We start from the raw sequence: 115,343 nt of genomic DNA on the forward strand, positions 1-115,343 counted from the left end.
ATGCAAGACTTCTGGCAGGCGGCAGCCGCGCAGCTCGAGCGCGAACTGACGCCGCAACAGTTCAAAACCTGGATCAAGCCGTTGGCGCCCGTCGGTTTCGACGAAGAAGCGCTCACGCTGCGCATTGCTGCGCCGAACCGGTTCAAGCTGGATTGGGTCAAGAGCCAGTTTTCGGGGCGTATTACTGCCCTTGCCTGCGAATATTGGGAAGCGCAGGTCAGTGTTCACTTTGTCCTGGATCCTGCTGCGTCGGGCCGTGCGGCCGCTTACGCGCAACCACCGGCCGGCGGCATGGGCGGTCAGCCGGGCATGATGCCGGGCGGCGGTGCCGACGGTCACGCAGCACCGGGTACGGGTATGCAAGGCTATCCCGGCGGTCAGCCGATGGGGCAACCCATGGGCCAGCAGTTCGCCCAACCTGGCATGCAGCCCGGCTATGGCGAGTACCAGTCCGCCCACGGCCAGGCCGGCTATCCGCCGGCGCAGGCGCCCTACCCTGGCCGTCCGCTGCAAGGCGGCATGCGCCAGCAGCCGGCGCCGGGTGCGCAGCATGGCGTTGACATGGGCGAGATCGACGTGGTCCAGATGGATCCGTCCGAAGTGGCTGCCCGCTCCTACCGCATGCAACCGCAGCAACCTCCCATGCAGTCGGGTCCAATGGTGCAGCACCCCGGCCCCGGCGGGCCCGGTGCGCAGCCCGGCCAGCCGAGCCAGGCCAGCGACACCGTGCACGAGCGTTCGCGCCTGAACCCGATCCTGACGTTCGACAACTTCGTCACCGGTAAGGCCAACCAGTTGGCGCGTGCTGCCGCCATCCAGGTCGCCAACAACCCGGGCAAGTCCTACAACCCGCTATATCTCTATGGCGGCGTGGGCCTCGGCAAGACTCACTTGATCCACGCCATCGGCAATTTCATGCTGATGGAGAACCCGCGCGCGCGCATCCGCTACATCCACGCCGAACAGTATGTGTCTGACGTGGTGAAGGCCTACCAGCGCAAGGCGTTCGACGAGTTCAAGCGCTATTACCACTCGCTCGACCTGCTGCTGATCGACGATATTCAATTCTTCTCCGGCAAGAACCGCACGCAGGAAGAATTCTTCTATGCGTTCGAAGCACTGATCGCCAACCGGGCGCAGGTGATCATCACCAGCGATACGTACCCGAAGGAGATCACCGGCATCGACGATCGCCTGATCTCGCGGTTCGACTCCGGCCTGACCGTGGCCATCGAGCCGCCCGAGCTGGAAATGCGCGTGGCGATTCTGATGAAGAAGGCCGCCGCCGAGAACGTGAGCGTGCCCGAGGAAGTCGCGTTCTTCGTCGCCAAGCACCTGCGTTCGAACGTGCGCGAGCTCGAAGGCGCGCTGCGCAAGATCCTGGCGTTCAGCAACTTCCACGGCCGCGACATCACGATCGAAGTCACGCGTGAAGCGCTGAAGGACCTGCTGACGGTACAGAACCGCCAGATCTCGGTCGAGAACATCCAGAAGACCTGCGCGGATTTCTACAACATCAAGGTCGCTGACATGTACTCGAAAAAGCGGCCTGCGAACATTGCAAGGCCGCGCCAGATCGCGATGTACCTGGCGAAGGAACTCACGCAGAAGAGCCTGCCGGAGATCGGCGAACTCTTCGGCGGGCGCGATCACACCACCGTGCTGCACGCGGTGCGCAAGATCGCCGATGAGCGGAGCAAGGACGCGCAGCTCAACCACGAACTGCACGTGCTGGAACAGACGCTCAAGGGTTGATCGGGGCAGCATCCCGACCCGGGAAACCGGGGCGGGCGAGTTTTGGAAGGCCGGCCCCGGGAGGGCTGGCATACTGTAGGTTCGGCGTCACTGGAGGAGTCTCCGGGGCGCCTGTTAAACAACATCGGCCCAGCCGCAGCCGTGTGCAGTGTTAGCCATAGATAAGGCTTTGCGGTGAGTCGGGATGAAATGCGGAAAGTACTTGGCGGGCGCCGTGGCTTTTTGTGCACAGCCCCCACTTCCGGCGGTTTCGCCCCGCTTCACCGCAGCGGCTTATCCTTGGTACAATGGCACATTAACTCCTTGATTTCTAAGTGAATTGGAGTTGCCTGGAGTTTGCGGTCGCCGACGACAAACGACGAAGGATAAATTCAATGCAATTGGTCAAAACCTCGCGAGACAATCTGCTGCGTCCGCTGCAAATCGTGAGCGGCATCGTGGAGCGCCGCCACACCCTCCCGATCCTGGCCAACCTGCTGATTCGCAAGTCCGGCTCGAACGTATCCTTCCTCTCGACCGACATCGAGATCCAGATCACCACGCACGCCGAATGCGGCGTGGGCAATGACAGCGTGGCCACCACCGTGGCCGCACGCAAGCTGCTCGACATCCTGCGCGCCATGCCCGACGGCGACGTCGCCCTGTCGCTCAACGACAAGCGCATGACCGTGCAGTCCGGCAAGAGCCGCTTCGCGCTGCAAACGCTGGCCGCCGAAGAGTTCCCGACCGTAGCCGAAGCGAGCGAATTCAACGCGAGCGTTTCGCTGCCGCAGAAGACCTTCAAGCACCTGCTGGCGATGGTCCACTTCGCCATGGCGCAGCAAGACATCCGTTACTACCTGAACGGCATGCTGCTCGTCGTCGACGGCAAGAAGGTCATGGCAGTCGCCACCGACGGCCACCGCCTGGCCTACTGCGGCGTGGAACTGGAAAACGAAGCCACCGGTGTGGGCTCGCGCCAGGAAGTCATCATCCCGCGCAAGACCATCCTGGAACTGCAACGCCTGCTCGAAGACAACGACGATCCCGTGCAGGTGCAGCTCGCCGCCAACCAGGTCAAGTTCAGCTTCGCCAATATCGAGCTGATCTCCAAGCTGGTGGAAGGCAAGTTCCCCGACTTCCAGCGCGTCATTCCCAAGGGCTACAAGAACGCCTTTGCGATTGACCGCGTGCGCCTGCAGCAAGCGCTGCAACGTACCGCCATCCTGACGACCGACAAGTTCAAGGGCGTGCGCTGCATCCTGGATACCCACATGCTGAAGATCAGCTCCACCAACGCCGATCAGGAAGAGGCGCAGGAAGAGCTGGAACTCGATTACTCGGGCGACGCGCTCGACATCGGCTTCAACGTGACCTACCTGCTCGACGTCCTCGCCAACCTGAAGAGCGAGCAAGTGCAGGTCAGCCTCGGCGACTCGAATTCGAGCGCGCTGATCACCGTGCCGGAAGACGACAACTTCAAGTACGTCGTCATGCCGATGCGCATCTGATGATCCGGTAACAGGACGACAGATACAGAGATACCGGAGCAGCAAACGGCACGCTACGACACCCGCACTATCACGGGACGTCTCTTTGCAGCAGGGGCAGGATCGAAATCGATCCGCCCCTTTTGCCGTTTTTAGTAACCCGCCATGCGGAACGCCAAACGCCCTGCCAAAGTGCCGGCGCGGCCAGGTTTTCGCATCAGCCGTTGAGTAGAAAGACATGACCGAACAGCAGAACCCGCAACAGGAAAATACCTACGGAGCCTCTTCGATCCAGATCCTGGAAGGCCTGGAGGCGGTACGCAAGCGTCCGGGCATGTACATCGGCGACACCTCCGACGGCACCGGCCTGCACCACCTCGTCTTCGAGGTGCTGGACAACTCCATCGACGAAGCGCTGGCCGGCTACTGCACCGAGATCACGGTTACCATCCACAGCGACAACTCGATCTCCATCGTCGACAACGGCCGCGGCATCCCGCCCCTGGTCAAGTTCGACGACAAGCACGAACCCAAGCGCAGCGCGGCGGAAATCGCCATGACCGAGCTGCACGCCGGCGGCAAGTTCAACCAGAACAGCTACAAGGTGTCCGGCGGCCTGCACGGCGTGGGCGTGTCGTGCGTGAACGCGCTGTCCAAGTGGCTGCGCCTGACCGTGCGCCGTGACGGCAAGGTCCACCTGATCGAATTCGCCAAGGGCGACGTGCAGAACCGCATCATCGAGACCGTCAACGGCCCGGACGGCCAGCCGGTCGAAGTGTCCCCGATGAAGATCATCGGCGACACCGACAAGCGTGGCACCGAGGTGCACTTCCTGGCCGACGAGGAAATCTTCACCAACGTCGAGTTCCACTACGAAATCCTCTCCAAGCGGATTCGTGAACTCTCGTTCCTGAACAACGGCGTCCACATCAAGCTGGTCGACCAGCGCACCGGCAAGGAAGAAGACTTCGCCTTCTCCGGCGGCGTGAAGGGTTTTGTCGAGTACATCAACCGCGCCAAGACCGTGTTGCACCCGAACATCTTCTACGCGAACGCCGAGAAAGACGGCATTGCGGTGGAAGTGTCGATGCAGTGGAACGACGGCTACAACGAGCAGGTGCTCTGCTTCACCAATAACATCCCGCAGCGGGATGGCGGCACCCACCTGACCGGCCTGCGCGCCGCGATGACCCGCGTCATCAACAAGTACATCGAAGAAAACGAGATCGCCAAGAAGGCCAAGGTGGAAACCAGCGGCGACGACATGCGCGAAGGCCTGGCCTGCGTGCTGTCCGTCAAGGTGCCCGAGCCCAAGTTCAGCTCGCAGACCAAGGACAAGCTGGTCTCGTCCGAAGTGCGCCTGCCCGTGGAAGAACTCGTCAGCAAGGCGCTGAACGACTTCCTGCTCGAAACGCCCAACGACGCCAAGACCATCTGCAGCAAGATCGTCGACGCCGCCCGCGCGCGCGAAGCCGCCCGCAAGGCCCGCGAAATGACCCGCCGCAAGGGCGTCATGGATGGCATGGGCCTGCCCGGCAAGCTCGCCGACTGCCAGGAAAAAGACCCGGCCCAGTCCGAACTCTTCCTGGTGGAGGGTGACTCCGCAGGCGGCTCCGCCAAGCAGGGCCGTGACCGTAAGTTCCAGGCCATCCTGCCGCTCAAGGGCAAGATCCTGAACGTCGAGCGCGCGCGCTTCGACAAGATGCTCTCCAGCCAGGAAGTGCTCACGCTCATCACCGCGCTGGGCACCGGCATCGGCAAGGACGACTACAACCTCGACAAGCTGCGCTACCACCGCATCATCATCATGACCGACGCGGACGTGGACGGCTCGCACATCCGCACGCTGCTGCTGACGTTCTTCTACCGCCAGATGCCCGACATCATCGAGCGCGGCTACGTGTACATCGCCCAGCCGCCGCTCTACAAGATCAAGCACGGCAAGGAAGAGCGCTACATCAAGGACGACGTCGAACTCAACGCCTACCTGCTCAAGCTGGCCATGGAAAAGGCAGTGCTCGTGCGCCCGGATGGCACGGAGATCAATGGCGATGCGCTGACCGAGCTGGCACGCCAGTACCAGCTCACGGAAGGCGTGATCGGCCGCCTGTCACGCATCGTGGATACGGATGCGCTGCGCGCGATTGCCGATGGCGTAACGCTGGACCTGGACAGCGCGCCGGCGGCCGAGGCATCAGCCGTGGCGCTGAAGACCAAGCTGGCGGAGATGCATGCCAAGACGCTGCTCGGCGCTGCCGTCAACGACGATGGCACGGCGGATGTGTATGCCCAGTTCGACGAAAAGACCGACAAGCATCGCCTGATGATTGCGCGTCGTCACCATGGCAACGTGCGGCTGTCGCACATGGATGCGGACTTTGTCCACGGGGCGGATTACGCAGCGCTGTCCAATGCGGCCAAGACGTTCCAGGGGCTGACGCCTGAGGGGACCAAGGTGCAGCGCGGGGAAGGGGACAAGATGAGGGATCAGACTGTCAATGACTTCCATGGGGCGATGCAGTGGTTGTTGTCTGAAGCCGAACGTGGTGTGTCGCGTCAGCGCTATAAGGGTCTTGGTGAGATGAATCCTGAGCAGCTGTTTGAGACGACGCTCGACGTTACGCAGCGTCGTCTGCTGAAGGTGCAGATTGAGGATGCTATTGCGGCGGATCAGATCTTTACGACGCTGATGGGGGATGAGGTGGAGCCGAGGCGGAACTTCATTGAGTCCAACGCCCTTGTTGCGCGGAATATTGATGTTTGAGCTTTTTTATCATAGGGCGCCAGAGTCGTTGCGATTGGCCATGCAGCTTTGCTACGGTGAACGGTAGTTGGTCCGTCTGGCCTAGACAATCATGCCTTGACGCCAGGAGCAATAGATCGTGCAGGGCCCGACCATTGGCGCGGCGATGATGCGGTGATGTTTCACTTCTCGAAATGTCCTGATTCGCCGTGCTGGGAATATTTTTGACAACAGTGGCGTTCCCTGAAGGCTTCGAAACTCTGAGCCCTATGCTCCGGTTATCGGCGCATGGTCGCGGGTGGTTGGCGGCTACTCGCTGGCGTGGCGATCCTAGGCATCTCTCAAAAAATACCTAGCTCGAGTCCAGCCGTCGCCACTGCTTCCATTTCTTCAGGCATGCCTCCTCGGCCGGGATCCCGACTCAACGCGCCGAGAGTCATGTAATGAGCCGAGCTGTTCGACTTGCTGTTGTACAAGATAGTTGAACGGTGTGGCTTATTGCATGAACCGCTGTTAGGCGCGCCATCTTGCACAGTAACTCGCCTCTCTTCAGTCCAGTCCCTTTCGTACATTTTTCGGCAGTCGGCGGCGGCAGAAATCGCATGCCGCGCGCTGGCCAATTCTCCTAGAGCTCACTGCGGCGCGACGGACATTCAGTGTACCTGTTCCCTTACGAGTACTGTATATTTATACAGTATTCTGCGAGACCTAAAATCGCCTCAGCCCGGCTGTCCGTCCCGGCAAGCTCGCCACCTTGACGTTTGGCAGTGGGGCTAGATCCTGGGCTGAATTGGGGGCATAATGTCCGCTAAAATTCCCATTCCGGCCGCGGCAGAAGATGGGTAAATTGGGAGCAAGACATGGGCGATCCTATAGAGATCGAGGCGATCCTCTCAGAGGCGCGGAAAAACTGGACGCAGAAGGAACTCGCCGACTTACTTGGCGTGGATGCGAAAACTATTTCGCGTTGGGAAACGGGCAAAATTTTGGCTCCCCGGATGGTCGGTTTGGCTATTCGTGAGCTGATGCGCAAGGATATCGACGTTCCGAAGAGCCCTATTCGCCCCTCCGTCGGCGGCGGGGACTTTACCTTTATCGATCTGTTCGCTGGGATTGGTGGCATTCGTCTCGGCTTTCAGCGGCAAGGCGGCAAATGCGTGTTCACGAGCGAATGGAACACCTTTTCGCAGAAAACGTATGTTGCGAATTTCGGTGATGATCATGAGGTCAATGGCGACATTACTAAAATCGAAGCCTCAGAGATTCCTGATCATGACGTGCTGCTCGCTGGCTTTCCTTGTCAGCCTTTCAGTATCGCCGGGGTCTCGAAGAAAAACTCCTTAGGTCGAGCCCACGGGTTCGCATGCGATACGCAAGGGACGCTGTTCTTTGACGTTGCGCGCATTCTAGAAGAAAAACGGCCGAAGGCTTTCTTGCTCGAAAACGTCAAGAACCTGGTCTCACACGACAAAGGTCGGACGTTCAGTGTCATCATGCGCACTCTTCGAGAAGAGCTTGGCTATCACGTCGAGGCGCGCGTCATCGACGCCAAGAGATTCGTTCCTCAGCATCGGGAACGAATCGTTATTGTCGGTTTTAGAGAAGATGTAGGGTTCAGCTTCGACGATCTAGACCTTCCCAATGAAGGTCCGCGGCTCGCCTCAATCCTGCATCCCGAGGATGGGAGCGAGTCGGCGGAGGCACCGTTCACAGCGGGCACCAAGGCTAAGGTCTCTGATAAATATGTTCTGTCGGACAAGCTGTGGGCCTACCTGAAGGCTTACGCTGACAAGCACAAAGCCGCTGGAAATGGTTTTGGCTTCGGCCTTGTTACCTCTGACATGGTCGCGAGGACACTTTCGGCCCGCTACCACAAAGATGGGTCAGAAATCCTTGTGTCGCGTGGAAAAAAGAACCCACGTCGACTTACGCCGCGTGAGTGTGCCCGGCTAATGGGCTTCCCTGACGACTGGAAAATTCCGGTTTCGGATACTCAGGCCTATCGTCAGTTCGGCAATGCCGTTGCCGTACCCGTGTTCGAGGCTGTCGCCGCGCTGATGAAGCCGCGCGTCATGGCCTTGGCTGAGAAAGAGGCGGGCAGGCCTCGCCTGTTCGCAGCCTGACGTGGTAGACGTCGTCCCGCCGGAGATCCGCAGCCGCATGATGTCCGGCATCCGCGGGAAAGACACAAAGCCCGAACTAGCACTGCGCAAAGGACTACACCGCCTCGGGCTTCGTTACTCGCTTCGCCGCGACACATTGCCTGGTAAGCCCGATATTGTCCTTAGGGGGCGACGGACGGTGGTTTTTTTTCACGGTTGTTTCTGGCATGGGCACGTGGACTGTCCGCTTTTCAAAATTCCAAGCACCAGGCCGGAGTTCTGGACAGCCAAGATCGAAGGCAACCGCGCAAGGGACGACCGCGTCGTCTCCGATCTTCTTGCTGCAGGTTGGCGTGTTGCAATCGTCCGCGAATGCGCGATTAGGGGGGGAGGAAAAAGACCCGTCGAAGCCGTCTGCGAAGAGTTGGCTAAATGGATAAGGTCTGGGGATGGGAACTGGGTCGAAATCGGCGCTATGGATCATTTTTCGGTTGGCGCGTAGCATGTCCTCTACACAACGAATAACAAATCAGGACAAATGCCGGAAAAATTGGACATCTTTTCGGAAAAGGAGCCGAGCCTTCCGGTCTCGACTTTTCTCGACAGCTCGGAAGCGATTTTTGTCAAAAAGCTTTCTCTAAATGATCGCGATTGGGCGCGGCTACCTAACAAGCACCAAGCTGGCGTATATGTTCCCCCGGCCGAGCGCGACAACGGCTTCTTTCCGCCACTAGTAGCAAAGCAGCGCGAGAAAGTGGATGCTAACGAGATACGTGAAGCATTCTTCGAGATCGAGTGGGTCGGTATCAGTGGTAAGAAGAAGGCTAGACTCGCTCACTACACAAGCAAGAGAGCTGAGACACATCTGACGGGATTGCCAAAGCCGGCGTTCTCCGATTTGGCTCCTGCATCTTTCTTGGTCATCGGAAGGCGGGGCGACAAATACAGGGCTGTCACCATCGACTCCGAGAGCGAAGATTGCGATTTGCTCGGCGACCTCCTCTCGCTGCCCCCAGACTTTCGTTCAGGCGTTTTCGCACTGGAAGCCTTGCGCTGTAAGCGCGAAGAGAAAGAGATCACGTTCCTCGAGGAGGTAGTAAAGGCGTTCTTCGACGGAACCATCATCGCGCTCGCCGCCAAGTATGCATCCATGCCGACGACCGCCGCACTAGCGGCTACTGCGAGGGCTCGCTTCTTGGCCGACAATGGCCTTGAAAATCTTGACCCCTACGCAATGGCCAAGCCTGGCGACGCACTCCGTACAATAAGTCGGGGGATCGAATATGAGATCTTCAAAGACTTTCAAATGAGAGCACGGGCGATCGAACTGGTGCGCTTGCTTCTAGGTGATGACCCTTCTGCGGTTTCGCCGGAAAAGGCCTTACGCGCGATCGTACTCGAGTACCCGAAAATCGACGCAATTATGCTTTCTGCCGCCCAACAGCGAAAGTCGAGGGCAGGTTACTCGTTTGAGCATCACATCGAGGCAATGCTGAGCGAGGGCAAGATCCCATTTCAGAAGCAAGTCGTAATCGAAGCCAAGAAGCGCCCTGATTTTATCCTGCCCTCACTTGCCCTTTATGACAATAAGATAAGAACTGACAGAGAGGCTCTAGTCCTTAGCGCAAAGACAACGCTACGTGAGCGATGGAAGCAAGTCCATGCAGAGATAAAAAACTGCGATCTTTATATTGCGACTGTGGATGAAAATATCGCTGAGAACGCGATCATAGACATGGCTTCGCAGGGCATCTGCCTTGTTGTACCGGAAAGCCTCAAAAACTCGGACACAACGGAATACAAGCGGCATGCAAGCGTTATTTCGTTCGAGAAATTTTTCTCCACGGAAATAAAGGGGGTGCGCTGGCCCCTGTGGGAAGCCAGAGGCTTGATTAATTGCGGCTGATTTTTAGTTCAAGGTATCGTAGATTCTCGGGCCCGCACTATGCCGCCATCCCGATCGGCTATCGAATGGAATGGCCGCACCGAGGAGCAGTGGGATTCCGGTTGGCTGATTGCTTCAGTCATGTGGGCTGTTAGCCGACCTGCTTTCGATTTGATCTGCAGAAAACGAAAAAAAACCGGACTGCGTAGTGTGCATACCTAACGGACTCGCACCTCCTTCTCGTCCGTCCAAGAAGTCATTATTCGCATTATCAAGCAACGCTACATACCGAAAATAATCCGACCTCGACTGTTGGGGTAGTGCGTCTGCCAGACTTTGAAGTATCTCGGGCACCAGCCATTCATTGCCGGGCTCGACGCGGCCGCACGCGGGAAGCTTGTCGAGATGCATGTCTTCAATGACTAATCCCAAATCTTCTTCCAGCAACCTAGTCAGGCAAGGCAAGACCGCATCGGCATCTTCGTTGAAATCTGCTGTACATGCAGCCTCGATTTCTTCAGGATGAATTCTTCCGGACGACAACCCCTCCAGAATTAGCCTGGACACCATCGGTGCGCTTATGCTGCGCAGAGGTTCCTCCGGCGGTAACTCGAAAGCAATATCGGACCAGTCCCGATCATTGTCTTTCGGCATTTGCGCGCCAATTTGCCGCTGTAATTCCTCCGAACTCAGTCGACAAAGGAAATCATCTTCCGGCGGGAATTCCTCATCGTTCGGTTCCCAACAAGGAGCCTCGTCTACGACGGATGTTGGCGGCTCTAACGAGGCTTGCTGCCCGGCATCGTCCGGAACGCCTGCCGGCATCTCAAGCGGCATCGCATGACCGTGCTCGCGGGCTATTTCGGAGGCGGTGGAGCCAGACGCATCCCGCAATGCCGGATCTGCGCCAGCGAAAAGCAGCAGCCGGCAGATTTCGACGTGCCCGAATTCCGCCGCGATCATCAATGCCGTCCTCCCCATTGAATCTCTGGCGTCCACGTGGGCCAATCTTCGGAGCTCCCGGGTAACAACCTCCCCCAGGCCTGCACGTAATGCAAGTGCCAGTAATGGATCGAGCCTGTCACGACTATCGAGCAGCATGGCAAATTCCGTCCGTGATCCCGTGATCATAATAAGGGGCACCGCGAAGACTTTCCGTGCCATTCCCCACAGATTCGCCCCCACGCTGCCACCTTAGTGCGTTGCGGAAAGGCTGACGCTGAAGTCCGAGTCCGTCACGGACTCCCAGCATTCCCGCCGCTTTGCCCACTCGGAGATCATTTTTCCACCTGCCGTCCGCTGCAGACGATCATTTACCTCGGATGCTAGCACCAGAATCTCCCTCGACAGGTCGGCGGAAATTCCCTGTTTCTGCCAGATCAGGGTTAAATCAATACTATCTTCCCGGAGCTTCGAAAGAACCGCTACGGTATAAGCCGTTACATTGGCCTGGAACGCCGGGAACCTGCCACTGCCGCGGATCACTTTCTCCGCTGTCTTGAACAGAATTACGGAAGCGATCATTCTTTTGTACTCGGCCGCATCCGGAGCCGCTTGCCCGGCTTCCACTTGGGCTTCTATCATTCGCATGAATGCCGCGAAGTTCTTTTGCCCTCCCAGACTGACGAAATCTGGCTTCTGCCGCCACGCGCACAAATACTTTGCCAGATCCGTTTTGGTGATCCTTCGCGCGGGCGGCATTGATTCCTGAAGACGTTTGATACCAGCAGGCGTCTTGCCCTCCCGCTCGAGCATGACTTTGTAGCTGCCGGCCGCACGCTCATAGAACCAGCGGCCGTAACCGTCGGGACAGAACGTCATCATGGCCAGCTTCTCAATTGCCACATGGAATGGCTTGTTTGCGGAGAGGTCGGAGGCGTTTACCTTGTTCTGGGAGTTAGCATACTTCGAGATATCGGCTATTAGCTCTTCCTCTAGTGCTTGATCCAGATCCCGCAGCACGATGACCTTTGCCGGGACACGCACCGGCCCGAGATCGGTCGACGGAAACTTCTTCTTAGTGAAGAACATCGACGCGGTGGTCTGGCCGCCATTGACGATCTGCATGCCTTTCAGCCAGGCGATGCCCGGCCCACCGTTCACTTGGCCCAGCCGCGCTTCATCCGCCACGATGACGATGCCATTATTGAATGCCATGAACCGTGCCGGCGCCTCGCGCAATGTATTGCTGATTCCTTTGTTGACCTCCTTGCTCGTGGTGAGAAACGAGCGCACGTTTGCTTCCAGAATCCGGGTGCCGAATTTTTCATAGAGAAAGCGCAACGCCTCGCCCGGAACAACGGTCATGGCATAGTCATATTCCCCTGCTTCGCCAGGCACCCAGACGCATGGCAACGGCCGCCCGCACACCTCCTCGAAATTGACGACAAGTTCGTCCCGAGGCTTGCCTTCCTGCCAATGGTTGTACAGACGAACGATATCCATCACTTCAAGCTTGACGGTCTTTCCGCCGATTTCCCTGGACTTGAACATCCTGGTTTTCACTTGAGCGTCGGTGAGCACATAGATGCGAATCTGGTCCAGCTCGCGATAAACCTGCTCGACGGTCAGTACCATTGCATACGCGTCACTGGATTCGTCCATCTTCGACGACAGCCTGCCTTCTACACATGCTGTGAGAAAGCGGGCGCAGTGCTCCGCGGCTTTTGTGACTTCTGTGTCGCTGATGGAAGTCAGGTCATGCGTCCCTTGGTACAGGCTGACAAACAAATCAAGCTGATCGCCATCATCCGACAGAGCGAAGCCACTCAGTCGGACATTGGCATTCACGACCTTTGCCGAGTAGTGGCACGCCCGAGGCTCGCCGCAAGTCATACCCACGTCAGCCATGTGCGTGGCGACCACTTCTGTGAAAACCAGCTCTTCAAACGGGATTTCCATCCCCGGCGCGGTTCGGGCAGAAATTTCATCCCGAATCTGCTGCTGCGTCTGATGCAGAAACTCCAGCAGTTCCATCTCATTCCCCCATTAGCGTCGAGAGCACATCGGCCATCGCCGTCCTGCTCCCCTGAATCTGATCAAGATCAATTTCGTAACGTGCGCCCCGCACGCCGGGGGGCACCATACCCGGCGTCAGGCGCGGGAATACATCGTCCACCAGCAGGAACTGGCAATCCACTTCGACGAACCTGCGGTGATAGCGGTCTGCATGCGAATCCAGATAGCGCGCATGAAGCAGCGCCAAATTAAAGTCGCGAGCCGCCGCCCCGCCCCGCTCCAACGTTTCCCTCAATCGTTCAACCCGCTCCGCAAGCGTAAGGCCGTCATCTCCCAGCCGAAATCGGCAGCCGCATACATAGAGCGGCCGTCGCACAGAATCATCGAGTTGATCCAGCGACTGGATCTTCGCCGGAAAGCCGGCAACGGCGAGGGTGCTCTTGACCTCGATCGCCCCGCCGCCCAGTTCGAAGTCCTGCAGGCCGTCGTCGGGCCCCACCCATGCATCCAGCGCGACTTGGGCCGGCAGCCCATTGGCGAGCAACTGCTCCAAGCAGTTCAGTTCCCCTACCAAGCCAAGTTCAGCTTCCGGTCCCAGCGCTTCGTCCCCATTCTTCATGAACGACTGCCACGCCCTGATTCGCCCTAGGAAGAGCTGGAACAGGCTCGCTTCTTCTACCGTGCGGCTCGCGGCGAGCACCGCAGAAATATCCTCGACCATCAGCGTGAACAGCTCCAACGAAGCGGAAGGCTGGCGTACCAGGGCCAACCAGTGTTTCCCGTCTACCCCGACTTCGGCACGCTCGACACGGAATCCATTGCCTTGAGGAAAGGCCGTCGCATGAGTCGCGTAATGTCCTGCAAAGCCGACCAGCAGCGCTTCGGTATTGCCGGGAAAACTGCGCCCCGCCTGCAGGCTCACAGAACCAAACGTCGAGACGGGAATGCAACGCCACCCGAGTTCCCCGCCGACACCCGCCAGAGCCCGCCAGGCGACCGCGATTTCCGCATTATTCTGCGGCGCCATACTCCAGCTCCCAGAGAACGTTATTGACCTTGTATTCCACTTTGGTACCAGCGCTACTGCCTGGAAAGCTAATTCCAAACGCGACAACCGGCTCGGTGCCTTCCAGCGTCGTGACTTCCGACCTCTTGGGATCCAGCAGATAGATCAACAGCAACCCCTTCTCCGGGCAAGCCGCCACACCCTCCGCGCCAAAGCCACGTACGCGCCGCATTGCCGTGCCGCTTGGCACGTCGGGCTCCGCGGTACTCTTCATCCGGCCGGGATCCGCATGCCAGGCGCGTCGCGTTTCGGCCAGCGCGGCGAACCAAGCGACCTCGTTGAGATCCAGCCCCTCGTCGCGGGGCGACAGGAGCCGGCCTATCGCGTAGCGGTCAGCGTGCTGAGGCTTGGCCTTTCGGACCATTCGCGGCACGGAAATGCCGTTCACGTTCTCAAGCATCTCGGACTCCTCCACGCCACCGCCCACAACAGCCACCGTCCAGGCCGTCAGCTCTCCCTCCCTGGCCATCGCCGCAATGAACTCGGAAAGCAGCCTCGAATTTACCTTTAATGCTTCAGGATGAGTTGCGTAATCGTCGAGGAATGCCGTGACGGAATCCCACGGTACACCATGCCACGCCGCGCCCGTCCAGCGCTCATTCGATGTACCGCGCCTTTGCTCCGGGATTGCCGACGCCGGGCCCTGCGATTCCACGAATCGCCGAAAGGCCTTGAAGTTCTTCAAGTTCCGGGCACGATCGCTGAACAACGACACAGTCTCCACGACGCTACCGCTGAATGACAGGTACAGCGAGCGCGCGGCCCGCATCTTCAGCCTCGATGTGACCATCAGCACAGGATGTGACTTGACCTTGAGGCCGAAGTCTCGCGGCGTACCGCCGCTGTTCACCATCTCGTCGAATTCCTCGCGCAACTCTTCGGCCGCGTCGGTGATGTGCTCGAACCACTCTACCAGTTCCGCAGTGGTATAGAGTCGGCAAACGTCCAGGTAGTTCGGGCGATAGCCGAACCAGCGTCCCATCTGCATCAGAGTGTCATACATGCGCGATGCGCGAAGGAAGTAGCTGGTGCACAAGCCCTCCAGTGTCAACCCCCGGGCAAGTTTGTCGCCGCCGATGGCGATGACTTTCAGCCCGGTCGCGCTGTCGGCATAGTCGAGCGCATCCTTTGCAGTCCCGTTGATCATGCGGACACTGACGACGTCGAGCACGCCGGGCAAGGCTTTGGCAATGTCTTCCCAGCTTTCTTGCCCGGCCTGGCCCACGCCCGAATCGGTGGCAACCTCCGCCGTCGACGGCGCAAAATCGTCGCGCCACAGCTCTTGCAATCTGGACAGGAACCTCTCGTGCCCGATCTGCCGCGCCACACGCTGCCGCAATTGCCGCACGTACTCCTCGACACGCTCGTGCACGATTTTCTGAACAGCGTTGAAGCGTGTGACATGCACAAGCATCGAACTATGCTCGTCGCCCTGCCCGCGCACTTCACGGATCGCGCAAGCCAGCAAAAAGGCGTCAATGGCTTCCGTCAGTGATTCGGGGAGATGCGATTCGGTAGCCGGTACATCCGGATGGTGGCCGCTCCTGTGCGACACGGGCATCCAGCCTGACTTCCCGTCTTCGGAACAGTGGTCGCCAACGATCCGGACCAGCGGCAATCCGCCTTCTCGCCCGGCAGGCCCCGCTACGCCGAACACCTTAGCCGGCCCGACATAGTTGGACGGCGCGCCCAGGTTGATGATGAAGCTAGACGGGAAGAGATCCGGTCCCTCGTCCTGCGTCGCGCCGCGTTCGTGAATGAATATGTTGGCGAATGGTGTCGCGGTATATCCGACGTACGCCTTCCGCGTGAACGCGTGAAGGATCTTTCGGATCAGACTGTTGATTGCCGTGGGCTGATGCTCGGGATCCGGCGCGCCATCCTCGCCGAATAGCTGCTCGCCGGTATCGACCGAGGCGTGGTCCGCTTCGTCGTCAATCACGAGAAGCGGAAGATTGGTTACGATGCGCCGGCCGGTCTCCGTATCAGACGCATTGGCCACATGATTCGTGATCCAGTGTAGCAGCCGCTGCAGCACCGACTTGTTCTTCTTGATGACGAAAAGCCAGGGCCGTTGCTCGGGTGTGATGCCGAGGTTCTTTGCGACCTTCGCGCTGAAATCGCCGTTCTCCGAGCGATTGGTCGCATAATTCGGACGGATCGACGGATCGCCGTCGATCTTCCCCACGCCGATGATATTGAGACTGCCTTCCTGAAAGGCACTCGTCGCATAGCCGAGGAAACCTTCATCGAGACGCATCTGCGTCTGGGAGCGAAGATTGTTGTGCATGCCGGCTAGGACCACGATGATCTTGTATCCGGCGTCCGCCGCCTTGCAGATCAACCCAGTATAGTTGCCGGTCTTCCCCGACTGCACGTGGCCAACCACCAGTCCCCGGCGGTCCCAGCTCCCCACTCTGGCAGGATCCTCCAGTAGACCTAGGACGTCGTCGGTCGAGGCATCCAAGCCGTCGATGGCGGACCATGGCAGCTTCGGCTCCTGCCACTCACGGTAGCGTTGCCAGTAGCGCCAGTTCCGTTTGCGGTCGGGGCCAAGCCAAGGTTGATGGCCATCGTTGTCGACCAGCGTCGCGTCTTTCCCGAGCCAGACGCTAAACCGCCGGATCAACTCCTCGATCACCCAGTCGCGGTCAAGGTCGGTTTCCCACCCGCGATTGAGTTGCAGCGCAAGGGAGATCTTCTCCTCGATCAACGCCGGCGTGATGGAAGATTTGTCCTGTTCCCCCTGCAACAACATCTGAACAACTTTCAGTACGTTGAGATTGTTCGATTCATTCACCATTGCTTGCCCTTTGGACTTCCGGAACTATGCCAAGCCCGCAATCAGTTGCGGGTAATTGCAGAACGGCTCGGTATGCAGCAATCGCTCGCGCGCCAATTCCTCCGACATCCCCTTGTGCTCAACCATGGTTCGATACAGCACGCGCAGGACGTCGGCCACTTCTTCCTGAGATGCCCCGTCGAAACCGGTTCTCGGAATTTCCCTGCTTTCCGCTGTATCGAGCCAGATGCGCTGCACCGGGATCGTTTCCTCGAGCACACGAAGCATTGCCTTGATCTGCGGAAGCAACGTGCCGGCATCATCCAGGATACACCGTATGGCGGGATGATCGAGGTCGACCCGGTATCGCATGCCGCCCGCGAAGTGCTCCGAACGCCAAGCCTGTCCCACCGGCTTGTTGTCGAGCGTCCGCGGATTGCGGCCCCTGTGGGCGAACGCCCTACGCGCGCGGCTGCGTGTAGCGTCCGCAAGCTGGATCAGCCATGGGCGAAGGGCGACAGGCGGGCGAGCGGTTGACTTGCGAATGTCAATCTTCCAGTCCGCGTCCGCCGAATTCGGAATGTCAAGCCGGATACGCGCAAGCCGGTGCGCCTCGTCCTTCGTCCACGAGCGCCCTTGGCCGAGTCCGAGCCAGCTTCCTGCAACCAAAAGGCGGCGGTTTCGGTAGACATAAAAGCCCTGCTGCGCCGTCCAGCCATCGGGTCCCTGCGCCGATTCATACTCCTTGGCCGTCAGCCGATCCCTGTGCGGGAGCACATGACACTCGGCCTCGACACCGGAGGCGCGTGGGGGGTACGACGTTGGCGAATGCCAAGGCTTCGCAGGATGCCCCACGAGGAACGGGTCCCAAGGCTGCAGGCGTTTCCCATTGATGGTGAGCCGCAGTACAGGACGCGTGCCTTCGAGGTAGCGATGAAAGACCATCGACAGGTGACTTTCAACTCGATCGATCAGATCGAGAAAATCCTGCTCGGCAAAATCTGCCGTCACAATTCTGTCCAGTTCTTCCCACAGCACCAGCGTCCCGAGTCTGGAGACCCTCGCCGATTCCAGAAAGGCTTCGGAACCCGGGGCTGGGCCTTCCAACAGGTACCAGCCATCTCCTTCTGATGTGGCCAGCACGTCAAGATCCCAACGCAGACAGTGGAATCCGTCCTCACCGGTCGACGCCACAGTGAGGCGCCGACACTGAGAGAATGACGCGGTCTTCAGGCCAAGGCCAAACCTGCCGAGATCGCCTGCTGCCCTTTCCTCCAGGGGATTCCGGTCTCCCAGGCGCATTGCCTTGTCGATAATGGCCGCATTCATCCCGCAGCCGTCATCCTGTACCGACACCCTGCTTTTGCTGCCGTCCCATAGAAACTGAATGGCCACGTTGCTCGCATTGGCGGCGATGCTGTTGTCAACAATATCCGCCAAGGCGGTTGCCGTGCTGTAGCCCAATCCTCGAAGAGCTTCGATCATGGCCGCCGCCTTTGGCGGGGCATGTCGGCTCGAAGGTGGCATATTGGCTTCCAATTTTGTCTCCGCAGCTGGTCAGATGTCTTTATCTTGCTCTGTCGTAGCCAAGCTTCCTTCTAGGAAACTCTTCAGCTTGTCAGAGCGGCTCGGGTGGCGCAGCTTTCTCAGTGCCTTGGCCTCTATCTGGCGGATCCGTTCACGCGTGACGTCGAACTGCTTGCCGACCTCTTCCAGCGTGTGATCGTTACTCACTTGGATCCCGAAGCGCAAGCGTAGTACCTTCGCCTCACGCGGCGTCAGCGAGTCGAGCATGTCCCTGACCACGTCGCGCATCGAGTTGTGCAACATGGCCTCGGCCGGAGCCAGCGTGTTGGTGTCCTCGATGAAGTCGCCCAGATGGGAGTCGTCGTCGTCACCGATCGGCGTTTCCATGGAGATCGGTTCCTTCGCGATCTTCATGATCTTGCGGATCTTGTCTTCTGGCATCTCCATCTTCTCGGCCAACGTTGCCGGATCCGGCTCATTGCCGGTTTCCTGCAGGATCTGGCGCGAGATGCGGTTCATCTTGTTGATCGTCTCGATCATGTGCACCGGGATACGGATGGTGCGCGCCTGGTCGGCGATCGAGCGCGTGATGGCCTGGCGGATCCACCACGTTGCATAGGTCGAGAACTTGTAGCCGCGGCGGTATTCGAACTTGTCCACGGCCTTCATCAGGCCGATGTTGCCTTCCTGGATCAGGTCGAGGAACTGCAGGCCGCGGTTCGTGTATTTCTTGGCGATCGAGATCACGAGGCGCAGGTTGGCTTCGGTCATCTCGCGCTTGGCTTCGCGGGCGCGCTTTTCGCCTTCGGCCATCTTGCGGTTGACGCCCTTGAGCTCCTTGAGCGGCAGCACCACGCGTGCCTGCAGGTCGATCAGCTTCTGCTGCAGTTCACGCACGGCCGGCACGTTGCGCTCGACTATGGAGCTGTACGACTTGCCGTCGGCGATGACCGTGTGGATCCACTCAAGGTTGGTTTCGTTGCCCGGGAAGCGGGCGACGAAATCCGCCCGCGGCATGCCGCACGTGTCCACCAAGTTGTGCAGGATGGCGCGTTCCAGCTTGCGCACTTCGTCCACTTGGCCGCGCAGCGTATCGCACAGGCGCTCGACACTGCGCGTGGTGAAGCGGATGCCCATCAGCTCGGCCTGGATCGCCTCCTGCGCCTTCACGTAAGGCTTGGAGTTGTAGCCTTCCTTCTCGAAGGCGCGGCGCATCTTGTCGAACTGCTCGGCGATGACGCGGAATTTCTCGAGCGCCGCCTGCCTGAGTTCTTCCATTTGGCGAGCAGACATACCGTCGCCAGGCGCGTCGTCATCCTCGATCTCGTCGTCGCAATCCTCGTCACCGAACTGCAGATCAGTTTCCTCGGTCGCGAATATTCCGCCGACGCCCGGATCGGCCAAGCCGTCGACAAATTCGTCGATCCGGATCTCGCCTTTGGCTACGCGTTGGGCGCTGGTAAGGATTTCCGAGATCGTAACCGGGCAGGCCGAGATGGCCATGACCATGTCTTTCAGACCCGCCTCGATGCGCTTCGCGATCTCCACTTCGCGCTCTCGCGTCAGGAGTTCGACCGAGCCCATTTCGCGAAGATATATCGCTGTGGAGCGATCTCCTCCGTATTTCAACTGTCTGTCCAACCGTAGCAGAACTTCCGCGACGAGCGTGGCGTCGACATCGGCATCGGCGGGTTCCACACGTCCGTTCCCCGTCAGCGCATCCGCTGCGTCCACGACAATCGGCAGATCCCGAAGAATCGTTGCGAGCACGGGGACAATTTGGTCGCTGGCATCCCCGAATTGCATTTCACATGCCGCGGCGATTTCGCTGATGGAAAGCCTGCCCACTGCGAGCCCTTCTCTGATGAGATTTGCAATGGCAGCCGTTTCCCCAACTTGCAGGAGAACCGGGTCGAACCGATCGGGAAGATAAAACTCTACCTTACCCCAGTCCGCGTCGTGATCCTCGGGCGTGAACTCGCTGATCGCCGCTTGCTCTTCTTCGGCATTCTCGCGGCAGGTACGATCATCATCAGGAATCGCCGGCTCTTCCTCGGGCGCCCAGCCGCAAAGATCTTCCTCCGGCTCGGCAACTGGCAGCGCGTCCGCCCACGGATCAACACGCTCGTCCTCTCGGAATTCGCGCAGCTTGGTCGAACTCGTTCCGCCACCCCGAACCTCGTCAGCTTCCGGCAGCAAGGCGACAACGCCTTCTTCCGCTCTAGCCACGACAGTCGACGGCACGGCCGCATCCAACCGCTCGAACTGGGCAAGAAATTCGACCACCCGCATGTGCTCGCCAACCAGTGCCTTCGAGAATGCAGTCACCCCGTCGAGATCCTTGAAAGCCGGGTCGGCCCCACTGTCAATAAGAAGCCTGCACACATCCAGATGGCCGTGCATCGCCGCGATCATGAGGGGTGTGTTCCCTTGCGCATCTCGGGCGTTGACCCAATTGGACTTGCGAAGTAGCGTCCGCACTGCGACCGTCACGCCGGACTTTAGTGCAAGTCTCAGCACAGGATCCAGCTTCGTCGGTGATCCGGTGTTCATTGTTACTATCTGTTCCGCAATTTCTGGAGCGTGCGCAAATCCGACGTGCCGCCATCGGGAGCACGTCAAATTTCTCGCAACATTTGTCGAGCTCGTCGGCAAACGAACCAGTGATACCTATCTCAGCAAGGGAATTTCTCGGGTTTGGTGTTTGATTTCTTCCCGTGCGGCGCGGCATTTTCCGGCTCCGGGCCTATTCCGTACCGCTCACAATACTCAGAAAGAGCCGTTTCAAGCATATTGGTCAGGCTGCGCCGCTCGCGCATAGCGGCGGCTTCCAATAGAGTTCTGAACTCCGGGGTCACCCGAAAACTGAGGCCGACAGACTTTCCTGTTTTCATAAATGTGATCTGTATTGCGCCATGCAATACAGATTGCATCACAGGTTACGAATAGTTACAACTGCGTTTCCGCGGTTACACTCTTTCAGCTGATGCAATGATGCGGTGTCCCTGCCGCGGCGTGACCGCCATCCAAACATGACGCCGCGGTCCGGCCGGTAGAGGACTTAGCAAGAGTGCGATTGAGATGAGCCTCATGGTCAAATGCTCGTCAAATTGGGGGCGAGCCCTCGCGACTGAAACTTGAGACTTTGCGCATTGTCAGCGACCCGATGCCCTTGGAGACTAGCGACGTCGCCAAAACAATGGTCGACCAGGTTTGACAGCCTGCCCAATGCGCATCGGACGAGCAGCGAAACGGTATCCTCTCGTCTTCGCCTATGCACGCCTCTACGGGCGAGCCGTGGCGGGGGAGCTTTCGGGCTCGCCGGTTTGTGCATTGCCGGTCTGTCAACCCTGCCACGTGCTCGCCCACCCGGTTGACAGCGGACGGCGAGCCTCCATCACTTGTGAACGGAGGTTTCAATGCCCACCACCCCAACTCCCCAAGACCCCACCCTCGCCCAAAAACAAGCCCAACTAGCCCAAAACCTAGCCAAAGCTGACCGCGCCCTGGCCCGCCGCCTCGCCAGAACCACCCTGCCCCCACCCAGCACCCCCGTCACCCTCGAAGATCACATCCTCGAAACCAGCGATGACCTCCTGCGCGTCAGCGCCGGCCTCCGTTCCGTCCTGACCCTGCTGGACCTGCAGAGCGACGACATCCCCGATTGCACGGGCCTCCACGCCCTGCTCTTGCCGCTCAAGCAGCAGATCGACCAGAACGCCGACCGCCTGCAGGCGCTTGTCTGACGAGGGACAGGCCCGCTCACAGCGGGCCTGAAAGCAAAACGGCGCGAGCCAACTGGTCTCGCGCCGTGCAAGTGTGGCGATGTGAAAAAGCCGCGAGCTAAAGGCTCAAAATTACTACCGCCACCGATCTACTAGTCACTGAAGAATACTCCATAACCACGTGTTAGACCGCAGTAAAGCGGAATGGGCCCCCAAGTCCCCTGCTCGATGCCGCGTCTTGCTGCAACCCCTCGCCCTATTAAGAATTTCAGCCGCCCGCCGATATAGCGATGTCTATAGTATGACGTCCTTTTATATGTTCATAAATTCATACAACCGGTTCGATAAGCGGCAACGCGTTGGACTGCTTATGGTGTGTGTTGGTGCTATCGGGGCACTATATTGCCTTTTCAAGGGGCCGGGTGACCTCAATTTGGTTGGCGATGCGACAAAATGGATATTTGGAACCACGTTATTCGCGGTGCTACTGTTTGCTGGGGGAATGGGCGTTATCCATTATAGGTTGGATGGCTATCATCTGAAGATATTGGATCTGATATGGATCTCGGCATCCACTGTTGCCGTTGTGCTTGCTGCCGTGCAGGCGACGCAATTATCGGCGGGACCATTCCGTGCAGTCATCAAACGTAATATTGAGGTAAGTAAATCCGTTGCGATATTTCGCACCGCAATTGCATATCAAAAGGGGTGTGTTCAAGCTCCTGAACTCACGCGTCAGCAATGTGAAAGTTTGCGGAGGCTAAATATTGCGCTTTCAGTAGGCGGCTATCTATCACCTCAGATAGTCGAGACAATTTGTCCTAAACCAATCAATCTGGATGCACCACCTTCCCACTTTAGTTCAGACTTGATCGAAGGGTGTATTAATGCTGGATATGTCGCCGCAGCCCCCAATGATCCAGTTATGATCGATGAGGCGAATGTAACGACATGGCGGAGCTATGCGTCAATGTGGTCCTATTTCTTGGCTGTGCTGATTGCCCTGAGAGTGGCAAAGAGCATCGGAGAAGTTTGCTGGCGCATAAAGTAGGGAGCATCGCAGCCTCTTCATGTGGTATCCAGCGAGGGTAGACGCACCGCTTAGAGATCGATTTCCTAAGGCAATAGACTCGAGAGGAACATGGTTAAAGCCGATGTCCTGGAAGCCATTCCGTTCCGCGAGCACTATGTTGTGCTGGGGACAGCTCCATGCGTGCTGTGACGACTTGAGGCAGCAGATCGACCACAATCGACCGCCTGCAGTCGCCTGTATGAAGAGGGACAGACTCGCGTAATACGAGCCTGAAAGCAAAACGGCGCGAGCCAACTGGTCTCGCGCCGTTCTGGTTGTTGCACCGGTGTCGTGCTGCAAGCTGAAGCCTCAGTATTCTCTCAAGACCCAGCCGCTGATCGCTGCGACGGACTCACGCAACCGCATGCCCGCGCGTTGTGCCTCCAATCGCATCCAGCTCCGCAAGCACAGCATCCGTCAAGACAATCTCTCCCGCCCTCAAGTTCTCCCTCAAATGCCCCACCGACGAAGTCCCCGGAATCAACAACACATTCGGCGCCCGATGCAGCAACCAGGCCAGCGCCACCTGCATCGCCGTCGCCCCGATCCCTTCCGCCACCTTTGACAACCCCGCCGACTGAATCGGCGTGAACCCGCCAAGCGGAAAGAACGGCACGTACGCAATCCCCTTCTCCGCCAGTTCATCCACCAGCGCATCATCGCCACGCTGCACCAGGTTGTACTGGTTCTGCACACAGACAACCGGCGCAATCTTCCGCGCCTGCGCCACCTGCGCCGACGTCACGTTGCTCAGCCCGATGTGGCGAACCAGCCCTGCCTTTGCAGCTCGGCCAGCGCAGTGACCTCCCTTTCGATCGAGCCTTCCGTCGGCGCATGGATGTCCCCCCTGAGCCGCAGGTTGACGACATCCAGCACCTCCACACCCAGATTGCGCAGGTTGTCATGGACCGCTTGCCGGATGGCCTCCGGCTCAAGCGCCGGCAGCCACGAGGCGTCTTCGCCGCGGCGGGCGCCTACCTTGGTGACGATCACCAGGTCATCCAGTCCAGGATGGAGGGCTTCGCGGATGAGCTGGTTGGTGATGTGCGGGCCGTAGAAATCACTCTGTAGTTGACGCCGGACGCGACGGCTTCGCGCAGCTCGGCGATTGTGGCGTCGCGATCCTGTGGTGGCCCGAACACGTCAGGCCCGGCGAGTTGCATGGTGCCTTGGCTGATGCGGTTCACAGGGGCGCCCGCAAGTTTGTAGGCAGTGGCGGGGCGGCGAACTTAGGACGTGGAGGACATGGCGTCCTCCTTGATTCCGTCTGGCTGAACAGCTTGGCGTGCTCGCGCGAGCGTCAGCGAACGAGGCAGCTCCTGTCGAAGGTCCCATTCTTTCGGAAGCCAAGGCAGTCGAACTCCGACGGAAGGCGCTCACGCTGGTCTCGCCAATTAGGAAATTTCGAGACAGTTTTTCGAATTCGCCCCATATCCGCCGCTAGTCACACTTGCAATCATCTTTGCGCCGGGCGCACAGCGCCCAAACCAGCACGACTCCCTCGGGATCCACCATGGCGCAAGCAATCGATGGCAGCACGAACGCGGTGACAGGACGGCAGGCGTATTTCCTTGAAGTGCCGAGCGCGCGCAGCGCCGCCGGGCTCTCTGTGGTGTCCTTCACGGCGGTGGAGAAGTTGGGCGAGCCCTACTGCGTCAAGGTGGCATTGACGCATCCCACGGAGCTGGCGCGCGCGGACTACCTGCGCAAGGACGCCACGTTCGTCATCGACCCGGGTGAGGCTTCGGAGCGCCGGACGTTCGGCGGCTGCATCATGCGGTTCTCCAAGACCCGGACCACCCGGGACTTCTGCGCCTACGAGATGGAGCTGCGGCCGAAGGTGGCCCTGCTGACGCTGGCAAAGGCCAGCCGCGTCTATCAGCACATGACCGCGCCGCAGATCATCGAAGCCATCCTGCGGCGGCACGGCCTGGAAGGCCATCAGTTCGCATTCAGGATCCGACGGCAGTATCCCCAGCACAAGTTCCGGCTCCAGTACCAGATGTCGGATTGGGACTATATCCGCCTGCTGATGGAACAGGAGGGGCTGTACAGCTACTTCGTGCCCGGCAAGTTCGGGACGCAGTTTGGCGATCTGTTCACGGTGGGCGATGACATCGATCACTACATCTACCAGCCCGAGTTGCGCGTGCCCTATCGGGAGACGGCAGGTCTGGAATCGGGGCTAGAAACTGTGTTCGACCTCCAGACACACGTGGAGACCGTACCGGCCTCGTTCGTCACGGCAGACTACAACCCGGACCAGTCGTACGAGCGCTTCAGGGCCGAGGCCAACATCGCGCGCCAGGACAAGACCACGCACGGACAGGCCTATGTCTACGGCACACACCATCTCGACATGGCAGGTGCCAAATGGGAAGCGCAACTGCGGCACGAGGCCGCGCTGGCCGGGCAAGTCATCTATGAAGGCCAGAGCAATATCCTGGATCTGCGTCCTGCGCGAATTCTACGGATGGATGTGGATCTGCCCGATGCGCCGAACGGGCAGGTCATTACCGAAGTTATCCACAGCGGTGGGCGTGACAAGGCCTACCGCAATACCTACAAGGCCATTCCGTCTGACCGTCGCTATCGGCTGCCGATTGACGAGAACAAATGGCCGCGTATCGCCGGCACGCTGAGCGGGCGGGTCACCTCGCCACAGAACTACAAGTACGCCTACCTGACGCAGCAGGGTCACTACGTGGTTCGCCTGGACCTCGATTTCGACGAGTGGCCGAAGGGCGCCGAGAGTGTCCCGCTGCGGCTGGCTAAGCCTTTCGCAGGGGCGCGACAGACTGGGTTCCACTTTCCGCTGATTGACGGTACTGAAGTGGCCGTCGCGTTTCGGGATGGCGATCCGAACAAGCCCTATATCGCTCACGCGCTGCATCACAGTCAGCATGAAGACCTGATAACGACCAATGATCGCTGGCTGTCGCGCAACGTCATCCGGACGCAGAGCAACAACAAGTTGCGGATGGAGGATTGGGAGGGGCAGGAGAGCATCAAGCTGTCTACGGAGTATGGGGGGAAGACGCAGCTGAACCTGGGCTATCTGGTTGATCGACAGCGCCAGAAGCGGGGGGCTGGTTTTGAGTTGAGGACGTCCGGGTATGGGGCGTTGCGTGGGGGCAAGGGGCTGTTTATCACCGCATACGACCAACGACTTGCATCCGGGCAGCAACTCGATATGCAGGAAACGATCGCAGAACTCGAGCGCGCGTTGAACCTTGCCAGGTCACTTGCCGCCTCGACCCGCCAGACCAGAGCCGAGCCGGCTGATATCGATGCGCAGCAGCAGGCGATTCGTGAGCTGAACAAGCTAGGTGCAGCGGGCTCGTTGATCAGTGCTCCGGCGTCGATTGCCCTTGCATCCGAGCGCAACATTCAACTAGCTGCTGGGAGGAACGTCTCGACCGTGGCTGGCGAGAGCGCTGACATCAGCGCGCTTAAGCGCATCACCATGGCGGCAGGCGATTTGATTTCGCTGTGTGCTCACAGGCTCGGCATCAAGCTCTTCGCGGCCAAGGGCATGGTCGAAATCCAGGCCCAAAACGACGGGCTGAACCTGTATGCAGACAAGCAACTGCATATTGCAAGTGCCAATGCGGATGTGCTGGTCAACGCCAAGCTGAAGGCCGTGCTGGCTGCTGCGGGAGGCAGCGTGACGATGGAGAAAGGCGGAGTGGTGATCAAGTGTCCAGGCGACTTCAGGATCGAGGCGGCGTCCTTCACGTTCGTTGGTCCGGGTGGTCAGACGCTACCCCTGCCTGCGCTTCCAAAAAGCGACCTGAAGATTGACGGCCGGTACCCTTCCTCGCACTGAGGCAGTCAAAAGCATGCAAATGTTGGGGAGATTCTTCCTCTGCTTTGTTACCGCATTGAAATGTCAGTATTCATCGGCTCATGAGAAAAGAGAGTTTAATCCGATCCCCATGGCTAGTGCGATGGTAATGACTAATAACCAGATGCTGGAATTCAAGACTGCCAGCTTTGGGAAGACCAATCATCACGTCGTTCCCCTTGAAATAATAACGAATACATCGACGCACATTAAAGTTGGCGACTATAACTTTGATGGTGCTCTTGACTTTTGCATATCGTATGTCGATGAGGGCAAGAGAACTTACACAATCAATAGAATCTTCATTTTCTCAAAGAGCACTATGACGTTCGAGGAAATCTTTCCGAATTGTGGTGATGAATTCATCAATCTTAAGGTTGACGTGGCACGGCGGCGTTTGATTAGCACCTATTTTTTGGGGAATGTCGCGATGCGATGCTCCACAAAGCCTCGCGTGAAATCCTGACTTTAGGCGGCAATAGCGCGTAATCAAGGACCTCGGTTACAAAAACCCTTTCACTGAACCATGATAATTAGCCCTCCGTTTTTGCCCCAGAGTGGCCTGACATCAGACCGTCCAGACAGGGCCGATCCGATGATGGATGCCGTCGATGAGTTCGAACTGGCCCACCATGGCGTATATCCGATCGCTTTTGATCGCCGCTGGCATTGCGGTATGCACCTCGCACCAAGCGAGCAGACGGAGCCCGTGCGAGCCATTGCTGACGGTGACGTGGTTGCCTACCGCGTGAGCCAAAAAGCCATCTCGGACGGTCAACTCGATCGCAACGGCAATCCTGCACTGAATTCGAATAACGGATTCGTGCTCCTCAAGCATAAAACCGACACCGGTGAGGGAAGGACGATTACGTTCTACTCGTTGTACATGCATCTGCTGGATATTAATGCTCAGCAGATCATTGCTCCGCAGCCCACTACTCCGCCAGTGACCGGCTCGGCGAGTGCCTTGCCTGCGTGGCTGCTGCAACCGACCGATGGCGTAAGAGTGGGTGGCAACAAGAAGGTCTATCGCAAGGACATCCTAGGGTACTGGGGGCAATGCCATGGTCAGCCGCACCTGCACTTTGAAATCTTCATGACCGAAGCGGATTTTAGTGACTACTTCGGGCATACCCAGCTTGGTAACACAACCCCAACGACTCCGCGGAGTACGGATTTCTGGGGGCACAGTTACTTTGTCATCCCTGCGGGCCACGCCTTTGTTAGCGTCCCGCCCGGCCAGACTGGCTCGCCTTACTTTCCGGCGTTGAAAGACGGCACGCTGGATGTCCACAGCAAACTGTACGTGGAGGCCTACTTCCATAAAGGGAAGCGCTACACGAACTCTTGGGTCGAGCAGGCCGGAACCCCCACGCTGCTGACAGCTGAACCAATTCCGGAACCAGAATACGAGTACACACTGTACCAGCGGGCCACGGCACTGTATCCGCAATGCCCTAGCGATGGCTACGACCTTATCCGCTTTGGTCGAATCCTGAGCACTCAACAACCAACTTTGCCAGTTGCGGCGCGAAAAAATTGGTTGGCAGTTACGTATGATGCCAGCGGTGCGCGCGGCTATATCAATGTATCAGAGGACTCGATTCAAAAGCTCTCCGACTCAGATTTCCCATTCTTCATGGGCTGGCGAAGAATCGACGAAGCGAATACACCGTTCAGCCAGGACGGTCTGTGCGACTATGACGAGCTACGCGACATAGTCGAAGGGGTTGAGGCTGCAGAGACCGTCGAGCAGAGAAAAGAGCCGGCGTATAAACAAGAGGATCGGCTAACCGCGTACGTACAAGGCGATGAGAGGGTTCGAAACAGGCTCAAGCGGTTCGTTTGTCACGCCCCCAGCGAATGGGATAAAAACGGGAATGACGCTCGCTACACAAGACTGAACGATCCTGATGGCTTCTTTGGCAAGCGAAAAGACTTCGACCCGCGCGGGTATGAGGAGTTTATCGATTTCCTCGGGAAGTTCCAGTTTTTGGAGCAGACGCCGCTCGGAGGTGGGAGGAAATACTGGTTCTTCCACCCCCTAGCATTTGTTCGTCATTTCAGGAAATGTGGATGGCTAAGCGCGCGTGAACTTGCGCAGTGCATTCCAAGGCGGATTCTCGATCAGACAAGAAGTCAGGCGCAACAAACGGTATATCCCACAGGAAGCGTTGCATGGAACTCTGCACTCAATAGAGCGCAACGCTTGCTCATTCCGCTCAATCAGGCGTTCAGGAAATATCGGATATCAGCCGACGGTATAAGGCTTTCCTATTTTCTTGGCAATGCTATTCAAGAGACCACGTATCTAACGAAGACGGCAGAAACGGGCGGGCCAACTTTACCTTACGCGCCCTGGTACGGCCGCGGCATCATTCAACTCACCCACGAGGAAAACTATAAACGATATGGCGATTATCGTGGCTGGTTTGGAACTACTCCTGCTTCTTACAGAGACTCACTGGAAACTGACCCGGCTCGAGCAGCAGATTCCGCTGGGTTCTATTGGGTATGTTGCGCAAAGCCGAAAGGTAGAGAGCACAATATTCACGTGGAGGCCGATGACCATCCGATAATTACGCAAACGACGGTATCCAATGTTTGTTCGGACTACGATTACCGCACTCGAGTGTGCAAAGTATCCACGACAACGATGGGTTTTCGAGCGTGCCAACAATTCGAGCGGGCAGCGCGTGCGGTGAATACAGGGTCGCCAAATGGGTCCGGAGTTATGTATGGGCTTGTTCCTCGAACAAACGTATTTTTGTCGTCAATGGCAAAGCTCTCCGACGTACTTATAGACTTTGAGGATGCGTATGCTCAAAAGGAAAGCTAACCGATCTAACTTTGCTATTTGGAATACGTCCTTGCTTGGCAGAAGAAAAATCGTGGATGTTATCGCTTTTGCAATGGTCTTGGTCGCTCAGGCAGCTTTTATCCCGAATTACGCATGGTCACGATCCGTACAACCTCAAATCTCTGTAATCGGAGACCAGGTGAAGATCGTAACTCCGAGTGGAGTAAATCAAACAATTACCGTCGATCACGTTGTTCAGCCGACTGATATTAGAATCGAGGATTTGACGTTCGATGGTCAAATGGATCTGAAGATACTGGATACGCGTGGTGCGTCGCAAATATTTTACAAGGTCTATCTCTATTCTAATAGAGACAAAGCCTACATCTACAGTAAGGAATTGAGCGAAATCCCGTGCTTGAAAGTCGATGCGAAGAAGAAGCAACTGGTAGGTACTTGCTTCCACGTGAGTGCTTGCGAGAATTGGGTGGAGCGCTATTCCATAAGCCCCGATGGGAAGCTGTCTTTGCTAGAGCGGACGGGCACATACTGTGAGCCGAATGGCGAGACTTATCAATACTCCGACCATTTTAAAGATGGACGGCGTATCTCCTCCAAAGTAAAGAAAATCGCTCGCTGATTTGAAGGGCCTGCGATGGGGCTTTCAAAAAAATGGGCAAATCATTCCGGTACCATCGGCGGCGAGGTTCCACGTGCACCGTATAGGCCGGAACACTTAGTGAAAATGTGATGCGCCGAATTGACTTCATTGCGTTTCTTCTTCTTTCTCCACCATTGGCAATTGGCCAACCCAGCTCGGAGATCTACTGTTTCAGATCCTTGTCTACGAGCGGTAAATCGGTCAACTGCGAGTTGCACACCTATTATGATCAATTTTCAAAATGGTCGGGTGGATTCGTTAAGTACGAAAAATCAGGGAAGCCGATAACCTTGGCTTTGCGAGATCAGCTTTTCGAGGAGCTAAGTGAGAATGCTCCGCAGCAGATAACCACAACATGGCTTGAGATTCACGAAAATAAGATTAACGGTGAGTACGAAATGATGTCTCAAGGGGCGATGATATATGCGATGACATATACGAATTATCGTAGTCGCAAGAAATCAGCATTTCTATTTGATCCGCATGTTAGTGCAACAAATGAATCGGGCTGCAAGTGGTAGCACCTCGACATAGACTGGAAAAAAAGCAATGCGCTCTCCTGTTCGCATCGGTGACGTCCTAGAGAACGGTGGTGAGGTAACCGGGGGCTCCCCGACTATGGCCTTTATGGGCCGGCCGCTTGCCCGCCTGAGCGATCCCACCATATGTGCCAAACATGGCCCAACCAAGATAGCCGAGGGAGAGAAATGCTATCTGGACCAAGACGGCAAACCTGTCGCGATGCATCTTCATCGCTGCGAATGCGGCTGCCGCCTGATCTCGTCGTTGCACAACGTCCATTTTGAATAGGCATGCCGATCGATCTAACCCCAGCGGGTAGAGCGAGTGCCTATCCAGCGCACGGTCCGCGCGTCTTGCCATGGCTTGGCATCTGGGTAGTTTGCTGCGCCGTCGGCGGAGCCATAGCACTGGTTGCGTGGCCGAAGGGCGCTTCCGAGAGTGGGCCGTGGTTCTGGTTCTGCATTCTCGGCATCCCGAATCTCCTCTTTGCAGTGCTGCTGGGAACCGCTCGAGCGAGTTACGAGGCCATATGGATGCACGCCTGCTACCGCAATTCCGCCCGGCACAAGTGGCTTGTCAGGAAAGTTCGTCAAGCGCAACGCCCACTGCAGGTGCTTGGCGTTGGCTACTGTCTACCTCTTGGTGTGAAGAGCCTCGCCAGTGTGATGATCGATGCCAAGCCGCTCACAAAGGCGCAACCGCCTCGCTGTGGCTCCGGCCTGCCTGTACATAACCGATTTGACGACGAATCCTTCACCCCGCTGCTGGCGGATGGCGAGGATGCCCTTGCATCGGGTAGCGAGACAAAGCCGGCGGACAGGGTTGCCACGATTGTCCTTAAGCTGGAAGAAGCGCTGGCTACACTCGCGGCGAGCCTACATGCCTTGTCGCAGTACGGGCCTGTCTATACTCCTACTGTACGAGTCGTGGCTCGCCCTGAGCACGCCACCCTACGGGCCCAACAGGTCCGTGAGGCATTGAGACGCACTGGCTTGCCGCCGCTCGAATGCTTGGCGACGCCAGTCGAGGACGGCCTGATGGTGGCCGATGCGTGGCTCGATGCCAAAGACCGGCGAGCGGTGCTGGTCGTGGCGGCCGAATGGCACGACAGCAGTCCTCCCGTCGGGAGCACTGAAGGCTGTGTCGCGGTACTGCTCAACCCCGGCTTTTATCAATTGCCCGAGTCGGTTCGGGTGCTCGGCAAGCTGCATCGGCCCGTGACCGGTGAAGCTAATGCGTTGGGCGACCTGCTTCAACTGGCGTTGATCTGGGGCAGCGCGGAATCGTCTTCCGTCCCCTACGCGTGGATAACTGGCCTGGATAGCCGGCAAGACAGCGCGTTGCTCGCCGCTTGGAAGGCTACTTCGCAGGAACAACTCAGCAAGGCAGACGCGGTGCGCCGCCCGGACCACGTCGTCGGCGATGCCGCCCCCCTGAATCCCTGGCTGTCTGTAGTCGCTGCCATCACTGGGGGCATGGAAGGGCCACAACTCATCATGGACCGCACCCAGGCAGCGGTGCTCTACGTCACACCCTCATCGCATGACGAATCCGACCAGTAATCTGAAGGTCATTGCCGCAGAAGGCGCGGAGCATCCTGATTCCAGCACTGCCACTGCATGGGGCGTTCCGATTTTCGCCATTAGTATTGCGGCGCTGGCAGCTGGCGTGGCGTGGTTCAGCGGCGACATGCTCGGCTTGCACGCACAGAGCGCCAAGATATCGGCGCTCGTGTGGATCGCAATAATACTGGCGATCGTGTTGGTCACGCATTTCGCAGCACTCCTATTCGGTGCTTACCCGGTCATCGCAAGGCTGTTCGAGCGTGACGCCGGCGAAAAACCGGAAATAGTGCTGAAGCGCGATGCTCGATTGCAAGGCTTGTGCGACGAGCTGCGCGTCCTGCTGGGATGGCGCTGGCGCTATCGTGTGCCTTGGCTGTTGGTGTGCGGCGATGATGCCCAAGTCGACGCCGTAGCGCCTGGCCTGAAGCAGGTCGGTGTGCTGCACATCGCAGACGCGGTTCTGGTGCATCCGTCGCCGGATGGCATCGAAGCGACAGTGTGGCGCAAGCAACTGCGCCAATTGCGCCGTCGCCGCCCGGTCGATGCCGTAGTGCAACTCGTCGCCGATGACCACAGCGCGACAGGAGCCACTGAGCACTTGCGTGTGCTTTCCAGAATTGAGGCTGACTTAGGCTGGGCCGCCCCGTTGACGTTTTTGCATGTGGTGGAAGTCATGGGAAAGCGCCCCGAGAAATTTGAAGCTGTCGGGGCATTTGCGCCGGTGTCGCGCGGTCGGGTACCTCTGTCGACACCGGACGCCTTTGCTTGCGCCCTGGAAGCGTTGGAGCGGCGCGTGGCCATTGCAGGCATGCAACAGTGCCTGGAGCCCTTTCACATAGCCTACCTTGCTGGGGTCTCGTCCTATGTCAGCGCACAGCGCGAGCGTGTCATGGACTGCTGGGCCGCTGTACATGAGTCGAAGTGGCGGCGCGCAACGCTAGCTGGCGTCATGTTTGCGCCACTTTACTCGTGCCTTGCCACGCCTGTACCGGTGCCGCTTCCCGCAGATGAGCTGGCCGACGCAGATTCATTTGGCGAGCGAGTCGAACCTGTGCATATCGAGGACCTCCCAACCGCGCCACAGGAGCAACCCGCCACACTGGCGCCCGCGTGGCAAGCCATTGGTACCCATACGGCCGAGTACCGAGGGCGCCGGGTCGGGATCCATGCCGGCGCCTTTACCACGGTACTGGTGAGCGCCTCCATCGGTCTTTGTATCGCCGGCATGCTGCTCTCCGGCCTACAGAACAAGCACGACATCCAGGCGGCAAATCAGACTGTGCGTGACATTCAATCGGCCCCCAATGCCATCGCGCGCCTGAAGGCACTCGATACCCTGCAACAGCAAATCCAACGCTACGAATACCGCATCCACCACCACGCGCCCCTTTCAACCCGCTTCGGCCTGAACCGAGACGACGAGGTGCTGGCGGCCCTGTGGAAGCCTTACGCCAAGTCCAGCCGAGACCTCCTCATTGCGCCGGTCACGCAGGATCTCGAAGCTTCATTGACAGACCTTTCACAACTACAGACGACCGGCCTCAATGCCGAAGGCAGCAAGTGGGCACTTGCAGGCCGCGACACGCTCAAGACCTATCTCATGCTCGCCCAGCCAGAGCGCGCGGATGCGGCATTCCTTTCGCAGCAACTGGCACAGCACTGGACCACAGATGCGCGAATCACGCCCGGACAAAAACAGGACCTGGCCGAGCGATTTGCCCGGTTCTACGCCGAACACCTGAAGTCCAAGCCCGAGTGGCGCATCACGCCCCGTGCAGAATTGGTAGCCGGCACGCGGCAGACACTGCTGGCCGTCATCGGTGAGCGCAATGCGCAGGACACCATCTACCAAGGCATCCTCGACGGGGTCGGCCACAAATATCCAGACCTGACATTGGCAAGTCTCACCGCCGGCACGGATGCACGTGGGCTGCTGCGCACAACGGCGGTTGTGCCCGGCGCTTTCACGAGACAGGCCTACGAAGAGCATGTCGCTCCGGCCATTGAGCAAGCCGCCAAGCGCCGTGATGTGGTTAACGATTGGGTGCTCACCGACGGCAGACCATCGGCCAGGTCTGACACCGACAACAGTTCGGGCTTGGACCTTCAAACGGCACTCACCGACCAGTACTTCGCCGACTACGCCGAACACTGGCAACAGTTCATGAACACCCTGCAATGCGAACCCGCGCCAACACTGCCCGGCGTGATCGATCAGCTCAAACTAATGGCCGATGCGCGGCTGTCGCCGGTCATCGCGCTGATGAGGTCGCTCGAATACCAAGGCAGCGCCGGCATCCGCAAGGAGTCGCTGCCAGATGCGCTGGTGAACAAGGCCAAGGACCTGCTGGGCAAGAAGCGCGAAGGCGCCGAGGCAAGCCCCGCTGAGCCTGCAGGGCCACTGACCGCAGGCTTTGGTCCGGTGCTGCGTCTCATCGGCCAATCCGGCCAGGGCAACGCGGGAGAACTGAGTCTGCAACGCTTCCTGGACCGCGCAACGGCACTTCGGCTGCGCTTGCAGCAAGTGTCGAACAGCCCCGATGCTGACGCTCAGGCACGCCAGCTTGCGATGGCGCTGTTCCAGGGCAAGGGCTCGGAGCTGGCCGATACCCAGGCTTACGCCCAGCTCATCGCCGCGAGCCTTGGCAGCCAGTGGGCCGGTATGGGAGACGCCCTGTTCGTGCGGCCAATTGCCCAGGCTACCCAAACCGTCCTGCAGCCTGCGCAGGCAAGCCTGAATGATGACTGGCGGCAGAGCATCGCGTTGCCATGGATGACGGCATTTGCAGGACGCTATCCGTTCACCAACTCGGCGAATGACGCGTCGTTCGCCGAGCTGGGGCGCTACCTGCGTCCGCAAAGCGGGTTGATCCACACCTTCCTCGTCGCGCAACTTGGCGGCGTACTCGAACAGCACGGCGACCAGTGGCTGCCTGCCGCCAACGCCCAAGGGCTGGCATTCGACCCCGCGTTTCTCAAGACCATCGCCACCCTGCAACGGATCGGCGCTCACATGCTGACACAGGGCGATGCGCGATACCGCTTCGAACTCAAGCCGATCCCGACACCCGGCCTGACGGATACGCTGCTCATCATCGACAACCAGAAGCTGCACTACTTCAATCAGCGCGAGACCTGGCAGACCATGACGTGGCCTGTGGACAATCTGCAGACGCCCCGCACCATCCTGCAATGGCAAACGGAAACCGCAGGCACGAGCGCGAACTACGAGTTCGCTGGCCGTTGGGGACTTGTCCGCATGCTCGAACGGGCCCGCATTGTGCCGCTGGACAGCGCTACCTTCCAGCTCACCTGGCAAGCCGTTCCCGATGCCAATGCTGCGCGAGCGGGATGGAACGATAGCGAGCCAGAAGCCAGGGAGCCATTACGCCCCGACAACGCGGCGAGCCTCACGCCTCGCGATGCCAAAGTGCCGGCGCCATCAGGCATGGTCTATCCGATCCGCTATCAGATGCGCGCCGATGTCGGTACGGGCCCGCTGGAGATGCTGGAGCTACGGGACTTGCAGATGCCGGAGCGAATCTTCATGGTTGGCAAGCAAGGAGGCGCCGTCACGAGCCAGACGCGATGAGCTGCCAGCATTGCGCGGTTCAGCAGACAGGAGGGATGATCGTAGTGGCGGGCGGCCAAGGCATCAACGAACCTCTCCCGCCCCAATCCCCACCCGCCGGAACTGCTCAGCCGGCACCGGCCGCGCCAGGAAAAACCCCTGCCCCCGATCACACCCGATCTCACGCAGGAACTGCACTTGCTCCGCCTGTTCCACGCCCTCAGCCACCACCGTCAGCCCAAGCGAATGCGCCATCGCCACCATTGCGCGCAGGATCGTTCCATCCCGGCGGCGTCCATCGATCGCGGCGAGAAACGACCGATCCACCTTCAACATATCCACAGGCAATGTCTGCAGATAAATGAACGAGGAATAGCCCGTACCGAAATCATCGATGGCCAGGCTCACGCCACGCTGCGCCAGTTCGTCCAGCAGCGATTCAGTCACGCCATTGCCGGTCATGGCCATGCTTTCGACCAGTTCGAGCTGCAGCCGCGTCGGCGGCACGCCGGCATCGCTGAGGATGGTGGTCAGGTCGTGCAGGAACTGCGCGTGACGGCATTGCCGGGCGGAGAGGTTGACGGCGATCCGGCCGAATTCGAAGCCCTCATCCATCCAGATGCGCGCCTGCCTGCAGGCTTCGCGCAGGACCCACGCGCCGATCGGCACGATCAGTGCGGATTCCTCGGCCGTGGTGATGAACGCGCCCGGCGCCAGCAGCCCGCGTGTCGGATGCTGCCAGCGCAGCAGCGCTTCCACGCTGACGATGTCCCCGCTGCGCAAATCGAAGACCGGCTGGTAGTGCAGGCGAAATTCCCCTGCAGCCAACGCGTTGCGCAGCTCGCTTTCCAACGTGATCCGCTCCATCGACGACGATGTCATCTGCGTGGCGAAGAAGCGGAAGTTGTTCTTGCCTTCTTCCTTGGCCTCGTACATGGCGCGGTCGGCCTGCATCAGCAGCTGCTTGCGATCGATGCCGTCGTCGGGGTAGATGCTGATGCCGATGCTCGGCGTTACGAATACGGTGCGGCCGTGCGCATCGATCGGTTGACCGACCACGTTCAGCAATGCCTGCGCAATCTGCGCGACGTGCCGGATGTCTTCGACATCTTCGATAATCACCGTGAATTCGTCGCCGCCCAGGCGCGCCACGGTATCGCTTTCGCGAATAGCTTCTTTGAGCCGCCGGGCAATGACTTTGAGCGCCTCGTCGCCGACGCCGTGTCCCATGGTGTCGTTGATCAGCTTGAAGCGGTCCAGGTCGATGAACATCACCGCTACGCGTCGTGCGGCACGCTTGGCGCGGGCGATGGCTTGCTTCAGGCGCTCGCTGAACAGGGTTCGGTTTGGCAGCGACGTCAGGGCGTCGTGCATGGCCAGATGGTTCAAGCGCTCTTCGTCCATCCGGCGCTGCGTGATGTCCGAAAAAATCGCGGCGTAGTGCGTGCAGCGCCCATGCTGGCCGTAGATGCCGGAGATCGACAGGTATTCCAGATAGAGTTCGCCGTTCTTGCGGCGGTTCCAGATTTCGCCCTTCCAGCCGCCGTTTTCGCGCAGCTGTCGCCAGAGCGACTGGTAGAACGCGGCGCTTTGCTTGCCCGAGCTCAGCATCTTCGGCGTGCGGCCGATGGCTTCGGCCTGCGTATAGCCGGTCAGTTGCGTGAAGGCCGGATTTACGCGTTCGATCACCCCATTCAGATCCGTCACCATGACGCCGTCGAGCGTGGCCTGGAACACTCGGTCGGCCAGCTTCAGGTGATAGGCGGATTCGAGCAGTGCCTCATCGCGCTCGCGCAGCGCGATCTGGAGTTCGTGCACGTACTCGTATTCGATATTGCTGAGAATGTCGGCCAGGCTCAGCAGTCCGACCAACTCGCCCCCATCGTCGAGCACGCCGACATGGCGGATGCGGTTTTCAACCAGCACCTGCCGGGCGGCGTAGAGACTTTGGGATCGGGTCAGCGAACGCAGCGGACGTGTCGCATGGGATGCAACGGTGTCGCCTAGCGCATTGGCGGCGGCCAGCCGGACGATATCGCGTTCGGTCAGGATGCCGTACTCATCGCCGACGTAGCGAATGACGATGGCGCTCAGGCTGCCGGCACGCATGGTTTGCATGGCGTCGAATAGCCTGGTCGTCGGCGCGATCATGACGGGCTGAGACAACTTGACCGAGTCGATCGCCTTGGTGCGCAAGAAGAACTCCGCGCCGTGGCTCATGACGAGATCGGTCTGCGTCAGCATGCCGAGCGGGCGCTCAGCGTCGTCGACGACGAGACAATGGCGGATGCCCTGGTTCTTGAAGTGCACGACCGCATCGCCGAGGCGCGTGGACCCGGGCAGCGACAATACGGGGTGGCTCATCAGCGCGCTGATGGGCCTGGTCAGTGCATCGGAAGCTTCGCCGAGCGCCAACGCGTCGCGTTCGGTCCAAATGCCGACCGCCCGCCCTTGGTCCATCACTACGATCGAGCTGCAGCGGCGCTCCGCCATCCGGGCAACGACCTCGCCGACTGGCGTCAGCGGCGCGCACTCCAGCGTCGATGTCGATACCAGACGTTCGATCTCGATATCCAAGGTGTGATGCGGCATGTCGCTCCCTAACCCGTGTGTCCTTGTTGTTGTTCACCTTGCCCGACAGCGCTCGCCAGAATAGTGGCGCCGTCCGTCGCCACTGTTGACGCAGATCAAGGTGCAAATATTGGGGCGTCGGAGGAAGCGGTGGGTGTGGGGCGGATAAAACAGTGCCCGCTGTACCTGTTGTCTCCGGATTGCGGAGCGGTACAGCGGGCGCGCCTGAAAGTGCCGGCATTCTGCCGGCATGGTGCCAGTGGTGGCGAGCGATTATCGGCGTGCGCCGTGGCGCGTGAAGCCAACCTGACCGGGCTTGCGGTTTGCAGCGAATCCGTTCTCGGCCAGCGTCTCATCCGCGCTGTCATAGAACGTGCCGATCTTGTAGATCTCGCGCGCTTCCTTGCCGTTGGCGATGTCGCGGCCAAACTCGCGTGACATGCGCACGAGCTGCTCGATCTGCTCGACGGTGCCCATCTTCCGGTCGCGGCGCTGAGTCCAGATGTTGTCCTCGATGCCGCAGCGCACATGCAGGCCCAGGGAGATCGCCATCATGTTCAGCGGCAGCACGTTGAGCATGGAGGTTTCCAGCGTCAGCACCGAGCCGTTCGGACAGGCACGCACGAAGTTCGCCAGGTTGTAGAGGTTTGGCGCTTCAAAGCCGCCGCCGATGGCCACCCACGTCAGGATCAGCGGCACATTGCAGGTGCCTCTTCGCATCATGCGCTCCACCGTTTCGAGCTGCGCGATGGTGGCGAGCTGGAAGTGCGTCTGAATGCCATTGCTGCTCAGGCGGCGGATGTGTTCCTCCACCCACTCCGGCCCGGCGGGAATGGTCATCTCGCGATACGCGCGATAATTCGCCGGCTCGGCCAGCGAGGTGCCGGCAACGTCCGCCGGGCACATCTGCTCGACCACGTTCATCTGGTTGGTGTTGATGGCAATCGTCACCTGGTCCGGCGTTGGCTTCAGCTCGGCGAGCATGTGGCGTGTATCGTCCGACAGCCACTTGGCAACGTCGCCTTCGCTCTCGGGCGCAAACGAGATCGAGCCGCCAACCTGCAGGATCATGTCGGGCACGCGGGCACGGATGCCGGCCAGCAGTTCATTGAACTTGGACAAGCGCTTGGAGCCCTTGCCGTCCGCTTCACGCACATGCACGTGCAGCACGGTGGCGCCGGCGTTGTAGCAATCCACCGCCTTCTGGATCTGTGCCTCCATCGATACCGGGATATCTTCCGGAAAATCGGCGGGCATCCATTCCGGGCCGTAAGGCGCGGCGGTAATAACTAGCTTCTGCTGGTTCTCGGGGAACAGCGAGCCGTCGATGAAATCCATGTCTGTCTCCTGGGCTAAATGGTTCAGGCCAATGCGGTTTCGGGTGTGCGGGCCTTGATGTCGCGCTCGCCAATGCCAAAGGGCTTGTCGCCGATGATGGCGGCGCGCTCCATCTTGCGATGGCATGGCGCGTAGTCCATCACCGCGTAGTGCTGCGTGCTGCGGTTGTCCCAGATCGCCATGCTGTTGGGCTTCCAGCGCCAGCGGACCTGATATTCGGGGATGAACGCCTGCGATACGAGGTAACGCAGCAAGTCAGCGCCGCCGGGGTTGTAGTCCTGGCCATAACGCACGTGTGCCGCGGTGTGGAAGTTGGTGAAGTGCGTTGTGAAGGCGTTGACGAAGAGGACCTTCTCACCGGTCTCGGGATGGATGCGCACCACCGGATGTTCCGGGTCCGGATACTGCTCCTTCAACGCGAGGCGCTTTTCAATCGGCATGGCGGCGCCGAAGCTTGCCTCGATGCTGTGGCGGGCACGCAGGCCGGCAATCTCCGTCTTCACATGCGCGGGCAAGTTCTCGTAGGCGAGCACCATGTTCGCCCACATGGTGTCGGCGCCGACCGCGGGGCCTTCCACGCAGCGCAGCACGCAACCCATGGGCGGTGCTTCGCGCCAGGTCGCGTCGGTGTGCCACGCGTTCTCGTAGCGGTCCATCGGCTGGTCGGGCTGTTTGTAGATCTGCACCAGGCCCGGATATTGCGGATGGCTGCCCGCGACCGGGTGGTCCTCTAGCTGGCCGAACCGTTCGGCAAACGCGACATGCTCGGCGCGGGAGATGTCCTGGTCGCGCAGAAACAGTACCTTGTGCTGCAGCAGCGCGGCGCGGATCTCGGCGAACAGGTCGTCGTCATGGATGGCATCGGCCAGGTTCAGGCCAACGAGTTCGGCGCCAATGCTGGCGGTCAGTGGCTCTACGCGCATCTCAGGCCTCCGGTCCGTTCATGAGGAAAGCCGGGCTTGCCGGAGCTGCCGAACCCGACGACTGCGGGAAGCGGCGCCTTGCAAGGCGATGGGAAATGCTGGTTTTGTTCACGCTTTGTCTCCTGCCGTGTGGATTGGGATCAATCAACGCATGGGCGTCGGAACAAAATTACTGTTCGCGACAGGGCAGGACTTGTCTTTGCATGCCAAACGCCTCGCGTTTGATGCCAGCGTTGGAGGCAGGACTAGGGGGGGTTGATCGCCGTCAAACTCTGGGGCTGACGGCGAGGCGCGCGGGCGCGCGGTGAGGGCTCTATCTTGGTGGAGCAGGAGGCCGAAGACGGCTCTCCTGTCGCCAAGCCTTAATACTCTCGCAAGATCCAGCTGCTGATGGAGGCAAAGTATTCGCGCAGCCACGCATTGAAGCGCAGGTACAAAGGCGTCGCGGCGCCTACGCCGAAGATCTGGCTGAAACCGGCCTTGCGTGCGATGCCTACGGCGCGCCGCACGTGGAAATCGCTGGTGACCACGACGATCGGTCCGTCGGCATCGACGTTCTGCGCCTCCAGCAGCTGTCGGCTGAAGACAAGGTTCTCCTCGGTGCTGGTGCTGCGGCCCTCCCGAATCAGCCGGTCAGCCGCCACGCCACGCGCGACGAGGTAGTCAGCCATGATGTCCGCCTCGGTGCAGTGCCGGCCGAAGTCCGGTCCGCCGCTGACTACGACTTTCGCCGCCGGCAATCGCCGGGCCTGTATCAGGCCTTGCTCCAGTCGTGCAGTCAACGCCGGCGACGCGTGGCAATCAGGCGTACCGGACCCAAGAACGATGATGGCCTGGATCGGCACGCCTGTCGGCACGGACACGCTCAGGCCGCTGCGAATGCCGTGGAAGAAGACACCTACCGTCACGAGCCACACGGCGAACGCTGTCCAGAGCGCACGCCATAGCAACTGTCTGCGTGGATTGGCCAAACGCCAGCATGCGACGCGATGCCAACACAACGCGAGCAGCAGGAATGCAAGGCCGATGCTGCCCGGTAGCACGATGCCGAAGTTGAACAATCCGATGCTCATCAACCCGACGGCGTCTCCAAGAAGTATGGAGCCGGTCAAGGCGAGGACTGCACGCTTCCAAACGACCAGTCTGCCGCGCGGTGAAGTGGGTCTGTTTGCTTCTTGCATGGTGAATGACATCGGAGTTTTCTGGCGTGGTCGTGCCGGTGCATCGAGCCGGGGAGCACCCGGGCCTGTCTCTCGCGGACAGCGGCAAATGCGTGCGGAGGGTGAGCATAGCAAACGATCCGGGCGCAACCCGCGTAGCGGCAGGTTCGTTCCAACCCCACTGAAGCATGGCCTTCGGAGGGTTGGCATGTGCATGATCGGCCACTACCATCGACGCGCGGGTCGCTGCCTTGACCACGTTCCCTGATCGCGCACCGCCTCGATGGCAGACGGAGCCGCGTGATCAAGTTTTCACGATGGATGCCGATACTGACGTGGCGCAACGTTGCGCCCGTGGCGGGAGGTGGCAAGGCGTTTCAGAAAACAAAGGTCGATGCATAACGAAAACAAGACAACGGTGAGCGGCTCAAGCCGCTCGACACGAACGACAGCAAGGGCGAACACACGCACCACCTGGCGATGGACAAGCCTGGCGGTTGCCTGCTCGATGGTGACCGGATGCGCAACCGCACCGGGCGGCTACCTGAAGGAAACCTTCGCCAGCGACGACCCTTGCTCTAACAACGCCCGCAATATCGGGATCACCGCAGGCGCTATCGCGGGCGCTGTGCTGGGCAACGTGGTGTCGAGCAACAAGAAGGTTGGAACGCTGCTTGGAGCCGGTGTGGGTGCCGCGCTTGGCGGACTGATCGGTGCGGATATGGATCGCCGCCGTTGCGAGCTGTCGCGCATTGCGAAGAAGCACGGGCTGGATGTCACGATGGTGGACATTGCGGCGGACGGCAGTGCGATGGAGCCTGCCAATCGCGCAAGCGAGCAAGGCGGCATCGGCCTGTCCGTTTCGGTACGGGATTCCGGTGCCGGCGCCAATGGCCAGTTTGCGTCCGGGTCCAGCGTATTGACGCCGGAGGCCCGGGTTGCATTCACCGAGATTGCCCAGCAATACGCCTATCCGGTCCAGTCCAGGCAACTCGGTCCGCAGTCCACTGCGCAAGACCGGCAGGCCGTTGAGGGGTTGAAGTCGCGACGTATTCTGCTGATCGGTCATACCGACGACACCGGCAGTTCTCGGCTCAACGCTGACCTGTCCGAGCAGCGTGCGCGTGCCGTTGCGGCATTGTTCCGCGATGCGGGCGTCGCCGAGTCGCAGTTGTACTACCAGGGTGCGGGGGAAACCATGCCGCTGGCAGACAATCGTGACGAGGCAGGGCGTGCGAAGAATCGCCGCGTCGAGATCGTCGACGTCACCGACGAGGCTGCGTTTGCCAAATATCTCGCGGCGCGCAGGCCCAATGTGGCGTTCTACCGCGAATCGGCAAGCGATCCGTCGCAGTCCGGCAGAGACAATATCGCGGTGAGCGCTCCGCGTGCGAAGTCGGCATCAAGTGCTCGCGCCAGCGGGCAGGCAAAGGCGCAATCTCCTGTGCGTACCGCTTCCGCCAATTCGCGCCAGAACGAGTCAGGCGGCGATGTGGCAAAGGCTCCGGCTGGCGAAAGGCCAGTTGCCACCGCTTCCCCGGCGCCGGCGACAACGTCGAAGCCAAATGTCGAGACGTCGACGCGGACCGTGCGCGCACCGTCGATCGATTTCGGCGGTACGCCCTCCGGTCGCAGTGCAATGATGCCGGACCTCGGCAAGCTGGATCGCTCTGGTGGCCTTTCATTGATTTCATCGGCCGTCGCGGATACCCCGCTGGCCCGTTGCGACCAGGACCGGCCGCGCGAATCACGAGCCGTGAAGGCACTGAGCGATGACAAGGCCTATCGCACTGCTGACTACATGCCCGGCCTGTACAACACGATCTGGACCGATACCGTCAATGGCCATCTGGTCGCACTCAAGGGTGTGGCGGTATTGCGTGACGGCGGTGCGCCGGCGCGCCGCCCGGAAGTGCTCGTCTATCGCGACTACCACGATTCAAAGCAGATCGCCGACTTGCGCACCGAAGCCCAGGTGAATACCTACCGTGGCGACAAGGGCCTGCTCTATCGCGTCTTCGTCAACAAGGCGCCGCTGCAATGCCTGGACATCGTGATTCCCCACGCGTCGCCTGACCACGCGCAGGGCTCGTGGCTGCGCTACGACAAGGACGGCAACGGCTACTCCGCCGCATTCAACCCGCGCATGGCCGGCGGCGGCAAGACCTGATCAACAACAACCAAGAAAAAAGACGATGAGTCACTGGATCAACGATAACCTTGCGGCGCTGAACTCGGCGCTCGCACTTGCTGTGTTGCTGATTGTGTATCTCGGCAACAAGTTTCGGATCGACTTCGCATGGATGAACCTGTGGTACGGCTTGCCGCTGATCGGCAAGATCGCGCGGCTCTCGCGCGATACCACGCGCTATGCCAAGGACAAGTCCTGGACGTTGTCGGAACGTACGCTGTGCGACGACTACAAGCAGTTCATTCACTTCACCACCGAGGACGAGTTCAACAAGCGCCTGAACTATCTCTCCAAGGCACACGATCTGGGTCGTTCCCCGACGCCGGGCTGGATGATGGGGCTGCTGTGCGTGCTGGTGCTGGCGGAAGGCCTTGGCTTCTCGTACATGCTCGGCACATGGATGGCGGGAGAAGGCGGCAGCGAGAACGCACGACAGTTGCTGATGTGGGCCATCGTATTCGTGCTATGCGTCATCTTCGTGTTCGTGATGCATAGCGCTGGCCATCAGCTCTATCGTAGCAACCTGATCGCCAAGGCGGACTCGGAGTGGCGTGGAGAAGGCCAGCCCGGAAAATTTGCCAGCCACAACGTCAAGCTGAACGACCCGCAGAACAAGGATGACGCCGAGCCGGAGTACAAGCAATGCGTGAACCGCGTCGGCACCAGCCGCAGCTACTTCATGGTTGGTGTGGCGGTGGTGATTATCGTGTTTGTATCGGTCCTCTCAACTGTGATGCGCGTCAAGCATCTGGAGGCCGAGCGTACGGAGCAGACCGCGCTGGTTGCGGAAGGGCCGAGCGCTGGCAATCCGTTCGACAAGCTTGGGCAGGCATTGCCTGCGGAGCTGATGCAGGAGCAGCAGAAGGCTGATGACAAGGCCAAGTCCGACGGTCGCTCTGCTTATACCGACGAAGGTCTTGCCGCGTTCCTGATGCTCGCGTTCATCTTTGCGATTACGCAGCTGGTCGGCATTGCCGGCGGATACAAATGGGGATTTGCAGGAAAGGAAAGCAAGGCCGCCTATCGCGGTACGCGCGGCTTCTCCACCTATGACGACTACCTGGCGTTCTTTACGCCGCTGATGCAGGTGGCGCAATCGAAGCTGCAGACGCTGCAGCAGAAGATGAGCGAGCGTCGCGCCAACGACGGGCTCCGGCTGGAACACACGTTTGACGACTACCTGATGGAATCGCGGGAGTCGCGCACGCGCGTGGCGGCAGCCCGCAACGCGCCGCAGGCGGACATCGCCCCTGCTGCGCAGAGCCAGCCCGCGATGAACGCGGCCAGCGTGCTTGCGCGTATCGACGCCATGACAGCCGAAGGCCGCAAGGCGGATGCCGTGGCGCTGCTGCAGGCCTTGCCGGACAGTGTCCGCAATGAAGTCACTGTACGTCTTGCCGAGCGCAAGGCAGCGCAGGAGCAGGCCCGCAAGGACGAAGAAGAACGCAACAAGGAGGCCGAACGTGCACGCCTTGAAGCCCTGCTCTGATATGGCTGACTCACGTGCCACCGGCCTCGGCAGGCGGTGCGTCGCGTGGCTGGCGGTTGCGGCCGCCATGCTTTGCGGGTCCGCATTCGCCGCACAAGACATGCCGAGTTGCTACGCCGCCAACCAACTCGCCAGGCCGGGAGCCGTGGAGCGCACGGTGTTCGTGATGATCGACCAGACCACGGTGCTGGACGACAAGCTGGTTGCAGAACTGGGCAGGCATCTCCAGAGCCTGCTGCGTCCTGGCACGACGTTCCGCCTCTACAGCTTCTCGGCGTATGCGCAAGGGCGCTATCTGCAGCAGTTGGCGGCCGGGATGCTGGAGATGCCGTTGACGGACCAGTCCATCCGCGACGCCACCGCGGTCAAAACGCTGAAGAGTCTTGACGCATGCCTGAAGTCGCAATACGCATACGGTACGAAACTGGTGGCTGAGTCAGTGCGGGAAGCGCTGCAAGGTACCAGTGAAGCGTTGGCGCGATCCGATGTCCTGGCAAGCGTTGCCGCGGTATCGCAGGTAGTGCGGGACGTGGCGGCGCAGCAGAAGACGGTGCTGATCGTCTCGGACATGCTGGAAAACTCGTCGATCTCCAGCTTCTATAGCCAGGAACGCATGCGGCAGATCGATCCCACGCAAGAACTGCGCAAGGTCGAGAAAGCAAATCTCCGGGCGGATTTTGGTGGCGCGTCCATCTATGTGATGGGCGCGGGCATCGTTCCGGAACCGAAGAGCGCGCGGAACGCGGCGGCCTCATATCGTTCGCCGCAGAGCGTTGAGGCGCTTCGGACATTCTGGGATGGGTTCTTTGATCGAAGCAATGCCAGGTTGGCGGGCTTTGGGGCACCCGCATTGCTGACGCCAATTCGCTAGCCTGCAACGAGCGTCGCAAACGCCGCCTGCGGGCGGCGTTGTTCTTTGATTTTGCAGGTGTCATGCACCATGCTTACTCATACCGCCCACGCTCTCAGGAGACCCGCCATGAAAGTCCTGATCGTCCTCACCTCACACGACCAACTCGGCAACACCGGCGAGAAAACCGGCTTCTGGCTCGAAGAACTCGCCGCGCCGTACTATGTGCTGAAAGATGCCGGCGTCAACGTCACGCTGGCATCCGTGAAAGGCGGCCAACCGCCACTCGATCCGAAGAGCAACGACCCCTCGTTCCAGACACCCGCGACGCGGCGCTTCGAAGATGATGCCGACGCGAAAGCCGCCTTGTCATCGACGCAGAAACTCTCCGATGTATCGGCCGGCGACTACGACGCGGTGTTCTATCCCGGCGGCCACGGTCCGATGTGGGATCTGGCCGAGGATGCGGACTCCAAAGCGCTGATCGAAGCGACGTTTGCCAGTGGCAAGCCGGTTGCATTGGTATGCCATGCGCCGGGCGTACTGCGCCACGTGAAAGCGCAGGACGGCAGCCCACTGGTCAAGGGCAAGAACGTTACGGGATTCACGAACAGCGAGGAGGAGGCCGTCGGCCTGACTGAAGTGGTTCCGTTCCTCGTCGAAGACATGCTGAAGGCGAACGGCGCGAATTACTCCAAGGCCGGCGACTGGCAGCCGTATGTGGTGACGGATGGATTGCTGATCACCGGTCAGAATCCGGCGTCGTCGGATGCCGCTGCCAATGCGCTGCTGACGATGCTGAAGCATCGCGGGGGCGGGAAAGGCTGATCGGCACCGGACGATGGTGGCGCATTGCGAGTCGTCTATCGATCAGGCGACCGCTGCGACAGTAGCCACAGCATCGTGCTGACTGCCTCGGTCTTGGAACGCGTGCCGGTCTTGTCGTAGATGGCGCGAAGCTGTGTGCGAACGGTGTTGACCGAGACGCCTGCCGTAGCTGCGTATTCGTCAGGCGCCTTGCCGGCGATCAGCGCTTCGGCAACGGCGGCCTCCGCTGTCGACAAGCCGAAGGCCTGCTGCAGTTGTCTGGCGGTCACCAGTGGCTCCGATCCGCGCTGCCTGGCGGTGACGAGAATCGTTGCATCGCCAAATACCGCACGCGCTTCCTGGCCTGGGAAGAAAGTGACGTTGAGGAACGTGTCTGGGGGCGCGCCCGTTGCGGGTCGCAGCGCCAGGCTGACACCCTGGCGTGTCTTTGCGACGTGCCCGATCGTCTTCTGCAGCGTGGCATCCTGATCGGCGTGCACAGCGGCCAGGCGGCCGTGCCGCAGTCTCACGCAGAGGGTCTGGCGCAGCATGCGCTCCGCTGCCACATTGGTAAAGACAACGCGCGAATGCCGGTCCAGCGCGAAAACCGCAAGGCCGAGCTGTTCCATCAGTTCGGTGCCGAGCGCGGCGTCGCGATGCAGGATGCGCGTGTCCTGCCATAGATTGATCGAGCGCTGCATGTGGCCGACCATACTGTTTGCAGCAGCACGCTCTTCGGCGGTATAGGGCGGCCGGTCCGGTGCACGGAGCATGCCCAGCAGAATATCGTTGCTGTCTGGGCGGGCCAGGCGCGCACCCATCAGGTAGCGCACGCCGGAGGGAATCTGATAATCCTGAAAGAACTCGCTGCGCGCGATGTCCCGTTCCGTCAGGTGCTCATCGCAAAAGACGAGCTGGCCAACGTTTGCCTGTTCGACAAACCGGCGTCGCGGATCCAAGGCCCCGTAATACTGGTCGTAGCGCTCGATCACCTCGTCCCATCTGACATCGGGCGTATAGATGGAGAGTTGCGGTGCATTACGCACGGAATCCCAGCTGAACATATGGAAGACATTGGCTCCCAACGCTTCGGCGACAGTTTGAAATACCTCGAGAAAACCGTCGCGCTGAGCCGCGGACTCGTAAAGGTCCCCGATAAGATGATCGACTCGCAAGATGCCCTCGTCCCCCGAGCGTGGCATTCCGTTGGATGCCCGCCTCTTATTCCGATTTTTTGAGCGCTTGGTTTTTTGCGCAGGCTATCACAGGCCTCTGGCAGCGTTGTCGAGACCCCTGCTTAAGTTGGGTGTTGATAGGCCGCAAACGAAAATAGGACATGACCGACGTATTACGATGTGCTGCAATGGAGTGCATAGTCTGGGCCCGGAATCAAAACACCCCGGGCAGCATTTTCCACGTCTTCGCACGATACGCTTCATATTCGGCGCCGAACTGCGAACGCAGTAACGCTTCCTCTGCGTGGATGCGTGCCACGAGCGGCGGGATCATCAGCATCGTCAGAACGATGCCCACGCCAGAACGGAATCCGAGTACCCATCCCAGCGAGCTGACTACAAGGCCGAGATAACTGGGATGGCGGATCACGCCATAGAGACCGGTTGTCACCAGCGTGTGTCCTGGCTGGATCGCCACCAGCCCGCTGAAACGCCTGCCCAGGATGAAAACGGGCACCAGCCGCAGCACGCCGCCGGCCGCATACACGAACACGCCGAACCAGCGCATGGCATCGCCGTCGAGGGTCCAGAAGTCGATACGGTCATTCCAGGCTGGTACAAAGCCGGAGAGCAGGCCGAGCACGCCGAATGCGGCCAGGACCCAGCGGTTGCTACGGTCTTCGCGTTCCCCGCTGCTGATATTGCCGCCCGAGAAGATGGCGGCGACGGCCAGCGCCATCGTCACTACGGCCAGCGCCGTGCGCGCCGGATGCGCGAAGAAGGGGCCGATGCCGCCCCAGCCGAGAATCGGCAACGCCAGGTAGGCAAGGGTGCCCGCGAGCGTGAAAAAAGCCATGCCGGGTGTGACGCGCATGGAAGCCTCCGCCTGCAGCCTGGTTCACATTCGATAGCCTAACGCTTTGCGGCGGCGGACGTGCGAGGGGCAGGGCGCGCGGGCGTGGTTCAATACATCCTTTGCGCGCATCCTCTGCGCATTTCCCAGCTTGTCAGCCATGCCTCTCATCGATCTCAAAGACCTCCAGCAAGCCGCCATCGATTTCGGCGAGGCGCGCGGCTGGGGCAAATATCACAGCCCCAAGAATCTGGCCATGGCGCTCAGCGTGGAAGTGGCCGAACTTGTGGAAATCTTCCAATGGCAGACCGAGGAGCAGTCGCGCGGCATCATGGCGACCGATGAGCGCGAGCATGTGGAGCAGGAGCTTGCGGATATCACCATCTACCTGACACAGCTCGTGACGGCGCTGGGTGTGGACCTCGATGCGGCGGTGCGAGCGAAGATGGAGATGAATGCGAAGAAGTATCCGGTGAAGAAGGCGGAGTCCTGATCCTGCTGCCGGACGCGGTATAGGGGCTGACTTATCGATGGGATAAATATAGTTTTGCGTATCCCGCGCAGCGAAAATAGATCAACGATATAGTTTTGCGGAGAATCGGCGGGCCGTCGCCCGCCGCCTCCACCGCAGAGGCTACTTCCCGGCCTGAATCTCCCGCCCATTCACAGCCTGCACCGGCCGCGCATTCATGCTGTACAGCTTCCTGAACGCCGCAAGCTGCTTCTGCGAGATCGACACGGGCGTCTTCATCACGACCCATCGGACATCTTCGCTGCAAGGCGGCGTGGTCAGGGAGCCGATGAACGTGTAGTTGTCGCGGTTGGCGGGCAGCAGCGCGCCGACGTCGATCGTGCCATCGACCGCATGCTTGGCACCTGCCTTGCCCGGCAGCGCCGCGAACACCGGTTGCAAGGCGGCATTGGTCTTGCCCGTGCGGAACAGCACGGCGATCACCGCAAGCTTGCCGTCGGCGCTCTTGTGCACGAGGTGCGCTACCAACGGATAGGACTTGCCGTCGATTCTCTCTTCGCTCGGCGTGTGGAAGTGGAACTGCGCGAGCTTGTACTCGACGCCATCGATGGTGAGCGCGCCGCCGTTGGCCGGCTCCACCTGGATGGTGTGGCCGTTGTTGATCACTTCGGCGCTGGCCGGCGCATAGGCCAGGCTAACCGGTTGCGCCGTGGTGCCGGTCACCTTGCGCGTTTCGATGTTGATCGGCGACTGGCGTTGTCCGGTGCCGCAAACGGCGTAGTCGGATTCAAGGCCGGCCCAGTGGCTTGCGCCGGTCTTGCCCTGGTAGGTCCAGTGCGGAGCTTCTGCGGCGCTGGCAAGTGTCGTGCAGAACAGTGTGCCCAATGCTGCAAACGCAATGCGTGTCTTCATCTTGATTGTCACCGTTGTGGTTATGCGGGATAGGCGAAGGCCGCGCGATTGGCGGGCCGTTCCCATGGCTCCGAAACGCTGCCGGAAGACTGCAGTTGACCGGCAGACTGCATCAAACCGTCTCATTGGACTGCGCAAGTGTAGCGGGCGATATGGGCGTGCCTTGCAGTGACCATGACGCTGATATGAATGAGGTGCCACAAACAAAAACGGGCGGCCTCGCTGGGCCGCCCGGGCGCACGATGCGCACCCAAGTACCACGAAAGAATCAGCTGCCGCGATACGTGCCGAAGCTCCACGGCGAGCACAGCAGCGGCACATGGTAGTGCTGTGCCGCATCGGCGATGGTGAAGCGCACGGGCACGATGTCCGCGAACACATCGGGTGTTTTGAAGTAGTCCGCGACCCAGAAGCGCAGTTCGAAGTCGCCGGTGCGCGCCTGCGTGGCGGGCAACATCGGCGTATCGGTGCGTCCGTCGCTGTTGGTGCGCGCGCGGGCGATGAGCTTCGGGGGTTGCGTGCCCATGTCGAACAGTTCGATCTGCATGCCCGAAACGGGCTTGCCGAGCGATACGTCGAGTACGTGGGTGCTGATGCCTGCCATGATCGGTCTCCTTGTCAGCAAGCCGGCGGCATCAGCTGCCGCGGTAGTAGTTGTAGCTCCACGGCCCGAACAGCACGGGCAGGTGGATGCGCTGGCTGGCGTCGGTCACGCGGAACCGCAGCGGGATCTTCGACAGGAACAGCGGCTGCGGCAGATTGGCCTTGCGCGCGGCGAAGTACTCATCGACGTGCAGCAGCAATTCGTAGGTGCCGGTGCGATAGGCGTCGCCAATCAGCAGCGGCGGTTCGCTGCGGCCATTGGCAGCGAGCGTGACGGTCTGCATGTGGCGTGGCTGGCCGTTCTCGATGCGATGCATATCCACCCGCATGCCGGCGGCAGGGGTGCCGTGCCAGGTGTCGAGCGCATGCATGGTCAGGCGCGGGCTCAGGCCGCCTTGCTGCACAGGGCCTGTGGTCTGGTTGGGCGCGGTCTCTGCCAGCGCGCTGCCGGCGAGCAGGGCGCCACCACCCAGCGTGAGCGATTGCAATGCGAAGCGGCGGCGGCTGGCGTCGAAATCCGGATCTTGGTCGTTGCGCATATCAGGCCTCGCGCTTGTTGCGGAGTTGGCGGATGCCGACCACGACCAGCACCGCAGCCAGGATTTCGATGACGGCCACCAGGTACAGGCCGGTGTTGACCTTGCCGGTCGATGTCTTGATCAGCCCCATCACGTACGGCGCACCGAAGCCGGCGAGGTTGGAGACCGAGTTGATGAGCGCCACGCCTACCGCCGCGGCGCTGCCCGCCAGGTACCGGTTGGGCAACTGCCAGAACACGGGGATCGCGCTCATGGTGCCGACCAGTGCAGCGGTCATGGCGAGCAGGGCGATCACGGGCGACAGCGCATTCATGCCAAGCAGCACGGCAAGCAAGGCCATCGTTACGCCGCCGGTCAGCGCCGCGCCGCTGAAATGCCAGCGCACTTCATTGCGGCGGTCCGAGTGCGCACCGTTGGCGATCATGCCGATAGCGCCGCACAGGTAGGCCACTGCTGCGATCCAGCCAACGGCCATCGGCGTGGTGAAGCCGACGTCCTTGATGATGGTCGGGATCCAGAACGTCAGCGTGGAATTCGCGCACAGCAGGCAGAAGTAGATCGCGATCAGCAGCCACACCTTGGGGTTGGTGAAGACGCTGCGCCAGTCGTGGCCGCGCTCGCCCATGGCGGCGTTGTCGCGCTTGAGCGCGTCGTGCACCACGCGCTTCTCGCCGTCGGTCAGCCATTGCGCTTGCTCCGGCTTGTCGGTCATGTAGAACCATGCGAACACGCCGGCCAGCACGGACGGCACGCCTTCGATGACGAACAGCCACTGCCAGCCGTGCATGCCATGCACGCCGCTCATCGACGTCATGATCCAGCCGGCCAGCGGGCCGCCGAGCACGCCGGCGATGGCGGACGCCGACATGAACGTGCCGAACGCCCGGGCGCGCCGCTCTGACGGGTACCAGTACGTCAGGTACAGGATCACGCCCGGATAAAAGCCCGCTTCGAACGCGCCGAGCAGGAAGCGCAGGATGTAGAACTGCGTGGGGGTGGTGACGAAGGTCTGCAGCATGCAGATCACGCCCCAGCAGATGGTGATGCGCATGATGGTCTTCTTCGCGCCGATCTTCTGCAGCAGCACGTTCGACGGCACTTCGAACAGGAAGTAGCCGATGAAGAAGATGCCGGCGCCGAGCCCGTACACCGCCTCGCTGAACTGCAGCGCATCGAGCATCTGCAGCTTGGCAAAGCCAATGTTCACGCGGTCCAGCCAGGCCAGCACCCACAGCACGCCCAGGAAGGGCAGCAGGCGCCAGGACACCTTGCGGTAGACGCTCGCTTCCGCGTCGTCCGCCGCGCCGGCGAAGATCGGCACGCCTTGTTTCGTGATAGACATGGTGTCTCCTGTCTTGTCGGTTTGCATCGTGCGGCCGGGGCCCCGAAGGTGGTCCGGCGGCCGCCGTCCGTTTGGTTGGAAGCAAGTATAGGAACGGCCAGACAAGGCGGAACGGGAGTGCTGGTATAGGCTCTATAGCAGCCTCGATATGGGGCGGAAAGCCTTATGGGACGCGGGTTTGCGGGCGTTCGAGAAGCCCGGTTTCAGACCTATGGATTACCCTAGCCCGCCGGTTTCTGAACTGTTAAGCGGACAGCGAATTCACTGGCCCGCCACGGTATGCGGGTTCGACCGCGTTGCCCTGCGGTGCGCGACACGCTACAAAGTCGGCATTGGCGAACACCGTGGCGCGGCAATTGCGTCGCCCGCTGCGCCCGGCCGCCATCCTCGCTCAGGACTTCACCATGATCCGCGCCGACGACCCCTTCGACACCTACCTGCTGCGCGTGTTGTGCATCCTGATTGCCGAACAGAGCGTGTCGCGCACGGCCATCCGTCTGAACCAGTCGCAGCCGGCGATCAGCTCGGCGCTCAAGCGGCTGCGCGCCATCTTCAACGACCCGCTGCTCACGCGCGAGAAGAATGTGATGGTGCCGACCGAGCGCGCATTGCAGCTCGCGCGCAACGCACAGGCTGCACTTAGCGCGCTCGACAACCTGCTGGTGTCGGACGACCGCTTCGATCCCGCCACGACCGAACAGAGTTTTACCGTGGCGATGCCGGACTACCTGGCGCCGCCGTTCTTCGCGCACGTGGTGCGCGAGTTCCGCCGCGCGGCGCCGCATGCACGGTTGTCGGCCGTACCCTTGAGCGCAACGTTCGACTATGAACAGGCCTTGTCGGAAGGCGCCGCGGATATCGTCATCGGCAACTGGCCCAACCCGCCGGAACACCTGCACCTGTCGGTATTGCTCGAGGACGAAGTGGTCTGCGTGGTCGCGCCGGACAGCGTGCACAACCAGCCCGGCAAGTTCACGCCGCAGGCTTATCTCGGCGCAGCGCATATCGTGCCCACGCCCTATTCACGCGACCAGCGCGGGCTCGTCGATTCGGGACTCAGCACGATGCGCGTGCATCGGGACAACCGCGTGAGTTGCCCGTACTTCAACCTCGCGCCGAGCCTGATCCCCGGCACCGACCTGATCCTGACTACGGGCCGCCACTTTGCCAACTATCACGCACAACACGTGCCGCTGGCGGTGCTGAGGCCGCCGATCGAATTCCCCTTCATGCGCTTCTATCAGCTCTGGCATCCGTCGCGCCACCGCTCGGCTGCGCATATGTGGCTGCGGGGCATGCTGACGGCAGCCTCGCAGGAATTGCGGGATCTGCGCGACATGCAGCGAACGTAGCGCGTGCGGCAATATCGGATTCTGTTATGCGACCTATAGGGCAGCGGGCCTCGCCGCTGCCGTGGGTGCTTCCTATACTCGGCCCGTATTCGACGTTCACAACGTCCACAACGTCCACGCCTTGCCAACGCGGCGGGCCTTACGGGAGAGCAGTCCATGTCACAGTCAATCGATCTCGCGCCGGTCAACGCGCTGGACCAGGCGGGCTTTGCGCGCGTGTTCGGCAGCGTGTTCGAACACTTTCCGCAGGCCGCGGCAGGGGCCTGGTCGCAGCGCCCGTTTGCATCGGTGGCGGCGCTGCATGAGGCGATGATGGACGTGGTACGCAATCTCGACGACAAGGGCCAGCGCGATTTCCTGAACCTGCACCCGTTGCTGTCCGGCGCCAACATCCGCGCAGGCACGATGACGGCGGATTCGAACGCGGAGCAGAAGAGCGCTGGATTGGACGCGATGACGACGCAGCAGGAAGACACGCTCGATCGCATGAACACCGCGTACCTCGCGCGCCATGGTTTCCCATTCATCATCTGCGTGCGGCATTACACGCGTGAAGGGATTTTTGCGCAGCTGGAGCGCCGCGTCGATCGCAGCACACCGGTGGAGCTTGAAGAGGCGCTGGCGCAGATCGCGGCGATTACGCGCGGGCGCCTCAACGCCCGGCTCAATACACTGGCGTCATGATTCCTGGCAGCGTGCCGGCGCAATATTGCGCGGCACGCTGCCAGAGCTCGGGAACTCAACCGAGCCTGAACTGCCCCACCGCCCCCGCCAGGCTTGCCGCCTGCGTTTGCAATGCTGCGGCGGCCGCCGTGGATTGCTCCACCAGCGCCGCGTTCTGCTGCACCATCTCGTCGAGCTGCGTCACTGCCTTGTTCACTTCGTGAATGCCGCGCGTCTGCTCGATGGCGGCCTGCGTGATTTCGGCGATGATGCTCGTCACCTTCGACACGTTGCTGACGATCTCGTGCATGGTTGCGCCGGCACGCTGCACCTGGCTCGAGCCTGTGGTCACGCTACCCACGGTCGTTTCAATCAACGTCTTGATTTCCTTGGCGGCCTGCGCGCTGCGTTGCGCCAGCGCGCGCACCTCGCCCGCCACCACCGCGAAGCCGCGGCCCTGGTCGCCGGCGCGAGCAGCTTCGACTGCGGCATTGAGCGCGAGGATGTTGGTCTGGAACGCGATGCCTTCGATCACGTTGATGATGTCCGACACGCGCACCGATGCGCTTTCGATCTCGCCCATGGTGCTGATGACTTCGCCGATCACCACGCCGCCGCTCTCGGCCACGCGTGACGCCGCGCCAACCGATGCATTGGCCTGCTGGGCAGAGTTGGCGGACTGCGATACGGTGGCGGTGATTTCTTCCATCGACGCGGCAGTTTGCTCGAGGCTGGCCGCGGCGCTTTCGGTGCGGCGCGACAGGTCGATATTGCCGGCTGCGATTTCCTCGGACGCGGCGCGCACCGATTCGCTGGTGTCGCGGATGTCGCGCATGACGGTGCACAGCTTGTCGGCGAACGTGTTGAACGCCACGGCAATCTGGGCGACTTCATCGCGGCCGTTGGCCGGCAAGCGCTGCGTGAGGTCGCCGTCGCCGGAGCCGATCGCGCGCATCGCGTCGCGGATCTGCGACAGGCGGCGGAACGACACGGCCGTCACGGCGCCGGTGACGGCTGCGGCCACGCACGCAATCACGAGCAGCGCGACGATCGAGGCGATCAGCGTCGAACGCATGCCGGCGGTGGCTTCCGACTTGTCGAGGGCGACGATCACCATCCAGTCCGAGTTCGGGACATCGCGTGCGCGCAGCAGCTTGGCGGTCCCGGCCACTTCCACCTCGAGCGGCTCCGCCGCGCCGGGCAGCGATGCGAGCTTGTCCGCGCCGAGCGCGGGCACGAGTTCCGACACCGGCTTGAGCGTGAGCTTGTCGTCGGGGTGCGCGACGATCAGTCCGTTCTTCGACACCAGCATGCCGAAGCTGGCCGGCGTCGGGTGGATGGCCTTGACGTTGGCGATCACGGTGTCCATGGCCACGTCGCCTGAGACAACGCCTTTCACGCCACCATCACGCACGATGGGCGCTGCGAAGGCGACCACCAGCTTGCCGCTGCCGGCATCGACATAGGGCGGCGTCACCACCGGCTTGCCTGCGCCCACGGCCTGCTTGTACCAGGGGCGGCCGGTCGGGTCATAGCCGGGCGGGATGCCAGTCGGGTTAGAGAACTTGGCGGTCTTGTCCGCGTAGCCGACGTAGACGTTGGTAAAGCCGCCGGCATCGGCAATCTGCTTGAGCGCAGCGTCGGGTTCGGGCTGCAGCACGGCGTCCTGCAGCGAGTTGATCATCTGGCTGTGCGATGCGACCCAGTCGTTGATGGCAGCGGCATGGCCGTTCTGCACGGCGGTCAGGCTGCTGTCGATGGCTTCCTGGTTGTAGCGGCGTGTGACCAGGTGGCTGAGCGCCGCGTTGAGAGCCAGGGCGACGACGACAATGGCCACGCAAAGGGCCATGATCCGGGCGCGGATGGTTGAGAACATCGGGCAGTTTCCTTCGTAGGGAATTTTTGGGGCGTCATGTGTGGGATCTCCACTGGGCAGGTAAACGGAGGCCTTCGCGACGACTTGAGCCGACCAATGCCAGTCGTCGCAAAAAAGGCGCGTGACCTCGTTAGCCGGCCATGACAGGAGCCTCCCTGTTGCTGCGACTGTCCTGAATGTTTCCGTTTGCGAATCGGCACGTTCGGTGCAGCCTCGGCGCCGAGCAACGCCATGCACGATGACGCGCTGCCGTCTGGCCGTCGTTGCTCTGCGGCGCGATGGCGACTGGAATCGATGCCGAGACAGGGATTGCATCGCCATTGCAAAGCAGCAAATCGTGCGCTGCGCCGCCACGCGCAACGCGCTTTTGCGGGGACTGGCTGGATGACGGCTCATGCAAACATGGCCGTGGCGTCGCTGCGGCGAATTACAAACGCTTACAGTCGATACGCCATGCGTCACATATTCTGCGGTCATTAACAGCAACAAGCGGAGTGATACCGTGTCGGCTTCTTCTTATTCTTTTTCTTCCAGGGCAGTTCGCATCGTGGCGGTGGCCGGGGCATTCGGGCTGGCAGCATGCGGCGGCGGTGGCGATGATTCGGGCAGCGGTAGCAGCGGACAGGGAACGCTCAAGGTCTCGATGACCGATGCGCCGGCCTGCGGTTTCGACCATGTCTTTGTGACCGTCAACAAGGTGCGCGTGCATACCAGCGCCAACGCCGATCCCGGAGCTAGCGGCTGGGTCGACATCAATGTGTCGCCCGCCCGCAAGATCGACCTGTTGTCGCTGACCAACGGCGCGCTCTCCGAACTGGGGCAAACTCCGCTGCCCGCGGGCAATTACCAGCAGGTGCGGCTGGTACTCGATGCCAACACCGGCGGCGGCTCAGGGGCATTGGCCAATTCCGTGGTGCCGACCGGCGGAAGCGAGAAATCGCTGGATACACCCAGTGCGGTGCAGTCTGGCATCAAGATCAACCGTTCCTTCACCGTCGCCCCCGGCACGCTGACCGACCTCGTGCTCGATTTTGACGCCTGCAAGTCTGTCGTGACGCGCGGCAATGGCAGCTATGGCCTGAAGCCGGTGGTGACAGCCATTCCGACCGTGGTCAGCGGCGCCGTGACCGGCGTGGTGGGTTCGTCGCCGGGCGCGCGCGTGTACGCCGAGCGCAACGGCGTTGTGGTGAAGGCCACGGTGGCGGATGCCAATGGGAACTTCACGCTGTCGCCGATCGAGCAGAGCAGCACTGCCGGCGCGGTGGACGTTGTCGTCGTGCCGGGCGCGGCCAACGGCCGTGCGACAGGTATCGTGCGTAGCGTGCCAGTGGTGGCGGGCGCTAGCACCGCGATTTCGACGTCCGGCACACCGCTGTCGTTGCCGACTTCGTCGTACCGGCGCGTTTCGGGTACCGTGACGCCGGCATCGGCCGAAGCGACGCTGCGCGCGCTGCAACTGGTCAGCGGCGGTACCTTCGAGATCGCCGCCACCGCTGCCGCGAGCGATACCGGCGCCTACAGCTTCTATGCAGCCGCGCCGGCGTTGCCGGTAGCCGCGCCGGTGATCGGCACCTACCAGGCGGCCTTGCCGATCCCGCTGCAGCCTGACAACGCGGCGGGCGGCAAGTACAGCGTGCAGGCCACCAGTTCCGCCGGTGTGGTGCAGACGCAGCCGGTGGATGTGAACAGTGCCGACGTGACCCAGAACTTCGGGTTCTGACCCAGGCAGCGCCGGGCCCGATAAGCCGGAAGCAGGTGTAAGCCTGCTTCCGGCATTTTTTTTCGGCCGGGTGCGCACGCCCTGCTTGTCATTCGCCCTGGCCGCGGTTTCCCGCTAGACTTTGAATCTCGCGTCCCGGGAGATCGCGCCATGTCAGCACATACCGCGGTGAAGTCCACTGCCGCGCCAGCTTCGCAGCGCAAGACCGGTTCGCCGGGAACAGCCGGACCGCTGATACGCGTCGGCATCGGCGGATGGACCTACACGCCGTGGCGCGACAATTTCTATCCGGCCGGGCTCGCGCAGACGCGCGAACTCGAATATGCGAGCCGCCACCTGACGGCCATCGAGATCAACAGCACCTATCACGGCACGCAGAAGCGCACGTCGTTCGCCAAGTGGCGAGACGAGACGCCCAATGACTTCGTGTTCTCGGTGAAGGCCTCGCGCTTTGCCACCAACCGCCGTGTGCTGGCGGAATCGGGCGAGTCGATTTCGCGCTTTATCGACAGTGGCATTGCGGAACTGGGCCCGAAGCTCGGGCCGCTGGTCTGGCAGTTCGCACCGACCAAGCAGTTCGATGCCGAAGACTTCGAAGCCTTCCTGCAGTTGCTGCCCGATTCGGTGGAGGGCGTGACACTGCGTCACGCGCTGGAGGTCCGGCATGACAGTTTCCTGTCGCCGGACTACCTGAAGCTGGCGCGCAAGTACAAGGCCGCGACGGTCTACACCGACTCGCCCAAGTTTCCATCGATGGCTGACCTGAGCAGCGACTTTGTCTACGCGCGCCTGATGGACAGCAGCGAAAAGCTGACGACCGGCTACGGGCCAAAGGCGCTGGACACGTGGGCCGAGCATGCGCGCACGTGGGCCGCGGGCAAGGCGCCGGCAAATCTGGAGCAGTTGGAGGACAAGCAGCCGGCTGCGAAGCGGCGCGAAGTCTTTATCTTCTTCATCAACGGCGCCAAGGAGCGCGCCCCGGCGGCCGCGCAGGCATTGCTGTCGCGCCTTGGCTGGGAACCCCAGGAACAGGTACCGGCGAAGGTGTCGGCGAAGGTTCCGGCAAAGAAGCGTGCCTGATATTCCGGCCGGCCCATTGACCCCTCGTTGCTACAATCCGGCATGAACACAAGCTCCCTGCCCCCGCAAGCCGGCGCTGCCGCGCCCGCCGCCGATTTCTCCACCCTGCCCCTGGCGCCGGCCACGCTCGCCACGCTGGCCCAGCTCGGCTATGACGAAATGACGCCGATCCAGGCCGCGAGCCTGCCGCTGACGCTCGCCGGCCACGACCTGATCGCGCAGGCCAAGACCGGCAGCGGCAAGACCGCTGCCTTCGCGCTGGCGCTGCTGCACAGGCTCGATGCGCGCCGCTTCGACGTCCAGGCGATGGTGCTGTGCCCAACGCGCGAGCTGGCCGACCAGGTCACGCAGGAAATCCGCCGCCTCGCACGGGCCGAAGAGAACGTGAAGGTGCTGACGCTGTGCGGCGGCTCGCCGATGCGCCCGCAGGTGGACAGCCTGGTCCACGGCGCGCACGTCGTGGTGGGCACGCCGGGCCGCATCCTCGACCATATCGACCGGGGCAGCCTCGAACTGTCCGCGATCAACACACTGGTGCTCGACGAAGCGGACCGCATGCTCGACATGGGCTTTTTCGACGACATCTCGTATGTGGCCAGCCGCTGCCCGCGCGAACGCCAGACGATGCTGTTTTCGGCCACGTATCCGGCGGGCATCGACAAGCTCAGCCAGAAGTTCCTGCGCAAACCGCAGGAGGTGAAGCTGGCCGAGAAGCACGACAGCTCGAGCATCCGCCAGTATTTCTATGAAGTCGATGAGAGCGAGCGTCTCAGCGCCGTGGGCCGCCTGCTCGACCATTTCCGCCCGGCCAGCACGCTGGCCTTCTGCAATACCAAGGCGCGCTGCCGCGATCTGGTCGACCTGCTGCGCGGACAGGGCTTTCAGGCGCTGGCCTTGCACGGCGACCTGGAGCAGCGCGACCGCGATCAGGTGCTCGTGCAGTTCGCCAACGGCAGCTGCTCGGTGCTGGTAGCGACGGACGTGGCCGCGCGCGGGCTGGATATCGCCCAGCTCGAAGCCGTGATCAACGTGGAAATCACGCCCGACCCCGAAGTGCATATCCACCGCATCGGCCGCACTGGCCGCGCCGGCGAGGAAGGCCACGCGTTCAGCCTGGTCAGCATGGACGAGATGGGGCGCGTAGGCAACCTGGAGCAGCACCACGGCGGCGAATTCGAATGGCACCCGCTGGCCGAACTGCGCGCCGCGAGCACCGAGCGCCTGCTGCCGCCGATGGTCACGCTGCAGATGCTGGGCGGCCGCAAGGAAAAGATCCGGCCCGGCGATATCCTCGGTGCGCTGACCGGCGAGGCCGGCTTCACCAAGGAACAGATCGGCAAGATCAATGTGATGGAGATGTCGACCTACATCGCGGTGGATCGCGCCATCGGGCGAGAAGCGGTGCGCCGGTTGAACGCGGGGAAGGTGAAGGGCAAGAAGGTGAAGGTGAGGATGCTGACCGAGTGAGCCGCGTTCGCGTCTGGGCCACCGCATAGTTTCTCGCAGATCTGACTTCACGAAGATTCGTGTAAGTCACCCTGTAAGGCCGCCCGATCCTTTGCTAATCTGGATGGACATGGCATCTCTGCCGTACCGCATGATCGACAGAAGAGGGAGTGGGTGATGAAAACCGCACGCCAGGTCGTAGAGTCCAAGCCGACGCAAGCCATCTTCAGCATTCCGCCCACGGCGACGGTGTATGCCGCACTGCAGCTGATGGCGGAAAAAGGCATCGGCGCCGTGCTGGTGATGGAGCACGGCAAGATTGTTGGCATCCTGAGCGAGCGTGACTATGCGCGCAAGGTGATCCTGATGCAGCGCTCGTCGCGCGATACGCTGGTGCGCGACATCATGACGTCGTCTGTTATTTACGTCAGCGGTGACCAGAGCACCGACGAGTGCATGGCCCTGATGACCAAGCACCGCATGCGTCACCTGCCGGTGATGAATGGCGAGGACCTGATCGGCATGCTGTCGATCGGCGACCTGGTGAAGGACATCATCTCCGAGCAGCAATTCATCATTGAGCAGCTCGAGCATTACATTCACGGCGGCAGTCGGTAACGCCGCACCTCTGCATGCGGGTCGCTGCCGGTTGCTACGGCGGCGCCTGCGCGCAGCCGAGTGTTGCAGCGCCACCGCACGCGATAGACGATAACCGCATATAATTATGCGGTTACTGAATTAGCGTTTCCGGCTTCTTCCGCCACGGCCTTGCGCCGTCACTGCGCGGATCCATACCTGGCCGGTCAATTCCCCAGTTTCGCGTTAGCAGCCACATGGCTGCCGCTTGTCGTTGTCTGCCCATGTCCTCGCTTAACCCGGCCAGCCAGGCCAACGCTTCCATTCCTCTTTCCCCCGCCCACGACCACCAGGCGATCATGCGCGTGATCGGCGGCATCGTGTTGTGCATCCTGCTCGCAGCGCTCGACCAGACCGTGGTGATCCCGGCCGTGCCGGCCATTGCCAATGACCTGAACGGCTTCGGGCATCTGTCGTGGATCGTGACCTCCTATCTGATCACCTCGACCGTCGCCACGCCGCTGTACGGCAAGCTGTCCGACAGCTTCGGCCGGCGCCGGCTGCTGATGGTGGCGATCACGCTGTTTATCCTGGCCTCGGTGGCATGCGCGATGGCGCAGTCGCTCGGTCAGCTGATCCTGTTCCGCGCGCTGCAAGGCATCGGCGGTGGCGGTTTGATGTCGCTCGCACAGGCGGCGATTGCCGACGTGGTGGCGCCGCGCCAGCGCGGCCGTTATCAGGGCTACCTGGCCACGGTGTGGGCGGTGGCGTCGATTGCCGGTCCGCTCGTCGGTGGTTGGGTGTCGGACAACCTGTCGTGGCGCTGGCTGTTCTGGATCAACCTGCCGCTGGGCGGCCTGGCGATGCTGCTGTGCTACCGCGGCCTGGCCATGCTGCCCGTGCGCGGCGGCCGTGCGCGCGTGGACTGGGTGGGCGCCCTGCTGCTGGCTGCGGCCATCGTCGCATTCCTGCTCGCGATGAGCTGGGGCGGCGATGTGTTCAACTGGATCTCGCCGCAACTGGGCCTGCTGGCGCTGGTGACGGTGGCCGCCGTGGCCGCGCTGGCGTGGCAGGAACGCCGCGCCGCCGACCCGATGCTGCCGCCGCGGCTCTTTGCCAACCGCGCCTATGTGATGGGCGTGGCCGCTTCGGCGCTGGCCGCGCTGAACATCTTCCTGTGCATCTTCGCCCTGCCACTGCATTTCCAGCTCGTGCGCGGCGCCGATGCGTCGATGTCGGGGCTGCTGGTGATGCCGTTCCTGCTGGCCACGGTGGCGGGCAATTTCATCGTGGCCTGGGTGGCGCCGCGCGTAGGACGCATGCGCGGCATCCTGACGGCCGGCTTCATCGCCGGCGCGATCGGGCTGGCCGTGCTGGCACTCGCTACGCCTGCCGTGCCGCTTGCCGTGGTGCTGCTGGCGATGAGCATCGGCGGTACAGGCCTCGGCATGGTCATGGTTGGCACGCTCATGAGCGTGCAGAACGTGCTGGAGCGCCGCGACACTGGCGCCGGCACCGGCGCGCTGCTGGTGCTGCGCTCGCTCGGCAGCGCTTTGGGCGGCGCGCTCGCCGGTACGCTGCTCACGCTTGAGTTCCGCCACGCCACGGCCGCTGCCGGTGTCTCGCAGGCGCTCGACCTCGGCGCGCTGCGGCATGGCAGCGAAGCGTTCGCGCAGCTTTCCCCGGCGGTGCGGCAGATCCTTTCGAACGGTGTCGAATCGGGCTTCCAGCTGATCTTTGCAGTAGGGGCCGTCGCCGCGCTGCTGGCGCTTGGCATCGTGCGTTGCATGCCGGACATCGAGCTGCGCGGCAGCGTCGCGGAACACGCCGCCAGTCTGGCCATGGACTGAGCTGCCTGCCGGCGCCGAGGCCGGCATCGGCGTAGACTATCGCGTACCCGATACAGCGAGCCGCCCCTTATGGAGACAGGAGACATCGCATGAACCGCCGTCAGACCGCCCTCGCCGCTTCCGTGCGCCGTGCCATGTTTGCCACCGCGCTTGCACTCGCCGCCGCCAGTGCTGCACTGTTGCCGCATCCGGCGCGCGCCGCCGACAAGCCTGCCGCCATGCCGGCCGCAGCGCCGGCCGGCAACTGCCCGGCTTCGCTCAACTTCCAGTTCCCGCGCCTGCAGGACGAGGCCCCGCAGAACCTGTGCCAGTACGCGGGCAAGGTCGTGCTGGTGGTCAACACCGCGAGCTATTGCGGTTTCACGCCGCAATATGAAGGGCTGGAAGCGCTGTACAGCAAGTACCGCGACCGCGGGCTGGTGGTGCTGGGCTTCCCGTCCAACGACTTCTCGCAGGAGCCGGGCTCGTCCAAGGAGATCGCAGACTTCTGCTACAACACCTACGGCGTCAAGTTCCCAATGCTGGGCAAGTCCCACGTGCGTGGCGGTGATGTCAATCCGATGTACGCGCTGCTGGCAAAGGAAACCGGCACCGCGCCGAAGTGGAACTTCTACAAGTACCTGATCGACCGCAGCGGCAACGTGGTGGGCAGCTACAACAGCATGACGAAGCCCGACGACAAGCAGTTCGTGGCGAAGATCGAGCAGTTGCTGTCCAGCCCGCGCTGAGCGGCCCGCATCCTGTCTTTCGCTTGCGACAGCCCGGCTTTGGCCGGGCTGTTTTGCTTGTGGAGCTTGATTTGCATCAAGCACACATTGCCGCGCGCTGATTAACGTCGCCGCTTTGAGACGGCGGAGCGGCACGATGGGCATCACCTTGTACAACACGGACGGGCATACCTGCCTGATGTTTGCCGACCTGGTCGAGGAAGCGCATGGAGAAGTGGTGCAGACCAACCAGTTCCTGGTCGTCGACCACGGCCACGGCGCGCTGATCGATCCCGGCGGACACATGACCTACAGCGAGCTGTACCTGGCCATCAGCCGCTATTTCCCGCCCAAGCAACTCGACTACGTGCTCGCTTCGCACGCCGATCCCGATATCGTCGCCTCGGTCGGGCGCTGGCTGACGGGCTCGGATTGCCAGGTTCTCATCTCGAAAGTGTGGGCGCGCTTTCTGCCGCATTTCTGTCAGGCGGGGAAGACGAACGGGCGTATCGTCACCATTCCCGACGCGGGCACGCATATCCCGCTGGGCCGTGGTTCGCTGGTCGCCGTGCCCGCGCATTTCCTGCATTCCGAGGGCAACTTCCAGTTCTACGACCCCATCAGCAAGATCCTGTTCTCGGGCGATCTCGGCGCAGCCATGACGAGCGCCGCTGAGGCCGGCGCCACGGTTACGGATTTCGATGCGCACGTAGCGCGCATGCTGCCGTTCCACCAGCGCTATATGAGCGGCAATCGCGCCTGCCGGCTGTGGGCGGCGATGGCGCGCACGCTCGACATCGAATGGATCGTGCCGCAGCACGGGCCGTCGTTTCGCGGTGCGGCCATGGTCGCGCGCTTTATCGACTGGGTCGATGGCCTGCAATGCGGGCTGGACCTGCTCACGCCGAACCACTACCGCGTGCCGCCCGCCCACACCGTCACGGACTGATCCGTCCTCAGGCGAGCAGCTGTGCCAGCGCCGATGGCAGGCCGGCGTTTGGCTTGCGCGGCGGGCGCGCAAAGCTGCCTTCGCGCGTGCTGCCGGGCTGCAGGGCCACGAGCGATTCGCAATGACGCACGGCGCTGCTGACGCCATCGACAACCGGCACCGGAATGCGGCCTTTGAGCGAGCGGGCCAGTCCCGCAAGCGGCGCGCCGGCGACGATGATCACGTCGGCGCCATCCTGACGCACGGCTTGCAGACTCAGTTCTTCCAACCGCGCAGCATGGTCTTCTTGCACGCTGCCGATATCGCGCAGCGGCTCCTGCAGCGAGCGGATGCTCGCCAGGCGCGAGGACAGCCCATTGCTCGCCACGCATTCGCGATACCACGCCTCGATGCGATGCGAGATCGCGATGATCGAGAAGCGCTGGCCGAGCAGGCATGCACTGGCCAGCGCGGCTTCGGTCATGCCGACCACGGGCACGTCGAACAGCTCCTTGAGTCCGGCCAGGCCCGGGTCGCCGAAGGCAGCGACGACGAGACCATCGAACTTGCCGGCGTGCTCGGCCGCGGCGCATGCAGTCGCGTAGCCGCCGACTAGCGCCTCGAAGCGCGTTTCGATATACGCCACGCCGAACGGCGCGGTCGCCATGGTGATGTTCGTTTCGGGCGAGGCGGTGCGCAGGGCTTCCGCGTGAATCAGGTCGGTGACCGACTCGCTGATGTTGGGGTTGACGATCAGGAGGTTCATATCGGGTTTGCGATGGTTCGGGTTCAGACCTCGGGTTGGCCGGCTTCGAGGAACCTGCCGCGTCCGGCTGCGGGCTCCAGGTACTCGCCATCGCGCACCAGCATGTCGCCGCGCGAGAAGCAGGTCACGGGCCAGCCGGTGACGTCGAGGCCTTCATACGGCGTGTAGTCGACAGCATGGTGCAGCGCGCTGTTGGTGATGCGCACCTTGCGCGCCGGATCCCACAGCACGATGTCTGCATCGGCGCCGACGGCAATGGTGCCCTTGCGCGGATACAGGCCGTAGATCTTGGCCGGGCGGTATGAGGTCAGCTCGACGAACTGGTGCAGCGACAGCTTGCCCTGAGCGACGCCGTCGAACAGCAGCGGCAGGCGCGTTTCGATGCCCGGCACGCCGTTGGGAATGTGATCGAACGAATGCTCGGTGCTACCGCCAAGCTTCTTGCCTTCCGGATCGTCGTAATTGAACGGCGCATGGTCCGACGAGAACACGCTGAATACGCCGTTCACCAGCGCACGCCACACGGCGGCCTGGTTCTCCGGATCGCGCGGCGGAGGGCTGCACACGCACTTGGCGCCTTCATAGCCATCGTCGCCGGGCAGGCCCATGTCGTCCGCGGTGAGGTACAGGTACTGCGGGCAGGTCTCGGCCAGGATCTTCAGTCCCCTGCCCTGCGCCCAGCGAATCTGCTCGATCGCCTCCTTGCCCGACACATGCACGATCAGGATTGGCACGTCGACGAGTTCCGCGAACGTGATGGCGCGGTGCGTGGCCTCGCGCTCGACCGGAGCGGGACGCGCGAGCCCGTGGAAACGCGGGGCGATGCGCCCTTCGCCGGTCAGCTTGTCGGTCAGCCACGAGATGCAGTCCGAGTTTTCCGCGTGGACCATCACGAGCGCCTTGTGTTCGCGCGCGACGTCCAGCACTTCCAGCATCTCGCGATCCGACAGCTTGAGGTCGTCATAGGTCATGTAGACCTTGAACGAGGTATAGCCCTTGCGGATCAGCGAGGGCAGTTCGTCCTGCAGCACGGTGGGGGTTGGGTCGGCCACGATCAGGTGGAACGCGTAGTCGATCACGGCGCGGCCTTCGGCGCGGCGATGGTAGTCCGCCACCGCGGCCTTGAGCGAAGCGCCCTTTTCCTGCGCGGCGAACGGGATCACCGTGGTGGTGCCGCCGCACACAGCCGCGCGCGTACCGGTGAAGAAATCATCGGCCATGCGCATGCCGTCGGGCATGGGCTGGTCCAGGTGGCAGTGGCCGTCGACGCCGCCGGGCAGCGCGAGCAGGCCGGTGGCATCGACTTCACGGTTGCCTTGCGGCAAACCGTGGCCGAGCGCGACGATGCGGCCGTCGCGCACGCCGATATCGCACTGGAAGCGGTCCGAAGCGGTGACCACGTCGGCATTGCGGATCACCAGGTCTAGGTTGTTGTCTGCGGGCATGGTCATGACTCCGGTTCGTTGCCTCTGTACTCTGCCTTACTGGACTTCGCGGAACAGACGACCCCAGCCGGTCAGCGCGCGCGTGTCGACGCCAGCCAGGCGCAGCGACTTCCACACCACGGTGGAGATGGTGTCGTACACGGGAATGCCGGTCTCGGCTTCCAGCGCTTCCACCAGGTGCGCGGCGCGCAGGTTGGTGCAGAACGTGGTGATGGCCTGCGGCTTGTCCTTGGCGAGTTCGCGCACCATGGTACGGATGGTGTCTTCCTCGACCTCGGCGAAGCTGTAGTTCACGTGCAGTTCCAGATGGCGTTCGAGCGAGCAATCGAAGCCGCTGCGCGCGTAGTTGGCGACGATGCGCTGCTGCACGTCATTGAGGTACGGCGTGGCCAGGCCGAAGCGGCGCGCGCCGGTCTTTTCGAGGATTTCGTTCAGTGCCAGTACCGAGGTGGTGGCGGGGATGCCGGTGGCTTCGGTGATCTGCTTGCACAGCGCTTCATCCTTGTCGAAGCCGAGCCAGCCCGACGAGGTGCCGTTCCACGCGATCACGTCGACACGCGCGTCGGCCAGCAGGCGCGCTGCGGCAAGGATCTTCTCGAGATCGAACTGGCCCAGTGCCTGGTCGCGCAGCGAGATCTCGGTAACGGTAAAGCGCGAGAAATGCGCGCTCACGTTGGGCAAGCCGCTGACCATCGCGCTGGTAATCGGTTCGAGCGCGGTATTGGAAGACGGCGTCAGCATGCCGAGGCGGATTTGCTTGGTCATTGGAGGTGTTCTCAGGAGTGGTGCGGACGCCGTCATCGGCGTCTCGCAAGTTGTTGTGTAGTGGCTTACTGTTCGGGCTTGTCGTTGAAGGCGAGCGCGGTGCCGGGCACGCGCTGGCTCGTGTGTGCCAGTTCGAGCTCCTTCTGCAGCGCGGCCTGCCGGGCTGCATCGGGATGCACGGTATTGCCGGCCTGCAGCGCGGGTAGCAAATAGTCGTTCACCATGCGCCGGTACAGGTCGAGGTACGCCGCGTCACGCAGGCCGCCTTGCGTGGACATGATGCTGTTCATCACGACGACGGCGTTCTGCCTGGGCAGCACAGTGATGAACTGGCCCTTGTAGCCCATGGCGCTGAACTCGCGCTCGCTCTTTACGATGTTGTTGATCCAGCAGTAGAAGCCGTAGTCCGGCGCCGGGCCGGACGGCGTGGTCATGCGCGCGACCCATGAGGCCGGCACGACCTGCTGGCCGTTCCAGCGGCCCTGGTTCAGCATCAGCATGCCGAGCCGCGCCATGTCGATCGAGCGCAGGCGCAGGCCCCAGCCGCCGGACACAGCGCCCTTGCCGTCGGCGCCGTCCCAGCGGTAGTGCTGCATGCCGAGCGGCTTGAACAGGCGCTGTTCGGCGTATTGCTGTTCGGGCAGCCCCGTGACCTGGCTGACGGTGGCGCCGACCAGCACCGGGTTCACGTCGATGTAGTCGAACTCCTTGCCGGGCGCGACACGCACGCTGGCGGACGCCGCGACCTTGAGCCGGTCGGGCACGCCGTAGTACAGCGTGTCGGTGCCTTCCACAAGCTTGTACGACAGGCCACTCGACATCGACATCAGATGGCGCAGCTGGATTGCTTTCTTGTCGGCGAGAGCAGGGGCCAGGTCGGGGCGCGCAGCCGCGAGGCGCTGCGCGGGCGTGTCTTCGGCGCTGAGCTTGCCGTCGCCGACCAGTGTGCCAACCAGCAGTGCGCTGATGAATTTCGTGACGGAGTACAACTCGTGGTTGTAGTCACGCGAGAGGCCGTCGCCGTAGCGCTCGAACACGAGCTTGCCGTCCTTGATGACGAGCAGGCTGCGCACGTCGAGCTTGTCGCGGCGAATCCATTCGGACAGCGCAACGAGTTTCGCTGAATCGACGCCGACCGCTTCAGGCTGCGCACTCGGAATGCCATCGGCCGGGCGAGCGGGCGCCGCCGGAGCGGCGTGGACTTGCAGGGCGCCCAGCGCAAGCACGGCGCCGGCCAGCAGGCGGGAAATGCGGGTCATGGTGTGTCTCCTCCACCGCCGCGTGGACCGTCGGACGGACCGGCGCGGCGGATACAGCGTTGCTGGGGGAAGGTCGTCAGACCGGGATCTTGGTCTCGTAGTCGATGTTGGTCGACGCGAACAGCAGGCCGACGCCGCAGGCGGCGAAGAACATCAGGGCCAGGAAGTAGGAACCCGTGGCTTGCACGATCAGGCCGACGATGATTGGCACGCTGATGCCGGCGATGTTGCCGCCCAGGTTCATCACGCCGCCCAGGAAGCCGATCTTGTTGCGCGTGCCGAGCATCGACGGCACCGACCAGAACAGGCCGCACCAGCGCAGGAAGAACAGGGTGGAGGACAGCAGCGCCACCACGGCCACGGCGTCCGTGACGTAGGCCACCGAGAAGATCGACACAGTGGCGACCACAGCTGCAATGCCGAACAGCGTGCGCATCACCACATTGGGACGGCCGCCGGCTTCTTTCCACTTGTCGGCTATCCAGCCGCCGACGAGTTCGCCGACGAAGCCGCTCATGAAGATCAGGAAGCTCGCGCCGCCCATCGTCTTGAGGTCAAAGCCGCGTGCCTTGCTCAGGTAAGTCGGCATCCAGGTCAGCAGACCGTAGAAGACGGCGTTAAAGCACATCCAGCTGATGGCCATGCACCACACCGAGCGGTACTTGAAGAAGTCGAGCGAACGGCCGGACAGGTTGGTCGGCTCGGCGCTGTGCTCGCGGGCATGCGCTTCCTCGATGTGGTGCGCTTCCAGTTCATTGACGCCGCTGTGTTCGCGCGGCGAATTGCGGATGTACCACCAGGCTACGAAGCCGGCCAGCACGGTGCCGACGCCAGCGACCACGAACGACATGCGCCAGGAGCCGAGTTCGCTGATCAGCCCGGCGATGATGAGCGAGCCGAGCGCCGCGCCCAGCGGTGCGCCGCCGTCAAGCAGCGTGGCGCCGCGACCGCGTTCGTTCTGCGTCATCCAGATGGCGTTGAGCTTGCCGCCGGCCGGGTAGATCGGCGCTTCTGCCGCGCCCAGCCCGAGCCGGGTCAGCAGCAGCGAGGTGGCGTTGGTGCAGACCGCCGCGATCGCCTGGAAGAAGCCCCAGAACACGGTGGCGCAGGCGATCACGATGCGCGGCTTGTACTTGTCGGCCAGCATCCCGCCCGGGATCTGCATGAACGCGTAGGTCCAGAAGAAGGAGCTGAGGATCAGGCCCTGCATGGCGGGGCTGAGGTCGAATTCCTTGGCGATCAGTGGCATGGCCACCGACAGCGAGGCGCGATCGATGTAGTTGATCGCGACGAGCATCAGCATCATCAGGAAGATTTTCCAGCGCACGCTGCTGCGCGTGGCCGTGAGGGTGCCGGCTTGGCTTGTCGTTTGCATGACGGGGTGTCTCCTTGCTCCGTAGGTCCTTCGGTTGAGGCGTTTGTAGTAGGTGTCGCGCAACTGGCCGGAGTATAGGATACGTAATCTGTAATTACAACTCTCGTAAGTCATTGATTTTACGTGTGCACGGTTGCACAATTTCCGGGTGTGATAGCCTTCGAATGGTGCAAATTCCCCATGCTGGTGACGTCCGTGACACAAACGCTTCCGAAAACCGCCCGATTGCGCACGCTGGGCATGTCCGCCGAGATCGCGGCGCGCCTGCGCACGATGATTGAAGAGGGCGAACTGCCGCCCGGCGAACGCATCGACGAGCGGGCCTTCTGCGAGGCGTTCGATGTCTCGAAGACGCCGCTGCGGGAGGCGCTCAAGGTGCTGGTGGCCGAAGGGCTGGTGCTGCATCGGCAGTACATCGGCTACCGTGTCGCGCCACTGGACCTGGACGAACTGCGGGCGACGTTCGAAACGCTGCACGGCCTGGAGGCGACTGCCGGCGAACTGGCCGCGCAGCGGCTGACCGATGCGGGGCGGACCAAGCTCGAGCGCCGGCACCAGGCCATGATCGAGGCGCACGCGGCGGGCCGCCGTACCGACTATTTCCGCATCAATCAGGAAATCCACCAGCTCATCATCGACGGCGCGGCCAATCCGGTGCTGGCCAACGTGTATGCCGCGCTGATGAGCAAGGTGCACCGCGCGCGCGGCGCCGCCAATGCCGATTCGCTGCGCTGGCAGGAGTCGCATGAGGAACATGAGGAAATCATGGCCGCGCTGCGCGAGCCCGGCTGTCCGCGGCTGGCGCAGGTGCTGCGCCGGCATTCCGAGAACACCGCCAAAGAAGTGCTGACCGTGGTCGCGCGCTCGCTCGCAGGCGAGGCCGTCCGCCAAGCCAATCCATCGAAGGGAAAACAATGAAACTGGTAAGAACTGGCCAGCCCGGCGCCGAGCGCCCGGGCCTGATCGACGCGCAGGGCAAGGTACGCGACCTGTCGGGCGTGGTGACCGACATCAATGCGGCGCAGCTCTCGCCGGAAGCGCTCGCGCGCCTGGCGCAGGTGGACGCCGGCAAGTTGCCGGTCGTTGAGGGCGCGCGCTTTGGCGTGCCCTGGACCGGTATCGGCAAGATCATCGCGATTGGCCTGAACTATGCGGACCACGCCGCCGAAGCCGGCATGCCGCTGCCCGCCGAGCCGATCGTCTTCCTGAAGGCCAACAGCTCGCTCAACGGCCCGGACGACGACGTGATGCTGCCGCACGGTTCGCTGAAGTCCGACTGGGAAGTCGAGCTAGGCGTGGTGATCGGCACGACCGCGCGCAATGTCACGCGCGAGGACGCGCTGAGCCACGTGGCGGGCTACTGCGTGGTCAACGATGTGTCGGAGCGCGAGTTCCAGATCGAGCGTGGCGGCACCTGGGACAAGGGCAAGGGCTGCGACACGTTCTGTCCGGTCGGCCCGTGGCTGGTGACGCGCGACGAAGTGCCTGACCCGCAGGCGCTTGGTCTGTGGCTGGAGGTCAATGGCGAGCGCGTACAGAAAGGCAGCACCTCGACCATGGTGTTCGACGTCGCCACGGTGGTCAGCTACGTCAGCCGCTTCATGACGCTGCAACCGGGCGACCTCATCGCCACGGGTACGCCGCCGGGCGTGGGCATGGGCTTCAAGCCGCCGCGCTTCCTGAAGGCCGGCGACACGATGCGGCTCGGCATTGAAGGGCTTGGCGTGCAGACGCAGAAGGTCGTCGCGTACGAGTGATGTGCGCAGGGCGGGCGTACAAGGCGCCCGCCAAGGTTCCCCATCGAAACGCTTTTATACAAACCGTTGGGTTTCCATACAAAGCGTGCCATGAGAGCAACAGTTCCGGTGCTGAAAAGGGCCGGATTACATCGATTTACAGTTATTCGGCTATTGGCCTTTCCGTTTGCGATTTCTGCGTGAAATACTGTTTATAAGGACGGCGCACTGACCGTCCCGCAGTCTCTGCCAGAAGAGCAATGCCATGTCCGAGCACGCCCCCGAGATCGAGTCTTACCTCGGTACCTCTCTGAAGCGCCGCTTCTGCGCGCTGGCCGATACCCTCGACAGCCGCGACCAACTCGAAGCCATCCGGCGCAATATTCACCAGAATCCAGAACTCGCGTTCGACGAAGTCCGCACGTCCGGGCTCGTTGCCAGCCTGCTCGAAGGCTGGGGGTACACCGTCACGCGCGGCGTCGGCGGGACCGGGCTGGTCGGCACGTTGAAGGCGGGGACAGGGGGGCGCAGCGTTGGCATTCGCGCGGACATGGATGCATTGCCCATTCATGAGCGGACCGGCCTGCCATACGCGAGCGTCAACGAAGGGCGCATGCACGCGTGCGGTCACGACGGCCACACCACGATCCTGCTCGGCGCCGCAAAGCAGCTGGCGCGCACGCTTAACTTCAACGGTACCGTACACCTGATCTTCCAGCCGGCCGAGGAAATCGGCGCTGGCGGCGGTGCGGAACGCATGCTGGCCGATGGACTGTTCGATCGCTTTCCGTGCGATGCCATCTTCGGCCTGCATAACCATCCGGGCGTGGAGCAGGGGAATTTCCTGTTCCGCTCGGGACCGTTCATGGCGGCCTGCGACACGGTGACCATTACCATTCGCGGCAAGGGGGGGCATGCGGCGCGCCCGCACCAGTCGGTCGATCCGATTCTCGTTGCCGGCAGCCTGGTGATGGCGCTGCAGTCGGTGGTTTCGCGCTATGTGGATCCGAATGAAACCGCGGTGGTCACCATCGGCACGCTGCACGCGGGCCATGCACCTAATGTGATCCCGGACAGCGCGCGCATGGAGATCAGCGTGCGCTCGTTCAGCCCGGATGTGCGGGCTTCGCTGGAAACGCGCATCCGGCAGATGGCGATCGCGCACGCGGAGGGATATGGCGCCGTGGCGGAAGTGAATTATGTGCATGGCTATCCGGTGCTGATCAACAGCGAACGGGAAACCGAATTCGCGCGTCAGATCGCGGAGGAACTGGTCGGTGCCGACAAGGTAGTTTCGCAAGCGGCCCGGATCACGGGCAGCGAGGATTTCGCGTATTACCTGCAGCAAAGGCCGGGCTGTTTCGTGCGGCTCGGTAATGGTGCCAATCAGCCCCTGCTGCACAACCCGGCGTACGACTTCAATGACGAGAACCTGACGGTAGGTGCGGCCTATTGGACCAGACTGGTGGAGCGCTACCTGGCAAGGTGACCTCGCTGTTTGCGATGCTGCATGCGGCATCATGGCTTTAGCGCCCCAAGATAGCCTCCTTCGGAGGCTACTTCTTCTTTGTCTCGCCAAAGAAGAAGCAAGAAAGGCGACCGCGGAGCCGGCCCAGCGCGAGGCGCCGATCAAGGGGAGAGAAAAGCAAACCGAGCGCTGGCGTACGGCGACGCCCTTTTTTGTTGTGGCCGGTCTTCTTAGCGAAAACTTAACGAAAAAATGCGCTCGGCGGTACGCCGAACTGCCTCTTGAACATCGTCGCAAACGCACTCGGGCTCTCGTATCCGAGATCCAGCGCCACATCCACTACCTTGCTGCCGGCTGCAAGCCTCTCCAGCGCCGCCAGCAACCGCGCCTGCTGTCGCCACTGCCCGAACGTCATCCCGGTTTCCCGCGCAAAGCGGCGCTGGATAGTTTTGGGATCCAGGCCTAAACGCTCACCCCAGTCCGCCAGCGTCAACTGCGTATCAGGTTCTGCGACGATGGCATCGCAGATCTGGCGCAGGCCGCCGTCCGCCGGATGCGGCAAGTGCAGGGGCAGGGTAGGCACCAGCACCACCTCATCCAGCAGCAGCTGCATGAGGCGGCCATCGCGCGAATCGGCTGTGTAGGGCAGCGGGACTTCGATCGCCGCCAGGATCAATTCCCGCAGCAGCGGCGAGATGCCCAGCACCGTGCAGCGCCCCGGCAGGTCGGGCGCGGCATCCGGCCGGACATAGGCGGTGCGCATCTGCACCTGTCCCACCATGCGGATCCAGTGCATCGTGCCGCCGGGCATCCACATGCCGCGCGTGGGCGGGACGATCCACTGTCCTTCGGCGGTGCTGACCACCATCACACCATGCACGGCATGGATCAGCTGAGCGTGCGGATGTTGGTGCCGGGCGGTGACATCGCCGGGCTGGTAGTCCGCCGCCATCGCCGTGACCGGCATGGGGCCACGGTCGAAGTGCACATAGCGTGGCGGATTCGTGTACGTGTCGCCCAGCACCCGGACGTCCGGTGGCGCAGGCTTCCGAGGGCCGGAGGCAGGCATGTCCTTTTCTCCAAGGTTGCATACCTATTCTCGCAGGACAGGCGCGCTTCAGCCAGTTAGCATCGCCTCTCACACCGTCCCGGCGAGCGCCCCCGTGGTTCGTCGTTTTGTCCTGTCGAGACCGCCAATGAGCACTACCATCGACTCCGGTTCCGCCGCTTCCGGCGTTTCCGGCATTTCCGGCATTTCCGGCACTCCCGCCGCCAAGACCGAACACGCCGCCGAGCGTACGGGCTACCGCGTGCTGTACGCGATCAGCTTCGCGCACTTTCTCAACGACATGATCCAGTCGTTGATCCTGGCTATCTACCCGATGCTGAAGGGCGGCTTCAACTTGAGCTTCGTGCAGATCGGCTTTCTGACCATGACTTACCAGGTCACGGCATCGCTGCTGCAGCCGGTGGTGGGCCTGTACACCGACAAGCATCCGAAGCCGCGCTCGCTCGCGATCGGCATGGGCTTCACGCTTGGCGGGCTGCTGCTGCTGTCCGTGGCGCCGACTTATGGCGTGCTGCTGGTCGCGGCCGCGCTGGTCGGCACCGGGTCGTCGATCTTCCATCCGGAATCGTCGCGCGTGGCGCGCATGGCGTCGGGCGGGCGGCACGGGCTGGCGCAGTCGATCTTCCAGGTCGGCGGCAACGGCGGCAGCGCCATGGGGCCGCTGCTGGCCGCCGGCATCGTGCACAAGCAAGCGAGCCTGGCGTGGTTCTCGCTGGCGGCGCTGCTGGCCATTGCGGTGCTGTGGAAGATCGGCGGCTGGTACGCGGAGCAGATCGCGCACCGCGCGCGCAAGGGCAAGGCGGGCGGCGCCGTGGCCAGTCCGGTGCCGACGCGCGTGGTGGTGCGGGCCATGCTGGTGCTGATGGTGCTGGTGTTCTCCAAGTACTTCTACATGGCGAGCCTGACCACCTATTACACCTTCTACCTGATGGAGACGTTCGGCCTGGCACGCCAGTCCGCGCAAATCTATCTGTTCGTATTCTTGTTCGCGGTGGCGGCCGGCACGATCCTGGGCGGCCCGATCGGCGACCGCATCGGCCGCAAGCGTGTGATCTGGGCGTCGATCCTCGGCGTCGCGCCGTTCACGCTGGTGCTGCCGCACGTGGGCCTGTTCTGGACCGGCGTGCTGACCTTCATCATCGGCTTCATCCTGGCCTCGGCGTTTTCGGCGATTCTGGTGTTCGCGCAGGAGCTGATTCCCGGCAAAGTCGGCATGGTGTCGGGCATGTTCTTCGGCTTCGCGTTCGGCATGGGCGGCATCGGCGCCGCGGTGCTGGGCGGGCTCGCCGACACGCATGGCATCCAGACCGTGTACCAGCTGTGCGCGTTCCTGCCGCTGCTGGGCCTGCTGGCGGTGTTCCTGCCAGACCTCGGCGGCAAGCGCAAGGCAGCCTGACGGCGCTAACGCGCGCCAGCGCACAGAGCGCCCTGACGCCCCGCCTTGGCGGGGCGTTTTCACTGACGCCGGCGTCTCCTACACTGGGATGACTATGCCTGCACGCCGGCCATCCTCCACCGAACCGACGCCAGACGCGCAGAGGGCTGCAGCGCCGCCGTCGGCGCTCGCCGCGCTGCGCGCTGACGGGCAAGCCGCCGTGCTCGGGCGCCGCGTATCGGTGATCGCCGCCACGCGCGACGCCGCGCTGGCGCCGCACCTGATGCGCGCGGTCGGTTTCCGCATCGCTGACGACGATGCCTGCGTGACCGTGTTCCTGTGCCGCCCGCAGTCACAGCAAGTGCTGGCCGACATTGCCGCAAACCGGTCGATCGCCGTGGTCTTCAGCGAGCCCACCACGCACCGCACGCTGCAACTCAAAGGCTTCGACGCCAGGGAGACGCCGTTGCAGCCGGGCGACTGCGCGCGCGTCGCCGCCTACCGCGAGGCGCTCGGCGAGGAAATCCACCTGATCGGTCATGAAGCCTCGCTGGCCCACGCGTTCCTCGCTTGTCCGGATGACGATCTCGTCGCCGTTAGCTTCACGCCGACGCACGCGTTTCAGCAGACGCCAGGCGCGCACGCCGGACAGGCGCTGAGCCCGGCCGCCACCTGACCCGGAAGCCGACACGCGCAGCCATGACGGCCCTGCCGCTGACCGCCACCGACATCCGCGATTGCCTCGAAGGCGTGATTCCGGCCGTGATGGCCACCTGCGCGGCGGACGGCACGCCTAACGTCGCCTATCTTTCGCACGTGCAGTTCGTCGACCCGGAGCACGTCGCGCTGTCGTTCCAGTTCTTCAACAAGACGCGCGAAAACGTGCTGGCCAATCCGGTCGGCACCGTGCTGATGATCCATCCGGACACCGCGGCGATGTTCCGCCTGACCGTGCATTACCTACGCACCGAAACCTCTGGCCCGCTGTTCGAACATATGAAGGCAAGGCTGGCCGGCATCGCTTCACATTCGGGCATGGAGAATGTGTTCCGGCTGCAGGGCGCGGATGTGTACCGAGTGTCGGCGATCGAAGCCGTGCCAGGCGGCGGGCGATTGCCCGCACCGTCTGACCAGCCTCGCCGGCAGTTGCTCGGAGCGCTTCGCTGCGTCAGCGAACGGCTGGCAGCGTGCACCGAGACCGACCAGCTTTTCGATGTCACGATGGCCAGTCTGGCGGCAGGCTTCGGCATCGATCACGCGATGCTGCTCATGCATGACGCAAGCGCCGGACGGCTCTACACCGTGGCCAGCCACGGCTATGCGGAATCCGGCGTGGGGTCGGAGATCGCGCTGGGGGAGGGCGTGATCGGCGTGGCCGCGCGCGAACGCACGCCGATCCGCATCATGCACATGACTTCAGACCGCAGCTACAGCCGCGCGATGCGCGACAGCGTGATCGACACGGGCCTGTCGGCACGGCTCGATACCGAGATCCCGCTGCCGGGATTGCCCGCGCCGGGCAGCCAGCTTGCCGTGCCGGTCTGCGTGGGGAACGCGCTGCTTGGTGTGCTGTTTGTCGAAAGCGAGCGGGAACTGCGCTTTACCTACGAGGACGAGGACGCGCTCGTGGTGCTCGCCGCCCAGCTCGGCCAGGCCATGCGCGGTTTGCAGGCCAGCGCCGATGCCGCGGCAGACGAGTCCGCCGGCGCCGAGGCATCGGGCGACGCACCGCCGCCGGCGCCGCAACCTGTACTGGTGCGCTACTTCGAGGCCGACGGCAGCGTTTTCCTCGATGACGACTACCTGATCAAGGGCGTGGCTGGCGCCATCTTCCGCCGACTGGTGTGCGACTACCTGCACGCCGGGCGCGAGGCCTTCACCAACCGCGAACTGCGGCTCGATCCGGCGCTCGGCCTGCCCGATATCAGCGACAACCTCGAAGCGCGGCTTGTGCTGCTGGCGCGCCGCCTGGTGGAGCGCAATGCCAGTGTGCGCATCGAGCGCACCGGGCGCGGCCGCTTTGCGCTGCGCGTGGCGCGGCCGCTGCGGATCGAGCATGTGGAGCGCGGCGGCTGATCAGCCCGCCGCCCAGACGGCTTGAGTGGGGCCGGAGGGCAGGCCCAACGCACGCGTGAGCTTCATCCAGTCCGGCATCGGCAGCAGTGTGCGGCAGACGTCGAGCAGTCCGGTGAAGGCTTCGGCTGGGGCGTTATCACGAATACCGGCCAGCATCAGCGCGCGCTCGGCTGGCGTGACGTTCGGCAGCATCCAGCGCGCGATCACGCCGACGGTCTCCTGCGGCAGCGACGCGACGATGCGGTTTTCGATGTCGAGCAGTTCCATATCGGTATGGCTGGCCCACAGCACGGCGTTGTGCCGGGTTTCCTCGAAATGCATGTGCTCGTAGTTCTCGGCGACGAACAGGGAAAGCTGGCGGTACAGCTCGCGGATGGCATCGGCGCGCGCGGCAGGCACCGCGCCGACACGGTCGGTCAGTGCGCGCAGCGCGCGGATCTCGGCCATATGCGTTTCGTGCTCGTGCGCGATGCGGGTCGTCGAGCCGGGCACGCGCGCTTCCATCGCGGCGTGCACGTAGTCATTTTCCTTGTGCAGGTGCTGCTCGCAGGCCGAGAGCAGGTCCCGTACCTGGCTCAGCGAGCCGCGCAGTTCGGCTTCGTCGTCGGTGTCGGTGCGGCCCACGCGCAGCAGCGTGTCGGCCATGAAAGCGCGCAGCGCCTTGTGGATGCGCACATAAATGTCAAAGCGCGGCGCCTGTTGTGCCTGTTGGTCTTGTTGCGCGAAGCCGTGGGTATTGCCAGTGACTGCCATGATGAACCTGTCTCCTTGTGGGCACCTGCGGTGCCGGGGCGGCCTGCAATCAATCAGTCCGGCGTCCTCAGGCCGATGCGGGCGCCGTGTGAAAGGCAGTCTAGGTAGCAGCGCCCAGGCAGGTTCGTAAAAGTTCGCTCAGGAAATCTTAACTGTTCCTTAAAGCGCGGGTTTGCGCGAATCCACGCGAATGACAGCGGACCACGCGCATGCTGCTGTGCGCATGCGCGCGCATCGGCGATAGATGCGATCAAAATGGCGTATGAGACGCAGCAGGATCGCGAGCCAAATTCAAAGCGACCGAGACGCAGTATGTCGCTGTTTTGCGGCATCATGGCGGGCATGACGTCTGCCGTACCCCCACCTCCTGTTTCTCCGTGCCCCTCAGTTCCGGCCTGCGAGCGCTGTCTGGCGCTGGCGGCCGATCCGCGGCGCCGCGAGCCGCCGTCCTGCCTCGCGCTGCGTAATACCGCACCGGTGGTCAGCCAGAGCTCGTCCGGCGTTCCCTACAGCATGCTCACCTTTTGTTGCCGGGATTGCGGCACGGTCTGGCGCCTGTACGACCGCGCCAACGAACTGTTCGTGTCGTGGGTGCCGGAGCACCCGCTGGTACGCTGAGCGGGAAGCGCTGGGGCCGATCAGCTAACATAGCGCGACGCGGCCGTGCGCCGCGCCCTTCGATCTCCCGCACCCGTCATGGCTTTTCTTTCCCGCATGTCCCTGCTGGCCGCGCTTGGCGCCGTCAGCCTTATGGCGGCAGCCCTGCCTGCCTCCGCCGCCGACAATTACCCCAGCCGCCCGATCCGGCTGATCGTCGCCTATCCCACTGGCGGGATCAGCGACACCGTCGCGCGCGCGCTCGGCGAACGGCTGTCCGCGCAGATGGGAACGTCGGTGGTGGTCGAGAACAAGGCGGGCGCTGGCGGCAGCATCGGCATCGACGCTGTCGCCAAGGCTGCGCCAGACGGCTATACGCTCGGCTTTGCCTCGACCAGCCCACTCACGCTCAATCCGCATGTGGGCCATGTCAACTATGACCCGCAGCGCGACGTGGCCCCCGTCATGAGCGTCATGTATTCGCCGGTGCTGATCGTCGCCACGCAGAGCTTCGCGGGCAAGACCTTCCAGGACCTTGTGGCGCAGGCCAAGGCCAAGCCGGGCTCGGTGCGCTGGGCCACGTCGGGCCTCGGCACGGTCGGGCATGTCGTGCTGGAACAGGTGAAGGCGAAGTCGAAAGCCGAACTGACGCTGATTCCGTACAAGGGCGCCGGCCAGCAGATGAACGACGCGCTCGGCGGCCAGTTCGAGGTGATGAGCACCAATGCCAGCCCCGCGCTCACGCAGCACATGCAGGCCGGTCGCCTGCGCGCGCTCGCCGTGGGCGCGCCCAAGCGCATCGAGAGCATGGCCGGCGTGCCGACACTCGCGGAACTTGGCTATCCCAAGGCGAACCTGACCTCGACCTTCGGCATCTTCGCGCCGGGCAAGACGCCGGTGGCGATCATCAACAAGCTCAATGCCGAACTGAACAAGGCGCTCGCGGAGCCCGACGTGCATGAGCGCCTGCTCAAGGGCGGCGAGGTGCCGACCGGCGGCACGCCCGCCCAGTTTGCCAAGGCGATCCACGAGGAATACGTGGAGAACGCGCGCATCGTCAAGGAAGCCGGCATCAAGGCTGACTGAGTTGTTTCATCGGCACAGGACCGGGGTTTCACAACTGGTCCAGCCGGTTCCCCAGGCCATAGACGGCCGATAGCCGCACGCCGTTGTGCGGCCACAGCGCGAGCTTGGTGCGCACGCGCGACAGGTGGCTGTCCACGGTGCGCGACGCCGCATCGACGTGATAGCGCCAGACTTCGTTGACCATGGTCTGGCGCAGCACCAGCGAGCCCAGGTTGCGGAACAGCAGGACGGCCAGATCGAATTCCTTGGGCGCCAGCGCCACTGCCTTGCCGTGGACCCAGGCGCGCCGGTCAGCCGTGGCAAAGCGGAAAGCACCATGGGCGAGGTCGCAGCCATGCGCGCTGGTCGGGCACGCGCGGCGCAGCAGCGCCATCACGCGGGCGGCCAGTTCGGCCATCCCCACCGGCTTACGCAGATAGGCGTCGGCGCCTTCGGCGAGGCAACTGGCGATTCGCGCTTCCTCATTGGAGTCGCCCAGCAACATTACCGGCAACTCATGGCCGAGTGTTCGTCGCACCCATGAGAGCACGTCCAGCGCCGCAATGCCCGGCGTGTCGCCGTCGAGCAGCAACATGTCGAAAGTGGCGCCCCGGAGAGCCTGGATCAGCGACCGGCCATGGATATAGCGCGTGCACTGGTGCCCACTGAGGCGCAGCGTCTGTTCAATGCCGACGGCCCGGGTCGGGTCGGCCTCCAATACGGCAATTCTCACGTCGTCTCTCCTGGCGCTTCCGGATGCGGGAAGGTCGTCCGGCATGGCAGTCGCCCATGGTAGGGGCCGCTGCCCGGGGCAAGAAGTAAACGATTGTTGAAAGCTGGAATTCGATTTGAGGCCCATCCTATTCGGACGTCCCGGCTGGCGGTTTCTAATGCCCTCTCGCGCAAACGCTGAGAGAGACAGACCATGGGAAAGACGATTGCCTCGCTGGAAGCCGATCCCGTCCACGCGGCGCTGATCCGCCGGATCGTCAATGAAGCCGGATACGAATGCGTGAGCTTCAGCCAGAGCCGACGCCTGTTGCTCGCCCTGCATGACACCGCGTTCGACTTGCTGCTGCTTGACTGGGACATGCCCGGCATGTCCGGGCGCGAGGTACTGAACTGGTTACGCGGCAACCTGGACCGGCGCATCCCGGTGATGTTTCTTTCGTCCCGCGATGCCGAAGCCGACATTGTCAGCGCGCTCGTCGCCGGCGCCGATGACTATATGGCCAAGCCGATCCGCGCCGCCGAGCTGTCGGCACGAATCGGGGCGGTGCTGCGCCGATCCAGCCCTGACAACGTCGCGCGCAACGCGCCGCTGCGCCTGGCCGGCTATGTGTTTGACTGCGCCGCGCGGCAGGTGACCTGCCACGGCCATCCAATCTGCCTGACGCCAAAGGAATTCGACCTGGCCGTGCTGTTGTTCCGCAATGAAGGGCGCATCGTCACGCGTGACCACATCATCGCCACGGTCTGGGGCCGCGAGATCTCGCCGCTGTCACGCACCATCGATACGCATGTCTCGCGCGTGCGCAGCAAGCTGGGCCTGCATGCAAGGAATGGACTCAGGCTGACGCCGGTCTATACGCATGGGTACCGGCTGGAGCTGGCGGAGAGTGAGGCGGCATGAAGACGTCCAGGTGGACCGGTTGGTCATCCTGCGTCTGCCAAATAAAAAAAGGCACCTGAAGGTGCCTTTCGCCAAACAACTGACTGATCGGGGAGCGATCAGAAAATGTGGCGGATACCAGCGGCCACGCCCAGCTGGTTGTTGGCGCCCGGCAGTTCGGTCGTCGCGCCGCCCGAGACGTGGTTGTAGTCGACAGTGCCGTACACTTGGGTACGCTTCGACAGCGAGTACTCGGCCAGCAGGACGCCGGCGTAACGGTGGCCGCCATTGCCGGCGATACCGTTCTTGTTCTCGATGTAGTCGTAGTAGAACGCACCGGTCACTGCCAGGGCCGGAGTGGCCTGGTAGGTCGTGCCGACATAACCCAGGTGGTCCTTACGCGGGTTGTTCAGGGCGCCAGCAGTGATGGCGGTCTGAGCGCCTGCGCCCGTCGAGGCTGCCGACTGGTTCATGAAACCGTTGTCGATCACGCCAGTGCGGTCCTTGCCGCCGAGGTAGCCCAGGAAGATCTTGGCCGGGCCGATGCTGTACTTACCGGCAGCACCGAACATTTGCTGACGCTCGCCAGCCTGGTTACGGATTTCCTGGTACACGCCGCCGATGCCGAACGGGCCATACGAGTAAGCGGCACGGGCACCCCAGTACTGGTTGGAGGTCATGCTGCCGGCGGTTTCGCCGAAGCCGTAGCTGGCGCCGACGTCCAGGCCGCCGAACTTGCCGCCGTAGCTCATGACGTTGTTCGCGCGGAACTGGGTCAGGAAGAACGGCCAGGCGTTGGCGGTGTAGTTACCGATGGTCAGCGGATCGTAGTCGCCGAAGAAATTAAAGCCTTCGGTGTACTGGCGGCCCAGCTTGACAGCGCCGAAGTCACCGCTCAGGCCAACGTAGGCCTGACGATTGAACAGCGTGTTGGCCGAGTTCAGCTTGCCGGTGTCGAGGCTGTAGCCGTTTTCGAGCTGGAAGATCGCCTTCAGGTTGTTGCCCAGGGCTTCAGCGCCCTTGAGGCCCCAGCGGCTTTGCGTCACAGCGCCATCGGTCAGTTCGGTCTTGCCGTGACCCGATGCGTCGGCATGGGTGGTGTAGCGAACGCTGACATCAGCGATACCGTACAGCGTGACGGAAGTCTGTGCAAAAGCGGAACCTGCCAGCAGGCTGCCGGCGGCGAGGACGATGGCCGATGATTTCTTCATGGTGCTCCTTTTCTGTTCTGTTCTGTTCTCCGCCGGATCACGACGGGGCACGGGGTCTACGTTTCGTGTAAACGCCGCGAAAATTTAACAAAACGCTGGAACGAAGGACACAAATACGCGCTGAAGCCCGGAACCGAGCAGGATTTTGGTGCAAATCCGTTGTCAGGCCGCTACACAATACTGCGTTGGTGCGTTGCACCAGCATCAGTGGGCATTTGCTGGTGCGCCAGGCGCAAATGAAGACGCGCCGGCGGGCCCTGAAAGAGGCGCGCCGGCGCGGGGGAACGATCAGTGAATCAGTTCTGGGGGATCTCGATCTTGACCTCGAGCACTTCCAGGTTGTCCTGGCGCTCAAGGCTCACGCGCAGATCCTGGTCGCTGATCTTGACGTATTTGGAGATCACGGCGACCAGCTCGCGCTGCAGCGCCGGCAGGTAATCGGCAGGCGCCGAATGGCCGGTGCGTTCGTGAGCCAGGATGATCTGCAGTCGCTCTTTGGCGACCGAGGCCGACTTCTTCTTTTCCCCCAGCAGGAAGGACAGGATCGACATGGGGATAAGTCCTCCTTACTTGTTTTACTTGTTGCCGAAGATGCGGGACAGCAGGCCGGGCTTCTGGTAATCCGTGAAGCGCATCGGCTTGTCCTTGCCAAGGAAGCGGTCCACCACGTCGCCATAGGCGTCAGCCACGTCGGAGCCTTCCAGGTGGATGGCCGGCGTGCCCTGGTTCGAGGCATGCAGCACGGCCTCGGACTCAGGGATTACCCCGATCAGCTTGATGCGCAGGATTTCCTGGATGTCCGTGAGCGACAGCATCTCGCCGCCGTGCACGCGCTTCGGGTTGTAGCGCGTGATCAGCAGGTGTTCCTTGATCGGCTCGCCACCTTCGCTCGCACGCTTGGTCTTCGATGCCAGGATGCCAAGGATGCGGTCCGAATCGCGCACCGACGACACTTCCGGGTTGGTGACGATCAGCGCCTCGTCGGCGAAGTACATCGCCATCAGCGCGCCCGATTCGATGCCGGCCGGCGAATCGCAGATGATGTACTCGAAGTTCATGTCGACCAGGCCCTTGATGACCTTCTCGACGCCGTCCTTGGTCAGCGCGTCCTTGTCGCGCGTCTGCGAGGCCGGCAGGATGAACAGGTTCTCGCACTTCTTGTCCTTGATCAGGGCCTGGTTCAGGTTGGCTTCGCCCTGCACCACATTGATCAGGTCATAGACGACACGGCGCTCGCAACCCATGATCAGGTCGAGGTTGCGCAGGCCGACGTCGAAGTCGATCACGGCAGTCTTGTGGCCACGCAGGGCCAGGCCCGCGGCAAAGCTGGCGCTTGTGGTGGTCTTGCCGACGCCTCCCTTGCCGGAGGTCACAACGATGATTTTTGCCATGGCTCTTTGGTCCGTAATTAGGTTGAAGCTTGCGCTGCAGTGATTCAGTTCGTGGCTGGGCGCCGCCGGATCATTTCATCCGGATCGCTTCCAAGATCAGCTTTTCATCGGCCAGGCGAACCTGGGCGGACTTGCCAAGCACGTCGGCCGGCAGGGTCTGCTCGGCCGTGCGGTAGATGCCGGCAATGGAAATCAGTTCGGGCTCCATGCACGTGCTGAAGATGCGCGCGCTGGTATTGCCCTTGACGCCCGCCAGCGCTCGGCCGCGCAGCGGGGCATAGACGTGGATATTGCCTTCAGCGATCACCTCGGCGCCGTAGCTGACCACATCCATGATGACCACGTCGCCCTGCGCGTAGACCTGCTGGCCCGAGCGCAGCGGCTTGTCGATCAGGAGGGTCTGGGCTTGCTGGATGGCGGCCTTGACGGCGGCTTCGGTGGCGGACTGGGCAGCAGCGCGGGCGGCTTCGTCGCGCGCGGACTGTTCAGCGGCGGCCTCGGCTGCGGCGCGTTCTGCACGTTCGGCGGCCTCGGCGGCTTCGGCCGCGTCGCGCAGGCCGCGGCGGCTCTGGCTGTCGAGCAGCGGCAGGCCGAAGCGCTGGGCCCACTCATGCTGCGCGGGCCGCGCGACCACGCCGATTGCACGGGCCTTCAGCGTCGCGAGCGTGCCGATCACCGCGTCGAGCGAGACCTCGTCATCACTTTCAAGCGCACGCAGGTCCAGCGCGATCACGTCATTGGAGAAGAAATCGGGAGTGGCTTCGAACCGGGAGAGCAGGTCGTCCCGCAGTGCAGCCATGTCGGCGGTCTGGAGGGCGAGAAGGAGGGCGTCTACATTGCCACTGCGCAGCTCGAAGCGTGGCGATTTCTTCTGTGACATAGCCGGGTGACCGTGGAAATGCCACATTCTAACTGCGTCTTCGGTGCGAACTGTAACAAATGGGTGGACTTTGTCCTCAGGTGCTGCACGCAATCCATCTGACGTGTCCAAGTGGTGCCTGCGACAGCGCGGCCGTCCCTTGCGGTCGCGTGCGGCGCTGCCTTGTTACGATTGCTTCATCTGCAGAACGGAGCTGTCATGGGCGCGATCGTCAATAGTGTGGCCTACCGGGAAGGCAAGCGGCTCGGCACGGTCGGCATCAAGGAGATTCCGCAGGCGCTGAGCGTGCCAGGTACGTTCGTGTGGCTGGGCCTGCATGAGCCGGACCTGGCCCTCCTGCGCCAGGTGCAGCAGTCGTTCGGGCTGCACGACCTGGCGGTCGAAGACGCACTTGATGCCCACCAGCGGCCGAAGCTCGAGGCCTACGGCGATTCGGTGTTCATCGTGCTCAACACCGCGCAACTGATCGAGGACGAGGTGGTGGTCGGGGAGACGCATATCTTCGTCGGCCCGAACTACGTCGTGTCGGTGCGTCACGGCGCCAGCAGTACCTATGCGCCGGTGCGCGAGCGCTGCGAAAGCGACCCGCAGGGGCTCGCCAACGGCCCTGGCTATGTGCTCTATGCGCTCATGGATTTCGTGGTCGACCACTACATGCCCATCGTCACGCGCCTGGAAGATACCTTTGCCGAGCTGGAGCAGGACATCTTCCGCGACGAATTCGACCGCGCAGCGATCGAGCGGCTGTACCAGATCAAGCGGCAGGTGCTGCGCCTGCGCAATTCGGTGAACCCGGTCGAGGACATGTGCGGCCAGCTTATCCGCCTGCACGAAGACCTTGTGCCCAAGGAACTGCGCGCCTATTTCCGCGATATCGAGGACCACGCCAGCCGGCTCGTGCGCACACTCGACGTCGTGCGCGAAATGCTGACCACGGCCGTCCAGGTCAACCTCGCGCTGGTCACCGTGGGGCAGAACGAGGTGGTCAAGCGCCTGGCGGGCTGGGGTGCGATTCTCGCGATCCCGACCGTGGTGTTCAGCCTCTACGGCATGAATTTCTCGTTTATGCCGGAGCTGAAGTTCCACTATGCGTACCCGGTCGTGATCGGCGTCACGGTTGTCGCTTGCGGGGCGCTATGGCGACGGCTACATCGTGCCGGATGGATTTGATGTGCATGATTTATGAATTGAATGGATGTTATTTGATATTCATTGGCATGTGTAATTATTCGCGCGAATAATCTTCGGGCTACCGCCTGCCTTCCGGGCCGAGCCGCCGCCTCCTACACTGGAATCAAGAAGGCGCAGCGCATCCCGGAGTTCGTCATGCCTCAAGCCCGCCCCCCGCTCTGGCCCGCCGCGGCAGCCGGCCTGGCCTGTCGCCGTCCGTTGGCCATCGCCACGCTGGCCTTGGCGCTGGCGCTTTGTCCTGACCCGCTGATTCACGCGGCGCCTGCCCCCGCTCAGCCGGCCCAGGCGCAGACACGCGAGGCACTCGCCGCCTATGAGGCCGGCGCGTTCGATACCGCACTGCGCGGCTTCGCCGCCGCCGCACGGGAAGGCAACCGGCTGGCCCAGTTCAACTACGCGATGATGCTGCTGCGCGGCGAGGGCACGCCCGTCAAGCCGCAGGAAGCGCTGGTCTGGCTGCGCAAGGCCGCTGACAACCAGATGACACATGCGCAGTTCACCTTTGGTGACCTGTACGAGCGCGGCGAGTTGGTGCCGCGCTCGCTCGAAGAGGCCAACCGCTGGTATGAACGCGCCGCGCAGGGCGGCCACATTCAAGCGCAGGTGGCGCTGGCGACCAACTACTTCACCGGCCGCGGGGTGCCGCGAGACTATGCCAAGGCCTTCGAGTGGTACAACCGTGCCGCCGCGGCGGGCGACGGTGGTGCACAGTACATCGTTGGCAGTTACTACGAACGCGGCGAGCCCGGCGTGGTCGGCAAGGACATCGAACAAGCCAAGATCTGGTATGCGCGCTCGGCGGCGCATGGCGATCCGGGCGCGCTAGCGAAGCTGCGCTCGCTGCTGGAGCAATCCGTACGCGCGAAGGCCGGCAGCTCGATGTAAGCGACCGCGAGAGGGTACAAGTCTTGCTTGAGACAGCGCGACAATCATCGCAGCAACCGCCTGGGAGGGCGCCGTGGCCATACATGTCGCACTGAATCACGTCACGCACTATCGCTATGACCGTCCGGTGAAGCTGTCGCCACAGGTGGTGCGCCTGCGGCCTGCACCGCATTGCCGCACGCCGATCCTGTCCTACGCATTGCGCATCGAGCCGGCGCAGCATTTCATCAACTGGCAACAGGATCCGTTCTCGAACTACCTGGCGCGGCTGGTCTTTCCCGAGGCTACGACCGAATTCAAGGTCACGGTCGACCTTGTCGCCGAGATGTCGGTCTACAACCCGTTCGACTTCTTCCTCGAACCGTCGGCCGAACGCTTTCCGTTCGAGTACGACGCCGGTCTCGCGCACGACCTGGCTCCCTATCTGGTGCGCGATGAACTGACGCCGCGCTTTGCAGACTTCGTCGGCAGCATCGACCGCGCCGAATGCCGCACGCTCGATTTCCTGGTCGCGCTGAACCAGCGCCTGCAACGCGAGATCCGCTATCTGATCCGCATGGAGCCGGGCGTGCAGACGCCGGAGACCACGCTTAACAATGCCTCGGGTTCATGCCGCGATTCCGGCTGGCTGCTGGTGCAGACACTGCGCCATCTCGGTCTGGCAGCGCGTTTCGTCTCGGGCTACCTGCTGCAGCTTGCGCCCGATGTGAAGGCCATCGACGGCCCCAGCGGCGCCGAGCGCGATTTCACCGATTTGCATGCATGGTGCGAGGTGTATTTGCCCGGCGCTGGATGGATTGGCCTGGACCCGACCTCGGGCCTGCTCGCGGGCGAAGGGCATATCCCGCTTGCGTGCACGCCCGAGCCGGGTAGCGCGGCGCCGGTGACCGGCGCCGTCGACGAGTGCGAAGCGGAGTTCAGCCATGCGATGACCATCACGCGCGTTCACGAATCGCCGCGTGTCACGCTGCCCTATACCGAAGACCAGTGGCAGGCCGTGAACGCCGTGGGCGCCGCGGTGGACCGCGACCTGCAGGCGATGGATGTGCGCCTGACCATGGGCGGCGAACCCACCTTCGTCTCGGCGCGCGACCGCGACGGCGCCGAATGGAACACCGATGCGCTGGGCCCGACCAAGCGCGGCCTGGCCACCGAACTGGTGCATCGCCTGCGCGAGCGTTACGGCGCGGGCGGCTTCCTGCATTTCGGGCAGGGCAAGTGGTATCCGGGCGAGCAGTTGCCGCGCTGGGCGCTGACGATCGCGTGGCGTGCCGATGGCATGCCGTGCTGGCAGAACCCGGCCCTGTTCGCCGACGAACGCCACCCGGGCGACTACACCGATGCCGACGCACGCCGCCTTATGATGACCCTGTGCGACCGGCTTGGGGTGGACGCATCGTGCGCGCAACCGGCCTACGAAGATGCCTGGTACTACCTGTGGCGCGAACGGCGGCTGCCGGTCAATGTCGATCCGCATGCCTCGCGCCTTGACGACGAGATGGAGCGCGTGCGCCTGCGCCGTGTGTTTGATACGGGCTTGGCGAGTGTGACCGGTTACGTGCTGCCGCTGGCGCGCGCGGAAGGCGAGAACGACGACGCTGTGGAAATTGGCTGGGAAACCGGACGCTGGTACCTGCGCGAGGAGCGCCTCTACCTGCATCCCGGCGATTCTCCGATGGGCTATCGCCTGCCGCTCGATTCGCTGCCGTGGGCCAGCGAGGCCGACCGCGTGCAGCAGTTCGAGCAGGATCCGTTCGCGCCGCGCGCAGCCTTGCCTGCGGCCGCAGCACTGCGGCGACAGTCACCGGCACGGTCGGCTGCCACGACGCCAGCGCGGCAAGCTGCCAGTGCGGCCGCTGGCCCGGGTACGGGCGGCGGCACGGCCGCCGCTTCACAAGGCGAGCCCGCACGTGGCCAATCCGCACCAGGCGTGATACGTACTGCGCTATGCGTGGAAGTCCGCCATCCCGCCCGCGCGGCAGGGCCAAAGATCGAAGCCGAACAAATGGACGACAAGCGCGGCGTGATTTACGTCTTCATGCCGCCGCTGCCAAAGCTGGAGGACTACCTCGCGCTGGTGCAGGCCGTGGAAGCCACGGCCGCCGCGCTGAACGTGCAGATCGTGCTCGAAGGCTATCCGCCACCGCGCGATGCACGCCTCAAGGTGCTGCAGGTCACGCCGGACCCCGGCGTGATCGAGGTAAACATCCACCCGGCCGCGAACTGGGAGCAACTGGTTGACCACACCGAGTTTCTCTACCTGGCCTCGCACGAATGTTTCCTGTCGACCGAGAAGTTCATGCTCGACGGCCGCCATACCGGCACCGGCGGCGGCAACCATTTCGTGCTGGGCGGGGCGACGCCGGCCGACAGCCCGTTCCTGCGGCGCCCGGACCTGCTGGCCAGCCTGATCACGTACTGGCACAACCACCCTTCGCTGTCATACCTGTTTTCGGGCCTCTTCATCGGGCCGACTAGTCAGGCGCCGCGCGTGGATGAGGCGCGCAACGACCAGCTCTATGAACTCGATATAGCCTTCGCCGAACTGCGCCGTCAACTCGCCGGACGCGAGCAGGGCGGCACCAACGGCTACGTGCCGCCGTGGCTCGTCGATCGCGTGCTGCGCAACCTGCTGATCGACGTCACCGGCAACACGCACCGCGCCGAGTTCTGCATCGACAAGCTCTATTCGCCCGACGGCCCGACCGGCCGGCTCGGCCTGCTCGAATTGCGTGCGTTCGAGATGCCGCCGCACGCACGCATGAGCCTGGTGCAGCAGTTGCTGCTGCGCGCGCTGGTCGCACGCTTCTGGCGCGAGCCGTACCACGCGCCGCTTACGCGCTGGGGCACGGCGCTGCATGACCGCTTCATGCTGGGCAGCTTCGTGCAGATGGATTTCGACGATGTGCTCGCCGACATGAATGCCGCGGGCTTTACGTTCGATGCGGCCTGGTTCGCGCCGCATTTCGAATTCCGCTTCCCGCGCATCGGCGAGCTGGCCGCAGGCGGCCTCGCGCTCACGCTGCGCGGCGCGCTGGAGCCCTGGCACGTGATGGGCGAGGAGGGCGGCGCCGGTAGCACGGTGCGCTATGTGGATTCATCGGTCGAACGCGTGGAAGTGCGCGTGCTCGGCCTGAACGACAGCCGGCACGTGATCACGGCCAACGGCAAGTCTCTGCCGCTGCAGCCGACAGGGCGTGCCGGCGAATTCGTCGCGGGCGTGCGCTACCGCGCGTGGGCGCCGCCATCGTCGCTGCATCCGACCATCGGCTCGCATGCGCCGCTGACCATCGACGTCGTCGACACGTGGTCGGAGCGCAGCATCGGCGGCTGCCAGTATCATGTCGCGCATCCGGGCGGACGCAACTACCAGGCCTTCCCGGTCAACGCCTACGAGGCGGAAAGCAGGCGGCTGGCGCGCTTTTCGGCCTACGGGCATACACCGGGGCGCACCGTCGCGCAGGCGCCGCAGCGCAGCCTTGAGTTCCCCTTCACGCTAGACCTGCGCCAGGGGTAGACATGCAGCACAGCGGCTGCGCCGGGACAGGCCAGCCGCCAACGGGAGACCCAATCTTGGCCCAGCCCCTGTCGCGGCCGACTGATGACCTCGATGCCACCCATGCGGCAGCGGCGATTGCCGCTGCCGCACGTCTTGCGCAGCCGGTTCCCGCCGGGCATCTCGACGAACTTCGCTTGCCCGCTGGCAGCTTGCGCGAAGCATGGGCGCGCTTCTTCACCGTAGTCGGCGAACCGAGTGCGGAAACGCTGGGGCCGCGCGCGACGGCCATGGCGCGCCAGATCCGCGACAACGGTGTCACCTACAACGTCTACGCCGACCAGGGTGCGGCGCGTGCGTGGCCGCTGGAGCTGTTCCCGTTCCTCGTCACGGAACAGGACTGGCAGCTGATCGAGCGCGGCGCCGCGCAGCGTGCGACCCTGGCCAACGCGATCCTGGCCGATATCTACGGCGAACAGACGCTGCTTTCGCGCGCGCTGCTGCCGCCGGGGCTCGTGTACGGGCATCCGGGCTACCTGCATCCGCTGCGCGGCTACCAGCCGCCGGGCGGCAGCTTCCTGCAGATCGTCGCGGTCGACCTCGTGCACACCGACGATGGCTGGACCGTCATGGCGCATCGCACCGATACGCCTTCGGGCATGGGCTACGCGCTCGAGAACCGGCTGATCATCTCGAGCCTGTTCACCGATGCCTTCCGCGACCTGCACGTGCGGCGCCTACCGCCCGCATTCGCGCAACTGGTGTCCACGCTCGCGCATGCCCCGCTCGCCGCTGCGACAGAAGCCGGAAGTGGACGAGATGGACCTGTCAGTGCCGGCACCGGTCACCACATCGTGCTGCTCACGCCCGGCCCCTACAGCGAGACCTTCTTCGAGCACACCTTCCTGGCCCGCTATCTCGGCATCACGCTGGTCGAGGGCAAGGACCTGACCGTGCGCAACGACGTGGTCTACCTCAAGACCTTCGGCGGGCTTGAACGCGTGGACGTGGTGCTGCGGCGCCTGGACGACGTCTTCTGCGATCCGCTCGAGCTGCGCCATGACTCCACGCTTGGCATACCCGGGCTACTCGAAGCGATGCGTGCAGGCAACGTGATGGTTTCCAACGTGCCCGGCGCGGGCTTCCTCGAGTCGCCGGCGATCCACGGATTTCTGCCCGGCATCGCCGAAGCGTTGCTCGGCGAGCCGCTGATTCTGCCCGGCGTGCCGAGCTGGTGGTGCGGCGAGGATGCCGCGCGCGAACAGGCCCTCTCCACCCTGACCGAAGCGTTCGTGATGCCGACGTATCCGCGCCGTGCGGACTTGTCCGACGAGCCGCCATTGGGCATGGAGCTGGGCCTGCAGGCGCTCGACGGATGGCGCGAGCGCATTGCGCGCATGCCGGACCGCTACACGTTGCAGCCGCCGCTGCCGCTGTCACACACGCCATGCTGGGAAGGGAATCAGATCGGCTCGCGTGCGGCGATGCTGCGCGTGTTCGCCGTCGCCGATGGCAATGGCGGCTGGCAGGTCATGGCGGGCGGCTTCAGCCGGCTCGCAGCGCCGCAGCTCGAATCGGTATCGATGCAGCTTGGCGGCACCAGCGCGGACACGTGGGTGCTGTCCGGTCAGCCTGTACCCGCCGCGCCGCTGACAGGGCGTACCGGTCTGGCTCCGCCGACGCCGGCCCGGCCGCTCGCGGTGTCGAGCCGCGCGGCGGAGAACCTGTTCTGGGCCGGGCGCTACGCCGAGCGTGCCGAAAATAATGTGAGGCTATGCCGCCAGATCCTCGGCTCGATCGAAAGCAGCGACGATACCGACGACGGCACGCTGTCAATGCAGGGCCAGCTTGCAGAGAGGGACGGCCTGGTTCCGGCCGAGGCGCCTTCGCCAAAGACGTCGCTGCGCCTGTTCGAACGTAGCCTGGTCGCGACGCTCGCCGATGCGCGCGGCGGTACCGGACTGGCGCAGAACCTCGCCGCACACGCCGCCGCCGCCAGCGAAATCCGCAACCGCCTGTCCAACGATCACTGGCGCACCATTCTGGCCGCGCGCAACGATTTCGGCGACGCGATGATGGAGGCTACGCTGGCGCCGAGCGAAGGGGCCGTCAGCTATGACCGTGCGCGCGTGCTGTCCGCGCTGGAGCACCTCGCCATGCAGCTGGGTGCCATCAACGGCGCGCAGGGCGATCGCATGTCACGCGACGAAGCATGGCGGCTGGTCTTCATCGGCCGCCATATCGAGCGCCTGGCCACCATGAGCAACTTCCTGCTGACTGCCATCGACACTGGCGCGCTGCGCTCGCGCAGTGGCTTCGAATTGCTGCTGCACCTGTTCGATTGCACGCTGACGTACCGCTCGTTGTATCCGGGCCGAACCGACCTTGCTGCACTGGTCGAGCTGCTCGTGCTTGAGCCCACCAATCCGCGCGGCTTGTACGGTTTGCTGGAGCGGTTGCGCAGCAAGCTGGAACAGCTCGCTCCTGGCGGCAGCGCGCAGACGCGCGTGCCGCTCGCGGAATTGCTCCCCGCGCCGAGCGCGCTGCCCACGCGCGCGGCGCTGTGCGAACCGTTGGGCGAAGCCGGAGGGGATCCCGCCGCGTTGTCGGCGCTGTGCCAGCTGTTCATCGAGCGCATGGGGCGCGTGTCCGATGAAATCAGCGCGCGCTATTTCAGCCATGCCGGCGCCAACCCGGAGGCAGAGTCGTGAACGACGCCGCGCCCACGTGCACCGGCGGCTGCACGCTCAACGTGCTGCACACGACTACCTATCACTATTCGCAGCCCGTCGAGCACGCGCAGCAGCGCGCCGTGGCGACGCCCCCCGACTTGCCTTGGCAATCCGTCACCGCGCACGACACGCGCATCGAGCCCGTGCCCACGCACCAGCACGTGCGCACCGACGCATTTGGCAACCGCGTGCTGCATTTCATGCTCGACGTGCCGCACACGCAGATGCAGCTCACGTGCGCGAGCACCGTGGTACTCACGCCGCGCTGGCAGACGCTTGATCCGTCCGCTTCCGCGCCGTGGGAAACCGTGGCGCAATCGCTGCGCTTCCACGCGGCCCAGCCGTTCGAGCCTGCCACGCAGTTCGCCTTTGCCTCGCCCAACATTGCACTGCATCCGAGCCTGCGCGACTACGCGTTGCCCAGTTTTGGCGCAGGCGTGCCCGTCGTGGCGGGTGCCATGGACCTGATGCGGCGGATCCATGCCGATTTCACGTATCACAGTGAATCCACCGAGGTGCATACGCCCGCCATGCAGGCGTTCGCGCAGCGCAGCGGCGTGTGCCAGGACTTTGCGCAGGTGATGATCGGCTGCCTGCGTTCCGTGGGTGTCGCAGCGCGTTACGTGAGCGGTTACCTGTGCACCGAGCCGCCGCCTGGAGAGGAGCGGCTGGTCGGCGCCGACGCCTCGCACGCGTGGGTATCGGTGTATTGCCCGGTCGCGGGCTGGGTCGACCTCGATCCGACCAACAATGTGCTCGCGGACACGCGCCACGTCACGCTCGCGTGGGGCCGCGACTACAGCGACGTGCCGCTGCTGCACGGCGTGATCGTCGGCGGCGGCGCGCATGGCGTGGATGTCGGCGTAACCGTGGTGCCGGTGGACTGAACGGCCGGCAAGCTGGCAAGGCAATTGCTTGAAGCATCCCGGGCAATATTACGGGAGCCGCTATGCTGAGCCGCACCGCCGATCACCTGTACTGGATGGCCCGCTACACCGAGCGCGCGGAGAACACCGCGCGCATGCTGGACGTCAATTACCAGACCGCGCTGTTGCCGCAGGGTACGGAAGCGGCCGAGCAGGGCTGGCGGGCCATGCTCGATATCACCGAGCTGACGCCGCACTATGCCGAGCGCCATGGCCGCCTGAACCATGAAGCGATGATTGCCTTCATGGCGACTGACGAGAGCCATCACGCGTCGATCCTGTCCTGCCTGCGTGCCGCCCGCGAAAACGCCCGCGCGGTGCGCGGCGCGTTGACCACGCCGCTTTGGGAAACGATCAACGCCACATGGCTTGAAGCACGTCAGCTCGTCAGTGACGGCGCGCCATTGCACGATCCTCCGGCGTTCTTCGAGTGGGTCAAGTTTCGTTCCCACCTCGCGCGTGGGGTGGAAGTCGGCACCATGCTCAAGGACGAAGCGTTCTGTTTCATGCGGCTGGGAACGTTCCTGGAGCGCGCCGACAATACTGCGCGACTGCTCGACGTGAAATTCAGGCCTGCCGGCGGCCCTGTTCCGCAGGAGGACTCGTATCAGTGGGCAGCCGTGTTGCGCGCCTTGTCAGGCCTGGAGACGTATCGGAAGGTCTACCGCTCGGCCATCACGCCAGAACGGGTGGCGCAACTGCTGATCGTGAATGCTGCGATGCCGCGGTCGCTCGCGGCCAGCATGCAGGAGGTGGTGGCGATCCTCGCGCAGATTCGGAACCGGCATTCCGCCAATACCGAGCGGCGGGCCGGGCGGCTGCATGCGGAATTGCGATTTGCACGTATCGACGACATTCTTGCCGTCGGGATCCATGGGTGGCTGGGGGATTTTCTTGGGAAGGTCAGGGAGGTGGGGGAAGGGATTCGGGCTGATTTTCTTTTGGCATAGAGGCGGTGGCGCATGCCAGGCACACGCCGCCGCATCACCAAAACCGCTTACCCCAATTTCTTCTTCAACAACTCATTCACCTGCGCCGGATTAGCCTTTCCCTTGGTTGCCTTCATTGCCTGTCCAACCAGCGCATTGAACGCCTTCTCCTTTCCGGCCCGGAACTCTTCCACTGACTTGGCATTGGCCGCCAGCACGTCATCGATGATCTTCTCGAGCTCGCCGGTATCGGACATCTGCTTCAGTCCCTTGGCGGCGATGATCGCATCCGCATCGCCATTGGACTCACCTGCCCACATGGCCGGGAAGACATCCTTCTTGGCGGTGTTGTTGGACACCGTGCCATCGGCAATGCGCGCCAGCAGCCTGGCCAGTTGCAAAGGCTTCACCGGCGCGGCATCGATGCTGATGCCTTCACGGTTGAGCTGCGACGCCACATCGCCCATCAGCCAGTTGGCTGCCGGCTTGGCATTGGCCGCACCGACCTCGGCGACGACAGCTTCGTAGTAGCTGGCCATCGCCTTCGAAGCCGTCAGCGTGCTGGCGTCATACGCCGACAGGCCATATTGCGAAACGAAACGCGCTTGCATGGCCGCCGGCAATTCGGGCAGCTCACCGCGCACACGTTCGATCCAGGCTGCGTCGATCTCAAGCGGCATCAGGTCCGGGTCCGGGAAGTAGCGATAGTCGTGCGCGTCTTCCTTGGTGCGCATCGCGCGCGTTTCGCCGGTGTCCGGATCGAACAGCACGGTGGCCTGCTGGATCTTGCGGCCGTCCTCGATCTCGTTGATCTGCCACTGCACCTCGTATTCGATGGCCTGTTGCAGGAAGCGGAACGAGTTCAGGTTCTTGATCTCGCGGCGCGTGCCGAATTCCTTCTGGCCAACGGGGCGCACCGAGACGTTGGCGTCGCAGCGGAAGCTGCCTTCCTGCATGTTGCCGTCGCAGATGCCCAGCCACACCACCAGCGAGTGCAGCGCCTTGGCATAGGCTACGGCCTCGGCCGCACTGCGCATGTCCGGCTCGGTCACAATTTCGAGCAGCGGCGTGCCGGCGCGGTTCAGGTCGATGCCGGTCATGCCGGCGAAGTCTTCGTGGAGCGACTTGCCCGCGTCTTCTTCCAGGTGCGCGCGCGTGAGCTGCACGGTCTTCTCGTACACCTCGCCCTTCTTGCCTTCGACCTGGATGGTGATGCTGCCGCCCTGCACCACAGGAATCTCGTACTGGCTGATCTGGTAGCCCTTGGGCAGGTCGGGGTAGAAGTAGTTCTTGCGCGCGAAGATGCTGCGCGGCGCGATGGTGGCGCCGATCGCCAGGCCGAACTGGATGGCGCGTTCTACCGCGCCCTTGTTCAGCACAGGCAGCACGCCCGGCAGCGCGAGGTCAACCGGCGAGGCCTGCGTGTTGGGCTCGGCGCCGAAGGCGGTGGAGGTCCCGGAGAAAATCTTGGAGGCCGTCGAGAGCTGCGTGTGCGTTTCGAGGCCGATCACCACTTCCCATTGCATGGCGGTATTCCTGTTCGGTTCTTGGGTTCTGTCTGTTGCGATGGACCAGAGCTGGCACCGGTCCGATTGTCTGTGTCTGTACTGCCGGCGCTCTCAGGGGTCGGGGCTCGCGAGCCATGAATCGAGCTGAGCCATGGCGGCGACGCGGGCCACGGCATCGCCGCCGACCGTTACGCCGCGGCCGGCGCGCGCGTTGCCTGAGTTGCCTGGCACGTCGCGGCGCACGTGAAGCTCGCTCGTGCCGTCAAAGCCGTGATAGGCGCCGGGATAGATCTCGAGCCGGAAGCGTGCATTTGGCTGGCGCGCGAGCACCGCGCTCTGCAGCATGGCGCAGCGCGTGGCCGGCGTCCAGTCGTCGGCGCCGCCGATCATCAGCAGCACCGGCGCGCGCAGCCGGAAGTTGTGCTGTTGCACGGCGCGCTTGCAGGCCGGATAGAAGGCCACGGCACGCTCTACCTGCGGCGTGTCGGCCGGCCATGCGCGGCTGGCGTCGACGGTGGCCAGTACGGCCTGCGCACCGTTGGACCAGCCGAGCAGCACGATGCGCGAAGCGTCGATGCCGGGCTGGCGCGCGACCCAGCGCAGCGCCGCCAGTGCGTCAGTGCGGCGCACGCGCTCGTCCATGCCGCGGGCTTCCGGCGAATCGCCGCACCCCGGCAGCCTGCCGTGCGCGGACAGGCTGTCCGGCATCAGCACGGCGTAGCCGCGCTCCGCCAGCCATTGCGCGTATTCGCGATAGCGTTGCTGCAGCGCGGGCGCGGCGTCCACGGTGCTGTCGGCGGCATTGTTGCCGGAGTTTCCGGCTTCCACGCGGATGGTTTCGGGGCGAGTGCCCAGCAGCCCGTTGCAGCCGTGCAGCGCGACCACGACAGGCAGCGGTTGCGTGCGCGGCGTGCTTCCCTCGCGCGGCACGAACCAGAAGGCGTTGAGCGCCGGCGCGCCTTGTTCGCCAGGCAGCAGCACGCGCTGCGCCGGCGTGGCGGCGCGTGTGGCCGGCGGCGTGCGCGTGGTGGCGCCGGGTGTCAGCGCGCTCAGCGGTGCCGTGTTGGCAGGCTGTACCAGCGCCGGCGTGGGCGGGGCGGGTGTATGCGCGATCGCCGCGCCGGCCAGCAGCATGCCGGCCACACCGGCCACGCGCATGGCGAGGCGGTGCAGTCGGTGCGGGCGTTGGCTGGCGGGCGTGGTGCGCATGGCGTATGGCCTTAGCGGGTTTGCGCGCAGGCGCCCGTGCCGGGTTCGAACATCACCGGCCACGCCTGTTCATAGATGCCCGGCGTGCAGCGCTGCTGGCAGTTGGCATGCGCCAGCGTCACGCGGCGGGGGTCCTGCCAGACCATCAGCTTGCAGCCGCTGCCGTCGTTCGCGCGCAGTTCGATATGCGGCTTCTTCTGGACCTGGCGGAAATCGGCCAGGTTGAAGCTGCATGAGCCGCGCTTGCCGACCCACAGCTTCCACGACAGTTGTTGCACGCTGTTGTCGGACACGCGCAACTGGGCGTCCTCGCGGAAGCCGTCTTCCTCGGTGCGGCGGCAGTCGCCGACAAGGTCGATATCGCGGGCGGCGATCGGCGTCGGCTTGCCGATGATCGGCAACTGGATGCAGCCGGCCACCACCGCCGCGAGCGCCGCAGCGAGGATCAGCCGGAAGCCTTGCGCAAGCCGTTTCATGCCTTGGCGGGACGGCGCAGGTGCCAGTCGGTCGCCTGCTGGAATGCGTGCGCGGTTTGCAGCAGGCGCGCTTCGTCGAAGTAGTTGCCGATCAGCTGCAGGCCGACCGGCATATTGCCTTCGCCGAAGCCGCACGGCACGCTCATGCCGGGCAGTCCCGCCAGGCTGGTCGACAGCGTGAAGATGTCGGCCAGGTACATCTGCACCGGGTCCGAGGTCTTCTCGCCGAGCTTCCATGCAACCGTGGGCGCGACCGGGCCCATGATCACGTCGCACTGGGCGAACGCGCGCTGGAAGTCGTCGGCGATGATGCGGCGGATCTTCTGCGCCTGCAGGTAATAGGCGTCGTAGTAGCCGTGCGACAGCACGTAGGTGCCGACCATGATGCGGCGCTTGACCTCGGCGCCGAAGCCTTCGGCGCGCGACTTCTTGTACATGTCGAGCAGGTCGCGGTACTCGGCCGCGCGGTGGCCGTAGCGCACGCCGTCAAAGCGTGACAGGTTCGATGAAGCTTCGGCCGGGGCGATTACGTAGTACACGGGAATCGACAGTTCGGTCTTCGGCAGCGAGACCTCGACCAGCGTGGCGCCGAGTTGTTCGTACTGGCGCAGCGCGGCGCGCACCGTCTCTTCCACATCGGGCGACAGGCCCTTGCCGAAGTACTCGCGCGGCAGGCCGATGCGCAGGCCTGCCAGCGGCTGGCTTTCGGAAGCGCCGGCGCGCGGCTGGCCCAGGTAGCGCGCGAAGTCTTCATCGACGCCGCCTTGCTCGGGCGGGATGCTGGTCGAGTCCTTCGCATCGAAACCGGCCATGGCGTTGAGCAGCAGCGCACAGTCTTCGGCGGTGTGGGCCATCGGGCCACCCTGGTCCAGCGACGACGCGAACGCGATCATGCCGTAGCGCGATACGCGGCCGTAGGTCGGCTTGATGCCGGTGATGCCCGAGAACGACGACGGCTGGCGGATCGAACCGCCGGTGTCGGTGCCGGTCGCGGCAGGCGCCAGTCCCGCGGCCACCGCGGCGGCCGAGCCGCCCGAGGAGCCGCCCGGCACACGGTCGGTGTCCCACGGGTTGCGCACCGCGCCGAAGAACGAGTTTTCGTTGGACGAGCCCATCGCGAACTCGTCCATATTGGTCTTGCCCAGCGTCACCATGCCGGCGGCGGCCATGCGTTCGACTACGGTGGCGTCGAACGGGCTTTCGTAATTGGCCAGCATCTTCGAGCCGGCCGTGGCGCGCCAGCCACGCGTCACGAACACGTCCTTATGGGCCACCGGCACGCCGGTGAGCAGCGTGGCCTCGCCGCGCGCGCGGCGTGCGTCGGCTTCGCGGGCCTGGGCTAGCGTGCGTTCGGCGTCGACATGGGTGAAGGCGTTCAGCGCGCCGGCCTGCTCGATGCGGGCCAGGTAGGTGCGCGCGAGTTCCTCGGCGGAAACGGAGCGCGCGGCCAGGGCGTCGGCAAGCTGGCGCAGGGAAGTCACGGAATCAGCGGAAAAGGGCATGACAGTCGGTTGGCATCAGGGGTGGCGTGCTTGGGTGCGGGCGCAATGAGGCAGCACGGGGTCATTCGATGACCTTGGGCACCAGGTAGAGGCCATTCTGGGTGGCCGGCGCGGGGCGCTGATAGTCTTCGCGGTGGTCGCTTTCGGTCACGGCGTCGTCGCGCAGGCGCTGGACCATGTCGCGCACGGTAGCCAGCGGGTGCGCCAGCGGTTCGATGCCGGTGGTATCGACAGCCTGCATCTGCTCGACCAGCGAGAAGAAGTTATTGAGCTGCGCAAGCGTCTGGGACGCCTCTTCATCGCTGGTTTCGATGCGGGCCAGATGGGCGATGCGCTTGACGTCGGAAAGGTCGAGGGCCATGGCGTAGTGGGTACGGGTCGGATGCAAAAAGGCGCTTGCAGCACAGGCGTCCGAGGCATGCGGCGGGTGCGTCGCGCGGCCCGGGCGGGGTGCCGAGGGGCGCCCCGGTGTCGTCGGATTAGCAGTTGTTTTCAGGCTGTAACCGCCCGAATCAGCAGGAATTATAAGGTATCATTGCGTGCTCTCGACCTTTGGCAACGTCCTCGCCACATGCGCGCCGGCGGAGCCTCTCAGGTGAATAATTTGTCACTTTTTCGGCGGGGTCTTCGACTGCCGTGAAACGTGCTTCGGGATGCACCGGCCGCGCGCCGGGGCGGAGATGTCCGAAGCTGATGGTCTGGGTCCCTCTGATTAGCCCTCTGCCGCATTGCGAAATTTCAGCGATGGGGCACAGACGTGATCTTTTCGCGAACTTTTTCGTGAGGTCTAATCAAAGGTTCCCGTAAGAGCGGCGCGCGACAGCGCTCCGCGGCAGTTTGCCGGCGCCATCCTGGAGCAGGGTGGCCGGTGGCGGACTGTCCGGCGTCCGGGAAGCCTGACCTTACCCGCATGAATACATTTTGTGGCCGGCCCGTAGTCGGTGCCGGCCACTTCGCCTACCCGCGAACCCAACAGAAACAGGATTCCTGATGTTCGGATTTCTCCGCAGCTACTTCTCCAACGACCTGGCCATCGACCTTGGCACCGCCAACACGCTGATCTATATGCGTGACAAGGGCATCGTGCTGGACGAGCCTTCGGTCGTGGCCATCCGCCAGGAGGGCGGTCCCAACGCCAAGAAGACCATCCAGGCAGTGGGCAAGGAAGCCAAGCAGATGCTGGGCAAGGTGCCGGGCAATATAGAAGCCATCCGCCCGATGAAGGACGGCGTGATTGCCGACTTCACCGTCACCGAGCAGATGCTCAAGCAATTCATCAAGATGGTGCATGACTCGAAGCTGCTGCGTCCGAGCCCGCGCATCATCATCTGCGTGCCGTGCGGCTCGACCCAGGTCGAGCGCCGCGCGATCCGCGAATCCGCCCTGGGCGCCGGCGCCAGCCAGGTTTACCTGATCGAGGAGCCGATGTCGGCCGCGATCGGCGCCGGCCTGCCGGTGTCGGAGCCGTCGGGCTCGATGGTCGTGGACATCGGCGGCGGCACCACCGAAGTCGGCATCATCTCGCTGGGCGGCATGGTGTACAAGGGCTCGGTGCGCGTCGGCGGCGACAAGTTCGACGAGGCCATCGTCAACTACATCCGCCGCAACTACGGCATGCTGATCGGCGAACAGACCGCTGAAGCCATCAAGAAGGAAATCGGCTCGGCGTTCCCGGGTTCCGAAGTCCGCGAGATGGAAGTCAAGGGCCGCAACCTGTCCGAAGGCATCCCGCGCGCATTCACGGTGTCGTCCAACGAAATCCTGGAAGCACTGACCGATCCGCTCAACCAGATCGTATCGGCCGTCAAGATCGCGCTGGAACAGACCCCGCCGGAACTGGGCGCCGACATCGCCGAGCGCGGCATGATGCTGACCGGCGGCGGCGCGCTGCTGCGCGACCTGGACCGCCTGCTGGCCGAGGAAACCGGCCTGCCGGTGCTGGTCGCAGAAGACCCGCTGACCTGCGTGGTACGCGGCTCCGGCATGGCGCTCGAGCGCATGGACAAGCTGGGCAGCATCTTCTCGTACGAGTAAGGCTGCAGGACTGCACGGCGCGATGCACCGCCTGCCGGATCTCGCGATCAGGGCTGCGGAGCAACGCTGCCTCCGCGGGAGCGCTCCCGCGGCGCCCATTGCCGCCCCGGCACGCCGGGGCGGCAATGTCTTTGCGTGCCAGCCTCACTTTTCCCTAGCGTCTTCTCTCCCGACAACGCCTGCGCCCGGCTAAATGGATTACTCTCCACCGCCGCTTTTCAAGCAAGGAACTTCGGCTGTCGCGCGCCTGGTCCTGTATGTGGCCATCGCGCTGGCGCTGCTGATCGTCGACGCGCGCTTCAACGCGCTCAGCATCGTGCGCCAGATAGCCGCCACGGTGCTGATGCCCGTGGAGCGCGTCGTGCTGGTGCCGCGCGATGCGTTGCGCACCGTGTTTGACTACGCGCAGTCTTCGGCCACGCTCGCCGGCGAGAACCGCGAACTGCGCCGCAGCGCCGTGGAACAGGCCGAGGCCTCGGTGCGCCAGGCGCAACTCGAGGCCGAAAACAACCAGCTGCGCAAGCTGCTCGGCTTGCAGCAGCAGTCGGCCACGCCCGTCACGACGGCGGAAATCCTCTATGACGCGCGCGATCCGTACTCGCAGCGCATCGTGATCGACAAGGGCAGCCAGCATGGACTGCGCGCCGGCTATCCGGTGATCGACGAACGCGGCGTGGTCGGGCAGGTCACGCGCGTGTCGCCGTTCCAGTCCGAAGTCACGCTGCTGACCGACAAGGACCAGGCCATTCCCGTTCAGGTAGTGCGCAACGGGCTGCGCAGCGTGGCTTTCGGCGGCGCGCGCGCCGGTCAGCTCGACCTGCGCTTCATGGCTGCGGCGGCCGACCTGCAAGAGGGTGACCTGCTGGTGACGTCAGGCCTGGACGGCACGTACCCGCCGGGCCTGCCAGTGGCAAAGATCGCACACATCGAGCGCAAGGCCGATACCGCCTTCTCGCGCGTGTGGTGCGAGCCGGTGGCCGGTGTGCGTTCGCACCGGCAACTGCTCGTGGTCCGCTACGACTCCGCCATGCCGCCGCGCGAGACCATCGAAGCGAAGACCGAAGCCCCGGCCAAGGGTGCCCGCTCGGCGGCCGCGCGTGCCGCTGCGGCCAGCGCGGCGGCGGCAAAGGCCGCATCCGCTCCCGCCGCCAAGGAGGCCCAGCAATGACCAATCCCCAGTACCTGCTGCGTCCGGTGAACCCGGTGTTCATCGCGTTCAGCTTCGTCATGGCCTTCCTGTTCAACCTGATGCCGTGGGGCACCACCCTGTGGATCCCGGACATGGTGGCGCTGGTGCTGGTGTTCTGGAACATCCACCAGCCGCGCAAGGTCGGCATGGGCGTGGCGTTCGCGCTGGGCCTGTTGATGGACGTGCATGATGCGCGCCTGCTCGGCGAACACGCGGTGGCCTATACGCTGCTGGCCTACTTCGCCATTACCATCCATCGCCGTGTGCTGTGGTTCACGGTCTATACGCAGGCGCTGCACGTGCTGCCGCTGCTGTTTATCGCGCATGCGGTGCCGGTGGTGATCCGCCTGGCCATGGGCGCGCCGCTGCCGGGCTGGCCGCTGCTTGTCGCCCCAGGCATCGAGGCGCTGCTGTGGCCATTGGCCACGGCAGTGCTGCTCGCGCCGCAGCGCCGCTCGGTCGACGTCGACGAGACGCGCCCGATCTGAGCGCGACCCACGCATCCTATCCGGCAGTACCATGACCGAAATCCGCAACGTCGAACTGGAAATCGGCCGCTTCCGCCTCCGCGTGGCGGCCGCGGCGCTGTTCACGGTGATCTGCTTCGGCTTGCTGTTCACGCGCTTCCTGTGGCTGCAGTGGTACAAGCATGACCAGTACTCGGCCAAGGCCGAGGACAACCGCATCTCCGTCGCGCCGATCGAGCCGAACCGCGGCATCATCATGGACCGCAACGGTGTCGTGCTGGCGCGCAATTACTCGGCGTACACGCTCGAAATCACGCCGTCCAAGCTGACCGATACGCTCGAAAACACGATCGAGGCACTGTCGTTGCTGGTCGACATCCAGCCGCGCGACCGGCGCCGCTTCAAGCGCTTGATGGAGGAATCGCGCAGCTTCGAGAGCCTGCCGATCCGCAGCCAGCTCTCCGATGAAGAGGTGGCGCGCTTCTCCGCGCAGCGTTTCCGCTTCCCGGGCGTGGACGTGCGCGCGCGCCTGTTCCGGCAATATCCGCTCGGGGAATCGGCGTCGCACGTGATCGGTTACCTGGGACGCATCTCGCAGCGCGACCAGGAGCGCATCGAGGCCATGGACGAGGCCAACGATGCCGATGGCGCCAAGTACGATCCGCGCAAGGACGCCGACAACTACAAGGGCAGCAACTACATCGGCAAGATCGGCCTGGAGCAGAGCTACGAGACCGAGCTGCACGGGCTGACCGGCTTCGAGGAGGTCGAGGTGAGCGCGGGCGGCCGGCCGATCCGCACGCTGTCGACCTCGCCCGCCACGCCGGGCAACAACCTGATCCTGTCGCTCGACATCCGCCTGCAGCAACTGGCCGAGGAGCTGTTCGGCGACCGCCGTGGCGCGCTGGTGGCGATCGAGCCGTCGACTGGCGACATCCTGGCCTTCGTCTCCAAGCCGACTTTCGACCCGAACCTGTTCGTCGAGGGGATCGACTCCAACACTTGGGGCGAGCTCAACAATTCGCCCGACAAGCCGCTGCTGAACCGCCCGTTGCGCGGCACCTATCCGCCCGGCTCGACCTACAAGCCGTTCATGGCGCTGGCGGCGCTGACCACGGGCAAGCGCACGGCCGCGTGGGGCATGCATGACCCGGGTTCGTTCACGCTGGGCAACCACACGTTCCGCGACGACAAGCCGGGCGGCCACGGCTGGGTCGACATGCAGACGTCGATCGTGCAGTCGTGCGATACGTACTACTACGCGCTCGCACGCGACATGGGCGTCAACGCGATCCACGACTTCATGAAGCCGCTGGGCTTCGGGCAGATCACCGGGATCGACATCGAGGGCGAAAGCCGAGGCATCCTGCCGTCCACGGAGTGGAAGCGCAAGGCATACCGCAAGCCCGAGCAGCAGAAGTGGTATGACGGCGAGACGATTTCGCTGGGTATCGGCCAGGGCTACAACAGCTTCACGATCCTGCAGCTTGCCAACGCGATCTCGATCATCGTCAACAACGGCGCGGCGATGAAGCCCCACCTGGTCAAGGCCGTGGAGGATTCCGTCACGCGCAAGCGCACGCTGACCGTGCCCAAGGAAAGCTACCGGCTGGACTTCAAGCAGGCCGACATCGACGTGATCAAGCGCGCGATGGTGGCGGTGACGCATTCGGGTACCGCCGCGCGCGTGTTCGCCGGCGCTGCCTACGAGTCGGCCGGCAAGACCGGTACGGCCCAGACTTACACACTCGGCAAGAACGAGAAGTACAACCACCACGCGCTTGACGAGCGCAAGCGCGACCACTCGCTCTACACAGCGTTCGCGCCCGCCGACAACCCGAAGATCGCGCTTGCGCTGATCGTCGAGAACGCGGGCTTCGGCGCCGCGGTGGCCGCGCCGATCGCACGCAAGGTGATGGACTATTACCTGCTCGGCAAGTGGCCCGCCGAACTGGAAGCCTCGGCACCGCCGCCGGCTGAACGTCCGCCGGTCGATACGGCGAGCGTGTTCACCACGGGCCAGACTGCGAGCATTGCCAGCGCGACGGTGATGTCCGGCGGCGCCAGCGCCGTGGCGGCCAGCGCGGTGGGCGCATCGTCCGCCATGGCGGCGGCATCGTCCGCGACGGCTGGCGCCTCCATGGCCGCGGCGCTGGATCCGGCCGCCATTGCGCCGGCTTCGGCCGTGCAGACGCTGGATGAACGCATGCTGCAGGCGCTCGGCCACAGCAAGCCCAAGCCCGTTGCGCCGGGACCGGCGTCTGCCCCTGTTGCGGCCAAGGCGCCTGCACCGAAACCCCGCGTCAAGCCCGTTGCTGCCACCCCGGCGACCGGCCCCGACGTTACCCGCTGAAGGAGACGCGCATGGACAAGCGTCGCGTCCTGTCGCTCATCAAGACGGCGTTTACCGGCTTTGACAAGCCGCTCGCGCTGATCGTGTTCCTGTTGTTCGCCACCGGCATCGTGGCGCTGTATTCCGCCGCCATCGACATGCCGGGCCGGGTCGAAGACCAGCTGCGCAACATCCTGCTGTCGTACGTGGTGATGCTGGTGATCGCCTACCTGCCCACGCAGACGCTGATGCGGGTGGCCGTGCCGATCTATACGGTCGGTGTGGCGCTGCTGATCGCGGTGGCCATGTTCGGCCTGATCCGCAAGGGTGCGCGGCGCTGGCTCAATGTCGGCATGGTGATCCAGCCGTCAGAGATCATGAAGATCTCCATGCCGCTGATGCTCGCGTGGTACTTCCAGAAACGCGAGGGTGTGGTCCGATGGTATGACTTCGTGGTGGCTCTGGCGCTGCTGCTGATCCCGGTCGGCCTGATCGCCAAGCAGCCCGACCTCGGCACCGCGCTGCTGGTGATGGCGGCCGGTGTCTACGTGATCTACTTCGCGGGACTGTCCTGGCGCATCATCCTGCCGCTGCTGGGCGTCCTGGTGGTCGCGGTCTCGCTGCTGATCACGTACCAGAACGATATCTGCGCGCCGGGCGTGAACTGGCCGATCCTGCACGACTACCAGCAGCATCGCGTGTGCACGCTGCTCGATCCGACCACCGATCCGCTCGGCAAAGGCTTCCACACGATCCAGTCGATCATCGCGATCGGCTCGGGCGGCGTCGATGGCAAGGGCTGGCTCAAGGGCACCCAGACCCACCTCGAGTTCATCCCGGAAAAGCACACCGACTTCATCTTCGCGGTGTACTCCGAGGAATTCGGCCTGATCGGCAACGCTATCCTGCTGGTGCTGTACCTGCTGCTGATCTTCCGTGGGCTGTTCATCGCGGCCAATGCCCCGACGCTGTTTTCGCGGCTGCTGGCGGGCTCGATCACGCTGATCTTCTTCACCTATGCCTTCGTCAATATGGGCATGGTGAGCGGCATCCTGCCCGTGGTGGGCGTGCCGCTGCCGCTGATGAGCTACGGCGGCACGGCGCTGGTGACGCTGGGTGCGGGCATCGGCATCCTGATGGCGATTTCCCGACAGAAACGGCTGATCCAGACGTAATACAGATGGGCAGACAGAAAGGGGCGGGGCGTGAATGCCCCGCTTTGCTACACTGCCATCCAAATTTCTCTCGGTTCGAAGCCCATGAACGCCCAAGACGTCGCCGCCTACCTGCAGAGCAATCCCGAGTTCTTCGAAGACCATGCCGAGCTGCTCGCCACCGTGCAGCTCACCAGCCCGCACAGCCACCGCGCGGTGTCGCTGCAGGAACGGCAGATGGAAATCCTGCGTGAAAAGAACAAGGGACTCGAACTGCGCCTGGCCGACCTGATGCGCCACGGGCACGATAACGACCGCACCCAGCAACGCATGCACGCATGGCAACTGCGCCTGCTGGCCGAGCCCGATTCGCATGCGCTGCCTTACGCTGTGCAGGATGGCCTGCAGCAGGTGTTCGACGTGCCCGCCGTGGCGCTCAAGTTGTGGAGCGTGGCCGAGCAGTTTGCGCATATGGAAGTGGCGCAGGGCGCCAGCGACGACATGCGCCTGTTTGCCGAAGGCCTGCGCGCGCCTTACTGCGGCGCCAATGCCGGCTTCGAAGCCGCCGGGCTGCTCGAGCTCGACGAGGTGGCATCGCTGGCCATGGTCGCCTTGCGCCCGCCAGTGCGTACTGTTGGCGAGGTGCCGGGCGCTGCCTTCGGTTTGCTCGTGCTGGGCTCGGCGGATGCGCGCCGTTTCCACGAAGGCATGGGCACGGCTTACCTGACCCAGATCGGTGAAGTCGCCGGCGCGGCACTGAACCGCCTGCGCGACTGATCGTTACTTCCCGGTCCCGGATTGCAGCCATGCCTGCCGAACCGACGAACGGCGTGACAAACGACCCGATCGTCCAACGCTACCTCGCGTGGCTGGAAGGCAGCCGCAAGCTGGCCGGCCACACGATCAGCAGCTATCGGCGTGACCTGACCGTGCTGCAGGCGCATGCGGCTAAGCATGCGCCCGGGATTGCATTACTTGCGCTGCAGACCCGCCATATCCGCGCCTTTGCCGCGCGCATGCATGGCGAAGGACTGGCCGGTACCAGCATTGCCCGGACCTTGTCGGCCTGGCGCGGCTTCTATCTGTGGGCCGCGCAGCACGGCCTGGGTGTCCAGGCCAATCCCGTGGATGGCGTGCGCGCGCCGCGCTCCGGCCATCGGCTTCCCAAGGCGCTATCCGTCGAGCATGCCGTGGCGCTTGTGTCGCATCCGGCCGGCACGGATGCCGCCGCGCTGCGCGACCAGGCCGTGTGGGAACTGTTCTATTCGAGCGGATTGCGCCTGGCCGAGCTGGTGCAGCTTGATGTGCGCTACGAAAGGCTCGATGGCTACGAATCGGCCGGCTGGCTCGACCTGTCCGGTGCCGAACTGACCGTGACGGGCAAGGGCTCGCGCCGGCGGACCGTGCCGGTCGGCAGCAAGGCGATGGAGGCGTTGCGCGCATGGCTCGGCATACGCGAGCAACTGCTGCGCCCCGGCGCCGCGCCGGAAGACGCCAGCGCGCTGTTCCTTGGCGCGCGCGGGCATCGGCTGTCGATGCGCGTCGTGCAACTGCGGCTCAAGCAGCAGGCCATTCGTGCCGGCGTGCCCGCTGACGTGCATCCGCACATGCTGCGGCATTCGTTTGCCACGCACATGCTGCAGTCGTCAGGCGACCTGCGCGCGGTGCAGGAGCTGCTCGGGCATGCGAGCATCGCCACGACGCAGATCTACACGTCGCTCGACTTCCAGCATCTGGCGAAAGTCTATGACAAGGCGCATCCGAGGGCCGGGCGCGCGGCGCCGTCCAAGGACGGCGCCGACGATGACGAGACGTCGGACGACTGAACCCTCAATCCGCCCACTGCGCCAGCACTTCCCGAAACCGGTCGATCTCCGGCAACAGCCACCCGCGGAACGCCTGCACCTTTGCCAATTCGAGTGCCCCTGGCGCGCATACGAAGTACAGCAGCCACGGGCACGTAATGCTGACATCGAACAGCCGCACCACGCGCCCTGACAACAGGTCGTTATAAGCCAACGAAGAGCGGATCAGCGCAATGCCCTGGCCTTCGGCTGCTGCCTGCAGCAGCAGCGAGGAATCTTCGAGCATCAGCCCCTTGCGCGGCTCGGGCCAGTCTAGTCCGGCGGCTTCGAACCAAGGTTTCCATGGATCGCCTTCGCCGCGCAGCAGGTTCAGGCCGGCGAGGTCGCTGGGCTTCTCCGGCAGACGACCGCCGTTGAACCCCGGGCTGCAGACCGGGAAGAACACGTCGTCGAGCAGCTTTTCCACGTAAAGGCCCGGGTAGTCGCCGGTGCCCATGCGCAGCGCGATATCGACCTCTTCCTGGCCGAAGTCCACGAGTGTGTTCGACGACAGCAGCTCGACGTCGAGTTCCGGGTGCCGTTCGATGAAGCTGCCGATGCGCGGCATTAGCCAGCGCGCGGCGAATGACGGCATGGTGCTGATGGTCAGGCGCTTGTCGCGGTTGCCGGACTGCAGCACGCGCGTTGCGTCGGCAATCTGCAGCAGGGCGTCGCGGATCCGCTCGGCGTAGAGACGCCCGGGCGGCGTCAGCGCGACGCGCTTGCCATGGCGCTCGAATAGCGGCAGGCCCAGCTCTTCTTCGAGCGCGCGGATCTGGTGGCTGACCGCGCCATGCGTGACAAACAGCTCGGTGGCCGCCCGGGAGAAGCTTTCATGACGGGCCGCCGCCGCGAACGCGCGCAATGCCGTCAGTGCCGGCAGACGCGGCAATTCACGGTGCCAGCCGCGCGGCATGTCCCTTTCCCATGCGCCTTTCCACGCCATGACGGCCTCCGCTTTGTGAGATTCACTAACAAGAACCTCCAAAATATATCGTTTTGCCAGTGCGTGGGCAATCACTAGAATTCATTCACCGGCGCCCCAATGCCACTGCGATTTGAACTGGCCTGGCGGGAAAACCAGGCCAGTACCGGTCAAGTGACATGTTTCGGCAAGATCGCCGAGGCCGGCGGACAGGAGATCCACCATGCAAGCTCTGCTCACAACGACAGTATTCACCCTGAGTCCCGGCGAAGTCACCGCGCTGTCCATGCATTCGGCACAGCGCCTCCATGTGGAAGATGCCGGCGGCACCGACCTGTGGATGACGCGTGAAGGCGATTCCGAGGACTACTGGCTGCGTTGTGGCGGGAATCTGCTGCTGCGGCGTGGCGATGAAGTGGTACTGAGTATCGACCCGCGCGCCGAACGCCCGGTGCGCCTGGCGCTGATCGCCGAAGCGCGGCGCCCGGTGTTGACGCTGGCCGACCTGCCGCACCTCGTGTACCGCGGGTTGCGGCGCCTGGTTCGAGGCACGGAGTGGACGCCGGCCGACGACCAGGCCAAGGCAGCCTGAGCGCGGAGAGGGAGCGTCTGCGCCGCATGCATCACGGCTGCGGCTGGTCTGGCCGAGGCCACGTGATGAAGAAGGCCGCCAGGACGCGCAGCACAGGCTGAAGGACGCTCCATGACAGTGGCAGGGCCGGCGCAAGCCGGCCCTTTTCGTTACACTCTCGCCATGCATCCGATTCAAGTCATCGAACGGGGCCGAGAAGACTACCAGCCCTGCTTCGACGCGATGCGCGCCTTCACTGCCGCGCGCACGCCTGAAACGCCTGACCAGGTCTGGCTGGTCGAACATCCGCCGGTCTACACGCTGGGCCAAGCGGGCGATCCCGCACACCTGCTGGCGCCGGACGAACGCATCCCGATGGTGCAGATCGACCGTGGCGGACAGATCACCTATCACGGTCCTGGCCAGGTGGTGGCCTATCTGCTGCTCGATCTCAAGCGCCGCAAGCTGATGGTGCGCGAGCTCGTCAACGATATCGAGCAGGCCGTTCTTGACACACTCGCGGCGTATAATCTCGCGGCTGAGCGCAAGCCCGGCGCCCCTGGCATCTACCTGTCGGACGGCCCGCACCGGGGTGCCAAGATTGCGGCGCTCGGCCTCAAGATCCGCAACGGCTGCAGCTACCACGGCGTCAGCCTGAACGTGCAGATGGATCTGGCGCCGTTCCTGCGCATCAACCCGTGTGGCTATGCCGGACTGGAAACGGTCGACATGGCCACCGCCGGTGGGCACTGGCAAGACCAGCCCGTGACCGCCGCACAACAACCTGACATCGCGCGGCGCCTGGCGGCGGCATTGTGCGAGGTGCTGGCAGCGCGCGAGGCTCGTGCGCTGGCGGCAGACAAGACTGCCGCCACGCCGGCCCTGGCCTCTTAGTGACAAGCTGACAAGCGAATTGCACGCCGTTGCGCGTGCGGAGAAATTTATGAGCGACGCCCTGATCGCCTCCTCCAGCGAAGCCCCCCAATCCCCCGCGGAGCAGTACGATCCGACCCGCAAGCAGAAATCGGCCGACAAGACCGCGCGCATCCCCATCAAGATCGTGCCGGCCGAAAAGCTCAAGAAGCCGGACTGGATCCGCGTGAAGGCCGCCACCGGCAATTCGCGTTTCTACGAGATCAAGGACATCCTGCGCGCGAACAACCTCGTCACGGTGTGCGAGGAAGCAAGCTGCCCGAACATCGGCGAATGCTTCGGCAAGGGCACGGCGACGTTCATGATCATGGGCGACAAGTGCACGCGCCGCTGCCCGTTCTGCGACGTCGGCCACGGCCGCCCCGATCCGCTCGATGTGAACGAGCCCGGCAACCTGGCCCGCACCATCGCTCAGCTCAAGCTCAACTATGTGGTCATCACCAGCGTTGACCGTGACGACCTGCGCGACGGCGGTGCCCAGCACTATGTGGATTGCATCAGCCAGACGCGCGAGCTGTCGCCCGCCACCCGCATCGAAGTGCTGGTGCCCGACTTCCGCGGCCGCCTGGACAAGGCGCTGGACATCCTGCAAGCCTGCCCGCCGGACGTCATGAACCACAATATGGAAACCGTGCCGCGCCTGTACAAGCAGGCCCGCCCGGGCGCCGACTACGCGCACTCGCTCAAGCTGCTGCAGGAATTCAAGCGCCGCAATCCGAACGTGCCGACCAAGTCCGGCCTGATGGTCGGCCTGGGCGAGACCGACGAGGAAATCCTCGAAGTCATGCGCGACATGCGCGCGCACGATATCGACATGCTGACCATCGGCCAGTACCTCGCACCGTCGAACCACCACCTGCCGGTGCTGCGCTACGTGCATCCCGATACGTTCAAGATGTTCGAGGAAGAGGCCTACAAGATGGGCTTCACCCACGCCGCCGTGGGCGCGATGGTGCGCAGCTCGTACCACGCCGACCAGCAGGCGCATCAGGCGGGGTTTGCCTGATCGACGCTGTGGTGACGAAGTAGGGAAAGACGGCCGGGGAAACCCGGCCGTTTTGCTTTTGGGCCGCCCGCTACAACTGTCCCGGATGGCGGCCAATGTATTAGGGTCAATCCTGAGTGCCGAGGCAATATTTGTTTAGTTATGATGATTCATCGATAAATTGTCGATGAAAAGCTGATGAGTCACATCTGGAGCCATCCCGGCCTACACTGATCAGCAGTGTTCCAGCCGGTGTTGCCTCATGACTTCCTGTACCGTCCACCGTCTTGCCGAACAGGCGCTGCTTTGCAGCGCGCCGCCGCCGGCCTCGCTTGAGGTCCAGCGCCGCATCTGGGCCATGGCAGCGCGCGCCGAAAACTGGCACGGCGTGGTCGATGTCGTGCCCGGCATGAACAACCTGACGGTGATCTTCGACGGCGCGGCCGATGTCGCGGCGCTGGAGCGCAACCTGAAGCTCGCCTGGGCTTCTGGCGAGGCGCACAACGCGACAGGGCGGCTCGTGGAGATTCCGGTTCGCTACGGCGGCGAGCATGGGCCCGACCTGGCCGATGTGGCCGCGCATACGGGGCTGAGCGCGCAGGAAGTCGTGCGCCGTCACAGCGCTGGCGAGTACGTGGTGTATTTCCTCGGCTTCCAGCCCGGCTTTGCGTACATGGGTGGACTCGCACCGGAGCTCGCCACGCCACGGCGGCGCGAGCCGCGGCTCGCGGTGCCGGCAGGTTCGGTCGGCATTGGCGGCGAGCAGACGGGCATCTATCCGGCCGTCGCGCCGGGCGGCTGGCAACTGATCGGGCGTACCGATGCCGCGCTGTTCGTGGCCGACCGCGATCCGCCTTCCTTGTTCGCCCCCGGCGACACGGTGCGCTTTATTGCCGAGGAGGTCATCGCGTGATCGAGATCATCCGACCGGGTGCGCTGGCTTCCGTACAAGACCTCGGCCGCACCGGCTTTCGCCGCTTCGGCGTCGGACGCTCCGGCGCCATGGACCCGCTGGCGCTGACCATCGGCAACCGGCTGCTCGGCAATGCGCCGGGCAGCGCCGCCATTGAATTCACGCTCGGCCGCGCGGCCGTGCGTTTTCATGAAGACCTGCGCGTGGCGCTGACCGGCGCCGAGTGCAATGCCAACCTCGACGGCGTGCCGGTGTGGTCGTGGCATGCCTTCGACGTCCGCCGCGGCGAGACGCTGACGCTCCCCCCGACGCGCGGGGGCACGCGCGTCTACCTGTGCGTGGCTGGCGGCATCGACGTGGAGCCCGTGATGGGCTCGCGCAGCACCGACCTGAAGGCTGGCTTCGGCGGGTTTGCAGGTCGCGCGCTGCACGACGGCGATCGCCTTGCCGCGGCACGCCCCGGCCTGGCCGCCAGCTCGGACTGGCTCGGCGTGCAGGCTCCGGCGTGGGCGCTGCGGTGCACCGATTCCGGCAATGCTGTACCGATCCGTCTGCTGCCCGGCCCCGAGTACGACGATTTCGAACCCGCCGCGCAGGCTGCGCTGTGGGAGTCCGAGTGGATCATCACGCCGAACAGCAACCGCATGGGCCTGCGCCTGCAGGGGCCTGCGCTTGCACGCAGGGCCGACCGCAGCGCTGACCTGCTTTCGCACGGCGTGGTGCCGGGCGTGATCCAGGTGCCGCCGGGCGGTCAGCCCATCGCGTTGATGGCCGATGCGCAGACCACCGGCGGCTACCCGAAGATCGGCGTCGTGATCGGCGCCGA

At 63.2% G+C, this 115,343-nt stretch carries 91 protein-coding genes and 2 pseudogenes (1 of these 93 running past the window's edge); 56 read left to right on the forward strand and 37 right to left on the reverse strand.

Annotated features, from left to right (window positions below; genetic code table 11):
* The 6 genes from dnaA (at position 1) to K2O51_RS12475 (ending at position 9,975) form a co-directional block, all read left to right on the forward strand.
* Positions 1-1,755: a chromosomal replication initiator protein DnaA gene (gene dnaA / locus K2O51_RS12450; RefSeq protein ID WP_011296191.1), complete on the forward strand. Its 1,755-nt coding sequence runs from the start codon at positions 1-3 to the stop codon at positions 1,753-1,755.
* Between the two features lie 374 nt (positions 1,756-2,129).
* A complete protein-coding gene (gene dnaN, locus K2O51_RS12455) occupies positions 2,130-3,245 on the forward strand; it encodes a DNA polymerase III subunit beta (protein ID WP_140950458.1) in 1,116 nt (371 codons plus the stop codon).
* A 217-nt stretch (positions 3,246-3,462) separates the two neighbouring features.
* A complete protein-coding gene (gene gyrB / locus K2O51_RS12460) occupies positions 3,463-5,988 on the forward strand; it encodes a DNA topoisomerase (ATP-hydrolyzing) subunit B (protein WP_220631167.1) in 2,526 nt (841 codons plus the stop codon).
* Between the two features lie 839 nt (positions 5,989-6,827).
* The gene (gene dcm, locus K2O51_RS12465; RefSeq protein ID WP_220631168.1) at positions 6,828-8,090 is read left to right on the forward strand and encodes a DNA (cytosine-5-)-methyltransferase; all 1,263 of its coding nucleotides are present in this window, start codon (positions 6,828-6,830) and stop codon (positions 8,088-8,090) included.
* A 1-nt stretch (position 8,091) separates the two neighbouring features.
* Complete coding sequence (locus K2O51_RS12470; RefSeq protein ID WP_220631169.1) at positions 8,092-8,571, forward strand: very short patch repair endonuclease; 480 nt, start codon at positions 8,092-8,094, stop codon at positions 8,569-8,571.
* Positions 8,572-8,607: 36 nt separating this feature from the next.
* Entirely contained in the window at positions 8,608-9,975 is a 1,368-nt protein-coding gene (locus tag K2O51_RS12475) for a type II restriction endonuclease (protein WP_220631170.1), read from the forward strand.
* Between the two features lie 114 nt (positions 9,976-10,089).
* Here the strand turns inward: K2O51_RS12475 and K2O51_RS12480 are convergent, their stop codons facing one another.
* The 7 genes from K2O51_RS12480 to K2O51_RS12510 form a co-directional block, all read right to left on the reverse strand.
* The gene (locus K2O51_RS12480; protein WP_220631171.1) at positions 10,090-11,055 is read right to left on the reverse strand and encodes an ankyrin repeat domain-containing protein; all 966 of its coding nucleotides are present in this window, start codon (positions 11,053-11,055) and stop codon (positions 10,090-10,092) included.
* A gap of 93 nt (positions 11,056-11,148) precedes the next feature.
* Positions 11,149-12,930, reverse strand: coding sequence for an AIPR family protein (locus tag K2O51_RS12485; RefSeq protein WP_220631172.1), 1,782 nt, complete (start codon positions 12,928-12,930; stop codon positions 11,149-11,151).
* Position 12,931: 1 nt separating this feature from the next.
* Positions 12,932-13,939, reverse strand: coding sequence for an MZA anti-phage system associated PD-(D/E)XK motif protein MzaD (gene mzaD / locus K2O51_RS12490; RefSeq protein ID WP_220631173.1), 1,008 nt, complete (start codon positions 13,937-13,939; stop codon positions 12,932-12,934).
* The gene (locus K2O51_RS12495; RefSeq protein WP_220631174.1) at positions 13,923-16,781 is read right to left on the reverse strand and encodes a Z1 domain-containing protein; all 2,859 of its coding nucleotides are present in this window, start codon (positions 16,779-16,781) and stop codon (positions 13,923-13,925) included. Before K2O51_RS12495 ends, mzaD begins: the two co-directional genes overlap by 17 nt.
* A 24-nt stretch (positions 16,782-16,805) precedes the next feature.
* A complete protein-coding gene (gene mzaB / locus K2O51_RS12500; protein WP_220631175.1) occupies positions 16,806-18,245 on the reverse strand; it encodes an MZA anti-phage system associated ATPase MzaB in 1,440 nt (479 codons plus the stop codon).
* Between the two features lie 72 nt (positions 18,246-18,317).
* On the reverse strand, positions 18,318-20,840 hold the full coding sequence (gene rpoD / locus K2O51_RS12505) for an RNA polymerase sigma factor RpoD (protein ID WP_220631176.1): 2,523 nt from the start codon (positions 20,838-20,840) through the stop codon (positions 18,318-18,320).
* Positions 20,841-20,962: 122 nt separating this feature from the next.
* Complete coding sequence (locus K2O51_RS12510; protein ID WP_220631177.1) at positions 20,963-21,220, reverse strand: type II toxin-antitoxin system TacA family antitoxin; 258 nt, start codon at positions 21,218-21,220, stop codon at positions 20,963-20,965.
* 486 nt (positions 21,221-21,706) lie between these two features.
* Between K2O51_RS12510 and K2O51_RS12515 the strand changes: the two genes are divergently transcribed.
* Both K2O51_RS12515 and K2O51_RS12520 read left to right on the forward strand, forming a co-directional pair.
* Positions 21,707-22,033, forward strand: coding sequence for a DUF1484 family protein (locus tag K2O51_RS12515; protein ID WP_220631178.1), 327 nt, complete (start codon positions 21,707-21,709; stop codon positions 22,031-22,033).
* Positions 22,034-22,250: 217 nt separating this feature from the next.
* Positions 22,251-23,063, forward strand: coding sequence for a hypothetical protein (locus tag K2O51_RS12520; RefSeq protein ID WP_220631179.1), 813 nt, complete (start codon positions 22,251-22,253; stop codon positions 23,061-23,063).
* 373 nt (positions 23,064-23,436) lie between these two features.
* On the opposite strand, the pseudogene K2O51_RS12525 reads toward K2O51_RS12520, so the two are convergent.
* Positions 23,437-24,271: pseudogene (locus K2O51_RS12525) on the reverse strand (aldo/keto reductase family oxidoreductase).
* Between the two features lie 326 nt (positions 24,272-24,597).
* On the opposite strand from K2O51_RS12525, the gene K2O51_RS12530 reads away from it, so the two are divergent.
* From K2O51_RS12530 to K2O51_RS12560, 7 genes are all read left to right on the forward strand, one after another.
* Positions 24,598-26,913 carry a type VI secretion system Vgr family protein gene (locus K2O51_RS12530; RefSeq protein ID WP_220631180.1) on the forward strand — a complete coding sequence of 772 codons (2,316 nt, stop codon included), beginning with the start codon at positions 24,598-24,600 and terminating at the stop codon, positions 26,911-26,913.
* A gap of 613 nt (positions 26,914-27,526) precedes the next feature.
* Complete coding sequence (locus K2O51_RS12535; protein WP_245001896.1) at positions 27,527-29,770, forward strand: M23 family metallopeptidase; 2,244 nt, start codon at positions 27,527-27,529, stop codon at positions 29,768-29,770.
* 52 nt (positions 29,771-29,822) lie between these two features.
* Positions 29,823-30,371, forward strand: a complete 549-nt coding sequence (locus K2O51_RS12540) for an XAC2610-related protein (RefSeq protein WP_220631182.1) — start codon at positions 29,823-29,825, stop codon at positions 30,369-30,371.
* Between the two features lie 110 nt (positions 30,372-30,481).
* Positions 30,482-30,913 (forward strand): hypothetical protein, encoded by a 432-nt coding sequence (locus tag K2O51_RS12545; protein ID WP_220631183.1) that lies wholly within the window; start codon positions 30,482-30,484, stop codon positions 30,911-30,913.
* A gap of 28 nt (positions 30,914-30,941) precedes the next feature.
* A complete protein-coding gene (locus tag K2O51_RS12550) occupies positions 30,942-31,202 on the forward strand; it encodes a PAAR domain-containing protein (RefSeq protein WP_220631184.1) in 261 nt (86 codons plus the stop codon).
* A 245-nt stretch (positions 31,203-31,447) separates the two neighbouring features.
* The gene (locus K2O51_RS12555) at positions 31,448-32,476 is read left to right on the forward strand and encodes a hypothetical protein (protein WP_245001897.1); all 1,029 of its coding nucleotides are present in this window, start codon (positions 31,448-31,450) and stop codon (positions 32,474-32,476) included.
* 106 nt (positions 32,477-32,582) lie between these two features.
* Positions 32,583-36,071, forward strand: coding sequence for an ImcF-related family protein (locus tag K2O51_RS12560; protein ID WP_245001898.1), 3,489 nt, complete (start codon positions 32,583-32,585; stop codon positions 36,069-36,071).
* A gap of 63 nt (positions 36,072-36,134) precedes the next feature.
* Here the strand turns inward: K2O51_RS12560 and K2O51_RS12565 are convergent, their stop codons facing one another.
* The 4 genes from K2O51_RS12565 to K2O51_RS12580 all read right to left on the reverse strand — a co-directional run bounded on the left by K2O51_RS12565 (position 36,135) and on the right by K2O51_RS12580 (position 41,955).
* Positions 36,135-38,642 carry an EAL domain-containing protein gene (locus tag K2O51_RS12565; RefSeq protein WP_220631187.1) on the reverse strand — a complete coding sequence of 836 codons (2,508 nt, stop codon included), beginning with the start codon at positions 38,640-38,642 and terminating at the stop codon, positions 36,135-36,137.
* A gap of 252 nt (positions 38,643-38,894) precedes the next feature.
* On the reverse strand, positions 38,895-39,959 hold the full coding sequence (locus tag K2O51_RS12570) for a beta-keto acid cleavage family enzyme (protein WP_011296210.1): 1,065 nt from the start codon (positions 39,957-39,959) through the stop codon (positions 38,895-38,897).
* Positions 39,960-39,982: 23 nt separating this feature from the next.
* A complete protein-coding gene (locus K2O51_RS12575; RefSeq protein WP_011296211.1) occupies positions 39,983-40,882 on the reverse strand; it encodes a TauD/TfdA dioxygenase family protein in 900 nt (299 codons plus the stop codon).
* A gap of 362 nt (positions 40,883-41,244) precedes the next feature.
* Positions 41,245-41,955, reverse strand: a complete 711-nt coding sequence (locus K2O51_RS12580; protein WP_235679774.1) for a YdcF family protein — start codon at positions 41,953-41,955, stop codon at positions 41,245-41,247.
* Positions 41,956-42,550: 595 nt separating this feature from the next.
* Here K2O51_RS12580 and K2O51_RS12585 point away from each other — a divergent pair.
* From K2O51_RS12585 to K2O51_RS12600, 4 genes are all read left to right on the forward strand, one after another.
* Positions 42,551-44,212 (forward strand): OmpA family protein, encoded by a 1,662-nt coding sequence (locus K2O51_RS12585; protein WP_245001899.1) that lies wholly within the window; start codon positions 42,551-42,553, stop codon positions 44,210-44,212.
* A 25-nt stretch (positions 44,213-44,237) separates the two neighbouring features.
* Positions 44,238-45,722, forward strand: coding sequence for a hypothetical protein (locus K2O51_RS12590; protein ID WP_220631189.1), 1,485 nt, complete (start codon positions 44,238-44,240; stop codon positions 45,720-45,722).
* A 166-nt stretch (positions 45,723-45,888) separates the two neighbouring features.
* Positions 45,889-46,593 (forward strand): hypothetical protein, encoded by a 705-nt coding sequence (locus K2O51_RS12595; RefSeq protein WP_245001900.1) that lies wholly within the window; start codon positions 45,889-45,891, stop codon positions 46,591-46,593.
* Between the two features lie 108 nt (positions 46,594-46,701).
* Positions 46,702-47,400, forward strand: coding sequence for a type 1 glutamine amidotransferase domain-containing protein (locus K2O51_RS12600; RefSeq protein WP_220631191.1), 699 nt, complete (start codon positions 46,702-46,704; stop codon positions 47,398-47,400).
* 35 nt (positions 47,401-47,435) lie between these two features.
* Here the strand turns inward: K2O51_RS12600 and K2O51_RS12605 are convergent, their stop codons facing one another.
* Together K2O51_RS12605 and K2O51_RS12610 are read right to left on the reverse strand one after the other, a co-directional pair.
* Complete coding sequence (locus K2O51_RS12605) at positions 47,436-48,581, reverse strand: helix-turn-helix transcriptional regulator (RefSeq protein ID WP_220631192.1); 1,146 nt, start codon at positions 48,579-48,581, stop codon at positions 47,436-47,438.
* Between the two features lie 187 nt (positions 48,582-48,768).
* Positions 48,769-49,428 (reverse strand): methyltransferase family protein, encoded by a 660-nt coding sequence (locus K2O51_RS12610; RefSeq protein WP_220631193.1) that lies wholly within the window; start codon positions 49,426-49,428, stop codon positions 48,769-48,771.
* A 139-nt stretch (positions 49,429-49,567) separates the two neighbouring features.
* Between K2O51_RS12610 and K2O51_RS12615 the strand changes: the two genes are divergently transcribed.
* Positions 49,568-49,900 (forward strand): nucleotide pyrophosphohydrolase, encoded by a 333-nt coding sequence (locus K2O51_RS12615; protein WP_011296219.1) that lies wholly within the window; start codon positions 49,568-49,570, stop codon positions 49,898-49,900.
* Between the two features lie 141 nt (positions 49,901-50,041).
* Here the strand turns inward: K2O51_RS12615 and K2O51_RS12620 are convergent, their stop codons facing one another.
* The 4 genes from K2O51_RS12620 to K2O51_RS12635 form a co-directional block, all read right to left on the reverse strand.
* Complete coding sequence (locus tag K2O51_RS12620; protein ID WP_011296220.1) at positions 50,042-50,791, reverse strand: carbonic anhydrase; 750 nt, start codon at positions 50,789-50,791, stop codon at positions 50,042-50,044.
* A gap of 268 nt (positions 50,792-51,059) precedes the next feature.
* Complete coding sequence (gene uraH, locus K2O51_RS12625; RefSeq protein WP_011296221.1) at positions 51,060-51,395, reverse strand: hydroxyisourate hydrolase; 336 nt, start codon at positions 51,393-51,395, stop codon at positions 51,060-51,062.
* Between the two features lie 31 nt (positions 51,396-51,426).
* Positions 51,427-51,933: a hydroxyisourate hydrolase gene (uraH, locus tag K2O51_RS12630; protein WP_011296222.1), complete on the reverse strand. Its 507-nt coding sequence runs from the start codon at positions 51,931-51,933 to the stop codon at positions 51,427-51,429.
* 1 nt (position 51,934) lies between these two features.
* Positions 51,935-53,275, reverse strand: coding sequence for an MFS transporter (locus tag K2O51_RS12635; protein WP_011296223.1), 1,341 nt, complete (start codon positions 53,273-53,275; stop codon positions 51,935-51,937).
* Between the two features lie 404 nt (positions 53,276-53,679).
* On the opposite strand from K2O51_RS12635, the gene K2O51_RS12640 reads away from it, so the two are divergent.
* Both K2O51_RS12640 and uraD read left to right on the forward strand, forming a co-directional pair.
* Positions 53,680-54,627, forward strand: coding sequence for a LysR family transcriptional regulator (locus K2O51_RS12640; protein ID WP_011296224.1), 948 nt, complete (start codon positions 53,680-53,682; stop codon positions 54,625-54,627).
* Between the two features lie 156 nt (positions 54,628-54,783).
* Positions 54,784-55,311, forward strand: a complete 528-nt coding sequence (gene uraD / locus K2O51_RS12645; RefSeq protein WP_011296225.1) for a 2-oxo-4-hydroxy-4-carboxy-5-ureidoimidazoline decarboxylase — start codon at positions 54,784-54,786, stop codon at positions 55,309-55,311.
* 55 nt (positions 55,312-55,366) lie between these two features.
* On the opposite strand, the gene K2O51_RS12650 is transcribed toward uraD, so the two are convergent.
* The gene (locus K2O51_RS12650; protein WP_140950905.1) at positions 55,367-57,166 is read right to left on the reverse strand and encodes a methyl-accepting chemotaxis protein; all 1,800 of its coding nucleotides are present in this window, start codon (positions 57,164-57,166) and stop codon (positions 55,367-55,369) included.
* Between the two features lie 502 nt (positions 57,167-57,668).
* Between K2O51_RS12650 and K2O51_RS12655 the strand changes: the two genes are divergently transcribed.
* The 7 genes from K2O51_RS12655 to K2O51_RS12685 all read left to right on the forward strand — a co-directional run bounded on the left by K2O51_RS12655 (position 57,669) and on the right by K2O51_RS12685 (position 65,494).
* The gene (locus K2O51_RS12655; protein WP_011296227.1) at positions 57,669-58,886 is read left to right on the forward strand and encodes a DUF4382 domain-containing protein; all 1,218 of its coding nucleotides are present in this window, start codon (positions 57,669-57,671) and stop codon (positions 58,884-58,886) included.
* 150 nt (positions 58,887-59,036) lie between these two features.
* On the forward strand, positions 59,037-59,966 hold the full coding sequence (locus K2O51_RS12660) for a DUF72 domain-containing protein (protein WP_220631194.1): 930 nt from the start codon (positions 59,037-59,039) through the stop codon (positions 59,964-59,966).
* A gap of 42 nt (positions 59,967-60,008) precedes the next feature.
* On the forward strand, positions 60,009-61,433 hold the full coding sequence (gene dbpA / locus K2O51_RS12665; protein ID WP_011296229.1) for an ATP-dependent RNA helicase DbpA: 1,425 nt from the start codon (positions 60,009-60,011) through the stop codon (positions 61,431-61,433).
* A 156-nt stretch (positions 61,434-61,589) separates the two neighbouring features.
* A complete protein-coding gene (locus tag K2O51_RS12670; protein ID WP_011296230.1) occupies positions 61,590-62,030 on the forward strand; it encodes a CBS domain-containing protein in 441 nt (146 codons plus the stop codon).
* A gap of 317 nt (positions 62,031-62,347) precedes the next feature.
* Complete coding sequence (locus K2O51_RS12675; protein ID WP_140950915.1) at positions 62,348-63,838, forward strand: MDR family MFS transporter; 1,491 nt, start codon at positions 62,348-62,350, stop codon at positions 63,836-63,838.
* Between the two features lie 89 nt (positions 63,839-63,927).
* A complete protein-coding gene (locus tag K2O51_RS12680; RefSeq protein WP_140950902.1) occupies positions 63,928-64,566 on the forward strand; it encodes a glutathione peroxidase in 639 nt (212 codons plus the stop codon).
* 136 nt (positions 64,567-64,702) lie between these two features.
* Positions 64,703-65,494, forward strand: coding sequence for an oxygen-binding di-iron domain-containing protein (locus tag K2O51_RS12685; RefSeq protein WP_220631195.1), 792 nt, complete (start codon positions 64,703-64,705; stop codon positions 65,492-65,494).
* A 7-nt stretch (positions 65,495-65,501) separates the two neighbouring features.
* Here the strand turns inward: K2O51_RS12685 and K2O51_RS12690 are convergent, their stop codons facing one another.
* The 5 genes and pseudogenes from K2O51_RS12690 to K2O51_RS12710 form a co-directional block, all read right to left on the reverse strand.
* The gene (locus K2O51_RS12690) at positions 65,502-66,239 is read right to left on the reverse strand and encodes an aspartate/glutamate racemase family protein (protein ID WP_011296234.1); all 738 of its coding nucleotides are present in this window, start codon (positions 66,237-66,239) and stop codon (positions 65,502-65,504) included.
* Between the two features lie 23 nt (positions 66,240-66,262).
* Positions 66,263-67,702 (reverse strand): annotated as a pseudogene (gene hydA / locus K2O51_RS12695) (dihydropyrimidinase); the annotation flags it as partial.
* An 18-nt stretch (positions 67,703-67,720) separates the two neighbouring features.
* Positions 67,721-68,449 carry a maleate cis-trans isomerase family protein gene (locus tag K2O51_RS12700; RefSeq protein ID WP_041679432.1) on the reverse strand — a complete coding sequence of 243 codons (729 nt, stop codon included), beginning with the start codon at positions 68,447-68,449 and terminating at the stop codon, positions 67,721-67,723.
* A 65-nt stretch (positions 68,450-68,514) separates the two neighbouring features.
* Positions 68,515-69,708, reverse strand: a complete 1,194-nt coding sequence (locus K2O51_RS12705) for a serine hydrolase domain-containing protein (protein ID WP_011296237.1) — start codon at positions 69,706-69,708, stop codon at positions 68,515-68,517.
* A gap of 76 nt (positions 69,709-69,784) precedes the next feature.
* Positions 69,785-71,083, reverse strand: a complete 1,299-nt coding sequence (locus K2O51_RS12710) for an MFS transporter (RefSeq protein ID WP_220631196.1) — start codon at positions 71,081-71,083, stop codon at positions 69,785-69,787.
* 180 nt (positions 71,084-71,263) lie between these two features.
* Between K2O51_RS12710 and K2O51_RS12715 the strand changes: the two genes are divergently transcribed.
* From K2O51_RS12715 to K2O51_RS12725, 3 genes are all read left to right on the forward strand, one after another.
* The gene (locus tag K2O51_RS12715) at positions 71,264-72,001 is read left to right on the forward strand and encodes a GntR family transcriptional regulator (protein ID WP_011296239.1); all 738 of its coding nucleotides are present in this window, start codon (positions 71,264-71,266) and stop codon (positions 71,999-72,001) included.
* Positions 71,998-72,840 carry a fumarylacetoacetate hydrolase family protein gene (locus K2O51_RS12720; RefSeq protein ID WP_011296240.1) on the forward strand — a complete coding sequence of 281 codons (843 nt, stop codon included), beginning with the start codon at positions 71,998-72,000 and terminating at the stop codon, positions 72,838-72,840. The genes K2O51_RS12715 and K2O51_RS12720 overlap by 4 nt, the downstream gene beginning before the upstream one ends.
* A gap of 244 nt (positions 72,841-73,084) precedes the next feature.
* Complete coding sequence (locus K2O51_RS12725) at positions 73,085-74,308, forward strand: M20 aminoacylase family protein (RefSeq protein ID WP_220631197.1); 1,224 nt, start codon at positions 73,085-73,087, stop codon at positions 74,306-74,308.
* Between the two features lie 220 nt (positions 74,309-74,528).
* Here the strand turns inward: K2O51_RS12725 and K2O51_RS12730 are convergent, their stop codons facing one another.
* Positions 74,529-75,356: an AraC family transcriptional regulator gene (locus K2O51_RS12730; protein WP_220631198.1), complete on the reverse strand. Its 828-nt coding sequence runs from the start codon at positions 75,354-75,356 to the stop codon at positions 74,529-74,531.
* A gap of 127 nt (positions 75,357-75,483) precedes the next feature.
* Here K2O51_RS12730 and K2O51_RS12735 point away from each other — a divergent pair, with 127 nt between their 5' ends.
* From K2O51_RS12735 to K2O51_RS12745, 3 genes are all read left to right on the forward strand, one after another.
* Positions 75,484-76,752, forward strand: coding sequence for an MFS transporter (locus K2O51_RS12735; RefSeq protein WP_245001902.1), 1,269 nt, complete (start codon positions 75,484-75,486; stop codon positions 76,750-76,752).
* Positions 76,753-76,840: 88 nt separating this feature from the next.
* The gene (locus tag K2O51_RS12740; RefSeq protein WP_245001903.1) at positions 76,841-77,407 is read left to right on the forward strand and encodes a hypothetical protein; all 567 of its coding nucleotides are present in this window, start codon (positions 76,841-76,843) and stop codon (positions 77,405-77,407) included.
* A gap of 23 nt (positions 77,408-77,430) precedes the next feature.
* Positions 77,431-78,807, forward strand: a complete 1,377-nt coding sequence (locus K2O51_RS12745; protein ID WP_011296245.1) for a GAF domain-containing protein — start codon at positions 77,431-77,433, stop codon at positions 78,805-78,807.
* On the opposite strand, the gene K2O51_RS12750 is transcribed toward K2O51_RS12745, so the two are convergent.
* Positions 78,808-79,560 carry a hemerythrin domain-containing protein gene (locus K2O51_RS12750; RefSeq protein WP_011296246.1) on the reverse strand — a complete coding sequence of 251 codons (753 nt, stop codon included), beginning with the start codon at positions 79,558-79,560 and terminating at the stop codon, positions 78,808-78,810.
* 333 nt (positions 79,561-79,893) lie between these two features.
* On the opposite strand from K2O51_RS12750, the gene K2O51_RS12755 reads away from it, so the two are divergent.
* Both K2O51_RS12755 and K2O51_RS12760 read left to right on the forward strand, forming a co-directional pair.
* Entirely contained in the window at positions 79,894-80,178 is a 285-nt protein-coding gene (locus K2O51_RS12755) for a hypothetical protein (protein WP_041679772.1), read from the forward strand.
* A gap of 78 nt (positions 80,179-80,256) precedes the next feature.
* A complete protein-coding gene (locus tag K2O51_RS12760) occupies positions 80,257-81,243 on the forward strand; it encodes a Bug family tripartite tricarboxylate transporter substrate binding protein (protein WP_041679434.1) in 987 nt (328 codons plus the stop codon).
* 28 nt (positions 81,244-81,271) lie between these two features.
* Here K2O51_RS12760 and K2O51_RS12765 read toward each other — a convergent pair whose 3' ends face one another.
* Positions 81,272-81,955 (reverse strand): response regulator transcription factor, encoded by a 684-nt coding sequence (locus K2O51_RS12765; RefSeq protein WP_041679435.1) that lies wholly within the window; start codon positions 81,953-81,955, stop codon positions 81,272-81,274.
* A gap of 192 nt (positions 81,956-82,147) precedes the next feature.
* Here K2O51_RS12765 and K2O51_RS12770 point away from each other — a divergent pair, with 192 nt between their 5' ends.
* A complete protein-coding gene (locus tag K2O51_RS12770) occupies positions 82,148-82,855 on the forward strand; it encodes a response regulator transcription factor (RefSeq protein ID WP_011296250.1) in 708 nt (235 codons plus the stop codon).
* A 98-nt stretch (positions 82,856-82,953) separates the two neighbouring features.
* On the opposite strand, the gene K2O51_RS12775 is transcribed toward K2O51_RS12770, so the two are convergent.
* The 4 genes from K2O51_RS12775 to minC all read right to left on the reverse strand — a co-directional run bounded on the left by K2O51_RS12775 (position 82,954) and on the right by minC (position 86,316).
* Positions 82,954-84,045, reverse strand: coding sequence for a porin (locus K2O51_RS12775; RefSeq protein ID WP_011296251.1), 1,092 nt, complete (start codon positions 84,043-84,045; stop codon positions 82,954-82,956).
* A 296-nt stretch (positions 84,046-84,341) separates the two neighbouring features.
* Positions 84,342-84,596, reverse strand: coding sequence for a cell division topological specificity factor MinE (minE, locus tag K2O51_RS12780; protein ID WP_011296252.1), 255 nt, complete (start codon positions 84,594-84,596; stop codon positions 84,342-84,344).
* 24 nt (positions 84,597-84,620) lie between these two features.
* Entirely contained in the window at positions 84,621-85,436 is an 816-nt protein-coding gene (gene minD / locus K2O51_RS12785) for a septum site-determining protein MinD (protein WP_011296253.1), read from the reverse strand.
* A 70-nt stretch (positions 85,437-85,506) separates the two neighbouring features.
* Positions 85,507-86,316 carry a septum site-determining protein MinC gene (minC, locus tag K2O51_RS12790; RefSeq protein WP_041679436.1) on the reverse strand — a complete coding sequence of 270 codons (810 nt, stop codon included), beginning with the start codon at positions 86,314-86,316 and terminating at the stop codon, positions 85,507-85,509.
* Positions 86,317-86,514: 198 nt separating this feature from the next.
* Between minC and K2O51_RS12795 the strand changes: the two genes are divergently transcribed.
* The 6 genes from K2O51_RS12795 to K2O51_RS12820 all read left to right on the forward strand — a co-directional run bounded on the left by K2O51_RS12795 (position 86,515) and on the right by K2O51_RS12820 (position 96,496).
* Positions 86,515-87,486, forward strand: a complete 972-nt coding sequence (locus K2O51_RS12795) for a magnesium and cobalt transport protein CorA (protein WP_011296255.1) — start codon at positions 86,515-86,517, stop codon at positions 87,484-87,486.
* Positions 87,487-87,642: 156 nt separating this feature from the next.
* Positions 87,643-88,392: a tetratricopeptide repeat protein gene (locus tag K2O51_RS12800; protein WP_220631199.1), complete on the forward strand. Its 750-nt coding sequence runs from the start codon at positions 87,643-87,645 to the stop codon at positions 88,390-88,392.
* Positions 88,393-88,465: 73 nt separating this feature from the next.
* Positions 88,466-91,909 carry a transglutaminase family protein gene (locus tag K2O51_RS12805; RefSeq protein WP_220631200.1) on the forward strand — a complete coding sequence of 1,148 codons (3,444 nt, stop codon included), beginning with the start codon at positions 88,466-88,468 and terminating at the stop codon, positions 91,907-91,909.
* 2 nt (positions 91,910-91,911) lie between these two features.
* A complete protein-coding gene (locus tag K2O51_RS12810; RefSeq protein WP_245001904.1) occupies positions 91,912-94,599 on the forward strand; it encodes a circularly permuted type 2 ATP-grasp protein in 2,688 nt (895 codons plus the stop codon).
* Positions 94,596-95,507 carry a transglutaminase family protein gene (locus K2O51_RS12815; RefSeq protein WP_011296259.1) on the forward strand — a complete coding sequence of 304 codons (912 nt, stop codon included), beginning with the start codon at positions 94,596-94,598 and terminating at the stop codon, positions 95,505-95,507. The genes K2O51_RS12810 and K2O51_RS12815 overlap by 4 nt, the downstream gene beginning before the upstream one ends.
* A gap of 62 nt (positions 95,508-95,569) precedes the next feature.
* Positions 95,570-96,496 (forward strand): alpha-E domain-containing protein, encoded by a 927-nt coding sequence (locus tag K2O51_RS12820; protein ID WP_140950895.1) that lies wholly within the window; start codon positions 95,570-95,572, stop codon positions 96,494-96,496.
* A gap of 47 nt (positions 96,497-96,543) precedes the next feature.
* Here the strand turns inward: K2O51_RS12820 and gatB are convergent, their stop codons facing one another.
* From gatB to gatC, 5 genes are all read right to left on the reverse strand, one after another.
* Positions 96,544-98,001 (reverse strand): Asp-tRNA(Asn)/Glu-tRNA(Gln) amidotransferase subunit GatB, encoded by a 1,458-nt coding sequence (gene gatB / locus K2O51_RS12825; RefSeq protein ID WP_011296261.1) that lies wholly within the window; start codon positions 97,999-98,001, stop codon positions 96,544-96,546.
* Between the two features lie 93 nt (positions 98,002-98,094).
* Positions 98,095-99,192, reverse strand: a complete 1,098-nt coding sequence (locus K2O51_RS12830) for a dienelactone hydrolase family protein (protein ID WP_220631201.1) — start codon at positions 99,190-99,192, stop codon at positions 98,095-98,097.
* A gap of 11 nt (positions 99,193-99,203) precedes the next feature.
* On the reverse strand, positions 99,204-99,668 hold the full coding sequence (locus K2O51_RS12835) for a hypothetical protein (RefSeq protein WP_011296263.1): 465 nt from the start codon (positions 99,666-99,668) through the stop codon (positions 99,204-99,206).
* Positions 99,665-101,170 carry an Asp-tRNA(Asn)/Glu-tRNA(Gln) amidotransferase subunit GatA gene (gatA, locus tag K2O51_RS12840; protein WP_140950893.1) on the reverse strand — a complete coding sequence of 502 codons (1,506 nt, stop codon included), beginning with the start codon at positions 101,168-101,170 and terminating at the stop codon, positions 99,665-99,667. The genes K2O51_RS12835 and gatA overlap by 4 nt, the downstream gene beginning before the upstream one ends.
* 61 nt (positions 101,171-101,231) lie before the next feature.
* A complete protein-coding gene (gene gatC / locus K2O51_RS12845) occupies positions 101,232-101,531 on the reverse strand; it encodes an Asp-tRNA(Asn)/Glu-tRNA(Gln) amidotransferase subunit GatC (protein WP_011296265.1) in 300 nt (99 codons plus the stop codon).
* A gap of 629 nt (positions 101,532-102,160) precedes the next feature.
* On the opposite strand from gatC, the gene K2O51_RS12850 reads away from it, so the two are divergent.
* The 7 genes from K2O51_RS12850 to K2O51_RS12880 all read left to right on the forward strand — a co-directional run bounded on the left by K2O51_RS12850 (position 102,161) and on the right by K2O51_RS12880 (position 110,172).
* Entirely contained in the window at positions 102,161-103,204 is a 1,044-nt protein-coding gene (locus K2O51_RS12850) for a rod shape-determining protein (RefSeq protein WP_011296266.1), read from the forward strand.
* Between the two features lie 193 nt (positions 103,205-103,397).
* Positions 103,398-104,372 carry a rod shape-determining protein MreC gene (gene mreC, locus K2O51_RS12855; RefSeq protein ID WP_140950892.1) on the forward strand — a complete coding sequence of 325 codons (975 nt, stop codon included), beginning with the start codon at positions 103,398-103,400 and terminating at the stop codon, positions 104,370-104,372.
* Positions 104,369-104,881, forward strand: coding sequence for a rod shape-determining protein MreD (gene mreD / locus K2O51_RS12860; protein WP_140950891.1), 513 nt, complete (start codon positions 104,369-104,371; stop codon positions 104,879-104,881). Before mreC ends, mreD begins: the two co-directional genes overlap by 4 nt.
* 31 nt (positions 104,882-104,912) lie before the next feature.
* The gene (gene mrdA / locus K2O51_RS12865; RefSeq protein ID WP_011296269.1) at positions 104,913-107,213 is read left to right on the forward strand and encodes a penicillin-binding protein 2; all 2,301 of its coding nucleotides are present in this window, start codon (positions 104,913-104,915) and stop codon (positions 107,211-107,213) included.
* A gap of 11 nt (positions 107,214-107,224) precedes the next feature.
* A complete protein-coding gene (gene rodA / locus K2O51_RS12870; RefSeq protein ID WP_011296270.1) occupies positions 107,225-108,367 on the forward strand; it encodes a rod shape-determining protein RodA in 1,143 nt (380 codons plus the stop codon).
* An 84-nt stretch (positions 108,368-108,451) separates the two neighbouring features.
* Positions 108,452-109,123 carry a DUF484 family protein gene (locus K2O51_RS12875; RefSeq protein WP_041679437.1) on the forward strand — a complete coding sequence of 224 codons (672 nt, stop codon included), beginning with the start codon at positions 108,452-108,454 and terminating at the stop codon, positions 109,121-109,123.
* 29 nt (positions 109,124-109,152) lie between these two features.
* Positions 109,153-110,172 carry a tyrosine recombinase XerC gene (locus tag K2O51_RS12880; protein WP_140950889.1) on the forward strand — a complete coding sequence of 340 codons (1,020 nt, stop codon included), beginning with the start codon at positions 109,153-109,155 and terminating at the stop codon, positions 110,170-110,172.
* 4 nt (positions 110,173-110,176) lie between these two features.
* Here the strand turns inward: K2O51_RS12880 and K2O51_RS12885 are convergent, their stop codons facing one another.
* Positions 110,177-111,136, reverse strand: a complete 960-nt coding sequence (locus K2O51_RS12885) for a transcriptional regulator GcvA (RefSeq protein ID WP_140950888.1) — start codon at positions 111,134-111,136, stop codon at positions 110,177-110,179.
* Positions 111,137-111,338: 202 nt separating this feature from the next.
* Between K2O51_RS12885 and K2O51_RS12890 the strand changes: the two genes are divergently transcribed.
* The 5 genes from K2O51_RS12890 to K2O51_RS12910 form a co-directional block, all read left to right on the forward strand.
* Positions 111,339-111,707, forward strand: a complete 369-nt coding sequence (locus tag K2O51_RS12890; protein WP_011296274.1) for a DUF2917 domain-containing protein — start codon at positions 111,339-111,341, stop codon at positions 111,705-111,707.
* Positions 111,708-111,869: 162 nt separating this feature from the next.
* Positions 111,870-112,580 carry a lipoyl(octanoyl) transferase LipB gene (gene lipB, locus K2O51_RS12895; RefSeq protein WP_140950887.1) on the forward strand — a complete coding sequence of 237 codons (711 nt, stop codon included), beginning with the start codon at positions 111,870-111,872 and terminating at the stop codon, positions 112,578-112,580.
* 49 nt (positions 112,581-112,629) lie between these two features.
* Positions 112,630-113,625, forward strand: coding sequence for a lipoyl synthase (lipA, locus tag K2O51_RS12900; protein WP_011296276.1), 996 nt, complete (start codon positions 112,630-112,632; stop codon positions 113,623-113,625).
* Positions 113,626-113,866: 241 nt separating this feature from the next.
* Positions 113,867-114,517: a 5-oxoprolinase subunit PxpB gene (gene pxpB, locus K2O51_RS12905; RefSeq protein ID WP_140950886.1), complete on the forward strand. Its 651-nt coding sequence runs from the start codon at positions 113,867-113,869 to the stop codon at positions 114,515-114,517.
* On the forward strand, positions 114,514-115,343 hold the 5' portion of the coding sequence (locus K2O51_RS12910) for a 5-oxoprolinase subunit C family protein (protein ID WP_140950885.1). Its footprint extends 190 nt past the window's final position; the window shows 830 of its 1,020 coding nt (coding positions 1-830); the start codon lies at positions 114,514-114,516; the stop codon falls past the right edge of the window. The genes pxpB and K2O51_RS12910 overlap by 4 nt, the downstream gene beginning before the upstream one ends.

The sequence above is a fragment of the Cupriavidus pinatubonensis genome (assembly GCF_019602855.1).
In the GTDB taxonomy this organism is placed as follows: Bacteria; Pseudomonadota; Gammaproteobacteria; order Burkholderiales; family Burkholderiaceae; genus Cupriavidus; species Cupriavidus pinatubonensis.

Bases quoted from the DNA above. Each gene is read 5' to 3' on its own strand.
- K2O51_RS12545 (WP_220631183.1), top strand. From the start codon at position 30,482: ATGCGCCGAATTGACTTCATTGCGTTTCTTCTTCTTTCTCCACCATTG.
- K2O51_RS12685 (WP_220631195.1), top strand. From the start codon at position 64,703: ATGGGCATCACCTTGTACAACACGGACGGGCATACCTGCCTGATGTTT.
- mreD (WP_140950891.1), top strand. From the start codon at position 104,369: ATGACCAATCCCCAGTACCTGCTGCGTCCGGTGAACCCGGTGTTCATC.
- K2O51_RS12575 (WP_011296211.1), bottom strand. From the start codon at position 40,882: ATGCGCGTAGAGCCACTGACCGCCAGCATTGGCGCCGAACTCGTTGGC.
- K2O51_RS12690 (WP_011296234.1), bottom strand. From the start codon at position 66,239: ATGAACCTCCTGATCGTCAACCCCAACATCAGCGAGTCGGTCACCGAC.
- K2O51_RS12585 (WP_245001899.1), top strand. From the start codon at position 42,551: ATGGTGACCGGATGCGCAACCGCACCGGGCGGCTACCTGAAGGAAACC.
- K2O51_RS12650 (WP_140950905.1), bottom strand. From the start codon at position 57,166: ATGTTCTCAACCATCCGCGCCCGGATCATGGCCCTTTGCGTGGCCATT.
- K2O51_RS12760 (WP_041679434.1), top strand. From the start codon at position 80,257: ATGGCTTTTCTTTCCCGCATGTCCCTGCTGGCCGCGCTTGGCGCCGTC.
- K2O51_RS12885 (WP_140950888.1), bottom strand. From the start codon at position 111,136: ATGGCGTGGAAAGGCGCATGGGAAAGGGACATGCCGCGCGGCTGGCAC.
- K2O51_RS12515 (WP_220631178.1), top strand. From the start codon at position 21,707: ATGCCCACCACCCCAACTCCCCAAGACCCCACCCTCGCCCAAAAACAA.
- rodA (WP_011296270.1), top strand. From the start codon at position 107,225: ATGGACAAGCGTCGCGTCCTGTCGCTCATCAAGACGGCGTTTACCGGC.
- K2O51_RS12725 (WP_220631197.1), top strand. From the start codon at position 73,085: ATGTCCGAGCACGCCCCCGAGATCGAGTCTTACCTCGGTACCTCTCTG.
- K2O51_RS12745 (WP_011296245.1), top strand. From the start codon at position 77,431: ATGACGGCCCTGCCGCTGACCGCCACCGACATCCGCGATTGCCTCGAA.
- mrdA (WP_011296269.1), top strand. From the start codon at position 104,913: ATGACCGAAATCCGCAACGTCGAACTGGAAATCGGCCGCTTCCGCCTC.
- K2O51_RS12480 (WP_220631171.1), bottom strand. From the start codon at position 11,055: ATGCTGCTCGATAGTCGTGACAGGCTCGATCCATTACTGGCACTTGCA.
- K2O51_RS12700 (WP_041679432.1), bottom strand. From the start codon at position 68,449: ATGACCAAGCAAATCCGCCTCGGCATGCTGACGCCGTCTTCCAATACC.
- K2O51_RS12770 (WP_011296250.1), top strand. From the start codon at position 82,148: ATGGGAAAGACGATTGCCTCGCTGGAAGCCGATCCCGTCCACGCGGCG.
- K2O51_RS12850 (WP_011296266.1), top strand. From the start codon at position 102,161: ATGTTCGGATTTCTCCGCAGCTACTTCTCCAACGACCTGGCCATCGAC.
- K2O51_RS12735 (WP_245001902.1), top strand. From the start codon at position 75,484: ATGAGCACTACCATCGACTCCGGTTCCGCCGCTTCCGGCGTTTCCGGC.
- K2O51_RS12660 (WP_220631194.1), top strand. From the start codon at position 59,037: ATGTCAGCACATACCGCGGTGAAGTCCACTGCCGCGCCAGCTTCGCAG.
- uraH (WP_011296222.1), bottom strand. From the start codon at position 51,933: ATGCGCAACGACCAAGATCCGGATTTCGACGCCAGCCGCCGCCGCTTC.
- K2O51_RS12590 (WP_220631189.1), top strand. From the start codon at position 44,238: ATGAGTCACTGGATCAACGATAACCTTGCGGCGCTGAACTCGGCGCTC.
- K2O51_RS12830 (WP_220631201.1), bottom strand. From the start codon at position 99,192: ATGCGCACCACGCCCGCCAGCCAACGCCCGCACCGACTGCACCGCCTC.
- K2O51_RS12755 (WP_041679772.1), top strand. From the start codon at position 79,894: ATGGCGGGCATGACGTCTGCCGTACCCCCACCTCCTGTTTCTCCGTGC.
- K2O51_RS12475 (WP_220631170.1), top strand. From the start codon at position 8,608: ATGCCGGAAAAATTGGACATCTTTTCGGAAAAGGAGCCGAGCCTTCCG.
- K2O51_RS12810 (WP_245001904.1), top strand. From the start codon at position 91,912: ATGCAGCACAGCGGCTGCGCCGGGACAGGCCAGCCGCCAACGGGAGAC.
- K2O51_RS12715 (WP_011296239.1), top strand. From the start codon at position 71,264: ATGCTGGTGACGTCCGTGACACAAACGCTTCCGAAAACCGCCCGATTG.
- K2O51_RS12670 (WP_011296230.1), top strand. From the start codon at position 61,590: ATGAAAACCGCACGCCAGGTCGTAGAGTCCAAGCCGACGCAAGCCATC.
- K2O51_RS12820 (WP_140950895.1), top strand. From the start codon at position 95,570: ATGCTGAGCCGCACCGCCGATCACCTGTACTGGATGGCCCGCTACACC.
- dbpA (WP_011296229.1), top strand. From the start codon at position 60,009: ATGAACACAAGCTCCCTGCCCCCGCAAGCCGGCGCTGCCGCGCCCGCC.
- minE (WP_011296252.1), bottom strand. From the start codon at position 84,596: ATGTCGATCCTGTCCTTCCTGCTGGGGGAAAAGAAGAAGTCGGCCTCG.
- K2O51_RS12595 (WP_245001900.1), top strand. From the start codon at position 45,889: ATGATCGACCAGACCACGGTGCTGGACGACAAGCTGGTTGCAGAACTG.
- K2O51_RS12485 (WP_220631172.1), bottom strand. From the start codon at position 12,930: ATGGAACTGCTGGAGTTTCTGCATCAGACGCAGCAGCAGATTCGGGAT.
- gyrB (WP_220631167.1), top strand. From the start codon at position 3,463: ATGACCGAACAGCAGAACCCGCAACAGGAAAATACCTACGGAGCCTCT.
- K2O51_RS12675 (WP_140950915.1), top strand. From the start codon at position 62,348: ATGCGCGTGATCGGCGGCATCGTGTTGTGCATCCTGCTCGCAGCGCTC.
- uraH (WP_011296221.1), bottom strand. From the start codon at position 51,395: ATGGCAGGCATCAGCACCCACGTACTCGACGTATCGCTCGGCAAGCCC.
- K2O51_RS12600 (WP_220631191.1), top strand. From the start codon at position 46,702: ATGAAAGTCCTGATCGTCCTCACCTCACACGACCAACTCGGCAACACC.
- K2O51_RS12740 (WP_245001903.1), top strand. From the start codon at position 76,841: ATGACTATGCCTGCACGCCGGCCATCCTCCACCGAACCGACGCCAGAC.
- K2O51_RS12635 (WP_011296223.1), bottom strand. From the start codon at position 53,275: ATGTCTATCACGAAACAAGGCGTGCCGATCTTCGCCGGCGCGGCGGAC.
- K2O51_RS12835 (WP_011296263.1), bottom strand. From the start codon at position 99,668: ATGAAACGGCTTGCGCAAGGCTTCCGGCTGATCCTCGCTGCGGCGCTC.
- K2O51_RS12680 (WP_140950902.1), top strand. From the start codon at position 63,928: ATGAACCGCCGTCAGACCGCCCTCGCCGCTTCCGTGCGCCGTGCCATG.
- K2O51_RS12530 (WP_220631180.1), top strand. From the start codon at position 24,598: ATGGCGCAAGCAATCGATGGCAGCACGAACGCGGTGACAGGACGGCAG.
- K2O51_RS12565 (WP_220631187.1), bottom strand. From the start codon at position 38,642: ATGCCGCATCACACCTTGGATATCGAGATCGAACGTCTGGTATCGACA.
- K2O51_RS12495 (WP_220631174.1), bottom strand. From the start codon at position 16,781: ATGGTGAATGAATCGAACAATCTCAACGTACTGAAAGTTGTTCAGATG.
- K2O51_RS12555 (WP_245001897.1), top strand. From the start codon at position 31,448: ATGCACGCCTGCTACCGCAATTCCGCCCGGCACAAGTGGCTTGTCAGG.
- K2O51_RS12510 (WP_220631177.1), bottom strand. From the start codon at position 21,220: ATGCAATCTGTATTGCATGGCGCAATACAGATCACATTTATGAAAACA.
- K2O51_RS12620 (WP_011296220.1), bottom strand. From the start codon at position 50,791: ATGAAGACACGCATTGCGTTTGCAGCATTGGGCACACTGTTCTGCACG.
- K2O51_RS12580 (WP_235679774.1), bottom strand. From the start codon at position 41,955: ATGAGCATCGGATTGTTCAACTTCGGCATCGTGCTACCGGGCAGCATC.
- lipA (WP_011296276.1), top strand. From the start codon at position 112,630: ATGAGCGACGCCCTGATCGCCTCCTCCAGCGAAGCCCCCCAATCCCCC.
- K2O51_RS12605 (WP_220631192.1), bottom strand. From the start codon at position 48,581: ATGCCACGCTCGGGGGACGAGGGCATCTTGCGAGTCGATCATCTTATC.
- K2O51_RS12795 (WP_011296255.1), top strand. From the start codon at position 86,515: ATGGGCGCGATCGTCAATAGTGTGGCCTACCGGGAAGGCAAGCGGCTC.
- K2O51_RS12775 (WP_011296251.1), bottom strand. From the start codon at position 84,045: ATGAAGAAATCATCGGCCATCGTCCTCGCCGCCGGCAGCCTGCTGGCA.
- K2O51_RS12800 (WP_220631199.1), top strand. From the start codon at position 87,643: ATGCCTCAAGCCCGCCCCCCGCTCTGGCCCGCCGCGGCAGCCGGCCTG.
- gatB (WP_011296261.1), bottom strand. From the start codon at position 98,001: ATGCAATGGGAAGTGGTGATCGGCCTCGAAACGCACACGCAGCTCTCG.
- dnaA (WP_011296191.1), top strand. From the start codon at position 1: ATGCAAGACTTCTGGCAGGCGGCAGCCGCGCAGCTCGAGCGCGAACTG.
- K2O51_RS12610 (WP_220631193.1), bottom strand. From the start codon at position 49,428: ATGCGCGTCACACCCGGCATGGCTTTTTTCACGCTCGCGGGCACCCTT.
- K2O51_RS12730 (WP_220631198.1), bottom strand. From the start codon at position 75,356: ATGCCTGCCTCCGGCCCTCGGAAGCCTGCGCCACCGGACGTCCGGGTG.
- mzaB (WP_220631175.1), bottom strand. From the start codon at position 18,245: ATGATCGAAGCTCTTCGAGGATTGGGCTACAGCACGGCAACCGCCTTG.
- K2O51_RS12875 (WP_041679437.1), top strand. From the start codon at position 108,452: ATGAACGCCCAAGACGTCGCCGCCTACCTGCAGAGCAATCCCGAGTTC.
- minD (WP_011296253.1), bottom strand. From the start codon at position 85,436: ATGGCAAAAATCATCGTTGTGACCTCCGGCAAGGGAGGCGTCGGCAAG.
- K2O51_RS12535 (WP_245001896.1), top strand. From the start codon at position 27,527: ATGATGGATGCCGTCGATGAGTTCGAACTGGCCCACCATGGCGTATAT.
- K2O51_RS12615 (WP_011296219.1), top strand. From the start codon at position 49,568: ATGCCTCTCATCGATCTCAAAGACCTCCAGCAAGCCGCCATCGATTTC.
- pxpB (WP_140950886.1), top strand. From the start codon at position 113,867: ATGACTTCCTGTACCGTCCACCGTCTTGCCGAACAGGCGCTGCTTTGC.
- mreC (WP_140950892.1), top strand. From the start codon at position 103,398: ATGGATTACTCTCCACCGCCGCTTTTCAAGCAAGGAACTTCGGCTGTC.
- gatA (WP_140950893.1), bottom strand. From the start codon at position 101,170: ATGCCCTTTTCCGCTGATTCCGTGACTTCCCTGCGCCAGCTTGCCGAC.
- K2O51_RS12570 (WP_011296210.1), bottom strand. From the start codon at position 39,959: ATGGATTTCATCGACGGCTCGCTGTTCCCCGAGAACCAGCAGAAGCTA.
- K2O51_RS12890 (WP_011296274.1), top strand. From the start codon at position 111,339: ATGCAAGCTCTGCTCACAACGACAGTATTCACCCTGAGTCCCGGCGAA.
- uraD (WP_011296225.1), top strand. From the start codon at position 54,784: ATGTCACAGTCAATCGATCTCGCGCCGGTCAACGCGCTGGACCAGGCG.
- dcm (WP_220631168.1), top strand. From the start codon at position 6,828: ATGGGCGATCCTATAGAGATCGAGGCGATCCTCTCAGAGGCGCGGAAA.
- gatC (WP_011296265.1), bottom strand. From the start codon at position 101,531: ATGGCCCTCGACCTTTCCGACGTCAAGCGCATCGCCCATCTGGCCCGC.
- lipB (WP_140950887.1), top strand. From the start codon at position 111,870: ATGCATCCGATTCAAGTCATCGAACGGGGCCGAGAAGACTACCAGCCC.
- K2O51_RS12640 (WP_011296224.1), top strand. From the start codon at position 53,680: ATGATCCGCGCCGACGACCCCTTCGACACCTACCTGCTGCGCGTGTTG.
- K2O51_RS12550 (WP_220631184.1), top strand. From the start codon at position 30,942: ATGCGCTCTCCTGTTCGCATCGGTGACGTCCTAGAGAACGGTGGTGAG.
- K2O51_RS12720 (WP_011296240.1), top strand. From the start codon at position 71,998: ATGAAACTGGTAAGAACTGGCCAGCCCGGCGCCGAGCGCCCGGGCCTG.
- K2O51_RS12705 (WP_011296237.1), bottom strand. From the start codon at position 69,708: ATGACCCGCATTTCCCGCCTGCTGGCCGGCGCCGTGCTTGCGCTGGGC.
- minC (WP_041679436.1), bottom strand. From the start codon at position 86,316: ATGTCACAGAAGAAATCGCCACGCTTCGAGCTGCGCAGTGGCAATGTA.
- mzaD (WP_220631173.1), bottom strand. From the start codon at position 13,939: ATGGCGCCGCAGAATAATGCGGAAATCGCGGTCGCCTGGCGGGCTCTG.
- K2O51_RS12880 (WP_140950889.1), top strand. From the start codon at position 109,153: ATGCCTGCCGAACCGACGAACGGCGTGACAAACGACCCGATCGTCCAA.
- K2O51_RS12710 (WP_220631196.1), bottom strand. From the start codon at position 71,083: ATGCAAACGACAAGCCAAGCCGGCACCCTCACGGCCACGCGCAGCAGC.
- dnaN (WP_140950458.1), top strand. From the start codon at position 2,130: ATGCAATTGGTCAAAACCTCGCGAGACAATCTGCTGCGTCCGCTGCAA.
- rpoD (WP_220631176.1), bottom strand. From the start codon at position 20,840: ATGAACACCGGATCACCGACGAAGCTGGATCCTGTGCTGAGACTTGCA.
- K2O51_RS12750 (WP_011296246.1), bottom strand. From the start codon at position 79,560: ATGGCAGTCACTGGCAATACCCACGGCTTCGCGCAACAAGACCAACAG.